107 protein-coding genes and 3 pseudogenes (2 of these 110 running past the window's edge) are annotated in these 112,124 nt (G+C 61.2%); 66 read left to right on the plus strand and 44 right to left on the minus strand.

Features of this window, described 5'->3' with window-relative positions; translation table 11 throughout:
- On the plus strand, nt 1–371 hold the 3' portion of the coding sequence (locus AAHE99_RS07900; RefSeq protein WP_342116208.1) for an ATP-dependent Clp protease proteolytic subunit. It extends 181 nt beyond the left edge of the window; only the last 371 of its 552 coding nucleotides appear in the window; its start codon lies off the left edge, out of view; its stop codon occupies nt 369–371.
- Nucleotides 372–424: 53 nt separating this feature from the next.
- Here AAHE99_RS07900 and AAHE99_RS07905 read toward each other — a convergent pair whose 3' ends face one another.
- Complete coding sequence (locus tag AAHE99_RS07905; RefSeq protein ID WP_342116210.1) at nt 425–592, minus strand: hypothetical protein; 168 nt, start codon at nt 590–592, stop codon at nt 425–427.
- 227 nt (nt 593–819) lie between these two features.
- On the opposite strand from AAHE99_RS07905, the gene AAHE99_RS07910 reads away from it, so the two are divergent.
- The gene (locus AAHE99_RS07910) at nt 820–3,582 is read left to right on the plus strand and encodes a DUF1631 family protein (RefSeq protein ID WP_342116213.1); all 2,763 of its coding nucleotides are present in this window, start codon (nt 820–822) and stop codon (nt 3,580–3,582) included.
- Here the strand turns inward: AAHE99_RS07910 and AAHE99_RS07915 are convergent.
- A complete protein-coding gene (locus AAHE99_RS07915) occupies nt 3,579–4,049 on the minus strand; it encodes a low molecular weight protein-tyrosine-phosphatase (RefSeq protein WP_342116214.1) in 471 nt (156 codons plus the stop codon). The two genes, AAHE99_RS07910 and AAHE99_RS07915, sit on opposite strands and share 4 nt — an antisense overlap.
- A 78-nt stretch (nt 4,050–4,127) precedes the next feature.
- Here AAHE99_RS07915 and smc point away from each other — a divergent pair, with 78 nt between their 5' ends.
- From smc to AAHE99_RS07950, 7 genes are read left to right on the plus strand one after another with little or no spacing between them, the layout of a single operon-like run.
- Complete coding sequence (gene smc, locus AAHE99_RS07920) at nt 4,128–7,670, plus strand: chromosome segregation protein SMC (protein ID WP_342116216.1); 3,543 nt, start codon at nt 4,128–4,130, stop codon at nt 7,668–7,670.
- A complete protein-coding gene (locus AAHE99_RS07925) occupies nt 7,670–8,836 on the plus strand; it encodes a cell division protein ZipA C-terminal FtsZ-binding domain-containing protein (RefSeq protein WP_342116445.1) in 1,167 nt (388 codons plus the stop codon). The genes smc and AAHE99_RS07925 overlap by 1 nt, the downstream gene beginning before the upstream one ends.
- A gap of 8 nt (nt 8,837–8,844) precedes the next feature.
- Nucleotides 8,845–11,187, plus strand: coding sequence for an NAD-dependent DNA ligase LigA (gene ligA, locus AAHE99_RS07930; RefSeq protein ID WP_342116219.1), 2,343 nt, complete (start codon nt 8,845–8,847; stop codon nt 11,185–11,187).
- Nucleotides 11,188–11,189: 2 nt separating this feature from the next.
- Nucleotides 11,190–11,726: a peptide deformylase gene (gene def, locus AAHE99_RS07935; RefSeq protein ID WP_342116220.1), complete on the plus strand. Its 537-nt coding sequence runs from the start codon at nt 11,190–11,192 to the stop codon at nt 11,724–11,726.
- Between the two features lie 49 nt (nt 11,727–11,775).
- The gene (locus tag AAHE99_RS07940; protein ID WP_342116222.1) at nt 11,776–13,761 is read left to right on the plus strand and encodes an OPT family oligopeptide transporter; all 1,986 of its coding nucleotides are present in this window, start codon (nt 11,776–11,778) and stop codon (nt 13,759–13,761) included.
- Nucleotides 13,761–14,456 (plus strand): hypothetical protein, encoded by a 696-nt coding sequence (locus AAHE99_RS07945; RefSeq protein WP_342116224.1) that lies wholly within the window; start codon nt 13,761–13,763, stop codon nt 14,454–14,456. The genes AAHE99_RS07940 and AAHE99_RS07945 overlap by 1 nt, the downstream gene beginning before the upstream one ends.
- Nucleotides 14,457–14,458: 2 nt before the next feature.
- Nucleotides 14,459–15,280: an aldo/keto reductase gene (locus tag AAHE99_RS07950; protein WP_342116225.1), complete on the plus strand. Its 822-nt coding sequence runs from the start codon at nt 14,459–14,461 to the stop codon at nt 15,278–15,280.
- On the opposite strand, the gene AAHE99_RS07955 is transcribed toward AAHE99_RS07950, so the two are convergent.
- The 4 genes from AAHE99_RS07955 to map all read right to left on the minus strand — a co-directional run bounded on the left by AAHE99_RS07955 (nt 15,277) and on the right by map (nt 20,309).
- Entirely contained in the window at nt 15,277–16,044 is a 768-nt protein-coding gene (locus AAHE99_RS07955) for a flagellar brake protein (RefSeq protein ID WP_342116227.1), read from the minus strand. The two genes, AAHE99_RS07950 and AAHE99_RS07955, sit on opposite strands and share 4 nt — an antisense overlap.
- 111 nt (nt 16,045–16,155) lie before the next feature.
- Nucleotides 16,156–16,905 carry a pseudouridine synthase gene (locus AAHE99_RS07960; protein ID WP_342116229.1) on the minus strand — a complete coding sequence of 250 codons (750 nt, stop codon included), beginning with the start codon at nt 16,903–16,905 and terminating at the stop codon, nt 16,156–16,158.
- Complete coding sequence (locus AAHE99_RS07965; protein ID WP_342116231.1) at nt 16,905–19,487, minus strand: [protein-PII] uridylyltransferase; 2,583 nt, start codon at nt 19,485–19,487, stop codon at nt 16,905–16,907. Before AAHE99_RS07965 ends, AAHE99_RS07960 begins: the two co-directional genes overlap by 1 nt.
- Nucleotides 19,488–19,493: 6 nt before the next feature.
- On the minus strand, nt 19,494–20,309 hold the full coding sequence (map, locus tag AAHE99_RS07970) for a type I methionyl aminopeptidase (RefSeq protein ID WP_342116233.1): 816 nt from the start codon (nt 20,307–20,309) through the stop codon (nt 19,494–19,496).
- Between the two features lie 209 nt (nt 20,310–20,518).
- On the opposite strand from map, the gene AAHE99_RS07975 reads away from it, so the two are divergent.
- Both AAHE99_RS07975 and AAHE99_RS07980 read left to right on the plus strand, forming a co-directional pair.
- Nucleotides 20,519–22,933, plus strand: a complete 2,415-nt coding sequence (locus AAHE99_RS07975) for a phosphocholine-specific phospholipase C (RefSeq protein WP_342116235.1) — start codon at nt 20,519–20,521, stop codon at nt 22,931–22,933.
- 59 nt (nt 22,934–22,992) lie between these two features.
- Complete coding sequence (locus AAHE99_RS07980; protein ID WP_342116237.1) at nt 22,993–24,882, plus strand: M6 family metalloprotease domain-containing protein; 1,890 nt, start codon at nt 22,993–22,995, stop codon at nt 24,880–24,882.
- A 5-nt stretch (nt 24,883–24,887) separates the two neighbouring features.
- On the opposite strand, the gene AAHE99_RS07985 is transcribed toward AAHE99_RS07980, so the two are convergent.
- The 5 genes from AAHE99_RS07985 to AAHE99_RS08005 form a co-directional block, all read right to left on the minus strand.
- Nucleotides 24,888–25,343, minus strand: coding sequence for a hypothetical protein (locus AAHE99_RS07985; RefSeq protein ID WP_342116240.1), 456 nt, complete (start codon nt 25,341–25,343; stop codon nt 24,888–24,890).
- Between the two features lie 65 nt (nt 25,344–25,408).
- Nucleotides 25,409–25,612, minus strand: a complete 204-nt coding sequence (locus AAHE99_RS07990) for a DUF4287 domain-containing protein (protein ID WP_342116242.1) — start codon at nt 25,610–25,612, stop codon at nt 25,409–25,411.
- A gap of 11 nt (nt 25,613–25,623) precedes the next feature.
- On the minus strand, nt 25,624–26,058 hold the full coding sequence (locus AAHE99_RS07995; protein WP_342116245.1) for an SRPBCC family protein: 435 nt from the start codon (nt 26,056–26,058) through the stop codon (nt 25,624–25,626).
- 74 nt (nt 26,059–26,132) lie between these two features.
- The gene (locus AAHE99_RS08000; RefSeq protein ID WP_342116247.1) at nt 26,133–26,564 is read right to left on the minus strand and encodes a hypothetical protein; all 432 of its coding nucleotides are present in this window, start codon (nt 26,562–26,564) and stop codon (nt 26,133–26,135) included.
- A 53-nt stretch (nt 26,565–26,617) separates the two neighbouring features.
- Nucleotides 26,618–27,748 (minus strand): DUF2235 domain-containing protein, encoded by a 1,131-nt coding sequence (locus AAHE99_RS08005; RefSeq protein ID WP_342116249.1) that lies wholly within the window; start codon nt 27,746–27,748, stop codon nt 26,618–26,620.
- 250 nt (nt 27,749–27,998) lie between these two features.
- Between AAHE99_RS08005 and rpsB the strand changes: the two genes are divergently transcribed.
- The 18 genes from rpsB to AAHE99_RS08095 all read left to right on the plus strand — a co-directional run bounded on the left by rpsB (nt 27,999) and on the right by AAHE99_RS08095 (nt 45,383).
- Nucleotides 27,999–28,751, plus strand: coding sequence for a 30S ribosomal protein S2 (gene rpsB, locus AAHE99_RS08010; protein WP_342116251.1), 753 nt, complete (start codon nt 27,999–28,001; stop codon nt 28,749–28,751).
- 145 nt (nt 28,752–28,896) lie between these two features.
- Nucleotides 28,897–29,811 (plus strand): translation elongation factor Ts, encoded by a 915-nt coding sequence (gene tsf, locus AAHE99_RS08015; RefSeq protein ID WP_342116253.1) that lies wholly within the window; start codon nt 28,897–28,899, stop codon nt 29,809–29,811.
- A 142-nt stretch (nt 29,812–29,953) separates the two neighbouring features.
- Nucleotides 29,954–30,670, plus strand: a complete 717-nt coding sequence (gene pyrH, locus AAHE99_RS08020; RefSeq protein WP_342116255.1) for a UMP kinase — start codon at nt 29,954–29,956, stop codon at nt 30,668–30,670.
- Between the two features lie 32 nt (nt 30,671–30,702).
- The gene (gene frr, locus AAHE99_RS08025; protein WP_342116256.1) at nt 30,703–31,263 is read left to right on the plus strand and encodes a ribosome recycling factor; all 561 of its coding nucleotides are present in this window, start codon (nt 30,703–30,705) and stop codon (nt 31,261–31,263) included.
- 66 nt (nt 31,264–31,329) lie between these two features.
- Nucleotides 31,330–32,079, plus strand: a complete 750-nt coding sequence (uppS, locus tag AAHE99_RS08030) for a polyprenyl diphosphate synthase (protein WP_342116257.1) — start codon at nt 31,330–31,332, stop codon at nt 32,077–32,079.
- Nucleotides 32,080–32,086: 7 nt separating this feature from the next.
- Nucleotides 32,087–32,923 (plus strand): phosphatidate cytidylyltransferase, encoded by an 837-nt coding sequence (locus tag AAHE99_RS08035; protein ID WP_342116258.1) that lies wholly within the window; start codon nt 32,087–32,089, stop codon nt 32,921–32,923.
- Between the two features lie 8 nt (nt 32,924–32,931).
- A complete protein-coding gene (gene ispC, locus AAHE99_RS08040) occupies nt 32,932–34,104 on the plus strand; it encodes a 1-deoxy-D-xylulose-5-phosphate reductoisomerase (protein WP_342116260.1) in 1,173 nt (390 codons plus the stop codon).
- A gap of 5 nt (nt 34,105–34,109) precedes the next feature.
- Nucleotides 34,110–35,474, plus strand: coding sequence for an RIP metalloprotease RseP (gene rseP, locus AAHE99_RS08045; RefSeq protein ID WP_342116262.1), 1,365 nt, complete (start codon nt 34,110–34,112; stop codon nt 35,472–35,474).
- Between the two features lie 17 nt (nt 35,475–35,491).
- Nucleotides 35,492–37,825, plus strand: a complete 2,334-nt coding sequence (gene bamA / locus AAHE99_RS08050) for an outer membrane protein assembly factor BamA (RefSeq protein WP_342116265.1) — start codon at nt 35,492–35,494, stop codon at nt 37,823–37,825.
- 37 nt (nt 37,826–37,862) lie between these two features.
- Nucleotides 37,863–38,375, plus strand: a complete 513-nt coding sequence (locus AAHE99_RS08055) for an OmpH family outer membrane protein (protein WP_342116266.1) — start codon at nt 37,863–37,865, stop codon at nt 38,373–38,375.
- A 20-nt stretch (nt 38,376–38,395) separates the two neighbouring features.
- Complete coding sequence (gene lpxD / locus AAHE99_RS08060) at nt 38,396–39,451, plus strand: UDP-3-O-(3-hydroxymyristoyl)glucosamine N-acyltransferase (protein ID WP_342116268.1); 1,056 nt, start codon at nt 38,396–38,398, stop codon at nt 39,449–39,451.
- Nucleotides 39,448–39,909, plus strand: a complete 462-nt coding sequence (gene fabZ / locus AAHE99_RS08065) for a 3-hydroxyacyl-ACP dehydratase FabZ (RefSeq protein ID WP_342116270.1) — start codon at nt 39,448–39,450, stop codon at nt 39,907–39,909. The genes lpxD and fabZ overlap by 4 nt, the downstream gene beginning before the upstream one ends.
- Before the next feature lie 4 nt (nt 39,910–39,913).
- Nucleotides 39,914–40,705: an acyl-ACP--UDP-N-acetylglucosamine O-acyltransferase gene (lpxA, locus tag AAHE99_RS08070; RefSeq protein ID WP_342116272.1), complete on the plus strand. Its 792-nt coding sequence runs from the start codon at nt 39,914–39,916 to the stop codon at nt 40,703–40,705.
- The gene (gene lpxB / locus AAHE99_RS08075) at nt 40,689–41,843 is read left to right on the plus strand and encodes a lipid-A-disaccharide synthase (protein ID WP_342116274.1); all 1,155 of its coding nucleotides are present in this window, start codon (nt 40,689–40,691) and stop codon (nt 41,841–41,843) included. Before lpxA ends, lpxB begins: the two co-directional genes overlap by 17 nt.
- A gap of 131 nt (nt 41,844–41,974) precedes the next feature.
- On the plus strand, nt 41,975–42,592 hold the full coding sequence (rnhB, locus tag AAHE99_RS08080) for a ribonuclease HII (RefSeq protein WP_342116277.1): 618 nt from the start codon (nt 41,975–41,977) through the stop codon (nt 42,590–42,592).
- A complete protein-coding gene (locus AAHE99_RS08085) occupies nt 42,589–43,374 on the plus strand; it encodes a TrmH family RNA methyltransferase (RefSeq protein WP_342116280.1) in 786 nt (261 codons plus the stop codon). Before rnhB ends, AAHE99_RS08085 begins: the two co-directional genes overlap by 4 nt.
- 27 nt (nt 43,375–43,401) lie before the next feature.
- Nucleotides 43,402–44,601, plus strand: coding sequence for an EAL domain-containing response regulator (locus AAHE99_RS08090; RefSeq protein WP_342116282.1), 1,200 nt, complete (start codon nt 43,402–43,404; stop codon nt 44,599–44,601).
- Complete coding sequence (locus AAHE99_RS08095; RefSeq protein WP_342116284.1) at nt 44,601–45,383, plus strand: hypothetical protein; 783 nt, start codon at nt 44,601–44,603, stop codon at nt 45,381–45,383. Before AAHE99_RS08090 ends, AAHE99_RS08095 begins: the two co-directional genes overlap by 1 nt.
- Before the next feature lie 48 nt (nt 45,384–45,431).
- Here AAHE99_RS08095 and ppsR read toward each other — a convergent pair whose 3' ends face one another.
- Nucleotides 45,432–46,280 carry a posphoenolpyruvate synthetase regulatory kinase/phosphorylase PpsR gene (gene ppsR, locus AAHE99_RS08100; protein WP_342116286.1) on the minus strand — a complete coding sequence of 283 codons (849 nt, stop codon included), beginning with the start codon at nt 46,278–46,280 and terminating at the stop codon, nt 45,432–45,434.
- A gap of 153 nt (nt 46,281–46,433) precedes the next feature.
- On the opposite strand from ppsR, the gene ppsA reads away from it, so the two are divergent.
- The 3 genes from ppsA to AAHE99_RS08115 all read left to right on the plus strand — a co-directional run bounded on the left by ppsA (nt 46,434) and on the right by AAHE99_RS08115 (nt 50,294).
- Nucleotides 46,434–48,863: a phosphoenolpyruvate synthase gene (gene ppsA / locus AAHE99_RS08105; protein ID WP_342116288.1), complete on the plus strand. Its 2,430-nt coding sequence runs from the start codon at nt 46,434–46,436 to the stop codon at nt 48,861–48,863.
- Nucleotides 48,864–48,937: 74 nt separating this feature from the next.
- Nucleotides 48,938–49,360, plus strand: a complete 423-nt coding sequence (locus AAHE99_RS08110) for an NfeD family protein (protein ID WP_342116290.1) — start codon at nt 48,938–48,940, stop codon at nt 49,358–49,360.
- 13 nt (nt 49,361–49,373) lie between these two features.
- Complete coding sequence (locus AAHE99_RS08115) at nt 49,374–50,294, plus strand: SPFH domain-containing protein (protein WP_342116292.1); 921 nt, start codon at nt 49,374–49,376, stop codon at nt 50,292–50,294.
- A 123-nt stretch (nt 50,295–50,417) separates the two neighbouring features.
- On the opposite strand, the gene AAHE99_RS08120 is transcribed toward AAHE99_RS08115, so the two are convergent.
- Nucleotides 50,418–51,872: a cytochrome C gene (locus AAHE99_RS08120; RefSeq protein ID WP_342116294.1), complete on the minus strand. Its 1,455-nt coding sequence runs from the start codon at nt 51,870–51,872 to the stop codon at nt 50,418–50,420.
- A 132-nt stretch (nt 51,873–52,004) separates the two neighbouring features.
- On the opposite strand from AAHE99_RS08120, the gene AAHE99_RS08125 reads away from it, so the two are divergent.
- The 6 genes from AAHE99_RS08125 to AAHE99_RS08150 are packed head-to-tail and all read left to right on the plus strand — an operon-like array spanning nt 52,005 to nt 56,765.
- Nucleotides 52,005–53,456 carry an ATP-binding protein gene (locus tag AAHE99_RS08125; protein ID WP_342116295.1) on the plus strand — a complete coding sequence of 484 codons (1,452 nt, stop codon included), beginning with the start codon at nt 52,005–52,007 and terminating at the stop codon, nt 53,454–53,456.
- A complete protein-coding gene (locus AAHE99_RS08130; RefSeq protein ID WP_342116298.1) occupies nt 53,453–54,145 on the plus strand; it encodes a response regulator in 693 nt (230 codons plus the stop codon). Before AAHE99_RS08125 ends, AAHE99_RS08130 begins: the two co-directional genes overlap by 4 nt.
- Before the next feature lie 40 nt (nt 54,146–54,185).
- Entirely contained in the window at nt 54,186–54,605 is a 420-nt protein-coding gene (locus tag AAHE99_RS08135) for a DUF4259 domain-containing protein (RefSeq protein ID WP_342116300.1), read from the plus strand.
- Nucleotides 54,602–55,681, plus strand: coding sequence for a hypothetical protein (locus tag AAHE99_RS08140; RefSeq protein WP_342116302.1), 1,080 nt, complete (start codon nt 54,602–54,604; stop codon nt 55,679–55,681). Before AAHE99_RS08135 ends, AAHE99_RS08140 begins: the two co-directional genes overlap by 4 nt.
- 12 nt (nt 55,682–55,693) lie before the next feature.
- Complete coding sequence (locus AAHE99_RS08145; RefSeq protein ID WP_342116304.1) at nt 55,694–55,942, plus strand: DUF1272 domain-containing protein; 249 nt, start codon at nt 55,694–55,696, stop codon at nt 55,940–55,942.
- Nucleotides 55,920–56,765: an NAD-dependent protein deacetylase gene (locus AAHE99_RS08150; RefSeq protein ID WP_342116307.1), complete on the plus strand. Its 846-nt coding sequence runs from the start codon at nt 55,920–55,922 to the stop codon at nt 56,763–56,765. The genes AAHE99_RS08145 and AAHE99_RS08150 overlap by 23 nt, the downstream gene beginning before the upstream one ends.
- On the opposite strand, the gene AAHE99_RS08155 is transcribed toward AAHE99_RS08150, so the two are convergent.
- The 3 genes from AAHE99_RS08155 to smpB form a co-directional block, all read right to left on the minus strand.
- Nucleotides 56,746–57,285, minus strand: a complete 540-nt coding sequence (locus tag AAHE99_RS08155; protein ID WP_342116310.1) for a FlgO family outer membrane protein — start codon at nt 57,283–57,285, stop codon at nt 56,746–56,748. The genes AAHE99_RS08150 and AAHE99_RS08155 overlap by 20 nt on opposite strands.
- The gene (locus AAHE99_RS08160) at nt 57,285–57,971 is read right to left on the minus strand and encodes a hypothetical protein (protein WP_342116312.1); all 687 of its coding nucleotides are present in this window, start codon (nt 57,969–57,971) and stop codon (nt 57,285–57,287) included. Before AAHE99_RS08160 ends, AAHE99_RS08155 begins: the two co-directional genes overlap by 1 nt.
- A 111-nt stretch (nt 57,972–58,082) precedes the next feature.
- A complete protein-coding gene (smpB, locus tag AAHE99_RS08165) occupies nt 58,083–58,532 on the minus strand; it encodes an SsrA-binding protein SmpB (protein WP_155456358.1) in 450 nt (149 codons plus the stop codon).
- 67 nt (nt 58,533–58,599) lie between these two features.
- Here smpB and AAHE99_RS08170 point away from each other — a divergent pair, with 67 nt between their 5' ends.
- Nucleotides 58,600–59,031 (plus strand): type II toxin-antitoxin system RatA family toxin, encoded by a 432-nt coding sequence (locus AAHE99_RS08170; RefSeq protein ID WP_342116317.1) that lies wholly within the window; start codon nt 58,600–58,602, stop codon nt 59,029–59,031.
- Nucleotides 59,024–59,305, plus strand: coding sequence for an RnfH family protein (locus AAHE99_RS08175; protein WP_342116319.1), 282 nt, complete (start codon nt 59,024–59,026; stop codon nt 59,303–59,305). The genes AAHE99_RS08170 and AAHE99_RS08175 overlap by 8 nt, the downstream gene beginning before the upstream one ends.
- Here AAHE99_RS08175 and AAHE99_RS08180 read toward each other — a convergent pair.
- The 6 genes from AAHE99_RS08180 to AAHE99_RS08205 form a co-directional block, all read right to left on the minus strand.
- Nucleotides 59,302–59,598: a hypothetical protein gene (locus AAHE99_RS08180; RefSeq protein ID WP_342116322.1), complete on the minus strand. Its 297-nt coding sequence runs from the start codon at nt 59,596–59,598 to the stop codon at nt 59,302–59,304. The genes AAHE99_RS08175 and AAHE99_RS08180 overlap by 4 nt on opposite strands.
- Nucleotides 59,599–59,666: 68 nt before the next feature.
- Nucleotides 59,667–60,200, minus strand: coding sequence for a DUF4124 domain-containing protein (locus AAHE99_RS08185; RefSeq protein WP_342116323.1), 534 nt, complete (start codon nt 60,198–60,200; stop codon nt 59,667–59,669).
- A gap of 59 nt (nt 60,201–60,259) precedes the next feature.
- A complete protein-coding gene (locus AAHE99_RS08190; protein WP_342116325.1) occupies nt 60,260–62,329 on the minus strand; it encodes an alpha/beta hydrolase family protein in 2,070 nt (689 codons plus the stop codon).
- A 24-nt stretch (nt 62,330–62,353) separates the two neighbouring features.
- On the minus strand, nt 62,354–64,162 hold the full coding sequence (locus AAHE99_RS08195) for a hypothetical protein (protein WP_342116327.1): 1,809 nt from the start codon (nt 64,160–64,162) through the stop codon (nt 62,354–62,356).
- A 9-nt stretch (nt 64,163–64,171) separates the two neighbouring features.
- Nucleotides 64,172–65,077 (minus strand): ABC transporter ATP-binding protein, encoded by a 906-nt coding sequence (locus AAHE99_RS08200; RefSeq protein WP_342116329.1) that lies wholly within the window; start codon nt 65,075–65,077, stop codon nt 64,172–64,174.
- A gap of 3 nt (nt 65,078–65,080) precedes the next feature.
- Complete coding sequence (locus AAHE99_RS08205) at nt 65,081–65,491, minus strand: GntR family transcriptional regulator (RefSeq protein ID WP_342116331.1); 411 nt, start codon at nt 65,489–65,491, stop codon at nt 65,081–65,083.
- Between the two features lie 135 nt (nt 65,492–65,626).
- On the opposite strand from AAHE99_RS08205, the gene guaB reads away from it, so the two are divergent.
- The 5 genes from guaB (at nt 65,627) to AAHE99_RS08230 (ending at nt 70,940) form a co-directional block, all read left to right on the plus strand.
- Nucleotides 65,627–67,087 carry an IMP dehydrogenase gene (gene guaB, locus AAHE99_RS08210; protein WP_342116333.1) on the plus strand — a complete coding sequence of 487 codons (1,461 nt, stop codon included), beginning with the start codon at nt 65,627–65,629 and terminating at the stop codon, nt 67,085–67,087.
- A gap of 54 nt (nt 67,088–67,141) precedes the next feature.
- A complete protein-coding gene (gene guaA, locus AAHE99_RS08215) occupies nt 67,142–68,743 on the plus strand; it encodes a glutamine-hydrolyzing GMP synthase (protein ID WP_342116336.1) in 1,602 nt (533 codons plus the stop codon).
- Nucleotides 68,744–69,421: 678 nt separating this feature from the next.
- Nucleotides 69,422–69,946 carry a hypothetical protein gene (locus AAHE99_RS08220; protein ID WP_342116338.1) on the plus strand — a complete coding sequence of 175 codons (525 nt, stop codon included), beginning with the start codon at nt 69,422–69,424 and terminating at the stop codon, nt 69,944–69,946.
- A 53-nt stretch (nt 69,947–69,999) separates the two neighbouring features.
- On the plus strand, nt 70,000–70,179 hold the full coding sequence (locus tag AAHE99_RS08225) for a hypothetical protein (RefSeq protein ID WP_342116341.1): 180 nt from the start codon (nt 70,000–70,002) through the stop codon (nt 70,177–70,179).
- Nucleotides 70,180–70,529: 350 nt separating this feature from the next.
- Nucleotides 70,530–70,940 (plus strand): hypothetical protein, encoded by a 411-nt coding sequence (locus tag AAHE99_RS08230; RefSeq protein WP_342116343.1) that lies wholly within the window; start codon nt 70,530–70,532, stop codon nt 70,938–70,940.
- Between the two features lie 179 nt (nt 70,941–71,119).
- Here AAHE99_RS08230 and AAHE99_RS08235 read toward each other — a convergent pair whose 3' ends face one another.
- The 3 genes from AAHE99_RS08235 to AAHE99_RS08245 are packed head-to-tail and all read right to left on the minus strand — an operon-like array spanning nt 71,120 to nt 75,258.
- Entirely contained in the window at nt 71,120–71,803 is a 684-nt protein-coding gene (locus AAHE99_RS08235; protein ID WP_342116345.1) for a response regulator, read from the minus strand.
- Nucleotides 71,793–73,364: an ATP-binding protein gene (locus AAHE99_RS08240; protein ID WP_342116347.1), complete on the minus strand. Its 1,572-nt coding sequence runs from the start codon at nt 73,362–73,364 to the stop codon at nt 71,793–71,795. Before AAHE99_RS08240 ends, AAHE99_RS08235 begins: the two co-directional genes overlap by 11 nt.
- A 19-nt stretch (nt 73,365–73,383) precedes the next feature.
- Nucleotides 73,384–75,258, minus strand: coding sequence for a potassium transporter Kup (locus AAHE99_RS08245; RefSeq protein WP_342116446.1), 1,875 nt, complete (start codon nt 75,256–75,258; stop codon nt 73,384–73,386).
- Nucleotides 75,259–75,508: 250 nt separating this feature from the next.
- Here AAHE99_RS08245 and AAHE99_RS08250 point away from each other — a divergent pair, with 250 nt between their 5' ends.
- From AAHE99_RS08250 to AAHE99_RS08260, 3 genes are all read left to right on the plus strand, one after another.
- Nucleotides 75,509–76,762, plus strand: a complete 1,254-nt coding sequence (locus tag AAHE99_RS08250; protein WP_342116349.1) for a putative Na+/H+ antiporter — start codon at nt 75,509–75,511, stop codon at nt 76,760–76,762.
- Nucleotides 76,763–76,911: 149 nt separating this feature from the next.
- The gene (locus AAHE99_RS08255; RefSeq protein WP_342116351.1) at nt 76,912–77,211 is read left to right on the plus strand and encodes a hypothetical protein; all 300 of its coding nucleotides are present in this window, start codon (nt 76,912–76,914) and stop codon (nt 77,209–77,211) included.
- A gap of 63 nt (nt 77,212–77,274) precedes the next feature.
- Entirely contained in the window at nt 77,275–78,240 is a 966-nt protein-coding gene (locus tag AAHE99_RS08260; protein WP_342116352.1) for a sodium:calcium antiporter, read from the plus strand.
- Here AAHE99_RS08260 and AAHE99_RS08265 read toward each other — a convergent pair.
- Entirely contained in the window at nt 78,237–78,815 is a 579-nt protein-coding gene (locus tag AAHE99_RS08265; protein WP_342116355.1) for a hypothetical protein, read from the minus strand. The genes AAHE99_RS08260 and AAHE99_RS08265 overlap by 4 nt on opposite strands.
- Before the next feature lie 107 nt (nt 78,816–78,922).
- On the opposite strand from AAHE99_RS08265, the gene AAHE99_RS08270 reads away from it, so the two are divergent.
- The 3 genes from AAHE99_RS08270 to rodA are packed head-to-tail and all read left to right on the plus strand — an operon-like array spanning nt 78,923 to nt 82,683.
- Complete coding sequence (locus AAHE99_RS08270; protein WP_342116357.1) at nt 78,923–80,653, plus strand: cation:proton antiporter domain-containing protein; 1,731 nt, start codon at nt 78,923–78,925, stop codon at nt 80,651–80,653.
- 24 nt (nt 80,654–80,677) lie between these two features.
- Nucleotides 80,678–81,511 carry a universal stress protein gene (locus tag AAHE99_RS08275; protein ID WP_342116359.1) on the plus strand — a complete coding sequence of 278 codons (834 nt, stop codon included), beginning with the start codon at nt 80,678–80,680 and terminating at the stop codon, nt 81,509–81,511.
- Nucleotides 81,512–81,564: 53 nt separating this feature from the next.
- The gene (rodA, locus tag AAHE99_RS08280) at nt 81,565–82,683 is read left to right on the plus strand and encodes a rod shape-determining protein RodA (protein WP_342116361.1); all 1,119 of its coding nucleotides are present in this window, start codon (nt 81,565–81,567) and stop codon (nt 82,681–82,683) included.
- A 338-nt stretch (nt 82,684–83,021) separates the two neighbouring features.
- Here rodA and AAHE99_RS08285 read toward each other — a convergent pair whose 3' ends face one another.
- From AAHE99_RS08285 to AAHE99_RS08295, 3 genes are read right to left on the minus strand one after another with little or no spacing between them, the layout of a single operon-like run.
- Complete coding sequence (locus AAHE99_RS08285; protein WP_342116363.1) at nt 83,022–84,359, minus strand: DUF389 domain-containing protein; 1,338 nt, start codon at nt 84,357–84,359, stop codon at nt 83,022–83,024.
- A gap of 14 nt (nt 84,360–84,373) precedes the next feature.
- Nucleotides 84,374–85,522, minus strand: coding sequence for a YbdK family carboxylate-amine ligase (locus tag AAHE99_RS08290; RefSeq protein WP_342116365.1), 1,149 nt, complete (start codon nt 85,520–85,522; stop codon nt 84,374–84,376).
- Between the two features lies 1 nt (nt 85,523).
- Nucleotides 85,524–86,711: a cation:proton antiporter gene (locus AAHE99_RS08295; protein ID WP_342116367.1), complete on the minus strand. Its 1,188-nt coding sequence runs from the start codon at nt 86,709–86,711 to the stop codon at nt 85,524–85,526.
- A 146-nt stretch (nt 86,712–86,857) separates the two neighbouring features.
- On the opposite strand from AAHE99_RS08295, the gene AAHE99_RS08300 reads away from it, so the two are divergent.
- The 3 genes from AAHE99_RS08300 to AAHE99_RS08310 are packed head-to-tail and all read left to right on the plus strand — an operon-like array spanning nt 86,858 to nt 87,791.
- Nucleotides 86,858–87,247: a hypothetical protein gene (locus AAHE99_RS08300; RefSeq protein ID WP_342116369.1), complete on the plus strand. Its 390-nt coding sequence runs from the start codon at nt 86,858–86,860 to the stop codon at nt 87,245–87,247.
- A gap of 2 nt (nt 87,248–87,249) precedes the next feature.
- On the plus strand, nt 87,250–87,507 hold the full coding sequence (locus AAHE99_RS08305) for a DUF5985 family protein (protein WP_342116371.1): 258 nt from the start codon (nt 87,250–87,252) through the stop codon (nt 87,505–87,507).
- Nucleotides 87,507–87,791: a DUF5985 family protein gene (locus AAHE99_RS08310; protein ID WP_342116374.1), complete on the plus strand. Its 285-nt coding sequence runs from the start codon at nt 87,507–87,509 to the stop codon at nt 87,789–87,791. Before AAHE99_RS08305 ends, AAHE99_RS08310 begins: the two co-directional genes overlap by 1 nt.
- On the opposite strand, the gene AAHE99_RS08315 is transcribed toward AAHE99_RS08310, so the two are convergent.
- Nucleotides 87,786–88,262: a MarR family winged helix-turn-helix transcriptional regulator gene (locus AAHE99_RS08315; RefSeq protein WP_342116376.1), complete on the minus strand. Its 477-nt coding sequence runs from the start codon at nt 88,260–88,262 to the stop codon at nt 87,786–87,788. The genes AAHE99_RS08310 and AAHE99_RS08315 overlap by 6 nt on opposite strands.
- A gap of 195 nt (nt 88,263–88,457) precedes the next feature.
- On the opposite strand from AAHE99_RS08315, the gene AAHE99_RS08320 reads away from it, so the two are divergent.
- The 5 genes and pseudogenes from AAHE99_RS08320 to AAHE99_RS08340 all read left to right on the plus strand — a co-directional run bounded on the left by AAHE99_RS08320 (nt 88,458) and on the right by AAHE99_RS08340 (nt 92,925).
- Complete coding sequence (locus AAHE99_RS08320) at nt 88,458–89,366, plus strand: GGDEF domain-containing protein (protein ID WP_342116379.1); 909 nt, start codon at nt 88,458–88,460, stop codon at nt 89,364–89,366.
- Between the two features lie 439 nt (nt 89,367–89,805).
- The gene (locus tag AAHE99_RS08325) at nt 89,806–91,026 is read left to right on the plus strand and encodes a hypothetical protein (protein ID WP_342116381.1); all 1,221 of its coding nucleotides are present in this window, start codon (nt 89,806–89,808) and stop codon (nt 91,024–91,026) included.
- A 435-nt stretch (nt 91,027–91,461) separates the two neighbouring features.
- Entirely contained in the window at nt 91,462–92,037 is a 576-nt protein-coding gene (locus AAHE99_RS08330) for a TetR/AcrR family transcriptional regulator (protein WP_342116384.1), read from the plus strand.
- On the plus strand, nt 92,025–92,324 hold the full coding sequence (locus AAHE99_RS08335; RefSeq protein WP_342116387.1) for a YciI family protein: 300 nt from the start codon (nt 92,025–92,027) through the stop codon (nt 92,322–92,324). Before AAHE99_RS08330 ends, AAHE99_RS08335 begins: the two co-directional genes overlap by 13 nt.
- Nucleotides 92,321–92,925 (plus strand): annotated as a pseudogene (locus AAHE99_RS08340) (DNA-3-methyladenine glycosylase I). Before AAHE99_RS08335 ends, AAHE99_RS08340 begins: the two are co-directional and overlap by 4 nt.
- A 937-nt stretch (nt 92,926–93,862) precedes the next feature.
- Here the strand turns inward: AAHE99_RS08340 and AAHE99_RS26775 are convergent.
- Nucleotides 93,863–94,201, minus strand: coding sequence for a PriCT-2 domain-containing protein (locus AAHE99_RS26775; protein WP_446728905.1), 339 nt, complete (start codon nt 94,199–94,201; stop codon nt 93,863–93,865).
- Between the two features lie 170 nt (nt 94,202–94,371).
- Between AAHE99_RS26775 and AAHE99_RS08345 the strand changes: the two genes are divergently transcribed.
- Both AAHE99_RS08345 and AAHE99_RS08350 read left to right on the plus strand, forming a co-directional pair.
- Nucleotides 94,372–96,858 carry a DUF4214 domain-containing protein gene (locus AAHE99_RS08345; RefSeq protein WP_342116390.1) on the plus strand — a complete coding sequence of 829 codons (2,487 nt, stop codon included), beginning with the start codon at nt 94,372–94,374 and terminating at the stop codon, nt 96,856–96,858.
- A gap of 308 nt (nt 96,859–97,166) precedes the next feature.
- A protein-coding gene (locus AAHE99_RS08350; RefSeq protein ID WP_446728906.1) for an IS3 family transposase occupies nt 97,167–98,344 on the plus strand; the annotation gives its coding sequence in 2 pieces (ribosomal slippage) (nt 97,167–97,419 and nt 97,419–98,344; 1,179 coding nt in all).
- 165 nt (nt 98,345–98,509) lie between these two features.
- On the opposite strand, the pseudogene AAHE99_RS08355 reads toward AAHE99_RS08350, so the two are convergent.
- Both AAHE99_RS08355 and AAHE99_RS08360 read right to left on the minus strand, forming a co-directional pair.
- Nucleotides 98,510–99,614, minus strand: a pseudogene (locus AAHE99_RS08355) (IS3 family transposase).
- A 58-nt stretch (nt 99,615–99,672) separates the two neighbouring features.
- A pseudogene (locus tag AAHE99_RS08360) lies at nt 99,673–100,418 on the minus strand (IS3 family transposase); the annotation flags it as partial.
- 750 nt (nt 100,419–101,168) lie between these two features.
- Here AAHE99_RS08360 and ltrA point away from each other — a divergent pair.
- Complete coding sequence (gene ltrA, locus AAHE99_RS08365) at nt 101,169–102,536, plus strand: group II intron reverse transcriptase/maturase (RefSeq protein ID WP_342116448.1); 1,368 nt, start codon at nt 101,169–101,171, stop codon at nt 102,534–102,536.
- Between the two features lie 77 nt (nt 102,537–102,613).
- Here ltrA and AAHE99_RS08370 read toward each other — a convergent pair whose 3' ends face one another.
- Genes AAHE99_RS08370 through AAHE99_RS08380 form a run of 3 tightly spaced genes read right to left on the minus strand, consistent with a single transcriptional unit; the run spans nt 102,614 to nt 105,274 of the window.
- Entirely contained in the window at nt 102,614–103,693 is a 1,080-nt protein-coding gene (locus tag AAHE99_RS08370; protein WP_342116396.1) for a 6-phosphofructokinase, read from the minus strand.
- Nucleotides 103,694–103,712: 19 nt separating this feature from the next.
- On the minus strand, nt 103,713–104,375 hold the full coding sequence (locus AAHE99_RS08375) for a BON domain-containing protein (protein ID WP_342116398.1): 663 nt from the start codon (nt 104,373–104,375) through the stop codon (nt 103,713–103,715).
- Between the two features lie 59 nt (nt 104,376–104,434).
- The gene (locus tag AAHE99_RS08380) at nt 104,435–105,274 is read right to left on the minus strand and encodes a universal stress protein (protein WP_342116400.1); all 840 of its coding nucleotides are present in this window, start codon (nt 105,272–105,274) and stop codon (nt 104,435–104,437) included.
- Nucleotides 105,275–105,399: 125 nt separating this feature from the next.
- On the opposite strand from AAHE99_RS08380, the gene AAHE99_RS08385 reads away from it, so the two are divergent.
- Nucleotides 105,400–105,633, plus strand: coding sequence for a hypothetical protein (locus AAHE99_RS08385; protein ID WP_342116402.1), 234 nt, complete (start codon nt 105,400–105,402; stop codon nt 105,631–105,633).
- 79 nt (nt 105,634–105,712) lie between these two features.
- On the opposite strand, the gene AAHE99_RS08390 is transcribed toward AAHE99_RS08385, so the two are convergent.
- Genes AAHE99_RS08390 through AAHE99_RS08405 form a run of 4 tightly spaced genes read right to left on the minus strand, consistent with a single transcriptional unit; the run spans nt 105,713 to nt 107,737 of the window.
- Nucleotides 105,713–106,528, minus strand: coding sequence for a sulfite exporter TauE/SafE family protein (locus AAHE99_RS08390; RefSeq protein WP_342116404.1), 816 nt, complete (start codon nt 106,526–106,528; stop codon nt 105,713–105,715).
- 3 nt (nt 106,529–106,531) lie between these two features.
- Complete coding sequence (locus AAHE99_RS08395) at nt 106,532–106,969, minus strand: YeeE/YedE family protein (protein WP_342116406.1); 438 nt, start codon at nt 106,967–106,969, stop codon at nt 106,532–106,534.
- A 1-nt stretch (nt 106,970) separates the two neighbouring features.
- Nucleotides 106,971–107,405 carry a YeeE/YedE family protein gene (locus AAHE99_RS08400; RefSeq protein WP_342116409.1) on the minus strand — a complete coding sequence of 145 codons (435 nt, stop codon included), beginning with the start codon at nt 107,403–107,405 and terminating at the stop codon, nt 106,971–106,973.
- Complete coding sequence (locus AAHE99_RS08405) at nt 107,399–107,737, minus strand: ArsR/SmtB family transcription factor (protein ID WP_342116412.1); 339 nt, start codon at nt 107,735–107,737, stop codon at nt 107,399–107,401. Before AAHE99_RS08405 ends, AAHE99_RS08400 begins: the two co-directional genes overlap by 7 nt.
- 81 nt (nt 107,738–107,818) lie before the next feature.
- Here AAHE99_RS08405 and AAHE99_RS08410 point away from each other — a divergent pair, with 81 nt between their 5' ends.
- Nucleotides 107,819–108,679, plus strand: coding sequence for an MBL fold metallo-hydrolase (locus AAHE99_RS08410; protein WP_342116413.1), 861 nt, complete (start codon nt 107,819–107,821; stop codon nt 108,677–108,679).
- 142 nt (nt 108,680–108,821) lie between these two features.
- On the opposite strand, the gene AAHE99_RS08415 is transcribed toward AAHE99_RS08410, so the two are convergent.
- From AAHE99_RS08415 to AAHE99_RS08425, 3 genes are read right to left on the minus strand one after another with little or no spacing between them, the layout of a single operon-like run.
- Nucleotides 108,822–109,226 (minus strand): bacteriohemerythrin, encoded by a 405-nt coding sequence (locus AAHE99_RS08415; RefSeq protein WP_342116416.1) that lies wholly within the window; start codon nt 109,224–109,226, stop codon nt 108,822–108,824.
- 14 nt (nt 109,227–109,240) lie between these two features.
- Nucleotides 109,241–110,071 carry a universal stress protein gene (locus AAHE99_RS08420; RefSeq protein WP_342116419.1) on the minus strand — a complete coding sequence of 277 codons (831 nt, stop codon included), beginning with the start codon at nt 110,069–110,071 and terminating at the stop codon, nt 109,241–109,243.
- 26 nt (nt 110,072–110,097) lie between these two features.
- Nucleotides 110,098–110,553 carry a CBS domain-containing protein gene (locus AAHE99_RS08425; protein ID WP_342116420.1) on the minus strand — a complete coding sequence of 152 codons (456 nt, stop codon included), beginning with the start codon at nt 110,551–110,553 and terminating at the stop codon, nt 110,098–110,100.
- Nucleotides 110,554–110,808: 255 nt separating this feature from the next.
- On the opposite strand from AAHE99_RS08425, the gene AAHE99_RS08430 reads away from it, so the two are divergent.
- Entirely contained in the window at nt 110,809–110,925 is a 117-nt protein-coding gene (locus AAHE99_RS08430; protein ID WP_342116422.1) for a hypothetical protein, read from the plus strand.
- Between the two features lie 15 nt (nt 110,926–110,940).
- Here the strand turns inward: AAHE99_RS08430 and AAHE99_RS08435 are convergent, their stop codons facing one another.
- The gene (locus AAHE99_RS08435; protein ID WP_342116424.1) at nt 110,941–111,357 is read right to left on the minus strand and encodes a response regulator; all 417 of its coding nucleotides are present in this window, start codon (nt 111,355–111,357) and stop codon (nt 110,941–110,943) included.
- Nucleotides 111,358–111,799: 442 nt separating this feature from the next.
- On the opposite strand from AAHE99_RS08435, the gene AAHE99_RS08440 reads away from it, so the two are divergent.
- Nucleotides 111,800–112,124 carry the 5' portion of a universal stress protein gene (locus AAHE99_RS08440; RefSeq protein ID WP_342116425.1) on the plus strand. It continues 161 nt past the right edge of the window, so 325 of the gene's 486 nt are visible here — the first part of the coding sequence; its start codon is at nt 111,800–111,802; its stop codon lies beyond the right edge, outside the window.

Raw genomic sequence — 112,124 nt, forward strand, 5'->3', positions numbered from 1 at the left:
TGCGCAACCTTCCAATCAAAATCATCACCTACAACGGCGGGGCGGTAGCGTCGATTGCGGTGATCCTGTTCCTGTCCGGCAGCGAACGCTATGCCAGCGAGACGGCGCGCTTCATGGTGCACAAGTCGCACGCCAGCGCGCCGCACGGCGCCCGCCCCGACGCCCTGCGCATCATCGTGGAGGGCCTGCAGGCAGATGATGCCCGCACCGAATCCATCCTGCGCAAGCACGTCCAGCTGACTGATGAGCACTGGAATATCCACGCCTATTCAGACCTGCACCTGACCGCCAGCGAGGCGGCCAAGGTGGGCATGGTGAACGACGTGGCCGACTTCCGTCCGCCCAAGGGCAAGCGCGTCACCAATATCTGAAAAAGGAAAGGGCCCGGAAATTCCTTCCAGGCCCTTCTGCGCTGCCAGCCTGGTTAGCGTTTGCCGCTACGGCTGGAAGGCGTCTTTTTGTCCGTTTTGCTGGAACGGCTCATATCCGACTGCTCGTTGGATGGCTGGGCGGCCGAGCGGGACCCCTGGTCAGCCGACTGGCGGGTGCCGGAACTGGAACTCTGCTTGCTGGATTTTTGCCTGGATTTCATGGCAGCTCCCTTTCAAAAAGATCGGAGCTTCATCATGCTTTGTGCAATAGTAAAGGTGTATCGGAATACAACCTAGCGCCTTGTAGGAGAAGGGCTTGCACCATCTTGGTGCGGCCTCAACAGTTGCGAGACATTGTCGTAAATATTTTGCGATTCTTTGCTTTTGTGTATTGCCATGTGGCAATAATCTGCGACAATACGTATAACCCTCAAAGTCAGGTCCGATCATGAATCCAGAAAACCCCACATCTGCGGCGCCCAAAAAAGCGGTCACGCCGCGGCATGCGCTACTGGAAAGCCTGATCAGCCTGGTTAGCAAGCACATCAGCGAGCAATTCAATGAGCTGTCCATCAAATGGGCGGCCTACCTGGTCGATGCGACCGATGCCACCGACGTAAAGGATGTGCAGGCCCGCCTGCGTTCCGGCAACCGCCTGCGCACCGACCATTACGCCTTCCTCGGCCTGTTCGCCCGCCAGCTGGAAAATGATTTGCGCCAGGAGATGGCGCAGCTGGCGCCCGGCCAGAAGGCGCCGGTGCGCAAGAGCGCCGATGCGCTGTCGCTGGTGTCGATGGAGGAGATGGATACCAAGGTCACCATGGGCGGCTTCAGCAAGGCGTTCGAGGTGAAATATTCCGATGCGCTGGCCACGCTCAATGTGCGGCTGGCCTTCCTGCTCGATCGCGATATCCTGCGCATCAACCAGAACCCGTTCCGGCCGGAGGTGTTCCTGGCCTCCTTCCAGCAGGCCTGGATGGACTTCGTCAAGGACGAGGAATCGAATGAGCTGATCAAGCATTTCCTCAAGCCGGAAGAATTCTTCAACTTCGCGCCGATGCTGGAAGAACTGAACCTGGCCCTTGAGCGCAAGGGCGTGGGTCCGGGCTCGGTGGAAAAACATAAGTCGCGCCGCGCGGATTCGCACGATGCGTCGCAGGCGCCTAACCGCAAGAAGAACCAGCAGGCGGCACTGGCGGAGCAGTTGCGCCAGTTTTTTGCCGGTGCGGGCGATGCGCCTGGCGGCAAAGCGACGCCGACTGGCTTTGACCAGTTGGGCGATCTTGATCTGTCGCTGCCGACCATGAATGTGGCGCCGGGCCTGTATGGCACGCCGAGCCATACCGCTGGCGCAGCCGCTGCCGGCACGGCTGCCGCACCGGCAATGCCGGCTTCCGCTCCTGTCATGCCGGCGCCGGGCTTTGTGCCGGGTATGGCGCCAGCTGGCGGCGTCGCGATGGCCGGTGTGCCGATGGCGGCTGGCCTGGGCGGTGCCGTCATCCCCCCGGGCGCGGTGGTGACGGGCGGAATGGGCATGCAGGTCATGGCCGGCGCCGGCGTCGGACTGCCTCCCGCAGCGGGAACGGTCAGCGGCATGCCTTTGATGAGCGGCGGTGCCGCGCCTGTCGGCGGTATGCCCGGCGGTATGCTGACTGGCGTCGCGGTACCGGGCGTACCAGGCGGTGTTGCGGTGCCACCAGGCGGCTGGACCCAGGGCCCAGCCCAGGGCTTCCACGGCGGCGCCAATAACGAGGCGGCGCAGCGCGCCTCGCTGATGGCTGTCAAAGAACCGTTGATGAACTTCCTCGCGCAATTGCAGCGCGGCGTGCCGCAAGGCGCCGTGTTTGCCAGCGCTGAAGGCGGCGCCATGCCTGCCGGTGGCTTCGTGTCGTCTCCGGCGATGTCCGGCGGCGGCGCCATGCCCGCACCAGGCTTTGCGGCCGGCGGTTCGATGGGCAACGTCTTCCTGCTGCCCCAGATCAAGGAGCAGGCCCCGGCTGGCAGCCTGACGCGCGCCGACGAAGGCACCATCGACCTGCTGTCCGCGGTGTTCGATACCGTATTCCGCGACCAGAGCATTTCGCCTGAAATCCGCGACCTGATCCGCTTCCTGCAGATTCCTGTGCTGAAGGCGGCGCTGGTCGACAAGAACTTCTTCTTCCAGGAAGCGCATCCCGCCCGCCGCATGATCGATCTGCTGTCGCGCATGGGCTGGGAGCAGCACAAGGACCCGGACGATCCGCTGTACCAGGCCATGCAGCGCAGTGTGGAAAAGGTCAGCAAGGACCACGAAGAGGAAATTTCCGTCTTTACCGAGGCGGTCAACGAGCTGGAAGCTTCGATCAAGGCCGAGGAGGCTGCTGCTGCGGCAGCGATGGCCGAGCCTATCGCCAAAGCCCTCAAGCAGGAAAAGATGTCGGTGGCGGCCAAGTCGGCCAAGGATGCCGTGGCGCTGCGCATCGGCACCGGTGAAGTGGTGGCGATTGTGGAGGCCTTCCTTGAAAACAAGTGGGTCTCCGTGCTGACCATCGCTTACAGCGTCGAGGATGAAAAGCCGGGCGCCGTGAACAACGCGACCCAGACCATGGATGACCTGATCTGGAGCGTACGCCCCAAGATCACCCAGGAAGAACGCAAGAAGCTGATTTCCAAGCTGCCAACCTTGCTGTCCACGCTGAACAAGTGGCTGGACGTGATCAAGTGGCAGGATTCGGATCGCCTGCAATTCTTTGCGGAGCTGGCGGAGTGCCATGCGTCGATAGTGCGCGCGCCGATCGAGATTTCGCCGGAGCGCCAAGTCGAAATCGCCATGGAAGTGGCGCAGAAGGATGCCGAACGCCGCCTTCAGCTGCAAGCCATTGCCGAAGCGGAGTCCGACACCAAGCCGCCGGAAGACGATGACGCCACGATTGAAGTGGATGGCCTGGCGCGCGGCATGTGGCTGGAATTCGACCAGGAAGACGGCAGCCAGCGCAAGGTCAAGCTGGCCTGGATCAGCCCATTGAAGACGCTGTACATCTTCTCCACCTCGGGCAAGCAGGAAGCCTTCTCCATCACCGGCGAGGCGATGGCGCAGCAGTTCCGCGAGGGTAAAGTGCGCCTGATCCGTACCGAAGGCGTGGTGGCAGCCGCGCTGTCGGTCGCCATGGGCGGTGTAGCGGCCGTCAACGACGACCAGCACGACGTGCCGGCCAACGGCACTTCCGCTTAATTTTTGCGCAGGGCGGCCAGCAGGCCGTCCGCCGCATCCTCCACGTAATCCAGCACCATGTCGAAGCCATTCGGGCCGCCGTAATACGGGTCGGGCACGATATCGGAGCCGTAGTGCGTCGCAAATTCCATGAACAGCCTGACTTTGTGCAGGTGCTGCGGCGGGCAGGCGCGCAGCAGGATCTCCAGGTTTTCATGGTCCATGGCCAGCACGTAGTCGAAGCGCTCAAAGTCTTCGCTGGTGAATTTGCGGGCGCGCTGGCAGCTCAAGTCATAGCCCCGGGCGGCGGCATGGCGGGTCGAGCGCGCGTCCGGCGCGTTGCCGATGTGATAAGCATGGGTGCCGGCGGAATCGATCTCCAGGTCAAGTCCGGCCGCTTCGGCGCGGGCGCGGAAAACGCCTTCGGCGGTCGGGGAGCGGCAAATGTTGCCCATGCACACAAAAAGGATGGCGGTTCGGGTCTTCATTGGTGTTTGGCGTGCTGGTAAGATGGTATTATTAGCCACTTTTTTAACACGTCCCTGCGGGCGAAGTACAGATAAAACGTGCGTCTATCTTCCATTAAATTGTCGGGATTTAAGTCGTTCGTCGATCCTACCAATTTCCAGGTGCCCGGCCAGCTGGTCGGCGTGGTTGGTCCCAACGGGTGCGGCAAGTCCAATATTATCGACGCTGTGCGCTGGGTGCTGGGCGAGTCGAAGGCTTCCGAGCTGCGCGGCGAGTCGATGCAGGACGTTATTTTCAACGGTTCGACGCACCGCAAGCCTGCGGGCCGCGCTTCCGTTGAACTGATCTTCGACAACCATGAAGGCAAGGCGTCCGGCCAATGGGGCCAGTACGCCGAGATCGCGGTCAAGCGCACGCTGACGCGCGACGGCACTTCCACGTACTACATCAACGGCCAGCCGGTGCGCCGGCGCGATATCCAGGACATTTTCCTGGGGACCGGCCTGGGGCCGCGCGCCTATGCGATTATCGGCCAGGGCATGATTGCCCGCATTATCGAATCGCGTCCGGAAGAACTGCGCGTGTTCCTGGAAGAAGCTGCGGGCGTCTCGAAGTACAAGGAGCGCCGCCGTGAGACCGAGAACCGTCTGCATGACACGCGCGAGAACCTGCTGCGCGTGGAAGATATCCTGCGCGAGCTGAATAGCAACCTGGAGAAGCTGGAAGGCCAGGCTGCGGTGGCGACCAAGTTCCACCAGCTGCAATCCGACCAGGACGAGAAGCAGAAGCTGCTTTGGCTGCTGCGCAAGACCGAGGCGCAAAACGAGCAGGCCAAGTACTTCCGCGACATGGAGCAGGCGCAGAACGATCTGGAAGAACAGACCGCGAAGCTGCGCAATGTGGAGCTGACGCTGGAGCAGATGCGCCAGGCGCACTTTGCGGTCGGCGATCGCTTGCACCAGGCGCAGGGCCATCTTTACCAGACCAATTCCGAGATCGGCAGCCTGGAGGCGCAGATCAAGTTCGTGATCGAGTCGCGTACCCGTTTGCAGCAGCAGCTGGCGACGCTGACCGCGCAGCGCGACCAATGGGCGCAGCAGGCCGAGGAATACGGTGGCCAGGTCGCTGAGGCGGAGATCAACCTGGAAGAATTGTCGGCGCGCGTGGAAGAGGCGCGCATGCTGGCGGAGCAGAAGGCGGAATTGCTGCCGGTGCTGGAGCAGGAGTGGCGCGAGGCGCAGACCAGGAGCACTGAGTCGCGCGCGCGCATCATGCAGGCGCAGCAGCAGTTGGAGCTGGAGTCGGCGCACCAGCGTAATGCTTCCAATATCCTGGCCGGCCTGGCGACGCGCAAAGAGCGCTTGCAGCAGGAGAAGGGCGGGCTGGCGATGCCGGATTCTTCGCATCTGTCGAACCTGAAGATGCAGCTGGAGGAGAAGCAGCAGTCGCTGGAAGAGCAGAATATGATGCTCGAGGAGGCGCTGGAGCAGCAACCCAAGCTGGAAGAGGAGCGCCAGGCGGCGCAGGCTGCGGTGCAGGCGGAATCGGCCGCCACCCACCAGCTGGAAGCGCGCCTGAATGCGCTGCGCCAGCTGCAGGAGCGCGTGCAGACCGAGGGCAAGATTGTGCCTTGGCTGCAGAAGCATGAATTGAACGAGCTGCCGCGCTTGTGGCAGAAGCTGGATATCCAGGAAGGCTGGGAAACCGCGCTCGAAGCGGTGCTGCGCGAACGCACCTCGGCGCTGCAAGTGTCGAATATCGAGTGGGCCAAGCACTTCTTCAGCGACGCTCCACCGGCCAAGCTGGCGCTGTTCGCCCCCGCCGTGGCAGGTGTGCCCGCCGCGCCGGCCGGCGCGGCCGCCGCCGGCCCCGCGCTGCGCCCGGTCCTGGACCTGCTGAAGCTGAACGACCCGGGCCTGCGCGGCGTACTGCAAGACTGGCTGCACAACGTCTTCCTGGCGGACGACAACGCCAGCGCCTTCGCCGCGCGCGGCACCCTGCCGGCCGGCGGCTGCTTCGTCACGAAGCAAGGCCACATCATCAGCCAGTCCAGCGTGCGTTTTTACGCTGCGGACGACGAGCAAGCCGGCATGCTGGGCCGCCAGCACGAAATCGACAACATCACCAAGCAGCTGCGCGCGCAGTCGATGCTGGCGGAGGAAGCCCGCAGCCGTGCAGTGCGTGCCGATGCCGCCCTGGGCAACCACAGCCGCCTGATGACAGAGCTGCGCGCCAAGGTACAAAGCCTGACCGCCAGCGTGCACACCCTGCAGCTGGAAGTGGTCAAACTGTCCGAAATCGAAGCCCGCTTCAACCAGCGCAGCAACCAGATCGAGACCGACCTGGCCGAAATCGCCGCGCAGGAAGAAGAGCAGATGCAAATCAAGCTCGAGTCCGAAGAAAAGTTTGAGCAGCTCGATATGGAACTCGGCAACCTGCAAGGCGAACACGAAGACGGCCAGACCGCCTTCATGCTCAAGGAACAGCGCCTGGCCGACGCCCGCGAAGCCCTGCGCGAACTGGAACGCAAAGCCCAGGAAGCCGAATTCGCCGAAAAATCCGGCCGCAACCGCATCGACGAACTGCGCCGCAGCATCGCCACCGCCACCGCGCAAGTCGCGCAAGTGTCGGAAAGCCTGCAAGCCGGCCAGTCCGAGCTGGAAAGCCTGGAAGCCGGCACCGCCAACGAAGGCCTGCAAGACCTGCTGGACCGCCGCACGCAGCAAGAGCGCGCGCTGGCCGACGCCCGCCACGAGCTTGACCAGGTCACGCAGCAACTGCGCCAGTTCGAAGACGCCCGCATGCAGGGCGAACGCAGCCTGCAGCCGCAGCGCGACAAGATCATGGAGATGCAGCTGAAGGAGCAGGCCGCACGCCTGAACCAGGAACAGTTCGCGCAGCAGCTGGCCGAAGTACAGGCCGACGAAGCCGCGCTGGCCGAAAAGCTGCATCCGGACATGAAGGCCTCTTACCTGCAAGGCGAAGTGACGCGCCTGACCAACGCCATCGCCGCGCTGGGCGCCGTCAACCTGGCCGCGCTGGACGAACTGGCCACCGCCTCCGAGCGCAAGAATTTCCTGGACTCGCAGAACCGCGACCTGAACGAAGCGATTGCGACCCTGGAAGACGCGATCACCAAGATCGACAAGGAAACCCGCGACCTGCTGCAGGACACCTTCGACCGCGTCAACCTGAGCTTCTCCGAACTGTTCCCGATCCTGTTCGGCGGCGGACAGGCCAAACTGATCATGACCGGCGAGGAGATCCTCGATTCCGGCGTGCAGGTCATGGCCCAGCCGCCCGGCAAGAAGAACGCCACCATCCACCTGCTGTCCGGCGGCGAGAAAGCCCTGACCGCGACGGCCCTGGTGTTCTCGATGTTCCGACTGAACCCCGCGCCTTTCTGCCTGCTGGACGAGGTGGACGCGCCACTGGACGACGCCAATACCGAGCGCTTCTGCCGCATGGTCAAGCGCATGTCGGACCAGACCCAATTCCTCTTCATCTCGCACAACAAGATTGCGATGGAGATGGCCAATCAACTTATCGGTGTGACGATGCAAGAACAAGGTGTGTCGCGCATCGTGGCGGTGGACATGGAATCCGCCGCAACCTTTGCTACTGAGGCTCAAGCCGCATGATGACTGATTTCCAACTGAGTTTGATCGCAGCCGGCGGCGTATTCGTCGTGGGTGTAATTAGCTATAACAAATGGCAGGAGTACAAGCTCAAAAAGCGCGTCGAACGCGCCTTCGACGGCCAGCATGACGACGTTCTGATGCGCGCCGATGACGGCAGCCGCGCCGAGCCAAGCTTCCATATGGACGATATCGCCTTGCCCGATGCCGGCTCCGGCGCTTACGGCGTACCTGAGCACATTGGCGGCCACGTGGGCGCGGTGACTGCACCGAACATCGCCGCCGATGGCGACACCGCCAGCGCGACCGCCGCAGCGGCAGTAGCCGGCGCGCCTGCGCGCAGCGCCGACGCCGATGTGCCGGCCGAAGAACTGGCGACCTGCCTGGTCGACCCGCTGATCGACTGCCTGCTGCCGCTGGAGCTGGAAGCCCCATCGCGCGGCGAAAAGCTGCTCCCGGCGCTGCAGAAGCTGCGCTTCGTCGGCAACAAGCCGGTGCACTTTATCGGCCTGGCCGTCAGCGGCGACTGGGAACCGGTGCGGCACGGCGTGGTCTACACCAAGCTGCAGGGCGGTGTACAGCTGGCCAGCCGCAGCACCGCGCTGAATGAACTGGAATATTCCGAGCTGGTGACCCGCCTGCGCAGCGTGTCCGACGAAATCGGCGCCGAGCCGCAGATCCCGGACATGATCGAGGTCATGCAGGACGCCAAGAACCTGCACCGCTTCGTCGCCAACCACGACGCCCAGCTGGGCGTGAACCTGGCGTCGAACGGCGCTCCATGGAATATCGCGACCCTGCTGGGCGCACTGGAAAAACTGGGCTTCGACGTGCGCCCTGACGGCCGCTACGCGATGCCGGACGGCGAGGGCGGCCACCTGTTCTCGCTTTCGACCAATGTCACCCTGGCCGAGGAAACCACTTCCCGCCTGACGCTGCTGCTGGACGTGCCATGCGTGGCTCCGGCGCGCGACGGCTTCGGCTCGATGATCGCCTGCGCCAAGAACCTGATGGCGCGCCTGGACGCCACCATCGTGGACGACGCCATGCAGCCGCTGGCTGACGAAACCCTGGCCAGCATCGCCGGCCAGGTGAAAGAGTTTTACGACGACATGGCAGCATCGGATATTCCGGCCGGTTCCACCCGCGCGCTGCGTCTGTTCAGCTGAAAAGAAACATGAGCAACACCGAACAAGCAACACCCGCCGAACGCGCAGCCTGGCTGTCGGCAGAACTGAACCGCCACCTGCACGCCTACCACGTGCTGGACGCGCCCACCATCCCGGACGCGGAGTACGACAAGCTGTTCATGGAGCTGCAAGCCATCGAGGCGGCGCACCCGGAACTGCAAGCACCCGATTCGCCAACCCTGCGTGTGGGCGCGCCGCCGCTGGCTGAATTTGCGTCGGTCACCCATGCCGTGCCGATGCTGTCGCTGAACAACGGCTTCAACGACGAAGATATCGAGAATTTCGACCGCCGCGTGCGCGAAGGCCTGGATGCGCTACAGGTCGAGTACTCGACGGAAGTAAAGTATGACGGCCTGGCGATCAGCCTGCGGTACGAAGACGGCGTCTTCGTGCAGGCCGCCACCCGTGGCGATGGCTACACCGGCGAAGACGTCACCGCCAATATCCGCACCATCAGGGGCATCCCGCTGCGCCTGAAAACCGACACCCCGCCGCCTGTGCTGGAAGTGCGCGGCGAAGTGCTGATGTTCAAGGCCGATTTCGCCGCCCTGAATGCGCGCCAGCGCGAGCTGGGCCAGAAGGAATTCGTCAATCCGCGCAACGCTGCCGCCGGCGCGCTGCGCCAGCTCGATTCGCGCATTACCGCGCAGCGCAAGCTGAGTTTCTACGCCTACGGCATCGGCGAACTGACCGGTGCCGAACTGCCCGCCACGCACAGCGCGCTGCTGGACTGGTACGCGGAACTGGGCCTGCCGGTAAGCGCCGAGCGCGATGTGGTGCGCGGCAAGGACGGCCTGACCGGCTACTACGAGCGCATCGGCAAGGCGCGCCCGTCGCTGCCTTATGAAATCGATGGCGTGGTCTACAAGACCAACCGCTTTGAAGACCAGCGCGCGCTGGGCTTCGTCTCGCGCGCGCCGCGTTTCGCGCTGGCGCACAAATTCCCCGCTGAAGAAGCGCTGACCACCGTGCAGGCCATTGAGGTGCAGGTCGGCCGTACCGGCGCGATCACGCCGGTCGCGCGCCTGGCGCCGGTCTTCGTGGGCGGCGTGACCGTCACCAACGCGACCCTGCACAACGAAGACGAAGTGCGCCGCAAGGACGTACGCGTAGGCGACACCGTGATCGTGCGCCGTGCCGGCGACGTGATTCCGGAAGTGCTGGCGGTGGTGCTCGACAAGCGCCCAGCGCCGGAGCCGTTGATGTGGGCGCTGCCAAGCGAATGTCCGGTGTGCGGCTCGCACGTGGTGCGTGAGGCCGACGAAGCCGTGGCGCGCTGCTCGGGCGGCCTGTTCTGCTCCGCCCAGCGCAAGGAAGCGATCCGCCATTTCTGCGGCCGCCGTATGATGGATATCGAAGGCCTGGGCGACCGTTACATCGACAACCTGGTCGAGTGCAACCTGGTGCACGGCGTGGCGGACCTGTTCCGCCTGACGCTGGACGACCTGCTGAAAATGAAGCGCCTGGCCGACGAACGCGATGGCACCACGCCGGAGACGGTCGCGCAAGGCAAGGTGCCGACCAAGTGGGCCGAGAACCTGCTGGACGCGATTGCAGCCAGCAAGAACCCGCCGCTGGAGCGCCTGCTGTTCGCGCTGGGCATCCGCCATGTGGGCGAATCGACCGCCAAGACCCTGGCCGACTGGCTGGGGCGCCTGGACCTGATCCGCCGCGCCCCGGTGGCGCTGCTGCGCGTGCTGCCGGATATCGGGGGCATCGTGGCCGAGTCGATTGCGGACTTCTTCGCCGAAACCCGCAACCAGGAAGCGCTGGACGCGCTGCTGGCGGCGGGCGTGGCGCCGAAAGGCGAGCACCCGCCCAAAGCCGCTTTGCGCGAGAAGCTGGAGCCGGTGGCATTGCTTGCCGCGCTGGGCATCCCAAAACTGACCGAGCCGCGCGCGCGCCAGCTGGTCGAGCAGGGCATGACGCTGGAGGCGCTGGCCCACCTGACCATCTATAACGTGTTCGGCCTGCCTGCGGCGGTGGAGCAGGGGCTGGAGGCCTGGTTGCGCGAGCCGGGCAACCGCGAGGTGCTGGTTGCCCTGCACGAGCTGCGTGAAGACCTGCTGGCGCAATTGCCCGAAGTGGCGGAAGCGGAAGGCGCCATGACCGGCAAGACCTTCGTCCTGACCGGCACGCTGCCGACCATGAGCCGCGACCAGGCGCAAGCCATGATCGAGGCGGCAGGCGGCAAGGTCTCCGGTTCGGTATCGAAGAAGACCTCATACGTGGTGGCCGGGGCGGAGGCGGGCAGCAAGCTGGCCAAAGCCGAAGAACTGGGCATCACCATCCTTGACGAAGCGGGCTTGCTCGCGCTGCTGGGAGGCTGACCATGGCCGTGCGGGAAATCCTGAAGATGGGCGACCCGAGGCTGTTGCGGGTGGCCGAGCCGGTGCGCGAGTTCAACACCAGGGAGCTGCACGCCCTGATCGCCGACATGTTCGACACCATGCACGCCGCCAATGGCGCCGGCCTTGCCGCGCCGCAGATCGGCGTCAACCTGCAGCTGGTGATTTACGGCTTCAAGTCCAACGCGCGCTATCCGGATGCGCCGCAAGTGCCGGAAACGGTGCTGATCAATCCCGTCCTGACGCCAATCGGCGACCAGATGGAAGAGGCTTTCGAAGGCTGTCTGTCGGTGCCGGGCCTGCGCGGCAGCGTGCCGCGCTACACCAGCCTGCATTACGAAGGCTACAACCAGTTTGGCGAGCGCATCGTGCGCGACGCCGAGGGCTTCCACGCCCGCGTGGTGCAGCATGAAGTAGACCACCTGCTGGGCATCCTCTATCCGGCACGGATCCGCGACTTTAGCAAGTTCGGATTTACTTCAGTGTTGTTCCCAGACCTCGACCCGGGCGACGACGACTGATAATATCCCGGCAAATTTGTTTTTTATCAATAACCGGATTCCCCTCCAGATGAGCAACCAGTCGCAAAACAACCCGCTAGAGTTCAGTGTCCGCGGCATCGTCCTCGGCATCCTGATCACACTGATTTTCACCGCGGCGCAGGTCTACCTGGGCCTGAAAGTCGGCCTGACCTTCGCCACCTCGATTCCTGCCGCCGTGATTTCGATGGCGCTGCTCAGCGCATTCAAGGATGCCACGATCCAGGAAAACAATATCGTGCAGACCATCGCATCGGCAGCCGGCACGCTGGCATCGGTGATCTTTGTGCTGCCAGGCCTGCTGATGATCGGCTGGTGGTCCAACATCCCGTTCTGGCCAACCTTTGGCGCTTGCGCCATCGGCGGCGTGCTGGGTGTGATGTACACCATGCCGCTGCGCCGCGCGCTGGTCTCGCAATCCGACCTGCCATATCCTGAAGGCGTGGCTGCGGCGGAGGTGCTGAAGGTCGGCACCCAGTCGCGCTCCGGCGCGCAGGAAGGCAAAGCCGGCCTGTGGGCGGTGATCTGGGGCGCCGTGGCGTCGGCGGTATTCGCCCTCCTCGGCGCGGCCAAGCTGGTGGCGGCCGAAGTGGCGCACTTCGTCAAGGTCGGCAACGGCGCCACCGGCCTCGGTGCTTCGAGCTCGCTGGCACTGGTCGGTGCGGGCCACCTGATGGGTATCTCGGTCGGCATGGCGATGCTGGTCGGCCTGGTGATCGCCTGGGCCGTCCTGGTGCCGCTGCTGACCATGGCCAATCCTGCGGCTCCCGGCGTCGCGCTGGCTGACCACGCGCTCGGCATCTGGAGCACCCAGGTGCGCATGATCGGCGCCGGCACCATTGGCGCCGCCGCCATCGTAACCCTGGCGACCCTGGCCAAGCCGGTGATCGGCGGCCTGAAATCGGCCATGGAATCGTCGCGCCGCGCCAAGCAGGGCGGCGGCGATGTGCCGCGTGAAGACAAGGACCTGCCGATCTTCATCGTCGGCCTGGTCACCCTGATCTCGATGGTGCCTGCAGGCTGGCTGCTGTCTTCCTTCCTGTCCGGCGGCCCGCTGTCCTCGATTTCGACCCCGTTGGTCATCGTCGGTATCGGCTACATCCTGATCGCCGGCATGCTGGCCGCTGCGGTCTGCGGCTATATGGCTGGCCTGATCGGCTCCTCGAATTCGCCGGTTTCCGGCCTGGCCATCCTGTCCATCCTGGGCGCGGCCACTTCCGTGGGCTGGGTTGGCCGCGAAATCATGGGCCCGGACACCGCGCAGGCCCTGATCGCCTTCGCGCTGTTCGTCACTACCGTGGTGCTGGCCGTCGCCGTGATCGGTAACGACAACCTGCAGGACCTGAAGACCGGCCAGCTGGTCGGCGCCACCCCATGGAAGCAGCAGGTTGGCCTGATCATCGGCGTGTTCGCCGGCTCCTGCGTGGTGCCGCCAGTGCTGGAGCTGCTGAACCATGCGAACGGCTTTGCCGGCGCACCGAACGTGAATGCCATCTCCGACCAGCCGCTGGCCGCACCGCAGGCGACCCTGATTTCGACCCTGGCCAAGGGCGTGATCGGCGGTGACCTGAAATGGGACCTGATCGGCTACGGAGCCTTGATCGGTCTGGCGCTGGTGGCGATCGACTTCGTGCTCAAGAAATCGAGCGACCGCAAATACAGCTGTGCGCCGCTGGGCGTGGGCCTGGCGATCTACCTGCCTTCGGCCGTGACTTCGCCGGTGGTGGTGGGCGCCATCGGCGGCTACTTCTTCGAAAAGGCGATGCGCGGCAAGAAGCATGGCGAGGCCGCGAGCCGCCTGGGCGTGCTGGTGATGTCCGGCTTTATCGTGGGCGAGAGCTTGTTCAACGTCGCGCTGGCTGGCCTGATCGTGCTGACCAATAAAGGTGAGCCGCTGGCCATCGCCAACAGCATGTCGGAAGCCACGACGATGATGATCGCCCTGGCTATCGCCGCCGCCGTGGTGGTCGGACTGTACCGCTGGTCCGCCAATTCGGCGCGTGCAATCGAGGCCTGATGGCCCCGGGAGAGATCCTGAATAGCGCCGGCCAGGCCCTGGTCCTGGTCGGTGCGGCACCCTGGGCCCTGCTGGCCGGAGTGCTGGTTTACTTTGTGGTTGCCGAAGCGCTGATGATGGTCCCGCGCCTCGGCTTCCTCCTCAAGTTCTGTGTGGCGGCCTTGCTGGCGCCGCAAATCCTGGCGATGTTCCGCGTCGCATCCCTTGGCGAAACTCCTTCGCTGCGCATCCTCGCCGATTTTATCTACCTGCCGCCTTCCTCGATGCTGGTGCTGTGCGCCACGGCGCTACTGCCTTTCTTTATTGGCCTGTGCTATTTCGGAGTTATGGGCCGGGCCGATGGCCTGCGCTTCTTCTTTGGCAATGTGCTGCGGCAGAAAGCGCCGGAGGCGCGCCACTTCCTCGCGTTCAAGGCCATCATGACGGTGGCCGGCCTGCCATTCACTTATGTGGCGCCCGCCATGGTCCTGAAGGGCTATATTGGCGGCAACGCGCTGGAGCAGGGCTTGCTGGTTGGCCTGCTGTACTGGCCTTCGCTGCTTGCGCTGCTGGCGGTGGCGGTGGCCTTCGAGTTGCTGGTGGCGCTGCTGCCGCGCAGGCTTTCCGCCTTGCTGGCGGCGCCGCTGGTGGCGGGCTTTTTGCTGTTCCTGTTTGCTTTCACTTACACGCTATCGGTGCGTGCTTTCGGAGTGTAACCATGACGCTATCTCGGATGGGGCAGGGCACCTGGAATATGGGCGAACATGCGGCCGACAAGGCTGCCGAAGTACGCGCACTGCAACTGGGGATGGACTTGGGCATGACGGTGATCGACACGGCGGAGATGTACGCCGATGGCGGCGCCGAGAAAGTGGTCGGTGAAGCGATTGCCGGCCGGCGCAGCGAGGCCTACCTGGTCAGCAAGGTGCTGCCGCAGAACGCGTCGCGCAAAGGCGTGGTGGCGGCCTGCGAGAAAAGCCTGAAGCGCATGAAGGTCGACCATATCGACCTGTACTTGCTGCACTGGCGCGGCAGCGTGCCGCTGGCTGAAACGCTGGAAGGCCTGGTGGCGCTGAAAAAGGCCGGCAAGATCCACGAGTATGGCGTCAGCAACTTCGACCTGGCCGATATGAAGGAGGCCGCGGCGCTGCCCGGCGGCGATGCGATCGAGGCCAACCAGGTGCTGTACAACCTGCGCCGGCGCGGCATCGAATGGGATCTGCTGCCCTGGTGCGAGGAGCGCGGCGTGCTGCTGATGGCCTATTCGCCGCTGGAAGCCGAGCGCGCCGAACAGGCGCGCCTGCTGGCCGAGCCGGCGCTGCAGGCGGTGGCGACGCGCCACCAGGCATCGGCGGCGCAAATTGCGCTGGCCTGGCTGTTGCGGCGCGATGGCGTGATGCCGATCCCCAAAGCCGTCACCGAAGCGCACGTGCGCGCCAATGCGGCGGCCATGACGATCCGGCTGGAGCAGGAAGACCTGGCAGTGCTGGATAAGGCGTTTGCGCCGCCACGCAGGGCGACGCCGCTGGACATGCTTTAGCGTTGCAGGCGGGAGGTGCTGAGCCGCTCCAGGATGCGGTGCAGCTCTTCCTGCATCTGCGGCGACAGGTTCTGGAACTGGCAGCCGATCTGCACCTGCTCGCCGAGCAGGAAGGAACGGAAGTGGCGCGACAGGCGGATTTCCAGGTCGCAGATCAGCACCGAGCCCGGGCCCATTTCCAGCCGCACGCGCTGCAGCTTGCGGCCCACATGCAGGCCGACCGCGTCGCGCGGCGAACAGCGCATGCCGACCCCGCCCACGGCGAAATCGTACAGCTGCATCTCATATGGCTTGCCGTTCAGGACGAAGGACGCGGTGTGGTAGATGCCGAGCGGGGTTTCCATGCGCGGCGCCTGGCGGCGGTTGAGCACCTGGCAGCGTTCCGGGAACTGCGCCGGGATCAGCGTCGGCTGTTCCGGCAGGGCATTCCAGTGCGGGTCGTCCAGTTTGAACTGGAACTTGGCGCCGCGCAGCCAGCACACAAAAGTGCACTCGCCCGGCGGCAGGGTGGATCCCTCGTTCAGCTGGATCACGAAGTGCGGCAATTCCGGGTCCACCGACAGGAAGCGCGCCATGACCGGCTCGGCATTGTCGCGGTGATAGATGGAGATCGGGTCGCCAACTTCGGCGAGCATGGTCAGCGCGTCGCCGATTTCATCGGGATCGACAATATCATGAGGATGGGCCCCCGCAGGGATCGGCTCCACGGCGTCCTGGGGACGGGGCGGGCCTTTGCGGAAGTCGGATGGCATTGGATCGTTCACAGCTTATGTTCTCGTTTTTTGGGAGAAGACGCCAGTAACTTTACAGGGTTCCGGCGTGTTTCGCTTGCTAAACGGCAAGGAATGCTGTTTTTCTGTTGCGTCGATGCCGACTTAAAAGCATTCGTCCGGTGACAGGTAGCGCCATTGCCCTTCCGGCAAGTTTCCGAGTTTGACACGGCCGATGCGCACACGCTTCAGGCCCACCACGCGCAGCCCGACCATTTCGCACATGCGGCGGATCTGGCGCTTCTTGCCCTCGCGCAGGGTGAAGCTGAGCTGGTCCTCGTTCTGCCAGCGCACTTTGGCCGGCAGCAGCGGCTTGCCGTCCATCCACAGGCCGTGGTTGAGCTTTTTCAGGTCGGCGTCCGGCAGCCGGCCCGGCTTGGTGTACTCGACGCGCACCAGGTATTCCTTGTCAATACTGGTGTTTTCGCCAATCAGCTGCTTGGCGACGCGGCCGTCCTGGGTCAGCACCAGCAGGCCGACCGAGTCGATGTCCAGGCGGCCGGCTGGCACCAGGCTGCGCAGCTGCGAGCGGTCGAAGCGTTCCGGCGCAGTATCTTCGGCCCAGCGGTTCTCCGGCTTGATCAGGACCACGGCCGGCTGGTAGCCGTCTTCGGCCTGGCCGGACACGTAGCCGACCGGCTTGTTGATCAGGATGGTGACGCGGCGCGCCTGTTCGGCGGCGGCCTGGCGCTCCACGGTCACTTTCTGGCTCGGGTAGACCTTGGTGCCCAGTTCGGACACGACCTTGCCGTCCACACGCACCCAGCCCTTGGCGATCCATTCATCGGCTTCACGGCGGGAGCACAGACCCAGTTCGGACATGCGCTTGGACAGGCGTAGCAATTCTTCAGACATCAGATTTTCAGTGCTTCAAGTAAGTCGGTTTCCAGCTGCAGCTGGGTACGGGCATTGGCCAGGGCAGGGCCGTCCACGATGAACACGTCTTCCACGCGCTCGCCGAGGGTCATCACCTTGGCCGTATGCAGGTTGATCTTGTAATTGGTCAGGACCTTGGCGATCGAGTACAGCAGGCCGGGACGGTCATTAGCCGCCACCGACAGCAGGTAGTACTGGCCGCGTTCATCGGGGCGCAGGTCCACGGTCGGCTGGATCGGGAAGGTGCGCGACAGGCGCGACAAACGGCCTTTGCTTGGCGCCTGCAGCGGGCCCTGCGAAATCAGCAGCTCGCACAGCTCGTGCTCGATCAGGTTGATGATGTCGCGGTAGCTCTTGGCGAAATTCTGCTCGGTGACCAGGAAGGTGTCCAGCGCGTAGCCGTGCTTCGTGGTGTGGATCTTCGCATCCAGGATGCTGAAGTTCTTGCGGTCGAAGTAGGAGCAGATGCGCGCGAACAGGTCGGGCTGGTCCTTGATGTAGACCGCCACCTGCAGGCCTTCGCCGATCGGCGCCAGGCGCACCTTCACCACCGGCTGTTCGCTGTCCAGGCGGTCCCACAGGGCGCGCGTCTGCCAGGCGATATCGCTGGCGTCGTGGCGCAGGAAGTAGGCCAGGTCGAGCTGCTTCCACAGCGCTTCGTGCGCATCGGGCGGCAGGCCGTACAGGCGCAGCGTGGCCAGTGCTTCCTGCTGGCGGTTCTTCAGCTCGCGGTCGGCCGAGTGCGGCTCGCCGCCCAGCACGCGCAGCGTCATCTTGTACAGGTCTTCCAGCAGCTTGCCTTTCCAGGCGTTCCAGACTTTCGGGCTGGTGCCGCGGATGTCGGCCACCGTCAGCAGGTACAGGCCGGTCAGGTGGCGCTCGTCGCCCACGGTGCTGGCGAAGGCCTGGATCACGTCCGGATCCGACATGTCCTGCTTCTGCGCCACGTGCGACATGGTCAGGTGGTGCTCGACCAGGAAGGCCACCAGTTCGATGTCTTCCTCGCTCATGCCGTGTTCCAGGCCGAACTGGCGCACGTCGGCCACGCCCAGCTTGGAGTGGTCGCCGCCGCGGCCCTTGGCGATGTCGTGGAACAGCGCCGCCACGTACAGCAGCCAATGCTGCGGATAGTTCGCCATCAGCTGCGAGCAGAACGGGTACTCGTGCGCGTGCTCGGTCATGGTGAAGCGGCGCATATTGCGCAGCACCATCATGATGTGCTGGTCCACCGTGTAGACGTGGAACAGGTCGTGCTGCATCTGGCCGGTGATCTTGCGGAAGCTTGGCAGGTAGCGGCCCAGGATGGACAGCTCGTTCATGCGGCGCAGGTTGTGGATGATGCCTTGCGGCGCCTGCAGGATGCGCAGGAAGTAGGCCTTGTTGACCGGGTCGGCGCGGAAGCCGGCGTCGATCTTGAAGCGCTCGTGCCATAGCGCGCGCATGGTGCGCGCCGTCATGCCTTTCAGGGCAGGGCGTTCGCACAGCAGCACGAAGATTTCCATGATGGCCGACGGCGTCTTTTCAAACGTGTCGTCGTCGTTCATGTCGATCAGCCCATTGACTTCGCTGAAGCGCTCATTGATGCGGACTGGATCGGCGTCGTGCGGGAACAGGTAGGCTTCAATGTTCTGCAGCAGGATGGTGTTCAGCTGCACCACCGCCTTGGCGGCCCAGTAGTAGCGCTGCATCAGGTATTCGCTGGCGCGGCGCATGTGGACGCCGCTGCCGGTGGCTTTCAGGCCCAGGGTTTCGGCGACGGCGGTCTGCACGTCGAACACCAGGCGGTCTTCGCGGCGGCCGGCCACCAGGTGCAGGCGCACGCGGATATCCTTGAAGGCGCGCTCCTTCTCCATCAGCTGGCGCGCTTCGGTCTGGGTGATCAGGCCGCGCACGGCCAGCGTGCGCCAGGAGTTGGCCAGGCCGGCGGCCTTGGCCATCCACAGGATCACGTGCAGGTCGCGCAGGCCGCCCGGGCTTTCCTTCACGTTCGGCTCAAGGCTGAACGGGGTGTCCTCGTACTTGGCGTGGCGCTGGCGCATCTCGATGGTCTTGGCCTCGAAGAAGGCGCGCGGGTCCATGGCCTTGTTGTAGGCGTCCTGCATCTGCGCGAACAGCACCATATTGCCGGTGATGATGCGGGCTTCCAGCAGGCTGGTTTGCACCGTGATGTCAGCCTTCGACTCGGCCAGGCATTCCTCGATGGTGCGGATGCTGTGGCCGACGTCCAGGCCCAGGTCCCACAGCAGCTGGACGAATTCTTCCAGGCGGCCGCGCGTGGCGTCGTCCGGCGCTTCGTGCAGCAGGATCAGGACATCGACATCGGAATAGGGGAAAAGCTCGCCGCGGCCGAAGCCGCCGACGGCCACCAGCGCCGCCTGCTGCGGCAGCCGTGTGGCGGCCCAGGCCTGCGTCAGGACGTCGTCGACGCTGCTGCGCAGGTTGCGCAACAGCTTCTCCGGCATGCCGTCCTCGTGGAAGTTGGCAATGATGCGCTGGCGGTCCGACTTCAGCCGGGCCTTCAGCTGTTCACGCAGGTCCTTCTTCATCGCGGCGTGGGGCATGCGGTCTCAGGCGGCTGCTTTTTCGGTGACGAAAGCTGGTGGCAGCGGGCTGCCGGCGGACAGGGTCAGCACCTCGTAGCCGGTTTCGGTCACGAGGATGGTGTGTTCCCATTGGGCGGACAGGCTGCGGTCCTTGGTCTTGATGGTCCAGCCGTCCGGCATTTCCTTGATCTCGCGGCGGCCGGCATTGATCATCGGCTCGATGGTGAAGATCATGCCCGCTTCCAGCACAGGGCCGGTGCCCGGCTTGCCGTAGTGGAGGATCTGCGGCTCTTCGTGGAACACCTTGCCGATGCCGTGGCCGCAGAATTCGCGCACCACGCTGTAGCCGGCCTTCTCGGCATGGGTCTGGATTGCGTGGCCGATATCGCCCAGGGTGTTGCCCGGCTTGACCTGCTCAATGCCCAGCCACATGCATTCAAAAGTCACTTCCGACAGGCGCTTGGCCAGGATCGACGGTTTGCCGATGAAGAACATGCGGCTGTTGTCGCCGTGGTAGCCGTCCTTGATGACGGTGATGTCCAGGTTGACCACGTCGCCATCCTTCAGCACCTTGTCGCCCGGGATACCGTGGCAGATCACGTCGTTGACGGAAGTGCAGATGGCTTTCGGGAACGGGGTATAGCCAGGCGGGCAGTAGTTCAGCGGGGCCGGGATGCTGCCCTGCACATTGGTCATGTACTCGTGGCACAGGCGGTCCAGCTCGCCGGTGGTGACGCCAGCCTTGACGAAGGGGGTGATGTAGTCGAGCACCTCGGAGCCGAGGCGGCCGGCAACGCGCATGCCTTCGATGTCTTCGGGGGTTTTGATATGGATATTCATGGATTCTTGCTGAGTTATTTGTGTCGCGCACAGGCGCGTTATCAGCAAGATTATAAACGACAGCCCCATCCTGCGCGCCTGTGCCGATTTCTACCGTTGTCGGGGTGGAATTGAGCAAATCCGTCGCGCACATGTAACAGTCAACATTTGATTGTCATAAAAGCAAAGTAGCATCGCGCAACTCTCAACCAAAACCATAAGGAAAACCGATGTCCACCAGCCGCCGAAAGTTCCTTGGTATGGCCACCGCTGGCGCCGCCAGCACCCTGTTCCCGGACCTGATCCGTCAAGCGCTGGCGGTGCCGGCTTACAACGCCACCGGAACCCTGGCCGATGTGCAGCACGTGGTGATCTTCATGCAGGAAAACCGGGCCTTCGACCATTACTTCGGCACGCTGGCCGGGGTGCGCGGCTTTAACGACCCGCGCGCCATCACGCTCCCGGGCGGAAAACCGGTCTGGTACCAGCCTGACAGCGCCGGCGGCTACGTCCTGCCGTTCCATTTCGACGCCAGGAATACCAGCGCGCTGTCGCTCGGCACCAACCATAGCTGGAAAGGCTCGCAAACCACCTGGCAGGGCTGGGATGCTTGGGTCAAGCAGAAAACGCCGCAGGCCATGGGCTATTTCGACCGCGGCGACCTGCCGTTCTATTACGCGCTGGCGGATGCTTTCACCATCTGCGACGACTTCCATTGCTCGATCTTCGGCGCCACGGACCCGAACCGCATGTACTCGCTGACCGGCACCAACCAGAACTGGCTGGGTTCGATGGGCAGCTTGTACAACATCGACAGCGCGGGCTACTACAACAACGACCCGAAGTACGACAACACCACGCCATCGGTGACGGCCGGCGCGCCCAACTGGCGCACCTATGCCGAGGTGCTGGAGGCGAATGCCATCAGCTGGAAGGTGTACCAGGAATGGGACAACTACGGCGACAACTACCTGGCCTATTTCCGCAACTTCCGCGTCAACGCCGATGGCTCGCGCCTGTCGGCCAGCAGCCCTCTCTACCAGAAGGGCCGCACCATCGCACCCGGTTCGACTGAGGCGAATGCGCGCGGCACCAAGGCCGATTGGCTGGTGGCGTCCTTTGCGGACGATGTGCGCAATAACCGCTTGCCGCAGGTGTCCTGGATCTGCGCCCCGAACGATTACACCGAGCACTCGCCGAATTCGCCGAACGCCGGCGAGAACCTGACCGCCCGTCTGCTGGCGGCGCTGGTAGCCAACCCGGATGTCTGGTCGAAAACCGTCTTCCTGCTCACCTATGATGAGAACGATGGATTCTTTGACCATGTGCCTTCGCACCTGGCGCCGCTGAATCCCGGCATGGGCCGCGCCACCATGGCCGATGTCGGCCAGTACGAGAACTACAACGGCATTCCGGTCGGCCTGGGCCCGCGTGTGCCGATGCTGGTGATTTCACCCTGGAGCAAAGGCGGGCGTGTTTGCTCGCAGCTGTTCGACCATACTTCCAAGCTGCGCTTCCTGGAGGAGTGGCTGACCGCGCAGGGCAAGCAGCGCAGCGCCGTAAGCTGCGAGAACATTTCCCCCTGGCGCCGTGCGGTGTGCGGCGACCTGACTTCGGCCTTCGATTTCAAGTCGCCCAATAGCACCTGGCCAGCCTCCGTGCCCAAGACGACCAGCTACCAGCTGGTGTCCGGCAAACCCTACCCGCAGCCGCCCGCCATCCAAAGCCTGCCGTCGCAGGAAACCGGCGCGCCGCGTTATTCATGCGCCTTGCCGTATGCGCTGTCGACCACTGCGCGCGTGGGCGCCAGCAAGCAGCTGGAGGTGTCCTTCTTCAACCAGGGCGCGGCGGGCGCCGCTTTCATCGTCTATTCGCGCGTGCGCAGCGACGGCCCGTGGTACTACACGGTGGAAGCGGGCAAGAAGATCGAACGGGAGAGCTGGAACTGGAGCGGCACGAGCTATCACCTGGCAGTAACTGGCCCCAACGGCTTCTTGCGCGAATATGCCGGCGCACTGGCGGCGGCCATGGCTAACGGCGGTGCGCGGCCGGAGGCGTGGCTGAATGTCGATGCGGCGGCCGGCGCCGTCGACCTGGTGCTGTCTAACGCCGAAGGTGCGCAGGCCGCCGTTTTCCGTGTCAACGACAACGCCTATGGCCGCGCCGCGAGCAGCCACACCGTGGCAGCCGGCCAGCAGGCTGTCGTGCGGGTGGCGGTGGGCGCCAGCTTTGGCTGGTACGACCTGTCCGTTACCTGGGACAGCGACAGCCAGTACCTGCGCCGCTTCGCCGGACGCGTTGAAAACGGCCTGGCCAGCCGTACCGACCCGGTGCTGGGGCGCAGCGGCGGTGCTGCCCGCGCCACCCTCAGCGTCGCGCCGGCCTCGCTGCCGCGCGGGGCTGCGCTAAACGTCAGCTACTCGGTGCCGGCGCCACAGGCCAGCAGCAAGAACTGGATCGGCATCTACCGTAGCGGTAGTACGCCCGGCTCCACCAATTCGGTGCAATGGCAATACGTCAGCGCTGCCAGCGGCACCGCCACCTTCGCCACCAGCGGCTACACGGCAGGCAGTTACGCCGCGTGGCTGCTCTTCAATGATGGCTATACAGCACTCGCCGGTCCGGTCGCCTTCAACGTGACCTGAACCGGCAGGTTCCACCTGCAGTAGATCTTCACAACAAACTATAAATACGGAGAGTAAACATGCGATTGAAAGTTGCAACTGCAGCAGTACTGTTATTGGCCAGCCTGTTCGCGCAGGCCGGCATCCCCTACAAAGATAGCGTTTATGAGTTCAAACAGCCAAATGGCGAAAAGCTGCGCGTGCACCTGGACGGTAACGACTACTATGCCGAGCAGCGCACGGATGACGGTTCGCTGGTGGTGTACGACGCCGCGAAGAAGGGCCTTTGCTACGCCGAAGTGAATGCGGCCGGCGATGATCTGGTGTCGACCGGCATCCTCGCCACCAATGGCGCGAAGCGCAGCTTCGCAACTGCGGACAAAAAGCAGAAAGGCCTGGGCCACGAGGCCCGCGCCCGCAAGGCCAAGGAGAAGTTCGAGCAGATGCAGGGCCGTTCGCTGGAATCCGCCCAGAAGGCCGCCAAGGCTGCCGCCAGCGCGCCGCAGCCCCTGGCTGCGATCACCGGGCAGGTGAAGGGCTTGACGGTGATTATCGACTTCCCCGACGTGCCGGGCACGATCACCCAGGCGCAGGTGAACTCCTTCCTGAACGATATGCCGTACACCGGCTTCGGCAACGCGCAGTCGGTGCGCGGCTACTTCCAGTCGGTCTCCGGCGGCAAGCTCGATTACACCAATACCACCACGGTGTATTACCGTGCCAAGTTCAACAAGTCCTATTATGCCGACAGCAGCCTGAGTTCCAGTGTGCGTTCCCAGGAGCTGATCCGCGAGGCGCTGACCTGGCTGGAGAACACCCAGGGCTTCAACTTCTCGACGCTCAGCGTGGATGCCAGTAACCGCATTCGAGGCCTGAATTTCTTCTATGCCGGTGGCGCCGACAGCGCATGGTCGAAAGGCTTGTGGCCGCATATGGGCTGGCTGAGCAACCAGTTCTGCGCGGACGGCGTCTGCACCGGCTACTACCAGATCACCAATATGGGCAGCAGCCTGGCCATCGGCACCTTCTCGCACGAGACCGGCCACCTGGTCATGGGCTGGCCGGACCTGTACGACTATGACGGCAGCTCGGAAGGTTCGGCGGCCAGCTATTGCATCATGGGCTACGGCAGCATCGGCGCCCAGAGCCAGTACCGCCCGGTACCGCCGAATGGCTTCTTCCGCTATCTGGCGGGGTGGGATACTGTGACCGAGCTGAATCCGGCGCTGAATGCCAGTGCGCCGAAGGGGCGCCTGAGCCATGCATCCGGTTCGCATAGCCTGTACCGCTGGACCAATCCCGCCAAGCAGGACGAGGCTTTCTACGTCGAGGCGATCTACAAGGCCGACCAGAACCTGTACCAGCTTGGCTCGGGCCTGGCGGTGTGGCATATCGACCCGGCGGGCAATAACTCGGACGAATGGCATCCGTATGTCCAGATGGAGCACGCCGATGGCCGCCGCGACCCTGAAAACCGTGTCAACCGGGGCGATGGCACGGACCTGTACGATGGCGCCATCTACAAGGCCTTCTACGACACGGTGCCGAACAACTACACCAGCCGTGGCACCAATTCGCGCTGGTGGAACGGCAGCGGCTCCAACTTCGGCCTGGCCAATATCAGCGCCGCCGCCCAGACCATTTCGTTTGATGTGGTGAAAGGCGACGGCACCCCGAATGGCGAGGTGTACACCGGCTACCTGTCCGGCGCCAATGCTTCCGCCATCCACCCGTCGCCATACTTCTACTACGCTGGCGGCACCATCAAGGCCAACCTGGCCGGCCCTTCGAATGCCGACTTTGAGCTGAAGCTGGAGAAGTGGAATGGCAGCGCGTGGGTACAGGTGGCTTCCTCGACCACCCCAACCTCCATCGAGGCTATTACCTATGCTGCGGCCGCGGCGTACTACCGGATTGCCGTCTACTCGTATAGCGGCGCCGGCAATTACACGCTGACCGTCACCAAGTAATCCGCCTAGCGCGGCAAGGTGCGCTGGCCGCCCTTATCCATCGCGGTCAGCAGTGCTTCGGTGCGCTGGCGCTGGGCAGTGAAGTCTTGCTGGGTCGCGGTGAGGTGGCGTGCTGAGTCAAACGCGGCGTGGTAGTTTTGGATCAGCGCGGCATTGAAGGCGCCTACGCCGAGTACCGTGCTCAGCGAAGCGCCAACGATGAACCGCTTTAAGCTGACAATCGATGCCTCAATTTTATCCAGCCGCAGTTCGACCCGGTCCATGCGCTCACGGTCGGCGGTCCGCGCCCGCTCGAACTCTTTTGCCCGCAGGCGTTCGATTTCCCTGGCAGCCTCTTCGCGCTCATCGGCACGAGCCGTGTACGCCTCCATAGTGGCTCGAAATTCAGCGAGTTTCGTATCGTTGCGGGCTTCTGTAACGTCCCGATTGCTGTCAACGTACTGTTTGATGGTGGGGTCCATAGTTCGATCTTCGGCGGCGGGGAGGGGGATGTCAACCAAGCTCAGGTGGACATCCCGCCGCCGCCTCAGATCGGCGGCTTGCTTGCTGAGAGGTGGTGGGCGACGAGGGCGTTGGCGTGGCCATGGCCCATGGCGTGTTCGTTCTTCAGAACCGCGACCATATCCATGTGTTTCATGCCTTTCATGCTTTGCAACAGCGTCAGCCAATGCGAAACCGGTTTGCCGTACTTGGCTTCGATCGAGGGGAAGTAGGAGGATGGGGAACCCATGATGCGCCTCCTTATTGCTCAACCAGCAAAGCCAGCAGGGCCAGCGACTGCTGCCAGCCGACGTAGCACTGCTCGGCCGGGATCACGGCCGGCACGCCTTCCTGCACAATATCGACCTCGGTGCCGCAGGAAACGGCGCGCAAGGTGATGGTGGAGGTCATCTGGCCCGGCAGGTTGGGGTCGTCGAACACGGCGGTGTAGCGGATCTTTTCGCCCGGATGCAGTTCCAGGTATTCGCCGCCGAAGGAGTGCGTAAAGCCGGTGCCGAGGTCGGTGAAGGACATGCGGTATTTGCCGCCCACACGGGCATCCATTTCATGCACCTCGCCCAGGTAGCCATTCGGCGGCAGCCATTTGTTGAACGCGGCGGCGGTGGTCCATGCCTTGTAGATGCGGTCCGGGGAAGCGCGCAGGACACGGTGCAGTTTGATGGTGTTGGTAGCCATTTCGAGTCTCCTAAGTGGGTGGTTGGTATAGGCACGACGAGCCAGGAAACCCGAAATCGACAAAATTTTAGTAATTATTTTTGGGCGCGTGCATTTTCTTCCAGGAAGGCCCGCATTTCACGCATGGCTTGCTGCATCTCGGCGTGGGTGGTGCCGAAGTTTCGGCCGACATCAAATAGCGACATGATGCCCACGAACGATGCCGCATTGAGTGCTGCAATGGCAATCGTTCCGGCAAACGCTGAGGTGTAGATGGCTCGCCGTACGCTCTTTACCGTCATTTCATGATCCGCCATCCGGCGTTCGACCTCGTTGGCGCGAATCTGCTCCCGCTCACGAGTGGCGGCAGCTGTACTTTCCTCCCGATCTCGGGCGGCGGCCGCGCGTTCGTCGGCGCGGGCCGTATATGCCTCCATGACTGCGCGGAACTCGGCCAGCTTGGCATCCGAGCGTGCATCGTAAAGCGCCATGTTGGCGTCAACGTACTGTTCGATGGCAGGATCCATAAAATCATCTTCGGCGGGTGGGGGAGGGATGTCAACCAAGCCCACCAAGGATCCTATTTGAGCAAAGCTGCCAGGCTGGGCGGGTCGTAGGAGCCGAGCTCGATGCGGCTATGCACCGAAGGGTGGATCAGCAGGCCGGCGGTGGGCGCGAATTTGCGGGTCTTGGTGCGGTGGCCGCCGAAATTCCAGGGTGGCGACTCCCAGGGCTGGTGGGCGGCGGCGGAATGGTCGGGATTGAGGCAGAAGGGCGGGGTGGCGTGGAAATGCAGCCCCAGCCTGTCCTTAAGCTCAGCAACCATCCATTCCAGTGCGCCGTCAGACAGGCCGCATTCGGGATAGCCGCCACCGACATCCGAGTGGGCGCCCGGGAACAGCATCTGCGTCGCGTTGTCCGCCTTGTCCCACAATGTCGGGATGAAGTCGATGCGCTGCTCGTCGATGGCAATCGCATGCAAGCCATGCACCACCTTGCTGGAGAGCTTATTGTTGACGAAGGCAAAGGCGTCCGACTTGGGGCCCAGGAAACAGGGCACCCCCATCGCCCCCACGGTATCCCACACCGCCACGGCAGCAATCTCCGGCACGGCGACAAAGTCGTCGTCATCGAGCGAGCGCTTCGACAGGAAAGCGGGCAGGTCGGAAATAATCTCGCTGAAGTTGGCCAGCATCCCGCGTGCGTTGCGGGGCATGACGTCGTCCCGATAGCGGAACCAGGCCTGGGCGCCCTTGCGGTAGGCCTGTTCGCGGTCGGTGGTCAGCTCCTTGCGCAACAAGCCCTGGTGGGCGATCATGCCGGCCAGGGCGCGGGCGGTATAGGCCCCGCGGCTGAAGCCGGAGACAACGATCTTGTCGCCCTGCTCATAGTTGCGCGAAATAAAGGTATATCCGCGTACGATGCGGGAAATCAGCCCCGCCCCGGTAGCGCCCCCGATAATCTGCCGGATTTTGTTGCGTGAATCACCCACGCCGTGGATATATTTGGCCACCTGCAGCAGTTCGCCGCTGGCGGCGCGATGGCTGGATTCCTGTTCCCGGGCCAGGCAGGTAGTGTGGGGATCGAGCGTGCCCGCCAGGTTGGCGAACAGTTTATAGACGTTGGTCGGGTCAAAGTCCCCGTCATCGTCCTCATCCTGGGTTGGAGCATTCCAGGTGCCGTCAGCGCAAAAGACTATGAACTTTCCCATGACGCCTCCTTGCGTAGGAATCGTCCTATTCTGCGCCGCGAAAATTCACACATTCTCGCCAAAAGTCACAATGTTGCCAATGCATGGACACGCTTGCCCCGACAGACTTTCCTGCGGTACAATCTATGGTTGCCTGACCTAGCGTCTTGCAATAGTTGTAAATTTTCTTATTTTATAAACCCGAATCCCCCCAACAAGGGTGCCCGCAAGGGTCACTGGGCGGATTCCAGACCAAACCCTGGAGTAAATAATGTCTGTAACGATGCGTGAAATGCTGGAAGCCGGCGTCCACTTCGGTCACCAAACCCGTTTCTGGAACCCAAAGATGGCTCCGTTCATCTTCGGCCACCGCAACAAGATTCACATCATCAACCTGGAAAAAACCCTGGCTATGTACCAGGACGCGATGAAGACCATCCGTCAAATCGCTGCTAACCGTGGCACCATCCTGATGGTAGGCACCAAGCGCCAGGCTCGCGACATCATCGCTGCTGAAGCTCAGCGCGCTGGTGTTCCGTTTGTTGACCAGCGTTGGCTGGGCGGCATGCTGACCAACTTCAAGACCATCAAGACCTCGATCAAGCGCCTGAAAGACATGGAAGCTTCGATCGAAGACGGTTCCGTGGAAAAGCTGACCAAGAAAGATGCACTGCTGTTCCGTCGTGAACTGGAAAAGCTGCAGAAATCGATCGGCGGCATCAAGGATATGGGCGGTGTTCCTGACGCAATCTTCGTGGTTGACGTTGGCTACCACAAAGGCGCGATCACCGAAGCCGCTAAGCTGGGCATCCCAGTGATCGGCGTGGTCGATACCAACCACTCCCCAGCGGGCGTGACCCACGTTATCCCTGGTAACGACGACTCCTCCAAAGCGATCACCCTGTACGCCCGCGGCGTAGCAGACGCGATCCTGGAAGGTCGTGCGAACGCCACCACTGAAGTCCTGGAATCCATCAAGACTGCAGCTGGCGACGAGTTCGTAGAAGTTAACGAGCAGGCTTAATTGCCTGGCTGCCGCAAGGCAGCTTCAGCATGAGAAAGGGGTGGCCCACCAGCTCCCCCTTTTTTTTAAACAGAATCCCCCGGACGAGCAGGCTGCCTTTGGCGCCGCCCCGGACTGAATCCCAAACCGAATACAGGAGAATCACATGGCAGCAATTACTGCAGCAATGGTAGGTGAACTGCGCGCTAAGACCGACGCGCCAATGATGGAATGCAAGAAAGCGCTGACCGAAGCCGGCGGCGACATGGACAAAGCAGAAGAACTGCTGCGCGTTAAGCTGGGCGGCAAGGCTGCCAAGGCTTCCGCACGTATCACCGCTGAAGGCGTGGTCGCTTCCCACATCGCTGGCAACATCGGCGCCCTGGTTGAAGTGAACTCCGAGACCGACTTCGTTGCCAAGAACGACGACTTCCTGGCCCTGGCTGCCCTGGCTGCCAAGCTGGCTGCTGAAAACAACCCAGCTGACGTTGCTGCCCTGCTGGCCCTGCCAGCTGGCAACGGCCAGACCCTGGAAGAAGTGCGCGCTGCCCTGGTTGGCAAGATCGGCGAAAACATGTCGATCCGTCGCTTCCAGCGTTTCGAAACCACCGGCAAGCTGGCTTCGTACCTGCACGGCACCAAGATCGGCGTTATCGTCGAGTTCGACGGCGCTGACGACCAGGTTGGTAAAGACGTGGCAATGCACATCGCTGCAATGAAGCCAGTAGCCCTGTCCTCGGAAGGCGTTCCTGCTGAACTGATCGCCAAGGAGCGTTCGGTTGCCCAGGCCAAGTCCGACGAAGACGCAGCTGCCGCTGTTGCCGCTGGCAAGCCAGCCCAGCCAGCCGACATCGTTGCCAAGCGTATCGACGGCGCCGTTGCCAAGTACCTGAAAGAAGTGTCGCTGATGAACCAGGTGTTCGTGAAGAACGACAAGCAGACCATCGAGCAGATGCTGAAAGCCGCTAACACCACCGTTAAGGGCTTCACCATGTACGTGGTTGGCGAAGGCATTGAAAAGAAAGTTGACGATTTCGCGGCGGAAGTCGCAGCCCAAATGGCTGCCTCCAAAGGCGCATAATCAAGAAAACGGGCCGCAAGGCCCGTTTTTTTAAGCCCGCCCCCTGGGCTTAAGTAGAAATTAAAAGGCGGTTTATGGTATTTCCGTTATCATTGCCGCCGAAGCCTCACCGAACACATAAAACTTAAAGGAGCCCCAGCTCATGACAAAACCAGCCTTCAAGCGCGTCCTCCTGAAATTGTCCGGCGAAGCCCTAATGGGCGACGATCCTTACGGCATCAACCGCGGCACCATCGAGCGTATGGTGGCGGACGTGGCGGAAGTCGCAAAGCTGGGTGTTGAACTGGCGGTCGTCATTGGCGGCGGCAACATCTTCCGTGGCGTGGCGCCTGGCGCCCAGGGCATGGACCGTGCCACTGCGGACTACATGGGCATGCTGGCCACCGTGATGAACGCGCTGGCCCTGGCCGACGCCATGAAGCACGTGGGCGTGACCGCCCGCGTGATGTCGGCCATCGGCATCGAGCAGGTGGTTGAGCCGTACGTGCGCCCGAAAGCGCTGCAGTACCTGGAAGAGGGCAAGGTTGTGATCTTCGCGGCCGGCACCGGCAATCCGTTCTTCACCACCGACACTGCAGCAGCACTGCGCGGTTCGGAAATGAGCGCGGAAATTGTGCTGAAGGCCACCAAGGTCGACGGCGTCTACACCGCCGACCCGAAAAAAGACCCGAACGCCACCCTGTACCACAAGATCAGCTTCGACGAAGCCATTTCCAAGCATCTGCAGGTGATGGATGCCACCGCCTTTGCGCTGTGCCGCGACCAGAAACTGCCAATTAAAGTGTTCTCCATTACCAAGCCTGGCGCGTTGATGAACGTGATTATGGGCGAGGAAGAGGGTACACTGGTACACGTTTAATAATATTCAAGTTAAAGCAACAGGAGTTATAAATGTCTACTGCTGACATTAAAAAGAACGCTCAGGACAAAATGAGCAAATCCCTGGAAACCCTGCGCGCCAACCTGGCTAAAGTGCGTACCGGCCGTGCCCACACCGGCATGCTGGACAGCGTGATGGTCGAGTACTACGGCAACCCGACTCCGATCAACCAGGTGGCCAACCTGACCCTGGTCGACGCGCGCACCATCGGCGTAACCCCGTTCGAAAAGAAAATGGGCGCCGCCATTGAGAAAGCTATCCGCGACTCCGACCTGGGCCTGAACCCGGCATCGCAGGGCGACACCATCCGCGTGCCGACCCCTCCGCTGAACGAAGAGCGCCGCAAGGAAATGGTCAAGCTGTGCAAGGGCGAAGGCGAAGATTCGAAAGTCGCCGTGCGCAACATCCGCCGTGACGCCAACGAAGCCATGAAGAAGCTGGTGAAAGACAAGGCCATCTCGGAAGACGAAGAGCGCCGTGGTGTTGATGAAGTGCAGAAGCTGACCGACAAGTTCATTGCCGACATCGACAAGATCGTTGCCGAAAAAGAGAAAGAAGTCCTGACCGTCTAAGGGCCCAGAACCGAGGCGAACCCGCGCATTGCGCGGGCCGCCCCGGTTTTTTAAGTTTACGTACCTATGAAATATTCGAGTTCGACGACCGGAGTTCCTGATGCGCCGCAGGTGCCACGCCACCTTGCCATCATCATGGACGGTAACGGACGCTGGGCAACCAAGCGTTTCCTGCCGCGCGTGGCAGGCCACGTCAAAGGCGTGGAAGCGGTGCGTACCGTGGTTGAAGCCTGCGCGACGCGCGGCATCGAGTACCTGACCGTATTTGCGTTCAGCTCCGAGAACTGGCGCCGGCCGGAAGAGGAAGTTTCGCTGCTGATGAAACTCTTCGTTACCGCCCTGGAGCGCGAGGTGTCGAAGATGCATGCGAATAATATCCGCCTGAAGGTGGTGGGCGACCTGTCGCGCTTCGACCAGAAGCTGCAGGACATGATCGCCAACGCCGAGCGCAAGACCGCCAACAATACCCGCATGACCGTCACCGTGTGCGCCAACTATGGCGGCCGCTGGGATATCATGCAGGCGATCGGCAAGATGGTGGCCGAACATCCGGGCACGACCGACTTCGCCGAAGAGGCGCTGGCGCCGTACCTGTCGATGGCCTATGCGCCGGAGCCGGACCTGTTCATCCGCACCGGCGGCGAGGAGCGCATCTCCAACTTCCTGCTATGGCAGCTGGCGTACACGGAGCTGTACTTCACCGATACCTACTGGCCTGACTTCAACGCCGAACGCCTGGACGAGGCTATATCCTCCTACCAGAACCGTGAACGCCGCTTTGGCCGCACCGGCGACCAGGTGGCCCAGAAGAGCTAAATAAAGCATGCTGAAAACCCGCGTGATTACCGCCGTCCTGCTGCTGGCGGTACTGCTGCCCGTCCTGTTCTCCGGCTACCAGCCGGCGGTGGACGTGGTGGTGACTGTGTTCTTTGCCGCCGCCGTGTGGGAAGCCTTCCGCCTGTTCAAGAACCGCGCCGCGATCATCGTGGCCGGCGCCTGGACCGTGGCCTTTGCCTATACCTTCATCTTCAGCGCTGGGCTGGAACAGGCCAAGTTCTGGCTGGCGATCGGCGCCGCAATCTGGCTGATCCGCTTCACGCCGGCCCTGAAACTGGGATTGCCGCCGGTGGACGGCAGCGGCAGTACCATGCTGAGCATGGTCTACGCCGCGACCCTGGTGTCCTGCTTCGTCGCCATCCTGCTGCTGTTCGCGCGTGGCCCGGTCTACCTGCTGTCGGTGATGGCGGTGGTGTGGGCGGCCGACATCTTCGCCTATTTCTCGGGCAAGGCTTTCGGCAAGCATAAGCTGGCGCCGACCATCTCCCCGGGCAAGTCGTGGGAAGGCGCGGTGGGCGGCATGCTGTCCGTATTGCTGCTGGCCAGCGCCACCGTGCTGCTGGCGCCTTCCGTGCCGTTCCTGCAGGAGACCTTCGCGGTGCGCCTGGTGGACCGCATGGGCTGGGGCATCATGCTGGCCGTGCTGGTGCTGATCGTCGCCGCCTCCATCGTCGGCGACCTGTTTGAATCCATGCTCAAGCGCCGCGCCGGCATGAAGGACAGCAGCAACCTGCTGCCTGGCCACGGCGGTGTGCTTGACCGTATCGACGCGCTGGTGCCGGTGCTGCCCATCGCCGCGTTGATCACCCCAAGGCTGTTCTAAGGAATTCCATGCAACGCATTACCATCCTCGGCGCTACCGGTTCCATCGGCGTCTCCACGCTGGACGTCATTGCGCGCCACCCGGACCGTTACTCCGTCTATGCGCTGACCGCCCATAGCCGGGTCGAAGAACTGGCTGCGCAGTGCATCCAGTTCCGTCCGGCGCGCGCCGTGGTGGGCAGTGCCGCCGCCGCCGACCAGTTGGCCGCTTTGCTGCGCGCCGCCGGCTGCCGCACCGAAGTGGAGTGGGGCGAGGCTGCGCTGTGCGCCGTTTCCGCCGCCGCTGAAACCGACGCCGTGATGGCCGCCATCGTCGGCGCCGCAGGCCTGGCGCCAACCCTGGCCGCCGCCCGCGCCGGCAAGAAGGTGATGCTGGCCAATAAGGAAGCGCTGGTCATGTCCGGCCAGCTGTTCATGGACGCGGTAGCGGCCAGCGGCGCCGTGCTGCTGCCGATCGATTCCGAACACAACGCCATCTTCCAGTGCCTGCCGCAGAACTACGGCCGGGTACCGGCCGCCGCCGGCGTGACCAAGGTGCTGCTGACCGCCTCCGGCGGCCCGTTCCTGAAGCGCGACGTGGCCACGCTGGAGAATGTGACCCCGGACGAAGCCTGCAAGCATCCGAAATGGGTCATGGGCCGCAAGATTTCGGTCGATTCCGCGACCATGATGAACAAGGGCCTGGAAGTGATCGAGGCGCACTGGCTGTTCGGCGCCCCGGCCGAGCAGATCGAGGTGGTGATCCACCCGCAGTCGGTGATCCACTCCATGGTGTCCTACAACGACGGCTCGGTGCTGGCGGAACTGGGCAACCCGGACATGCGCACCCCGATCGCGCACGCCCTGGCTTACCCGGAGCGCATCGCCTCCGGCGTGGCGCAGCTGGACCTGACCCAGGTCGGCACCCTGCAGTTCGAGAAGCCGGACTTCAACCGCTTCCCATGCCTGGCGCTGGCCTATGAGGCGTTGCGCGCCGGCGGCACCGCGCCAGCCTTGCTGAACGCGGCCAACGAGGTGGCGGTGCAAGCCTTCCTCGATGAACGTATCGGCTTCCGCCGCATCGACCGCGTGATCGCCCAGGTCATGGACGAACTGCCGCACGGCGCGGCCAGCAGCATCGAGGCTGTGATGGCGCAGGACGCGCTGGCACGGACCGCAGCGGAACGCATTATCAGGGGCTGACTCCCATGGAAATCCTGCGCACCCTTCTCGCCACGATCGTCTGCCTCGGCTCCCTGATCGTCATCCACGAGCTGGGACACTACCTGGTGGCGCGCTGGTGCGGGGTCAAAGTGCTGCGCTTCTCGGTCGGCATGGGCCGCATCGTCTGGATGCGCAAGTTCGGCAAGGACCAGACCGAATGGGCCGTGTCCGCCATCCCGCTGGGCGGCTACGTCAAGATGCTGGATGGCCGCGAAACCGATCTTTCAGGCCTGCCTGAGGCGGACCTGAGCCGCGAATTCACCCGCCAGAACGTCTGGAAGCGCATCGCCATCGTGGCGGCCGGTCCGCTCGCCAACTTCCTCCTTGCTATCGCCTTGTACGCCGGCCTGTATATGAGCGGCGTCATGGAGCCTGCCGCCCGCCTGGGCGCCCCGGAGCGCGCCACGGCGGCTGCGGCGGCCGGCGTGCAGCGCGGCGACCTGGTGAAATCCGTCAACGGCGAGGCGGTGCAGGGCTGGAATGAACTGCGCTGGGCCGTGATCCAGGCCATCATCCATAAAGAAGACCTGCGCCTGGCGCTCGAGCGCCCCGGCTTTGGCGCCGTGCATGCCACCGTGCCGGCGGCCGCAGCGGCCGGCATCAAGCTGGAAGAGGACGTGCCGAACGCCCTCGGCCTGGACCTGATGCGACCACCGGCCGTGATCGGCCGCACGGAGGAGGGCGGCGCCGCCCGCCGCGGCGGCTTGCTGAAGGGCGATACCATCCTCGCGGTCGACGGACAGCCGATGCCGGATGCGCGCGCCTTCCTGCAGGAAGTGCAGCGCGCGCCGGGCCGCACCCTGGCCGTGACGGTGCGGCGCGGCGGCCAGCCGGTCGAACTCCGGATCACCCCGGAAGCGGTGGAAGACAAGGGCGCAAACAGCAAAGGCCTTGTAACAGTCGGTAAGATCAAAGCCGAACTGGTGGGCATGGTTGATACGATTGTGGTGCATTACGGCCCGCTGGAAGCGACCGCCAAGGCCACCCGCCAGGTCAAGGAAATCTGCAGCATGACGCTGCGCATCCTGGGCCGCATGATTGTCGGTGAAGTCTCGCTGAAAAACATAACCGGGCCGATTACCATCGCTGAATATGCGGGTGAAACCGCCAAAATGGGCGCCGAATCTTTTATCGCCTTCGTCGCCTTTATCAGCGTAAGCCTCGGCTTAATGAATTTGCTGCCAATTCCTGTTCTGGATGGGGGGCATTTGCTGTATTATTCGCTGGAAGTTTTGACCGGGCGTCCTGTTTCGGAGCGTATTGCCGATTTGGCGCAGCGTATTGGGCTTGGATTGCTGGTGTCTTTAATGGCGCTGGCGATTTTCAATGACCTGGCCCGGAAGCTTTAATATTTTTCGATTTGCCGATGAAATTACACACTGATCGTATCGCCCCTAATTTCCGCCGCAGCCTGGTTGGCGCCGCAGTCCTGGCAATCTGCTCCGGCAGCGCCCTGGCCGCCGAACCGTTTGTCGTCAAGGATATCCGCGTCGAAGGCATCCAGCGTACCGAAGCCGGTACCGTCTTTAGCTACCTGCCGGTGCGCGTGGGCGAAACCTTCAGTGAAGACAAGAGCGTGGCCACCATCAAGGCCCTGTATGCGACCGGCATCTTCAAGGATGTGAAGCTGGAGCGCGACGGCAATGTGCTGGTGGTGATCGTAGAAGAACGTCCGGCCATCGCCAAGGTGGAATTCAAGGGCACCCACGAATTCGAGAAGGACATGCTGGTCAAGGCGCTGAAGGATATCGGCGTCGGCGAAGCCAAGACCTTTGACAAGGCATCGGTCGACCGCGCCGAGCAGGAACTGAAGCGCCAATACCTGTCGCGCGGCCTGTACGGCGTGAAAATCACCACCACCGTGACCCCGATGGAGCGTAACCGCGTCAGCATCGACTTCGACGTCGATGAAGGCGACGTGGCGCGCATCAAGCAGATTAATATCGTCGGCAACAAGGCATTCAGCGACAAAGAGCTGAAAGAGCAGCTGGCATTGAATACCGGCGGCTGGTTCAGCTGGTACACCAAGGCCGACCAGTATTCCAAGACCAAGCTGAATGGCGATATCGAAACCCTGAAGTCCTTCTACCTGGACCAGGGTTATATCGAGATGAATGTGGATTCCACCCAGGTGTCGATCACCCCGGACAAGAAGGATATCTACATCACCATCAACATCACCGAAGGCGAAAAGTACACCGTCTCCGACATCAAGATGGAAGGCGAGATGTACGGCCGCGAGGACGAGCTGCGCCAGCTGGTGCTGCTGAAGAAGGGCAAGCTGTACTCCGGCAAGCTGCTGACCGCCTCCAACAAGCTGATCACCGACCGCCTGGGCAACTTCGGCTTCGCCTTCGCCAACGTGAACGCCAACCCTGAAATCGACCAGGAAAAGCGCGAAGTCGCCTTTACCTTCGTGATCGACCCGGGCAAGCGCGCCTACGTGCGCCACATCAATATCTCGGGCAACACCACCACCCGCGACGAGGTGATCCGCCGCGAGTTCCGCCAGTTCGAATCGAGCTGGTACGACGCCAACCGCATCAAGCAGTCGCGCGACCGCGTCGACCGCACCGGCTACTTCAAGGACGTTACCGTCGATACCCCGGAAGCCCAGGGCAGCTCCGACCAGGTTGACATCAACCTGACCGTCGTCGAGCGCCCGACCGGCAACTTCCAGATCGGCGGCGCGTTCTCGCAGGCCGAGAAGTTCACCTTCAACGCCGCGATCCAGCAGGCCAACTTCGCCGGCTCGGGCAACACCGTGGGCCTGGAGCTGAACACCTCGAAGTACAGCCGCACCATCGCTTTCTCGCACACCAACCCGTACCTGACCCCGGACGGCATTTCGCGCAGCTACGAGCTTTACCTGCGTACCTTCCGCCCGCCTGCAGTCAACACCGGCTTGTACAACATCAAGCAGACCGGCGGCCGTATCAGCTTCGGCGTGCCGTTCTCGGAGCTGGACACCGTGTTCTTCGGCATGGGCCTGGAGAAGTCGCGTATCGAGACCGACGAATCGTCGCCGACCTACTTCCTGCAGTACGTGCGCGACCTGGGCGGCCCGGCCAACGGCGTCGGTTCGGTCAACGCCTACTCGGTGCCGCTGACCGCAGCCTGGGCGCGCGACAGCCGCGACTCCGCCATGACCCCGACCGTGGGCTTCATGCAGCGTATCAACCTGGAACTGGACGCGATCGGCGAGACCAAGTACTGGCGTACCGTCTACGAGACCCAGTGGTACAAGCCGCTGACTAACAAGATCACCCTGGCGCTGAAAGGCGAGTTCGATTACGGCCGCGGCTTCGGCGGCAAGAGCTACCCGGTGTTCAAGAACTTCTACGCCGGCGGCATCGGTTCGGTGCGCGGCTACCAGAGCTCCTCGCTCGGCGTGGTCGACCCACGCTACGGCGACACCCTGGGCGGCGCTTCGCGCCTGATCGGTAACGCCGAACTGCAAATGGGCTTCCCAGGCCAGGGCCAGGACCGCTCGCTGCGCTGGTTCGCCTTCATGGACGGCGGCCAGGTGTATGCGGAGAAGCAGAAAATGCGCCTGTCCGAGCTGCGCTTCTCGGCCGGCCTGGGCCTGAGCTGGATTTCCCCGGTGGGCCCGCTGAAGTTGAGTTATGCTTTGCCACTGAACGAGAAAATCGGCGACCGCCTGGAACGCTTCCAGTTCCAGATGGGCACCGGCTTCTAATTCTTTGCGGCAACGTGCATTTTTACGGAGAATCAAGTTGAAGACTGCAACCGCTACCCTGGGCAAAATCGCCGCCATCCTGGCGCTGGGCTTGATGGCCTCGGCGCCGGTGCAGGCGCAGTCGTCCCGGATTGCCTGGCTGAGCGCCGAGCGCATCTACAACGAGTCCAAGCTGGCCAAGCTGGCCGACCAGAAGCTGCGCGAAGAATTCTCTAGCCGTGAAAAGGCACTGCAGGAACTGGCCATGCGTTCCAAGTCGGCCGCCGAGAAGTGGGAAAAGGAAGGCGCCGTCAAGCCGGAGCCGGAGCGCAGCCGTCTGCAGCGCGAAGCCTACGAGGCGGACCTGAACTTCCAGCGCCGCCAGCGCGAGTTCCGTGAAGACCTGAACCAGCGCACCAACGAGGAGCGTGCTGCGATCGCCGAAAAGGCGACGAAGATCATCAAGCAGCTGGCAACGACCGAAGGCTACGACATCGTCCTGCAGGACGCAGTATGGGCCAGCCCGCGCATCGACATCACCAACAAGGTGCTGGAAGCGCTGGACAAATAACAATCAGATTGGATTAAAAGATGGGCCTTCGACTAGGAGAACTGGTCGAACGCCTGGGCGGTCAACTGGTGGGGGACCCGGAACTGTATGTTTCGGGTATCGCGCCGTTGACCGATGCAGGCGCTTCGCATATCAGCTTCCTCAGTAACAGCAAATTCCGCGCACAGGCGGGGCAAAGCCAGGCGGCAGCCCTGATTGTCAGCGCCAATGACGATGCCACCGTGGCCGAAACCTACCAAGGCGCCCGCATCGTCGTCAAGAATCCCTATGTGTACTTTGCCCGCGCCGCGCAGATCTTTGAAGCGCAGACGGCCTACGTACGCCCGGCAGGCGTGCATCCGACCGCCTACGTCGATCCGGCGGCATCGGTGGACGCCACCGCCCACGTCGGTCCCAAGGTCGTGGTGGAGGCGGGCGCGGTGATCGGCGCGGGCGTGGTGCTGGACGCCGGCTGCTATGTCGGCCGCGATGCGCAGGTAGGCGAGGGCACCCATTTCTTCGCCAACGTGACCTTCCACGCCAAGTGCGTGATCGGCAAGCGCGGCATCATCCACTCGGGCGCCGTGATCGGCACCGACGGCTTCGGCTTCGCCAACGACGCCGGCATGTACGTGCGCATCCCCCAGGTGGGCCGAGTGGTGATCGGCGACGATGTCGACATCGGCGCCAACACCACCGTGGACCGCGGCGCGCTGGCCGACACCATTATTGAAGACGGCGTGAAGCTGGACAACCAGATCCAGATCGGCCACAACTGCGTGATCGGCGCGCATACCGCCATGGCCGGCTGCGTCGGCGTGGCCGGCAGCGCCAAGATCGGCAAGCACTGCACTTTCGGCGGCGCGGCCATGATCCTGGGCCACCTGACGATCGCCGATAATGTGCATATTTCCTCGGGCAGCCTGGTATCGCGCTCGATTTCGGAACCGGGCCAGTACACGGGTTTCTACCCGCTGGCCAAGAACAGCGACTGGGAGAAGTCGGCGGCGATTGTCCGCAACCTGCCGACGATGCGCGATAAAATGCGCGCGCTGGAAAAAACCATTAAAACTAAAACTGAAGACGAAGAATCATGACCACTACCGAAAACAAGACGATGGACATCTGCGAGATCAAGGCCTACCTGCCGCACCGCTACCCGCTGCTGCTGGTCGACCGCGTGATCGCTTATGAAGAAAACAAATCCATCACCGCCATCAAGAACGTGACCGTGAACGAAGAATTCTTCAACGGCCACTTCCCGCACAAGCCGGTCATGCCTGGCGTGCTGATGATCGAAGCGATGGCGCAGACCGCAGCCCTGCTGTCGTTCAAGTCCATGGGCATCAAGCCGGACGAGAGCTCGGTGGTGTACTTCGTCGGTATCGACAATGCGCGCTTCAAGCGCCCGGTAGGTCCTGGCGACCAGCTGAAAATGGACGTGGAAATCCTGCGCAACGCGCGCGGCATCTGGAAATACAAGGCGGTCGGCTCGGTCGACGGCCAGGTAGCGCTGGAAGCTGAACTGATGTGCACCATCCGCGCCGTGGAGTAAGACTATGGCAATCATCCACCCAACCGCAATCGTCGACCCGAAAGCCGAACTGGCTGCGGGCGTCGAGATCGGCGCATACACGCTCATTGGCCCGAACGTTGTGATTGGCGAGAACACCGTGGTGGGCCCGCATGTCGTGATCGAGGGCCATACCACGATCGGCAAGAACAACAAGTTCTTCCAGTTCTCGTCCATCGGCGCTGCGCCGCAGGACAAGAAATGGAAAGGCGAGCCAACCCGCCTGGAAATCGGCGACGACAACACCATCCGCGAATTCTGCACCTTCAACCTCGGTACGGTGCAGGACAAGGGCGTCACCAAGCTCGGTAACAACAACTGGATCTCGGCCTACGTCCACCTGGCGCATGACTGCGTGGTCGGCAACAACACCATTTTCTCGAACAACGCCCAGATGGCGGGCCACGTCGAGATTGGCGACTACGTGATCATGTCCGGCTTCGCCAACGTGCACCAGTTCTGCAAGATTGGCGCCCACGCCTTTGTCGGCATGAGCACCAGCCTGACCCAGGACGTGCCGCCTTATGTGCTGTTGAACGGCAATCCGGCCGCAGCGCACGGCGTCAATATCGAAGGCCTGAAACGCCGCGGCTTCACCCGCGAGCAGATCAACGCCATCCGCAACGCGTACAAGATCCTGTACCGTTCCGGCCTGACCCTGGAAGAAGCCAAGGCAGCCATGCTGGCCGCCGAAGGCGCACTGGCGGAAGACTGCGCCGCAGCCGCGCGCTCGATGCGCGAATTCCTCGATACGACTACCCGTGGCATCGTCCGCTGACGTATCGATTGCAGTTGTCGCCGGCGAACCGTCCGGCGACCTGCTGGCGGCCCGTCTGCTGGGCGGCCTGCGCCCGCACCTGCCCGAAGCGCGCTTCCACGGTATTGGCGGCCCGGCCATGCAGGCGCATGGTTTCGAGTCGCAGTGGCCGATCGAGAAAATGACGGTGCGCGGGCTGTTTGAAATCATCCCCCGCTACCGCGAACTCAAAGGCATCCAGAACACCCTGCGCGACCAGTTGCTGGCCCAGCGGCCGGACTGCTTTATCGGCGCCGACTACCCCGGCTTCAACCTGGGCCTGGAAGCCCAGCTGCGCGAGGCAGGCATCCCGACCGTGCACTATATCGGCCCGCAGATCTGGGCCTGGCGCGGTGGGCGTATCAAGAAAATTATCAAGTCCGTTTCGCACATGCTGGTGATCTTCCCGTTTGAGGAAGAGATCTACAAGCATGCCGGCGTGCCGGTGACCTATGTCGGCCACCCGCTGGCAGAAGTAATCCCGCTGCAGCCCGACGAAGCCGCCGCGCGCCGCCAGCTTGGCCTGGCGGAAGACGCCAACGTGGTCTGCGTCATGCCCGGCAGCCGCATGGCGGAGTTGAAGTACAACACCGCCGCCTTCATCGGCGCCTGCAAACTGCTGCTGCAGCGCGACCGCTCGCTGAAGTTCGTGGTGCCGATGGCCGGCGAAAAGCAGCGCCAGTATTTCCTGCAGCTGATCGCCGAAGCCGGCCTGCAGGACGTCGAGCTGATGCTGCTGGACGGCCAGTCGCACACCGCCATTTGCGCCGCCGACGCGGTGCTGGTCGCCTCCGGCACCGCCTCGCTGGAAGTGGCGCTGTTCAAGAAGCCCATGGTCATCGCCTACAAGATGATGGCCGCGAGTTGGCATATCATGCGGCATATGGGCTACCAGCCCTGGATTGGCCTGCCGAACATCCTGGCGCGCGAATTCCTGGTGCCCGAGCTGCTGCAGAACGCCGCCAGCGCCGAAGCCCTGGCCGACGCCATGTGGAAACAACTGAGTGACGCCCCGCACCGCCTGCAACTGGCGCAGCGCTTCACCGACATGCATCACAGCCTGCTGCGAAACAGCGCCCAGGAAGGCGCCGCAGCAGTCCTGAAAGTCATCAACAGATGAGCCCGTGTCCCACCATGGGGTCACACCCCAACCGGGACACGAACGCTGCCGTGAATGTGGCTCAGCTCGTGTCTCGTTTGGGGTGTGACCCCAAGGTGGGACACGAGCTGAGCAGTAGAAAGAATTGAGCCATGGGCCAACAATCGGGTCTTTTTGATGACCTTCCTTACTCGCTGGACGAGATTATTTGTGGCGTGGATGAGGCCGGCCGCGGGCCGTTGGCCGGGCCGGTCTTTGCCGCGGCGGTGATCCTTGACCGCGACCGCCCGATCCCGGGCTTGCGCGACTCGAAAAAACTCAATGAAGCAAAGCGCGATGAGCTGGCGCCGCTGATCCAGCAGCATTCCATCGCTTGGGCGGTGGCGAAAGCATCTGAGGAGGAGATCGACCGCCTGAACATCCTGCAGGCCAGCCTGCTGGCGATGAAGCGTGCGGTGTATGCGCTGTCCACCGTGCCGACCCTCGCCCTCATCGACGGCAACAAGTGCCCGGTGATGCGGATCCAGAGCATCGCCATCGTGGAAGGGGACGACAAGATCGAGGCCATCTCCGCCGCCTCGATCCTGGCCAAGACCGCGCGCGACGCGGCCCTGGTCAAGCTGCACAAGAAATATCCGCAGTACGGCTTCGACCAGCACAAGGGCTACGGCACGGCGCTGCACCTGGAGCGCCTGCGCGAGCATGGGCCGTCGGCGGTGCATCGCCGCAGTTTTGCGCCGGTGCGGGCGCTGCTGGAGGGCGAACTGTGAAGCACATTACTTCGCGCGACAACGCGCAATACAAGGAAATCGCCAAGCTGGCCACCAACTCGCAGGCGCGCCGCAAAGCCGGCCGCAGCCTGCTGGATGGCGTGCACCTGTGCGAGACCTGGCTCGAATTGCGCGGCCATCCCGAGCAAGTCATCGTGGCCGAAGGCGCCCTGCAGCATGCCGAAGTCGGTCCGCTGGTGCAGCGCCTGGACGCCGAGCGCGCCCATATCCTGTGCCTGCCGGACCAGCTATACCACGCCATCAGCCAGGTCGAGCACGGCGTCGGCTTGATGTTCCTGATCGCGACGCCGGAAAAACCGGTGCCGGCCGCGCTGACGGTCAACGCCGTCCTGCTGGATAATGTGCAGGATCCCGGCAACGTCGGCTCCATCCTGCGCAGCGCCGCCGCCGCCGGCGTGAAGGAAGTCTATTGCGCCCCCGGCACCGCCTTCTGCTGGTCGCCGAAAGTGCTGCGCGCCGCGATGGGCGCCCACTTTGTGCTGGATATCTACGAAAACGTCGACCTGGCGCTGCTGGTGCAGGGCGCCGCCATCGCCACCCTGGCCACCAGCGGTTACGCCGCCGAACAGCTGTATAAGCTGGACCTGAAACGCCCGGTGGCCTGGATTTTCGGCCACGAAGGGCAGGGCGTCTCCGACGCGCTGCTGAGCGGCGCCTCGCATCGCGTCCTCGTGCCACACTTGGGCAAAGTGGAATCGCTGAACGTCGCCGCCTGCGCGGCAGTATGCTTTTTCGAGCAAGTAAGGCAAAATCTGGGGTAAGAATATATTCAGATTGGAATAGGTGTTATGGAAATTGCAAGTATGCACTTCCTGGTAGCCGAGGGCGAACCCGTCCAGCGCGAGCTTCTGGTTGGCATGCTGCGTCACCTGGGCGCTGAACACATCACGACCGCGTCGGATGGGCTGAGCGCTTTACGCCTGCTGGAGATCGGCCTCAAGCCGCCGGTCAATATCGTCCTGATGGATCTGTCGCTGCCCGGCATGGACGGCCTGGAAGTGATCCGCCGCCTGGCTGAAATCGACTGCCGCGCCGGGATTATCGTGCTCGGTGCGCACAGCGCCGACGTGCTGTTCTCGGTCGAAACCATGGCCGAGGCGTACGGGGTCGATGTGCTGGGCAGTTCGGTCAAGCCTATCAGCTCGCAGCGTTTGCAGGAACTGATCGCCAACTACGTTGAGCCGTCCAGCGAACCGGAGCCCGAGCCGCAGCACCCTGAATTCACTTTCGCCGAAGTCGGGCGCGGCCTGCAGGCGCGCGAATTCGATCCTTTCTTCCAGCCTAAGATCGAGTTGGAAACCGGCGCCGTCAAAGGCCTGGAGATGTTTGCCCGCTGGCGCCACCCGCAGCATGGGGTGCTGGGTCCTGCGGCCTTCGTGCCGGTGCTGGAAAGCGTGCGACGCATCGACTTCCTCGACTGGAGCATGATCGAGAAGTCGGTGGCCGCCTGCCGCCACCTGCACGACAAAGGCATCCCGATTTCGTTCTCGATCAACGTTGACCCGAGCACGCTGTCGCACCCCCAGTTCATCGCCCAGATCACGGCCTGCCTGGAACGCCACCGCATCCTGCCGGACTACATCACGTTCGAGATCACCGAATCGGCGGTGCTGACCACCAACCCGCACTTCCTGGAACGCCTGCTGCGCCTGCGCATGATGGGTTTCGGCCTGGCGATCGACGATTACGGCACCGGGCGCTCCAACCTGCAGCTGCTGGCCGCCATCCCATTCTCCGAGCTGAAGATCGACCGCAGCTTCGTGGACGGCGCCTCGCGTAAGCGCGCTATCAGCACAGTGCTGAAGTCGTATCTGGGCCTGGCCCGCAGCCTGTCACGCCAGGCCTGCGCGGTGGGCGTGGAGACGAAACAGGATTGGGACTTCCTGCAAGAATTGGGCTGCACCTACGCCCAGGGCTACTACATCGCCAGCCCGATGCCGGTGGAAGACGTCCCCGACTGGCTGAACGACTGGAAGCACTTCTTCTGATGCCGCGCATCACGCGTCGGCGCGTGCTGGCCGCACTCGGCCTTGCCATGCTCGCACTGGGCGGCGCCCTGGCCGCCACGCCGGTCGGCAAAATGAGCTACTACGGCGTACGCGCCTGGCTGGCCAGCAAAGCGCATTTCAAGCAATGCACACCCGACCCAAGTATCTGGTGCGAACCTGGTGCGGAAGGCCTGGCCGTAACCGTGGCCGCCATGCTGCCGGCCGCCCAGGCACGCAACGTGGATGCGTTTGGGACGCGGTTCGCGGCCCCGGTGCGCGTCAATGTCTACGCCAGCGATGAAAGCTTTTCCCGCTACAGTGCCGGGCCGCCAATGGCCGCCGGGCTGGTTTCGCTCAGCGAGGTGCACATCGCCGCCAAATTGGCGCATTGGCCGCAGCAGCGCGCCGGCGCAATCCTGACCCACGAATTGGCCCACCTGCACCTGGTGCAGCGCATGGGCGTCATGGGCATCCCCAAGATGCCGAACTGGTTCTGGGAAGGCTTGCCTACCTATATTTCGGACGGCGGTGGGGCCGGCGATGTGACGCGCGCAGAGGCCTTGTGGGCTTTCACGCATGGCCGCCACCTGGTTCCGGAAGACAGTGGTTCGATAGTGGCGCCGAAGCAGGCCGCCAGCTACCAGCTGACGCACGGCATGTACTACCGCCAGGCTTCTGTTCTGATTGAATGGATGGACCGCAGGGATCCAGCCGCGTTCCGGGGCTTGCTGGCCGCCGTGGCCCGGGGCGAAGCGTTCGCGCCGGCCCTGGCGCAGGCTTAAGGGCGCCCGATGGACGCCCTGTGGGCCGAATTCCTGGCCGACGCCCGCTCAATACACTGAGCGGTTTGGCTTGATCTCTTGCAGGATAGTGGTCGAGATTTCTTCGATCGACTTGGTGGTCGATGACAGCCAGCGGATGCCTTCGCGGCGCATCATCGCCTCCGCCTCGTTGACCTCATAACGGCAGTTTTCCAGCGACGCGTACTTGGAACCCGCGCGGCGCTCGTTGCGGATTTCCGACAGGCGCTGCGGCTCGATGCTCAGGCCAAAGATCTTCGACTTGTAGGCATACAGCGCCGATGGCAGCTTGCCGCGCTCGAAATCGTCCGGGATCAGCGGGTAATTGGCAGCCTTCACGCCGTACTGCATGGCCAGGTACAGCGAAGTCGGGGTCTTGCCCGAGCGCGACACGCCCACCAGGATCACATCCGCCGACGACAGGTTCTTGTTGGATTGGCCATCGTCGTGCGCCAGCGAGAAGTTGATCGCCTCGATACGGTTCTTGTACTCCTCGCTATCCACCACATTGTGCGAACGGCCGATGGTATGGGTCGATTTGACGCCCAATTCCTGCTCCAGCGGGGACACGAAGGTCTGGATCAGGTCCATATGCATGGCATTGGCGCGCTGGATCACCTCGGACAGCTCGGTTTTCACCAGGGTCGAAAACACAATCGGCTTGGTGCCGTCTTCGCTCGCTGCCTCGTTAATTTTGCGCACCGCATCATAGGCCTTGTCGCAGGTGTCAATGAAGGGCAGGCGGATCTGGCGGAACTTCAGGTCGAATTGGGTCAGGACCGAGTGGCCGAAGGTTTCTGCGGTGATCCCGGTGCCATCTGAGACGAAAAAGACGGTACGGAAGGAAGACTGCAGGTCTGGGCGTTGTTCTTGTGGCATCAAAAAAGCTTTTCCAATGGATGAATCGTCAATTTCCGTCGCAGGCTGTAAAATGCTTGCCAACGGTAAGATTGTGCTGCACGGCGCCAAGAATGACAAGAACGATGCCGAGCGCACCTGCGTAAAGATTTTTATCATCAAAAAGGTGTCTTTATGACTAACGCAGCATTGAAGGAGCAGGCCGAAGGGGCGGTGTACGTCGCCTCGTTCGAAAACTTGCGTATGACGGATGTTGAATCCGTCGGCGGCAAGAACGCGTCGCTGGGCGAGATGATCTCCCAGCTGGCTGGTGCGGGTGTGCGGGTGCCGGGCGGCTTCGCCACCACCGCGCAAGCCTTCCGCGACTTCCTGTCGCACAGCATCGACGGTGGCCCATCGCTGGCCCAGCGTATCGCTGACCGCCTTGAACACCTGGACGTCGACGACGTCCGCGCCCTGGCCGCATCGGGCGCAGAAATCCGCCAGTGGATCATCGACACCCCATTCCAGCCACGCCTGGAAGCCGAGATCCGCGCCTTCTACGACCGTCTGGTCGCCGATTCCGCCACCGAAGTATCGTTCGCAGTGCGCTCCTCCGCCACCGCGGAAGACCTGCCTGACGCATCTTTCGCAGGCCAGCAGGAGTCCTTCCTGAACGTGGTCGGCATCGACAACGTGCTGGAAGCGATGAAGCACGTATTCGCATCCCTTTATAACGACCGCGCGATTTCCTACCGCGTGCACAAGGGCTTCACCCACGCCGAAGTAGCGCTGTCGGCCGGCGTGCAGCGCATGGTGCGCTCCGACACCGGCGCCTCGGGCGTGATGTTCACCATCGATACCGAATCGGGCTTCAAGGACGTGGTGTTCATCACTTCCTCCTACGGCCTGGGTGAAACCGTGGTGCAGGGCGCCGTCAATCCGGACGAATTCTACGTGCACAAGCCGATGCTGGAGCAGGGCAAGTCCGCCGTGATCCGCCGCAATATCGGCTCCAAGCTGATCAAGATGGAATTCACCAACGAAGCCAAGGCCGGCCGTTCCGTGAAGACCGTCGACGTGCCGATCGAAATGCGCAACCGCTACTCGCTGAACGACGCCGAAATCGTCGAACTGGCCAAGTACGCAATGATCATCGAGAAGCACTACGGCCGCCCGATGGACATCGAGTGGGGCAAGGATGGCCGCGACGGCAAGCTGTATATCCTGCAGGCGCGTCCTGAAACCGTGAAGTCGCAGCAGAAGTCGCATGAGGCGCAGCAGCGCTTCAAGCTGAAATCGACCGGCACCGTGCTGACATCCGGCCGCGCCATCGGCCAGAAGATCGGCGCCGGCCCGGTGCGCGTGATCCGCGACCCGAGCGAAATGGAACGCGTGCAGCCGGGCGACGTGCTGGTGGCCGACATGACCGACCCTAACTGGGAGCCGGTGATGAAGCGTGCTTCAGCCATCGTCACCAACCGCGGCGGCCGTACCTGCCACGCAGCGATTATCGCGCGTGAACTGGGCGTGCCGGCGGTGGTGGGCTGCGGCGACGCGACCGATGTGCTGAAAGACGGTAACTTCGTGACCGTATCCTGCGCCGAAGGCGATGAAGGCAAGATCTACGACGGCCTGCTGGAAACCGAAGTATCCGAAGTCCAGCGCGGCGAACTGCCACCGCTGAAGACCAAGATCATGCTGAACGTGGGTAACCCGCAGCTGGCCTTCGACTTCCAGGCGGTGCCGAACAACGGTGTGGGCCTGGCCCGCCTGGAGTTCATCATCAATAACAATATTGGTGTGCACCCGAAAGCGATCCTGGAATACCCGAACATCGATGCCGACCTGAAGAAAGCGGTCGAATCGGTGGCACGCGGCCACGCTTCGCCGAAGCAGTTCTACATCGACAAGCTGGCGGAAGGCATCGCCACCATCGCTGCGGCCTTCTGGCCGAAGAAAGTGATCGTGCGCCTGTCCGACTTCAAGTCCAACGAGTACAAGAAGCTGATCGGCGGTTCGCGCTACGAGCCGGACGAAGAGAACCCGATGCTGGGCTTCCGTGGCGCCGCGCGCTACCTGTCCGAAGATTTCGCCGCCGCGTTCGAAATGGAATGCGTTGCGATGAAGCGCGTGCGTGAAGAGATGGGCCTGACCAACGTCGAAATCATGGTGCCGTTCGTGCGTACCCTGGGCCAGGCGGAAAAGGTGGTCGGCCTGCTGGCCAAGAACGGCCTGAAACGCGGCGAGAACGGCCTGCGCGTGATCATGATGTGCGAAGTGCCTTCCAACGCCGTGCTGGCGGAGCAGTTCCTGCAGCACTTCGACGGCTTCTCGATCGGCTCCAACGACCTGACCCAGCTGACCCTGGGCCTGGACCGCGACTCCGGCATGGAACTGCTGGCGGCTGATTTCGACGAGCGCGATCCGGCGGTGCAGGCGCTGCTGGGCATGGCCATCTCGGCTTGCCTGAAGCTGAACAAGTACATCGGCATCTGCGGCCAGGGTCCTTCCGACCATCCGGAACTGGCCGTGTGGCTGATGGAGCAGGGTATCGAGACCATGTCGCTGAATCCGGATTCGGTCATCGACACTTGGCAGAAGCTGGCAGAAATGCAACAATAAAGCAACGATAAGCCTCGTCGCTTAAACCCCCGTGGCCTATCGGCTGCGGGGGTTTTTTACTTTAGGAGCTTGTAATGGCGGATTGGATGATGTGGGCGATCGGCGCGGGAGTGCTGGTTGGCCTGGAGCTGTTCAGCGGGACCTTTTACCTGCTGATGATTGCCATCGGCTTTGGCGCCGGTGCACTGACAGCGGTGGCGCGGGTCGATACGCCGGGACAGCTGCTGGTGGCCGCGGTCGTTGCGGCCGTGGCGACGCTGCTGCTGCGCCGCAGCCGTTTCGGCAAGACTGCCGCGCAACCGCCAGCCGAAGCCAACCCCGACGTCAACCTTGATATCGGCCAGAGCGTGAATGTGCCGGCCTGGCAGGATGGCGCGGCGCGCGTGATGTACCGCGGCGCCATGTGGGATGTCGAACTGGCCCCTGGAGTAGCGGCGGCGCCGGGCGTGTTCAGGATCCGCGAAGTGCGCGGCAGCCGGCTGATCGTCGGCGTTTAATAAGGAGAAAAGAATGGATATCAGTTTTGGCACCGTCACGATGGTGATTTTCATCGTGGCCCTGGTCTTCGTATTCAAGACCATCAATGTGGTGCCGCAGCAGCATGCATGGGTGGTTGAACGGCTTGGCAAATTCCACGCCACGCTCGGCCCGGGCCTGAACATCGTGGTGCCGTTTGTGGACCGCATCGCCTACAAGCATGTGCTGAAAGAGATCCCTTTGGATGTGCCGTCGCAGGTATGCATTACCAAGGACAATACGCAGTTGCAGGTGGATGGCATCCTGTACTTCCAGGTGACGGACGCCATGCGCGCCTCCTACGGGTCGACCAACTACGTCGCCGCGATTACCCAGCTGGCGCAGACGACGCTGCGTTCGGTGATCGGCCGCATGGAGCTGGACAAGACCTTCGAAGAGCGCGACCACATCAACACCACCGTGGTGAATGCGATCGACGAATCGGCCGCCAACTGGGGCGTGAAGGTGCTGCGCTACGAGATCAAGGACCTGACCCCGCCGCAGGAAATCCTGCACGCTATGCAGGCCCAGATCACCGCCGAGCGCGGCAAGCGCGCGCTGATCGCCGCATCCGAGGGACGCAAGCAGGAGCAGATCAACATCGCCACCGGCGAGCGCGAAGCCGCCATTGCCCGTTCCGAAGGCGACAAGCAGGCCGCGATCAACCGCGCGCAGGGCGAAGCCGCTGCCATCCTCGCCATTGCCGAAGCGACTTCCGGCGCACTGAAGCAGGTGGGCAGCGCGATCCAGCAGCCCGGTGGCGAAGCCGCCATGAACCTCAAGGTCGCCGAGCAATATGTCGAGGCCTTCGGCCAGCTAGCCAAGACCAACAACAGCCTGATCGTCCCCGCCAACGTCGGCGAAATGAGCAGCCTGATCGCCACCGCCCTGCAAGTCGTCAAAACCCAGAAATAACAACAGCCGAGCCCGTGTCCCACCCTGGGGTCACACCCCAGGTGGGACACGGGCTCGTCCGCTGTATGGATGGGCCCGTGTCTCGGTTGGGGTGTGACCCCAGGGTGGGACACGGGCTGGGCTTTAGAGGGCGGCGAGGAAGTTGGCGAGGTCGGTGATTTCCTGCTGGTTCAGGCCCATCTGGAAGCGGCGGTCGTAGAAGCGGACCACGCTGGCCAGGTCGGGCTGGGCGCCGTTGTGGAAGTAGGGTGGGCGGGCGCTCAAGTTGCGCAGCGTCGGGACCTTGAACTTGCCTATGTCGGCCCAGCGGCCGGTCTGCATCGCCTGGCCGGGGTCGGTGGTCTGCAGCTGTTGGCCGGTCGCGTTGTTGCGCAGGGTGTAGAGCGGCGTGTCAGGCGTGCGGAAGCGGGCGTCGGATACGCCGATGTCGATCAGCCTGGTGATTGAGTGGCTGCCTGCGCCGGGGGCGTTGTGGCAGCTGCTGCAGGTGGCGCGTTGCGCTCCTTGCTGGAAACCGGCGGTATTGGTGACGTTGATTGGGCGGGTGTTGAACAGCGCCTCGCCGCGCGCAATCGAGGCTTTGGCCTGGTCGGTGCTGCTGGCGGGCGCCGGCGGCGGTGGGCGGCGCCCGGGGACTGGCTGCGGGGCTGGCGCGGTGGCGAGGTTGCGCCAGGCGCCGTACAGGTTCATCACATTGCGGTTGAATGCCGCGCGGGTACGGTAGTCGCCGTTCTGGAAGTCGTTGATGCCCCAGTAGAAAGTAGTCGCAGCCAGCGCGTCGGGGCCACCGCGGCCGCCGGATTCAGTGAGTACGCCTGCGCTGCGGCTGCTTACCTGGGCCGCGGTCAGGCCCGATTCAAAGTTGACGATGGCGCGCTGTTCGGCGGCGCTCAGCTCCTGCGCTGCTTCGGCGTGGCCGCGCACGGCGTCGCTGGCCTGGCGCAGCAGGTCGGTGTCGATGCTGGCGAAGCAGCGGGCCGGGTTGGCGCCGAGGATGCAGTTGGGGCCTGCGGCGTTCGGTATGGTTTCGCGGGCGTCCCACATCACGGTGCTGAGGAATTTCAGGTTGGCTGATGGCAGCGGGCGGCGGAACAGCGACAGTTCTGCTGCGCTGGCGTAGCCATAGGGGTCTTCAACGCGCACCAGCGAGAATTCGGCATTGGCGGGCATGCCGATGCCGACGCGGATCACTCCTTTGGTGAGCAGCATGCTGTAGGCCAGGCGCTTCTGGTCGATGCTGGCAACGGCGGCGCGCGGCGAATTGGCGCCGTCCACCAGCTTGAAAACGGGGTCGTTGCCGGAGGTGAGCGTGAAGCGCTGCTGCAGGTCGTTTGGGGTCAGCGACCATCCGGCGTTTTCGCTGTGGCAGCTGGCGCAGCTGCGGCCATTGCCCATGGCTTTGAAAAATGGGTTGGCGGTGTCGATCCCGCCGGTGCTGCTCACCGTCAGCGAGGCGCCATTGGCGTTTTCCTTCGGCGTGGTGGGCAGGTTGGCGGCGGTGACTGCGCTGGCGCCGATCCAGGCCGAGAGCAGGGCTGCTGGCAGCGTGAGCAGGGCTAGTCTGGCATTGGTGTTCATTGTTTGCTCCCTTGGTTGGTACGGGTGGAGCATGGCGCCCAAATGTGGAGCAAAAATGGAGCTGTTGGTTTTTGTGCGGGTGGATGTCGCCTCCACAATTCCTGCACGTTTGGCAGGTATGATGTCACTGCTATGAGCATTGCCCGCAAAATCGCCCTCGCCATGATCGGCATCGTTATCCTGTGCATAGGGACGATGGCGTGGCTTAGCACTATCAACCTGCAGCGCGGGTTCATCGCCTACCTGAACCAGGTGCAGGCGCAGGATATGGAGCAGGTCAGCAAGCTGTTGGCCGAGCACTACCGGCGCGAGGGCAGCTTCGATTCCCTGCGCCACCAGCGTGGGCGCTTCCGTGATCTGCTGGACCAGATGAATCCGCAGATCCAGCCCGCCTCCGGCAACCCGCCGCCACCTGAACGTGAACATGAGCGTCCGCGCCGTGGCGAGGGGCCGCCGCGTCGCGCGCCGCCGCCACCGGCGCAGCGTGACCCCATGTCCTTTGCGGCGCGCCTGACGGTGCAGGATGCACAGGGAATTTCGGTAATCGGGCCGCCATCGCCGCCGCCCGGCATTGAGCGCGATATTGTGGTGGATGGCGTCACTGTCGGCAAAATCAGCCTGCTGCCGCTGCGCCATGCGGCGCGCGACAATGCGAGTGCGGCCAGTTTCCTGCGCGACCAGCTGCTGGACATGCTTTGGCTGGCGGGCATCCTGGTAGCGGTGGCGGTGGGTGCTGCGTTCTGGCTGGCGCGCCATCTCCTGCGTCCGTTGCCGGCGCTGCGGCAGGTCAGCGCCCGCCTGGCGCGTGGCGATTTCAGCGCGCGCGTGGAGGTGCGGGGCCGGGACGAGCTGGCGGAGCTGGCCGGCCACCTGAACGCGATGGCGCAGGAGCTGGAGCAGAGCGACCGCAAGCGCCGCCAGATGCTGTCCGATATCTCGCACGAGTTGCGCACTCCGCTCACGGTGATCCGCGGCGAAATCGAGGCGCTGCAGGATGGCATCCGCAAAGCGGGCCCGGAGGCGCTGCAATCGCTGCATGCGGAAGTCCTGCGCCTGAACCAGCTGGTGGAGGAGTTGCACCAGCTGATGCTGGCCGATGCCGGCGAGCTGCCTTGCCATATGGAGCGGATCCGCCTGGGGGCGGCGCTGAAGCCTACACTGGAACGCTTCCGTATCCGTGCGGCCGACGCGGGCCTGGCGCTGGAGTGGCAGCTGGCTGCGAACGATCCGGCCGTGCATGCCGATCCTGCGCGCCTGGCGCAAGTGCTGGTCAACCTGCTGGAAAACAGCGTGCGCTATACCGACAAGGGTGGCGTCATCCGTGTGGCGGTGGCGGCAACCGGCGGCCAGGCGGTGTTGACGGTGGATGATAGCGCCCCCGGCGTGCCGGATGGCGCCCACGGGCAGCTGTTCGAGCGGCTGTACCGGGTGGACTCCGCACGTACCCGCGCCAGCGGCGGCAGCGGTCTGGGCCTGGCCATCTGCAAGGCCCTGGTGGCGACCCACGGTGGCAGCATCGAAGCCCGCCCATCGCAGCTTGGCGGCCTGCAAGTCCGTATCAACCTGCCTTTGGAGCCGAAATGAGCGCCCGCATCCTGGTCGTGGAAGACGATGCCAAAATTGCCGCCCTGGTTGCGGATTATCTGAAGGATGCCGGCTACGATGCGGCCTGCTGCCCGGACGGCGCGCAGGCCCTTGAGCTGGCGCGTAGCGGCCCTGCCTTCGACCTGTTCGTACTGGACGTGATGCTGCCAGGGATGGATGGCATCGCCCTGTGCCGCGCCCTGCGGACGTTCAGCGACGCCCCCATCATCATGCTGACCGCGCGCGTGGAGGAGATCGACCGCCTGCTGGGCCTTGATTCCGGCGCAGATGACTATGTCTGCAAGCCTTTCAGCCCGCGCGAGCTGGTGGCGCGGGTAAGGGCCCATATGCGGCGGCGCGCCCCGGCGGCGGCCGCGCCGGCGCAGGTGGCGGCATGCGCCGGCTTTGTGGTGGACCGGGCGCAAATGCGCGTGTTGCACGCGGGCGTTGCACTGCCGCTAACGCCGGTCGAATTCCGCTTGCTGGCGGAGCTGGTGGACCATCCCGACCGGGTCTATTCCCGCCAGCAGCTGCTCGATGCCGCGCACGAAGACCAGCGCGAAACCAACGACCGCGCCGTCGATTCCCATATCAAAAATATACGTCGCAAGCTGGCCGCCGCGCTGCCGGGCGGCGATTGCCTGCAATCCGTCTACGGAGTTGGCTACCGCTTCGAGCTTCCCCGCTGAAATCTGTACAATTGCGTCTTATACCGAACAGGAGGCGCTAGTGGGAACCTGGGCAATTGGACCATACGGCAATGATTTCGCGCAGGACTGGCTGGAAGATTTGCAGGAGTCGAAAGACCTTTACTTTATCGAAGACACCCTGAACAACGTGCTCCAGGCCGAGACGACCGAGTACCTTGAGGCGCCGTTTGGCGCCGAGGGCCTGGCGGCGGTGGAAACCTGGGCGCGCCTGCTGGGCAAGGGCGGCGCCAGCGACGGGGATTCCGAGCGCGCCGATGCCTGGGTGGCCGACGTGCTGCCGAAGTTCAAGATGCGCACCGATATCGCTGACAAGGCAGTGCGTGCGCTGGACGTGGTGCTGTCCGAAGGCTCCGAACTGCGCGAGCTGTGGCAGGACAGCGAGCATTACGACGACTGGCGTGCTTCGGTCGCCGAGATGCAGCGCAGGCTGTCGGCATGAAGCAGCGCCTGGCAGCAATCCTGCTGGCGGGCGTGACGGCGCTATGCGCTGTGGCGGCCGCCCCCGCCAGCGCGCAGGATCTGGCTTCGTACGTTGACAAGATCCGCCGCATGCCTGCCGCAGCCAACGCCGCCGAGGTCGGCGCCCAGCGGGTCGAGCTGAACGCCGCCTGGCGTACCTTCGGCAACTACCGTGAAGATTCCATCCCGCTGCTGCGGCGCGAGCTGGCGCTTGAAGTGCGCGCCGCCCGTCCCAGCCCGCAATTCCTGCTGGAGGCGGCGTACTTCCTGACAGTCTATGGCGACGACAGCGACAAGCCGCTCGCGGCCCAGGCCGCGCTGGCGATCCCGCCCGGCGCCGCGCTGGACGGCCCGCAGCTGTTCCGGCTCTTGCACGCGGTTGCCGCCGGCAAGGACGTGCGCCTGCTGCCCCTGATCGATAGCGCATTCCTGCGCGCCTCGGTCGCGCTGCCATTGCCGCAGCAAGGCTCCCAGATTGACGATGCCGGCCTGCGCGTGCTGCTGTACGGCCGATTCGGCGCGGCAGGCGAACGCCATCTGGCCGCCGTGCTGCGCGACGAAAGCGTGGTGAAGCAGGCGCTGGACGTGCTGCTGCTGGTTGGCGGCCCGGATAGCGTTGCCGGCGTGCTGCCGCTGCTGCAAAGCGCCGACATGGAAGTATTTACGCGCGCGGTCAATTTCCTGCTGCGCGCCGGCGGGCCAGAAGGGCGCCAGGTGCTGCTGACGTTCAAGCGGCCCGAATTGCCGCCCGAGGGAGTGGAGTTCTTTGTTCCGATCCGCGAGCAGCTGGCCCGTCAGCCGGTCACGCCGCGCGGGCAGGGCGCCATCCCGGACGCCGAAGTACGGCGCCAGCTCGACGCGCTGGAAGCCAGCGACGGGAGCTACGGGGACACCAATCCCGCCGCAATCATCCAGTCCAACCTGCCGAAACAGGAATTGATGGAGCGCCTGACCCGCATCCGCGAACGCAGTTTTGCGCGCGCCACGAATGAAGCGCTGGCTGAAATCGAAACCACTAACGCCCTGCTGAACGCGGTACGCTACCGCGACCAATAAAGGAGCTGCACGATGCTGCAAATGCGACCCAACTGCGAATGCTGCAACAAAGACTTGCCGCCAGGTGCGCAGGATGCCTTGATCTGCTCTTTCGAATGCACCTTCTGCGCCGACTGCGCCAATGACAAGCTGCACGGCAAATGCCCAAACTGCGGCGGCGACTTCGCCCCGCGACCAACGCGTGCCGCTGCCAAGCTGGATAAGTATCCGGCTTCCACCGAACGGATTTTCAAACCGAATGGATGCACTTCCGCCGACTGAGGAAGCGCTGGCCGGATTCCTGGCGCGCCATAGCCGCGTACTGGTCCTGACCGGGGCCGGCCTCAGTACCGCTTCCGGGATTCCCGGCTACCGCGACAGGGATGGTGTGCGGCGCGGCCGTACCCCGATCCAGGGCCCTGAGTTCCGCCGCTCCGACGCCGTGCGGCGCCGCTATTGGGCGCGCAGCATGGTGGGCTGGGCGACCATGTCGCGCGCCGAGCCCAATGCCGGCCACCGCGCCATCGCCGAGCTGGAAGCCAGCGGCCACCTGGCCAGCGTCATCACGCAAAACGTGGACGGCCTGCACCAGCGCGCCGGCAGCAAGCGCCTGATCGAATTGCACGGCAACCTGCACCATGTGATTTGCCTGGATTGCCAGGCGCGCTACACGCGCGCCAGCCTTCAGCCGCAGCTGGAGCGCGACAACCCCGAGCTGGCGAATGTACTGGCGCAGCCGCTGCCGGATGGCGATGCGGCGGTCGAGCCGGATGCGCTGGAAGATTTCCATGCGCCGCAATGCGCGGCCTGCGGCGGCGTGCTGAAGCCGGATGTGGTGTTCTTTGGCAATAACGTGCCCGCCGATCGCACCACGCATGCCATGGCGGAGATGGAAGCGGCCGATGCGCTGCTGGTGGTCGGTTCGTCGCTGATGGTGTTTTCCGGCTACCGTTTCTGCCGCATGGCGGTTGCGGCGGGCAAACCGATCGCGGCCATCAACGCGGGCGTGACCCGCGCTGACGACCTGCTTTCGCTCAAACTGGAATTACCCGCGCAGGAAGTCCTGCCACGGCTGGTGGACCTGCTCAGCGTCCCATCAGCATAGAGCGCACCACGCCGTCCTTGGCGAGTACGAAGTCGTTGGCCGCCAGCACCTGGTTGGTTTGCGGATGTACGACCTTGACGTTGACGAAGACGGCGTCGCTGGTTTCGGCGTAGGAGCCGACCACTACCGCCTGTGCGTTGTGGTTGTGCGCCACTTCGCCGACTTCGCGCGTCAGCATCATTTCACCCATGTGGCGCTTCATGTAGACCGAAGTGCGCAGCTTCATTTCCAGCATGCGCAGGCCGCCCTGGGCCAGGCGGCTGGAAATCTGTTCCGACACCAGGCGGCCCAGCGTGGAGCTCTGGTCCAGCGCGTCGATATTGACCACGGTGGCCATGATCAGCGGCTTGTCGGCGACCAGACGGCCTCCGAGCTGCGTCAGCAGGGCATCGGCGGCTTCGTAGTTGGCGGCGACGAACTTGTTGGACGTGGTTTCAGCGTATTTGTTGGACGGTTCCCCGGTATTGCTGGCGCAGGCGGCCAGCGTCAGGGACAGCAGCACGGCGGCGAAAGCGCGCATCAGCGGTCTCCCTTTACCTGGAAGTTGGTGGTCAGCTGCGGTGCGGCGGCGACGGTGGCGGCAGGAACGGCCGGATTGGCAGGCGGCAGTTCTTCCTTGATGCCATACAGGCCCCGGTCCAGGTCGGACACGTAGTAGGCGCTCGTGCTGCGCGCGTAGTAGCGGTACTGGTCGCTGACCGAAACGGTGATGATCAACTCGGTACGCGGCGTTTCACCCGGCGCGAAAGCGCTGCGGCTCTTGGCCGTAGGGTCCTGCGCGCTGGCCACCCAGACGCCGTTCGAAATCAGGTTGCTGGTAAAGGAAGGCCGGTACTGCAGGCGTTCCGGGCTGAAGGTCAGGGCCTGCACGTCGAGGTCGATGCGCAAGGCGCCGGCCGGCGCGCGGGAAACGACATAGCCATCGCTGACCAGGGACGAGATGATCTGCGTCGTCAGGGCGCGCTGGAAAGGCGTGGCTTGCGGGTTTTCGTGGATGAAGAAAGGGCGCTGCGGGCCTTTCCTCATTTCCTCGACCAGGCGTTTTTCGAGATGCTTGGCAATGGCGCCCCAATGCGCTGCCGCTTGCAGCTTATTCTGTTCCGCGCTGGGGAAATTGGTGGCCAGCGGAGTCGGGGTAAACGGCGGTGCGGCGCAGCCGGCCAGTGCGGCGGCTGCCAGGATCGCGGATGCGGTTTTGCTCAGCATAAATACCCCTCTGGCGTCGACTATCAACCGCCAGAGTGTATCATGGACGTTTCTATTTGGAAACAATTTGGCCGCGCCGTGGCGCAGGCGCTACGCCCCGGGGCGGGACGCTTATCGGCGGTGCTGTTTCATGGCCTGCTGCACCTCGCGGCTGGCGTCGCGGTCCTTCTCGGAGGCGCGCTTGTCGTGCTGCTTCTTACCCTTGGCCAGGCCGATCTCGCATTTGATGCGGCCGCCCTTGAAGTGCAGGTTCAGCGGCACCAGGGTGTAGCCGGCGCGTTCGACCTTGCCTACCAGCTTGTCGATTTCGGCGCGGTGCAGCAGCAGCTTGCGGGTGCGCACGGCTTGCGGGTGGATATGGGTGGAAGCGGTCGGCAGTGCGCTGATGTGCGCGCCAAACAGGTACAGTTCGTTATCGCGAATGGTAACGTAAGCTTCCTTGATCTGAACGCGCCCGTCGCGGATCGCCTTCACTTCCCAGCCTTCGAGCGCAATCCCGGCTTCATACTTGTCTTCGATGAAGTAGTCGTGGAAGGCTTTGCGATTATCGGCGATGGACATGGGTAAAAATGCGTGGGTCGGTTAAACTACGGGTTCTTTGGACAACATCATAGCAAACGGTTACTCAATGGCAGTAGTGCATAAGTCGGTATTCCTGGGATACAGCGCCGAGCAAATGTTTGATTTAGTGGCAAAGGTCGAGGATTATCCCAAATTTTTGCCCTGGTGTGGCGGAGTTGATGTCCGCGAACGGGGTGAGAATAGTGTTGTGGCCAGCGTTGGGATCAATTTTCATGGTGTTAAGCAGCATTTCACGACGTCCAACTCGAATACGCCCTTCACTGAAATCCGCATGAAACTGGTCGACGGGCCGTTCAAGACGCTGGACGGCACCTGGACTTTCAAAGCCCTGCGCGAGGATGCCTGCAAGGTCGAACTGGACCTGCACTATGAATTTTCCAGCAAGCTCCTGGAGCAGGTGATCGGCTCCGTGTTTGGCATGATTGCCAACAGCATGGTGGATTCCTTCTGCAAACGCGCCGAGACTGTGTATGGCTGACCGTATCAAGGTAACGGTGTGCTACGCACCGGCTTCGCAGCCTATCCTGTATGCGCTGGAGGTGGAGGAGGGCACGACGATCGGCCAGGCCATCGAGATCAGCGGCATCCTGCAGGAAGCGCCTGAAATTAACCTGGTGACCATGCCGGTGGGGATTTACGGCAAGAAGAAGACGCTCGATACTGTACTGCGCGCACGCGACCGCGTCGAGATTTACCGCCCCCTGATCGCCGACCCCAAGGACGCCCGACGCCGCCGCGCGAAGAAGGCTTAAAGGATACCAGCTAGTTCCAAGAGGGCGCCGATAACCGCAATTTGCGTTGCAAGGAAGACCATTGCTGAGAAGCGGCGGTCGCGGTGAAATTCCTGGCGCAACGCCGCATCGTTGCGATCCATGCGCTCCTGTAAAGCATCGATCTGTTTCCGCTGCGCTTCAAAGCCTTGTTCCATACGTGCGAAGCCATGCTCAATGGTTTGCCGCATGTATTTCACCGCCTCCTCCAGTCGCGTAATACGTACCTCGTGGTTAAAGAGATCCGGATGTTGCGCAGATTCATTGCCGTTCATGGTCGCCTCCAGTGTGTGATTGTCTCTTCACGCACCCTTTGACACCATCCGAGCCGGCGAGTTCCCGTCTATTTGCAGGTTTTATCGTAAGTGCTGCGGTCTTCCTGCAGGCGTTTGGCGCGGTCGGCGTCGGTCAGGAAGCCGCGTTCGCCTTTGCTGTCCACTTCAGAAATGCGGACTCCGCTTTCCAGCAGGTCGATATTGCGTTTGGCGGAGCTGCAGTACTTGGACTTCTCGCTGGCGCGGTTGGCTTCCTCTGCGGCTTTGGCGGCGCTTTCGGCGGCGGCTTTCTGGCGCTTGTTGTAATCGGCATTGCGTTCGGCCAGCGTTGGCTTGGGTGGCGGCGCTTTGGCGTCGCCTGCGGCGGCAGGTGCGGCTTCTTCACCCTCGGCCGGGGCGGCGGCCTGCTGCTGGCGCATGTCGACCGGCCCGGCGCCGCGCGGCGCTTTCAGGATGCGGTTGGCCGGCGTGCCGGGTGGCGGCGGCTGGTCGGACAGCTGTTTGACGCCTTTCTCATTCACCCACATCCACTGTGCCTGGGCAAGGGAGGTGCAGGCGATCAGCGCGGTTGCCAGCACAAGGCGGGTAATTCGTTGATTCATAGGGGGATTTCCTTGGGTGAGAGTGACAATTTCACCGCGAAATCCCCCGCCTGTCAAATTTATTTCCTGAAAGCATTGTTGAGCTTGATATTCTGCTCCAGATAGCGGCACAGCTCCGGCGCACAGGGTTCTGGCGCCGGGCCGCCCAGGTAGTCGTGCAGCAGGCGCTCCAGCAAGTGGACGTAGGCCAGGCGGACGATGGGCTTGCGTGGATTGTGGCCTTCGGCTGGATCAACCAGCAGGGAGACCGGCTTGCCAGCCGCTTGCAGTTTCGCCGCGTACTCGTTGACGCTGGAAATCTCCACCTTGTCGTCTTTGCCGCCAGCCAGCATCACGAGTGGACGCACCAAGCGCGCGGTGCCCGCCATCGGCGCGTCCTTGCGCAAGGACGCCATGGCCGCTTCATTGGCCGGGCTAATGCCCATTTCGTTGAAGCGCATGCTGGTCGGCAGGTCTTCGGTTCCCGCCAGGTTTTCAGCAGTGGCGAGCTCGATCACGCGGCTGAAGTCTGGCGGCGGCACGGTCGCAAAACCGAACTGGAATAGTTCCGGCGTGTGGGTCAGCGCCAGCAGCGAACTATAGCCACCGAACGAGCTGCCCATGATTGCCAGGCGCGCCTTGTCGCCAACACCGTTGTCCAGCAGCCACTGCAGGCCCTCGATGATGTCGCGCTGGACGCGCCCATTGCCGAAGTCCATGCCTGCCGCCAGCATGTATTTTTCGCCATAGCCGGTCGACGCGCGGAAGTTGGGCTGGAAGACCGCCACGCCGCGGTTGGCCAGCCATTGCGCCAGCCAGTCGTACTCGCCATCGAAGCGGGACCACGGACCGCCGTGTACCAGCACCATCATTGGCGCTTGCGAGGCGTCGGCCCCGCGCGGCAAGGTCAGGTAGCCGTGGATGGTTTTGCCATCCGAGGCGCGGTAGCTGATGGCGTGCTTCTCGGCCAGGACGCCTGTGGCCAGCGGTTTGCCCAGGGCGCGCTCCGCCTGCAGGATCTCCTTCGTTTGTCGCGACGCGCTGTCATACAGCCAATAGCGCGGCTGATGCGCTGTGCCGCCAGACTCGGCCACCAGCCAGCGCTTGCCGCCGGCCGATGGGGTCAGGTTTATATTGCTGTCAGCAAAGCGTTCGCCGATGTCTTCCAAGGCGCGCTTGGCGGATGGATCCACGGCGTAGCTGCGGCGCAAGGGCAGGTCGTAGCTGGCGGACAGGGTAGCGCCGCTGTGCGGGTCGGTGACGACCATGCGCAGGTCGGCCAGCGCGCGCGGGTCGCTATGCAGCAAGCGTTGCTTGCCGCTTGCGGCATCTACTTCCACCAGCGAGGTGCGGTCACCCTGGTAGCCCATGAGCATGACCAGGCGCTTGCCGCCCGGCTTGATCTCGACCATCGAGCAGGGGCGGACTGGCTTGCAGCGCATGACTTCTTTCCAGCCCCCGCCATCGCGGCGCGAGATGATCTGGCTGTAGTCGGCAGCCAGAACCTTGATGAACTGCGGCTGGCCCCTGGTATCGAGCAAGGCGTCGCGCAGCGGGGCGCCTTCATACAGCTGCTCACGGCTGCCATCGGCGGCGTAGCTGAATAGCTTGTAGGTGCCGGCCTTGCGGTCTTGCTCACTGGCGAGCAGGTGGCGCGGGCGGCGCAGGTCTATGTTCAGGACCTTGTTTTCGCGTGTGGCGTCGAAGCTGGCGACTTTGGTGACGTTGCCGTCGGCGGGGTTGACGGCGTGGATGCCGCCGGCGTCGTCGACGAAGATGGCGCTGCCGTCGGTGGACCAGCTCAGGGCGCCACGCGGGGCTTCCTTCACCAAGACGCGGGTGGCGCCGCTCGCGACATCATGCAGGTTAAGGCTGGCGGCTTGGCCGGCTTGCAGCAGGAAGGCGATGGATGCGCCGTCCGGCGAAAGGCGTACTTCGCGCATGACAGGACGCTGCACCAATGCATCCAGCGTCAGTTTGGGCGCGGCCGCCAGCTTGGCGTTGTGTGCCGCGATGGCGCGCAAGGGATCCGCCGCCGGTGTCGTTGTGGGGCTGGCGCTGGCCGCAAGCGGCACCCCGAATGCGAGCAGGATTGCACAAACTTCAGGGCGAGCGAGGGCCGCCCGCCCGTTACGGGGCGAGAAAATCATGGGAGTCTCCTTGTGGTTAAAAGATCAGATTGGGGCGCCGATGGCGTTCCCTGATAATGGGACCGGCATTCGTGCATGGCGCGCTTCCATGGCAGCCAGGCAGATGAAGGCGGCCGGTCCGAAAAGGGCGCATGCGGCAAGCCAGGCGGCGCGGCGGGCCTGGCTGGCATGGGTGCGCCGCTGCCACCACCAGCCGGCAAGTGTGGATAGCAATGCCGCCAGCACTGCCGCTGCCCACGCGCCGGCAGGCCGGGGCAGGTCGAGTGGCAACGGCTCGAATATGCCTGGATTGGCCAGCAGGCGAAGCGGCAGCGTATCGACTGCATGCAGGAGCGGCGACGTCCACCAGTCCTTATGCTCGAACAAAGTCGGGAAATCATGGGTCAGGGGGCGGCGCGCGACTTCCACCGCCCGGCCATCCGGCGCCACATACAGGATCACCTGGTCGCCAGCCGGCACGCCGTCGATCAGGCGCTTGCCGAAGAGGAAGCTGGCCAGGATGCCATCGTCCAGGTTGGTGACTTCCACACTTGCCAGTTCTGCGGCCGGGCCGGGCAGTGCGATACCGAACAATTCGCGCAGGCTCTGGCCACCTTCCATGACGATCAAGCGCTTGGTGGTGACCACGTAGTGGCGGGTCGCCTTGCCGGTGACCGTACCGCCAAGCAGGATTTCATCGTCCGGCACGCGCAGGACGGTGCGCCATGACATCGAGGCCGGGTGGTATGTCGCGGCGCTGTGTGGGAGCACGGCGTGCACTTGTCCCGATTCGCTTTGGTCCACCAGGGGCAGCGAATCCACCGCCAGGAAAGCCTTGCGCTCGCCTGTGAACGTGTTTCGGCCGATGAAGCCGCCGGCATCCTGGCTATATGTCCATTGCAGCTTATTGGCTGGGTCGCTGAACTCGTGCGGCGTGATTGGGCCGACTTGGTTGCGAATTGGGTAGCGGTCCAGGTAAACCGGGCTCGAATGGGTGTTACCGGCATTGATGGCGGCACGCCACTCCACCGCGCGCGGGTGTTGCGAGCCGGCGAGGCCGAGTCGCATCAGGTGCTCGGGTTCGCTGCGTACCGCTTCCGTAAAGCCGCCGGCAGGCGGCACCTCCGAGTTCAGGGGGTGCGAGCCATGCAGGATGGCGGCATACTGGTACACCATCGAGCCGCCCCAGGTCAGGAGAAAATAGCTGGCGAGCAGCAGTGGCAAGGCGGTAGCCAGCATGGGGCCGGTGCCGCGCGGCGCTGCATGGTGGTTGGGCCGCATGGCCGTCGCCACCATTGCGGTCAGCAGGACGATGCACAGCGCATCCAGGACCAGCAGTTGGTAGACTGATGTGATATAGAACAGCATCAGGAAAGGCAGCAGCACGATGGTGGCGCTTAGTTTGCTGCGGCTCAGCATGAAGTAGCCGGCGCATAGCCAGGCGCAGACGGCGAACAGGGTGCCGTGGGCGACAACTGCGTAATGATAAGTATCCACCACCCGTGTGGTCAGCATCTGCGTGCCAACCAGGGCCAGCACGCCGGGAAGTCCGATTACCAGCGCGATCAGGGTTGCCGATGCGCCGCCTATGGCGGCCGCAATGTGGCTGGCCGCCATAGGCCGGTGCATTAGCCAGATCCAGCGGTTGGGTTGGCGATAGGTGCCGAACTGGTACAGGCCGAACCCGAATGTGAGCAAGAGCTGGATGAACATGACCAGCAACTGCCTGTGCGCATGCATGTGCATCAAGTCGGTAAAGCGCAGCACCAGGAACAAGGCAAACAGGTGCAGCGGCGCCGCGATCAAGGCCGCGTTGCGGAAGCGGCGCAGTTCGGAAAGATAAAGCTCGCGCATGTTGTCTCCTCAGGCGGCACGTTTGGATGAAGCGTGGCCACGGCTTAGGAAACCGTTGACCGCGCGTTCCAGCGTGGTTGGCATCGACTGCACGGTGCGCGCGCCCATCAGCTTGAGGCGGGCGCCGAATTCTTCCGGCTGGTCAAATACAGTCAGGTGGGTCAGGCCGTCGATCTGCTGTACTTCCAGCAGGCCCGGCAGGTCGCCCAGGTCGGGCGCCTTGAACGGAAACTCGGCAACCCATACACGCACCTGCTCGCAAAAGTCGTCCGGCGCGGACATGTGGCGCAGGCGGCCGCGTTCCATGATGACAAGGTTGTCGGCCACGCGCTCGATCTCCTCCATCTGGTGCGAGCAGTAGACCACGGTAGCGTCGTTGTCGAGCGCGGTGAACATCAGCGATTCCAGGAAAGCGCGCTTGGCGACGACATCCAGGCCGAGGGTCGGCTCGTCCAGGATCAGCAAATCCGGGCTTTGCGCCAGGGCCAGCGCCAGGCTGACACCAGCGCGCTCGCCGCGCGACAGCTGCGCGATGGGCTGCTCCGGCAGTACATTGAAATTGCCGACCACCTCCTCGAAACGCTCCTGGTTCCAGCGCGCATACAGCTTGCGCTGCATGGCGGTGACTTCGGAAACGCGCAGCCAGCCGGGCAGGGCGTGTTCTTCGTTGACGAAGCCGATACGGCCGCGCAGCGCCGGCGTCAACTCCGCGCTGTCGCAGCCCAGGACCGCTGCGCGGCCAACGGTTGGCGTTTCAAAGCCAAGCAGTATGCGGAACAGTGACGACTTGCCCGCGCCATTCGCGCCGACAATGGCGTGGATGCCGCCGCGCGGCAGTGCCAGCGTCAAATTATCCAGGGCCAGCTTGTTCTTATATACAAGGCTTAAACCCTCGGTCTGGATTACATAGTCCATGGTTTATGCAGTCTTTTTAGGGGTCAGAAAGGAAAGCTCCTCATCGATGCGGCGCAGTACGTGCTCCTTCGGCACATCCAGCGCAATCACATCGCCGACGAAACGCTGTACCGCTTCATCCAGCCGGCGTTCGCGCTCTTCCGGCGCCAGCACCTGGCGCGGCGGCGCGACGAACAGCCCAAGCCCGGCGCGCGCATCGAGCCAGCCTTCGGCCGCCAGCTCGTTATAGGCCTTGGCCACCGTATTGGGATTGATGGTGAGCTGCTGCGCCAGCCCGCGCACGCTGGGCAGGGCAGCGCCCACCGGCAGCTCGCCGCTGGCGATCAGGCGCCGCACGCCGTCCACGATCTGGCGCGTGATAGGGCGCGGGTCGCCCGGCGTAATTTGCAGCATCAAAGGGGTTCGGCGGCTCATTGTTTAACTCCACTGTACTAGTACGGATAGTACAGTACTCCGGTTCCCCGGGCGTCGTCAACTGGTTTATGAAGATTGCCAAGACGAAATCGCGCAAATTCTGTATAATCTGCTTTTGCGCCTATAGGAAATACTATGCGTCTGCTCCAAAAAGCACTCACTTTCGATGACGTGCTCCTCGTCCCTGCGTATTCCAACATTCTTCCTGCGGATACGTCCCTCAAGACTCGCCTGACCCGCAATATTTCGCTGAACATTCCCCTGCTGTCCGCAGCAATGGATACCGTCACCGAAGCCCGCCTGGCAATCGCCATGGCGCAAGAGGGCGGCATCGGCATCATTCACAAGAACCTGAATCCCAAAGACCAGGCGCGTGAAGTGTCGCGTGTGAAGCGTTTCGAGGCTGGCGTGCTGCGTGACCCGATCACCATCCCGCCGGACATGAAGATCCGCGATGTGATCGCGCTGACCGAGCAATATGGTATTTCCGGCTTCCCAGTAGTACAGGGCAAAGAAGTGGTCGGCATCATCACCAACCGCGACCTGCGTTTCGAGCAGGAGCTGGACGCCGAAGTGCGCGCCAAGATGACCCCGCGCGAAAAGCTGGTCACCGTCAGTGAAGGCGCCAGCACCGACGAAGCCAAACGCCTGATGAACAAGCACCGCCTGGAGCGCGTGCTGGTGGTGAACGAAGCGTTTGAACTGCGCGGCTTGATCACCGTCAAGGACATCCAGAAATCCACCGAACACCCGAATGCATCGAAAGACCAGCACGGCAAGCTGCTGGTTGGCGCGGCAGTCGGCGTTGGCCCGAAAGATATCGAGCGTATCGACCTGCTGGTAGCGGCAGGCGTGGACGTGCTGGTGGTCGACACCGCCCACGGCCACTCCCAGGGCATCCTGGACCGCGTCAAGTACATCAAGACCAAGTACCCGCACGTTGACGTCATCGGCGGCAATATCGCCACCGCAGCGGCAGCCAAGGCGCTGGTGGAATACGGCGCGGACGCGGTCAAGGTCGGCATCGGCCCAGGCTCCATCTGCACCACCCGTATCGTGGCCGGCGTTGGCGTTCCGCAGATCACCGCGATCTCGAACGTGGCCGAAGCACTGAAGGGCACCGGCGTGCCATGTATCGCCGACGGCGGCATCCGCTTCTCCGGCGACATTTCGAAAGCACTGGCAGCCGGCGCATCCACCGTGATGATGGGCTCCATGTTCGCCGGTACCGAAGAAGCGCCGGGCGAAGTGATCCTGTACCAGGGCCGTTCCTACAAGTCCTACCGCGGCATGGGCTCCCTGGGCGCGATGGCCGATGGTTCGGCTGACCGCTACTTCCAGGACGCCAGCGCCAAGCAGGACAAGTTCGTACCGGAAGGCATTGAAGGCCGCGTGGCCTACAAGGGCTCCGTGCTGGCGATCATCTTCCAGCTGGTGGGCGGCGTGCGCCAGTCCATGGGCTACTGCGGTTGCGCCACCATCGACGAACTGAAAGAGAAGGCAGAATTCGTCGAGATCACCTCCGCCGGCATGCGCGAATCGCACGTGCACGACGTGCAGATCACCAAAGAAGCGCCGAACTACCGCTCCGAATAAGTAATACCGCAAAGCGGCGACCAAGTGTCGCCGCAATTTTTTTTTGCCCTCCCTATGCACTCTAAAATCCTCATTCTCGATTTCGGCTCCCAGGTGACCCAGCTGATCGCACGCCGCGTGCGCGATGCGGGTGTGTTCTCCGAGGTTTATCCATATGACGTGGATGATGAATTCATCCGCAATTACGGCGCGTCCGGCATCATCCTGTCCGGCTCCCACAACTCCACCCTGGAAGGCGATTCGCCACGCGCGCCACAGGCAGTGTTCGAAGCCGGCGTGCCGGTACTGGGCATCTGCTACGGCATGCAGACCATGGCTGCGCAGCTGGGCGGCAAGGTGGAGAACGGCCTGGTACGCGAATTCGGCTATGCTGAAGTGCGCGCCCGCAACCACACCGCGCTGCTGAACGGCATCAACGACTTCGTCACCGACGAAGGCCACGGCATGCTGAAGGTCTGGATGAGCCACGGCGACAAGGTCCTGGAAATGCCGCCTGGCTTCAAGCTGATGGCGTCCACCGACTCCTGCCCGATCGCCGGCATGGCTGACGAAGAGCGCAAATTCTACGCCGTGCAATGGCACCCGGAAGTGACCCACACCGTGCAGGGCAAGGCCATGCTGAGCCGCTTCGTGCACGAGATCTGCGGCGCCAAGGCTGACTGGAATATGCCGGACTACATCTCCGAAGCCGTGGAAAAGATCCGCGCGCAAGTCGGCAAGGATGAAGTGATCCTGGGCCTGTCCGGCGGTGTCGATTCCTCCGTTGCTGCGGCACTGATCCACCGCGCCATCGGCGACCAGCTGACCTGCGTCTTCGTCGACCATGGCCTGCTGCGCCTGAACGAAGGCAAGATGGTGATGGACATGTTCTCCAAGAACCTGGGCGTGAAGGTGATCCAGGTTGATGCGACCGAGCAGTTCATGGGCCACCTGGCTGGCGTGACCGATCCTGAGCAGAAGCGCAAGATTATCGGCCGCGAGTTCGTGGAAGTGTTCCAGGCTGAATCGGGCAAACTGGTGAACGCCAAGTGGCTGGCGCAGGGCACCATTTACCCTGACGTCATCGAGTCCGCCGGTAAAGGCAAGAAGGGCCAGACCATCAAGTCGCACCACAACGTGGGCGGCCTGCCGGAAACCATGAAGCTGCAGCTGCTGGAGCCGCTGCGCGAACTGTTCAAGGACGAAGTGCGCAAGCTGGGCGTGGCCCTGGGCCTGCCGCACGAGATGGTGTATCGCCATCCATTCCCAGGCCCAGGCCTGGGCGTGCGTATCCTGGGCGAAGTGAAGAAGGAATACGCCGACCTGCTGCGCCGCGCCGACGCCATCTTCATCGAAGAACTGCGCAACACCCCATACGAAGGCGCCTCGATGCCGGGCGAAGAAGCACCGAAGAACTGGTACGACGCAACGTCCCAAGCCTTCGCCGTGTTCCTGCCGGTGAAATCGGTTGGCGTGATGGGCGATGGCCGCACCTACGATTACGTGGTAGCCCTGCGCGCCGTGCAGACCCAGGACTTTATGACCGCGCACTGGGCACACCTGCCGCACTCGCTGCTGGGTAAGGTGTCCAACCGCATCATCAATGAAGTGCGTGGCCTGAACCGCGTGGTGTATGACATCAGCGGCAAACCACCTGCGACTATCGAGTGGGAGTGAGTTGTTAAAATACTAATATTGTATTTTAATTCACTATGCTTGGTTAAGGCCCTGTTTTTACAGGGCTTTTTCTTTTAACTCTTCGTTCGCAAGCCACCAGCTTTTCGCCGTAGTTCATAATTCGAAAACAATTATAGTCGACGATTGACGTACTCATTTTGGGTTTGGGTTCACTTTCCTCCTGCACACACACTGCAGGGGTGCTCGCCTACGGCTCTTCTTTCTAGCTAATATTCTCCTATTGAATCAATAGGTTACAGTTCTTTCCAACGTTCGTCATTGACTTGGTATGAACAGAGTATGAAAACTCGTGACATTAAACTATGGGGGCGCGTTACGTTTCGTTTTCCAAACCTTGGAACTTTGTCCAGGCCTGTCAAACGCGGTCGCACGGTCTGGGTTGGCAATTTTGGGGTGGTTACGCCACGCTTGAAAGGACTGCCCTTCCTTGCTGCTCCACCGCTGGCTGTTGGCTGTATATGATCGGTAGATGCCGGGGGGAGGTGCAGGATATCCGGGGGGAGAGGTTCGGCTTTGAAGTTGTGTTAGTGTTGAGTGCGAAACACGGCGCGCGATATGTACCTTTTTTGCATCATAGTTTTATTGTGGAAATTTTAGGCTAGTATTCAATGACGGAGCTGCGACATGAGGTTGAACTTTGTGTCTAAACTGCGAGGTATGAGTACCCATTGGCGAGAATGGCTCGTGGGGCTTGGATTGTTTGGTTTGGCTTGGTTGGTCGCTGGATCGTTTGCCTATTGGGCGGTCGCTTCGGGTCGAGGGCATTGGCTCGAACTCTTTAATGGCGCGACTTGGCCGCCGCAATTTTTGGAGACGAACGCCTTGGCTTCACAGCAGTTGAACAGGTCGTTCATGTTTTTCCTGGTGCTTGGGCTGCGAACGGTTCTGAATCTGGGTGTATTGTTCACAGCTATACTGGCGATATCAGCGTTCTACTTGGTTTCTAGCGGTCAGTTGAAGGAGTGGATTATGAGCAAGCTAAATTCGGTATTAGCGACTCGCGACATCGCGATGGCTGCTTATCTGGAGCACGCGCTCGACCAATGCAAAGTAGAACTGTCGAAAGAGCAGCGCGAGGAATTGTATAGGGCGGCAGAGGCATTCCACGCAACGGAAGCAGGTAAGGCATTCCAAAAGTCCTCAAAAGACGCTGTCGCGCAAGTGCAGCAACAAAGCGCTTAGTTTGCAGATCCCGACACCTTCACAAACGCCTGAGACGACAAGCGGGGGCACTGATGACTGCGCAAGAAGAGGGCATTGGTCGAATGATCAAGAAAGGCCTCAGCACGAACGATCGGAATAGCCCCGAGGACGTGCTGGAATGGGCTATTTGTCTTGGCAGAGACCTCGGTGTCACTGAGTCTCGCGTCAAGGAGATCTTCCGCGATATCCGCGAGGGGAAGATCACCTTCTGAAAGACTACATGGCTAGGATCGGTTTGAATCTTGCGCCGTGCTCGCACTGGCTCAATCTTTTAATTGACTTGTCTTCCGCTGCCTGGCAAAGGCTAGCTACGCGTTCGTAGCACCCTTCATAGCCGAGTTCCTTCAAATCCTGATTGATCAGTTTCAAATATCGCCGTTGTTTGCGTGGCTCGGTAAGCGTGGAGCTTGAGGTTTGCGCTGTTGCCACGCTCGAGGGGCGCCGAACGTTTGCAGAAGGATGTCTGCTTGCAAAGATGTATTAGAGGTCGTTACTGCTCCTCCGCTTGTAGAAAGGCAAAGGGTATGATCAGATTGGTGATATCGGTTGTCGGGGTGTGGTCATGCGTCTCCGGATCGAAGGTTCGCGCATGCTCTCGATGCTGATAGCTGGCGTTATCCTGCTAACCGGTGCATTTCTGATTGGGCTCGGTACGATCTGCCTGATTCGACCGGTGCTCGCCGAGCGTTTTCTGATGTCGTTTGCCAGTTCGGCGACGCTGCATCTGGTCGAGCTGGCCGCGCGCGTCTTTGTGGGTGGTGCGTTGTTCATGCATGCACCATCTTCAGCATATCCGGTGGCATTATCGATAGCCGGTATGGTTTTGTTGGGCACGTCTGCCATCCTATTGTTTGCCCCATGGCGATGGCATCGACGCTTCGCGCTGAAGACTGTGCCGATCGCACTGCGATTCACCCGCCCCATGGGTGCTATTGCTATTGTCATGGTTGTTTTGCTTGGGGTCGCCTATTGAATGTACTGCAGGCAACGTGTATTCATTCTGATGTCGAACACCAGATCAGGGACCGTGTCGGGTCATCGGTCATTGAGAGGGCGAAGCTGGTCCCTATCCACAACAGCTTCTTTGGAGCTTGTGTGAGCCGCTGCAATGAAGGCCGATTTTTTCGGCTGGCATCCTCCCGGTCGAAATCATTAAAGAATCATGCGGTAACCAATGCCAGTTTCGGTGGTAATGTGCCTTGGGCGGGCTGGGTCAGCCTCCAGCTTTTGCCGAAGGTGCCCCATATAGATACGGAGGTAGTGCGCACGATCGCTGTACCCCTCGCCCCAGACTTCGCGCAGTAATTGGTTATGTGTGAGAACTTTGCCTGCGTTCCTGATCAGCGTCGAAAGCAGCTTGTATTCAGTAGGTGTCAAATGCACCAGATCAGGTCCGCGGTGTACTGTGCGTTGCGCAAGATCCAGAATGATCTCACCGAAACGGTAAATGGGCGCGATGGAACCCACGTGCTGGCGCAGATGGGCTCGAATGCGCGCCTTGAGCTCCGCACCACCAAATGGCTTGGTAAGGTAGTCATCAGCGCCGGCATCGAGCGCGGCGACCTTGTGCGTCTCGTCGGCGCGCGCAGACAGAACAATGATAGGCATTGCCGACCACTCGCGTAGTTGAGAAATGACGGCCACTCCATCCATGTCAGGAAGACCGAGATCGAGCAGGAGCAAGTCTGGCTTGCGCGCAGCAATCTCAGCCATTCCCTGGCGAGCGGACGATGCTTCGGCGACGAGCATGCCGTCTGTTCCGAGCAAGGTGCGCACAGAGTACCTAATCGATGCATCATCCTCGATCAATAGTATCAGGACATTTTCAGAGCCCATCTGGCGCTTCTTCCAACTGTGGCGCAGGGGCCATCGGGAGAGAGAAAGTAAAACGGGAACCACCCTCGGGCAAACTCTCCGCCCAGATGCGTCCATGGTGCGCATCAATGATGGCGCGGCAAATAGACAGGCCCAGGCCTGCCCCGCTAGTCGTCGATTCGGCCTGGCCACGCGCGAATTTTTCAAATACTTCCCATTCCAGGCCTGTCGGCAGCCCGGGCCCTCGGTCTTGCACGGCAACGAGCAGCATCCCTGGCTCAGTTCTCGCGGTGATACGGATGTATTTTCCTTCAGCTGCGTACTTGGCACAGTTATCCAGCAGATTGCACAGGACGCGTTCGATCAGGATGGCATCGAAGCGCGCGAGCGGAAGCGCTGGCGGGATGTCGATGTCCACCTGGAAGTGGCAAAGTGCCGAGCCAAGGTGTGCGAGCGCACCGCCGACTAGCTCCTCCACCATTTGCCAATCGCTACGAAGCACAACTTGACCCGTTTGCAGCTTGGCCATGTCCAGTAGATTTTGCACCATTGCGTTCATCCGCAAGGCGTTGGACTGGATGGCTTGCAGCAGGTCTGATCGCAGCGAGTCAGGCAAGGGTATTGGCTCGGTGAGCGATCCAGCCATGCCTGCAATGGCGGTTAGCGGGGTGCGCAAGTCATGGGAAATGGCGCTGAGCAGGGAGTTGCGCAGGCGCTCCGATTCGATCGCAAGTTGGCGGTTGCGGGCTTCGTCCACCAGTTGGGCACGTTCGGCAGCGATGCCGATCTGAGCGGCCGCCGTCTGAATCATGCGCTCATGTTCTGCAGTGGTGTCGCTGGACTGCATAGACAGGATCAGTACTCCTTGTGCTCCACCGGGCGCTTGAAGTGGCAGATAGCCGACATTGCCGACATGGATGCCGTGATTACCCACCTTGCCGCTGGGTAGGCAGTCGAACACGCGTTGTGCCGCCGCCTGCAGTTCGGTGCCTGGCCGCGCAACGCCAGCGGGAGGATGTAGCATGCCTTGCTGATCGCAGAAGAGCAAATACGCATCGCATGGAAACAGTAGTCGAAGATGGCGTATCCCCGTCTGACCAACGTCGTCCCTGGTCGCTGCTCCTGAGAGCGCCTGCGAAAGCCCGAAGAGCGCTTGCGTTGTTCGCTCGCGTGTGTGGGACAGGAAGAACTGCTGGCGCAGGCTAGCGGTCAAGGTGCTCACGATGAGTGAGACGACCAGCATGATCATAAAGGTGAACACGTACTCGGTGTCAGCCACCGTAAGCGAGTTGTACGGCGGTATCAGGAAAACGTCGAAGGCCAGCACGGCTACGAATGAGGCCATGACGCCCGCTGCTCGACCGAACCTGATCGTCAGAAGTACGACGGTCAAGAGGTAGATCATGACCAGGTTCACTGGATCGAGTACCCCTCGCAGAACGACGGCGCCAAGCGTGGTCGCGGCGCAGGCCGCAATGACGCAGCCGAGTTGAAATATAGACTCGGAGGGAGCGCCGCTTTGAGACGCCTGTCGGTGGACCTCAAGCGTCAAGTCGGCTGTGCCGAACAGGCGGGCAAGCACAGATCGGCGTTCCTTATGATCAGATCTCAATCTGGGCACCTAGTTCAATGACACGATTGGGCGGTACTTGGTAGTAGTCCGCAGCGTCGCGCGCGTTGCGCGACATGGCGGCGAACAGGTTTTCGCGCCAAGGCATCATTCCGCTACCAATGGTAGGAATCACAGTATGACGTGCAACGAAGAACGACGTTTCCATTATTTCAAATGGACGATCAAGCTGGCTGCAGCGCGCTAGCATAACCGGAATGTCCGTTTCGTCCTTAAACCCGCAGAAGATACTGACCTGGTAACAATCGTGCCCCAGGGCCTCGACCTTCATGCGTTCAGCTTCAGGGACCGTCGGTATCTCTAGATAGACCACGGTAAGAAAGATAATGCGCTCATGAATGATCTTATTATGCAACAGGTTGTGGAGCAGGGCGTGTGGCACGCCATCGCCTTCCGCCCGGAAGAACACTGCCGTGCCAGCGACGCGTTCCGACGGTTCCGTGAATAAAGTGTGCAAGAACTCGTTCAGTGGCAAGAAGTGCCGACGTAAGTTGTCGAATACCAGCTCGCGCCCACGGTGCCAGGTCAGCAGGACGACCATCATACTGCTGCCGAGCAGGAGAGGGAACCAGCCCCCATGAGCGATTTTGAGCGTGTTCGCGGAGAAGAAGGCCAGGTCGATGAACAGGAAGATGCCGGTTGCGGCCCAACACAGCAGGAGGTTGTATTTCCACTGGAACCGGATGACGAAGAACGTAAGGATGGTTGTGGTGAGCATGGTGAGCGTCACCGCAATGCCGTATGCGGCAGCAAGGTTGGACGAGGAGCCGAATCCAACGACGGCTAGCAGAACTACAGCGAGCTGAAGCCAATTGACCAGCGGGATATAGATTTGGCCGATTTCCTGGGACGACGTGTGCTCAACACGCATGCGCGGCAAAAAGCCCAGGGAAATGGCTTGTTGGGTGACCGAGAAAGTGGCGGAGATCGTTGCCTGCGAGGCGATCACTGTGGCCATTGTCGCGAGGACCACGAGCGGATACACGCTCCACGCGCCCAGTTGATGATAAAAGGGATTCGTCACGGCGGCGGGGTTCGCCAGCAACAGACCTCCCTGGCCAAGATAGTTCAAGCTGAGTGCCGGGAAGACAACGCAGAACCAGGCCAACCGGATGGGCTTTTTTCCGAAGTGCCCCATATCGGCATATAGCGCTTCCGCTCCGGTAAAGGCAAGGAAGATCGCGCCCAGTGCAGCAAATGCCATGCCGCCATTGTGGGTCAAGAATTGAAGAGCGTAGAGAGGATTGAGCGCCCGCAGGATAAGCGGATTGGCAGCGATGTTCACGATGCCCATCGCGCCGAGAACGAAGAACCACACCAGAACAATAGGTCCGAATAGCCTGCCAATACGAGCCGTACCGTGCCACTGGACCGCGTACAGGCAGACGATTACCGTGGCAGTAATGGGCACCACGTAGGGCGTAAACGCTGGTGTCGCAACTTCGAGCCCCTCGATTGCCGACAGGACCGAAATGGCTGGCGTGATCACGCCGTCGCCGAAGAACAAGGCGGCGCCAGTCAGGCCGATCAGCATGACCGGGATGTGCCAGCGCGAGGCTTTGCCGACTGCTGACATGGCGAGGGCCATCAGGGCCATGATGCCGCCCTCGCCGCGGTTGTCGGCGCGCAGGATCAGCGCGACGTACTTAAGTGAGACGATCGCTGTCAGGCCCCACATAATAAGAGAAACCACGCCAAGCAGGTTGGCTTCGGTCAGGGGAACGCCATGTTCGGAGGAGAACACCTCTTTCATGGTGTACAGGGGACTGGTTCCGATGTCACCGTAGACGATGCCGATGGCGGCAAGGCTGAGTGCGGCGAGCGAACTTTTGTTGGTATTGGACATTGTTAACCGAATGGCATTGGAAAGTACTTTACGATAGCGATCTCCGTATAAAAAAGGTGTAAAAATCGCCCGGGCTGTGAACGGGCCGATGGGTCTTGGCAGCAGGCTTGTTCTTTGCGCTGTTTGCAACATTTTTTTCTTGGCATTACAAATAGCGTATAATGAACCGAAAGGGTGTTCGCACAATCTCGTGCGACAGGATTCGCGTAGGTCGGGCCGCCACGTGTGATGTTTCTCGCCCTGACCTCTGATGCACCCAACTTCCATTGAGCTGCTCGGCGCAGCGCTGTTCGGCATCGCCGTATTGCATACTTTTTCCACTGGCTTTTTCGAGCGCATGGCGCATCGCCATGCGCGCCATGCTGGCATCTGGCACCTGCTTGGCGAAGTGGAGGTTGTGTTCGGTTTCTGGGCAATGGTGTTGGTGCTGTTCATGTTCTTCATCAGCGGCAAGGACGATGCCACCCGCTATCTCGATACACGCAACTTCACCGAGCCGCTTTTTGTGTTCGCCATCATGGTGATCGCAGGCACCCGTCCCATTCTGCAGTTTGCGGCCCGTACCGTTTCACTGATGGCGCGTGGCCTGCCGCTGACACCCAACGTCGCACTGTACGTTCTTGTGCTGACGGTCGTGCCTATCCTGGGTTCGTTTGTTACGGAACCTGCTGCAATGACACTCGCAGCGCTGATGTTGCGCGAGAATTTCTACCGCCATCCGTTATCCAACCGATTGAAGTACCTGACCTTGGGGACGCTCTTTGTGAACGTATCCATCGGCGGTACGCTGACGACATTCGCCGCTCCCCCCGTACTGATGGTGGCAAACGTCTGGGGCTGGACCGTGCCATTCATGCTCACGACCTTTGGCTGGAAAGCTGTGGTGGCTATTGTGGTCAACGCCTGCATTGCTGCTTTCTGGTTCCGCAAGGAGTTGGCTGCGATCGACAGTAAGCCGGAGCACGTCGACGCCGTGCCCTTCCCAATGGTCATTGTGCACCTGGCGTTCCTGGTGCTCGTGGTGATGTTTTCACATCATCCGGCGGTGTTTCTTGGTGCCTTCCTCTTCTTCCTTGGTATCGCACAGGCATACGGGCGTTACCAGGATCCGCTGATTCTGAAAGAAGCCTTGCTGGTTGCGTTCTTCCTCGGTGGGCTGGTGGTGCTCGGGGGGCAGCAGGGTTGGTGGCTTGAACCGCTGCTGCTTGGCCTGAACGAGAATGCAGTCTTTTATGGCACGGCCGCGCTCACCGCGATCACCGATAATGCCGCGCTGACCTACCTGGCGTCGCAAGTCCAGGGACTATCCCCTCAGTTCCAGGTCGCCCTGGTTGCGGGTGCCGTAACTGGTGGCGGGCTCACTATCATCGCCAACGCGCCAAACCCGGCTGGTGCCGCGATTCTGCGTGAGGGATTTGATGACGGTGCGATTCGGGCAGAGCTTCTGCTGCTTGGCGCGTTGTTGCCGACGATCGTTGCAGCAGGTGCCTTCCGCATCTTGTGACTGCGTGAAAAAGTGAACTGAGCGAGGTTGTTGTTGCGGGCCGAGGAAGAGTTGCTTACGCAGGTGGGCCGAAAGGCCCTTGGGGCCTCGCACGGCGAGGCTCCCTTTTTCGCTGGTAGGTAAGCGTATCCATTGCGAGAGGAATCATCATGGTGATCGGAAAGATTGGCGGTATTGTCCGCTCCAGTTTCGTCAGGCCCATTGTTCGCCGGCTTGCAACTGATCCTGCACAACGAGACCTGTTCGTTCTGCGCGGGACCGTCGTGCATGTCGACCTTGGACAGCGCCGGTTTGCTTTGAGGCAGGAGGGGCGCGCCTATAACGTCGCTTGGTCTGCCGGTACCGAATTTGTCGGAACTGACGCGCCGTCCATGCAAGGTGCGGAAGTTTGTGTCAAAGGCAAGTTGGTATCGAATGATTTCCAGGCGGATTCTGTCATCGCTGCGTAATGAAACGGGTATGCGGGTTGGCACCTACAGTCTCTCCTCCCGGATTGGAAGTCCAGTGATCCCATGAATGTTTCGACGGCATGGCTGCATGGGGGATCACTTCTGGCTGCGACTCTTTTGGCGGGTATTGGCGGTGAGATGTTCGTGCGCGGCGTTGTGGGTACCGCGCAGCGCTTGCGCTTGTCCGAGCTACTGGTGGCGATGACGATCGCCGCCTGCGCTACCTCGGCGCCGGAGTTGACCGTGACAATCATGGCGTCCGCCGACGGCAATTCGGCGCTGGCGATGGGGGATGCGCTGGGCAGCAACGTCACCAATATTCTCCTGATTCTGGGGGCGGCTTTGATGTTCGGCCGGCTGTCAGCCAGCATGGCTGCGCTGCGCTGGCACCTGGCCTGCGTGCTGGCTGCACCGCTGGCTGCCGGCGCGCTGTTGGCAGATGGCAGCCTGTCGCGTACGGATGGCGCCCTGCTGCTGGGCGGATTTGCCGGTTGGCTGGCGGCGACGATCGTCCGCATCCGCCGCGCCCCGGCGGAACCGTCGGATGTGGCGGACGGGCACGGGGTTCGGCCTGCGGCGCTGCTGACGGTACTCCTCATTACGGGCGTGGCAGTGCTGGCAGTGGCGGGCCGCCTGTTCGCGCAAAGTGGACGTGCCCTGGCGGTCCACTTCGATTTGCCGGATGCGGTGGTGGGTGCCACGGTGGTTGCGTTGGGGACTTCGATGCCCGAGCTGATGACGACGCTGGTGGCGCGCTGGCGCGGTCATAACGACGTGGGGCTGGGTACGCTGTTGGGCAGCAACCTGTTCAATGGCTTGGCGATACTCGGCACGGCAGCAGTGATGGCACCGATCCGGCCGACATTGCTTCCAGTGTGGGTGATGCTTGCCTTTGGCGTGCTAGCGGTGCTTTTTGTGATGCCACGCCATGGGCACTTGGGACGACTGCGCGGCGCCGCCATGCTGGCGTGCTACGGGTTGTATGTGGCGGCGCTGGGGGCGGCGCTCGGGCTGGATAGCGTGCGTTAGGTGTCCGGCCTGCACCCTCCCTGGTGCGTGATGGAGACGTTGTTGACGAGAAGTTCGATACGCATGCGCTTCAAATTGCTGAGGACCTGTACGCGGCGCCAGGTTGGCCACCAATCGTATAGGAAGATCTGCACCGGCCGCCACAAGGCGACCCAGCCGATGATGGTGAGACCTTCGCGGAAAATGGCGGTAGTCGGCCCCGTGCCTTGCGAACGCAGGAAGTCAGCGAGGAGGATGCAGATGGTAACAAAGGCGCTGCCGATGAGAAGGCTAAGCCGGCCTTGCCACAAGAGGTCAGACAATTCAGCGCGTGCGCTCTGCCGGGTAAGTGCGTAATGCTCGCGCAATGCGCGCGATAGGTGTGCAGCCTGCCCTGTATCGGATGGCGCCTGCTCCAAGTGCACGGAAAGGTGCAGCTGGCTGTTGGCTGGATAGCGTCGGGCCCACCTTTCGATGTGCTGGTCGGCGGCGCGGTCCAATTCCTGGGTGAAGAACGGGGACGGATCGAGCGAATTGAATAACTCGTTGAGCGTGCCGACCTTCAAATGCAGGTGGTGTACGGGCAAGTGTTCCATCAGCAGTGGCTCCGGCAAGCAGTAAATACAGGGATGCGGTAGAGCGGTGAGGTGTGGTGCCAAGCCGCCAAATATTTTGATTAACGCTACATTAGCTGAAGGGCAGTATGTCAGTCCATCATTTACGCGAAGCGCTGCTGTTCCTTGTCCTTGCCGGTGTCCTGGTGCCGGCATTGCAGCGCATGCGCGTCAACCAGACCGTGGGTTTCCTCCTGGTTGGCATCCTGTTCGGACCGCATGGCGTTGCTAGCTGGCTCCCCGGCCTGCCGTCATTGGAGTGGCTCAGCTTCCGCGATGTCGAAGCCATAAAACCAGTGGCGGAACTGGGTATCGTTTTCCTGATGTTCATGATCGGGTTGGAATTGTCCCCGAGCCGCTTGTGGTCGTTGCGCCGTGACGTGTTCGGCACCGGTATTGCTCAGGTGACGGTGACGGGCTTACTGATCGGGTTGTTTGCCCTTGCATTCGATAACACAGGGGCGGCTGCGGTGGCCATCGGGATCACGCTGGCCATGTCTAGCACTGCAGTTGTAATGGATCTGATGAGCCGCCAGCATACGCTACGCACCACCCTGGGGCAGAAGTGCTTTGGGATTCTCATGTTGCAGGACCTGGCGGTAGTGCCGGCCTTGATCCTGATCGAAGGACTAGGGAAGGGGCGCGGGCAATCCTTGGGACTCACACTTGTGCTGGCAGTGCTGCAAGCAGCAGCCACCATCAGCGTACTGTATTTCCTGGGGAAGCGCGTCACCAAGCCGCTGTTTGCTTCACCTGCGGTGCAACGTCAGCCGGAAGTGTTCGTGGCCCTGATCTTGCTGTTGACCCTCGGCATTGCAGCACTGACTGCATGGAGTGGGCTGTCATTAGCGCTTGGTGCGATGCTGGCGGGGCTTCTGCTTGCAGACAGCGAATTCCAGTATGAAGTGGAAATCATTGTCGAGCCCTTCAAGGGATTGCTGCTGGGACTATTTTTCATGGCGGTCGGAATGGAGATCGACTTGCGTGTCGTGGCCGCCTATCCCCTTCTTTTACCGGCTTCGGTGCTGACGCTGTTGGTTTTGAAGGGTACGGTGGTGGCGTTCCTATTGCGGGGGCTTGGCTGGCGGCGCGCAGTGCACGGTGGCCTGTTGCTGGGGCAGGGCGGGGAGTTCGCCTTCATTATCCTGGCCTATGCGGTAAGTACACAGGTGCTCTCGCGTGAGGGAAGCCAATTCCTTTTGCTCGTGGTGGGGCTGAGTATGTTGTTGGCGCCGATAGCGGCAGCAGCTGGCGCCATGCTGGTCCGGCGCGGTGAACGCGGCGACGACACTTCGCCGGCCCCTGCGAGCAATATGGTGACGCGGCTCAATGGCCACGTGATCATCGGTGGCTATGGCCGTGTCGGTCAACTGGTGGCCGACGTCTTGAAAAAGCAAGGTTTCGCCTATGTAGCGGTAGAGCGTGACCGGCATTTGGTTGAGGTCGCCCGGCGTGAACGCCGCGAAGACTGCGTGTTCACCGGCGACGCGTCCTTGCCCGAAATGATGCAACGGCTGGGCAGTACGCGTGCGGCCTGCGTAGTGTTGACGATGGACGACCCACGTGCCGCGCTGCACGCCGTCGCTGCGTTGCGGCGCCATTATCCCGAGCTTTGCTTACTGGCGCGCGCACGCGATGAGCGGCATGCCCGGGCCTTGAAGGTGGCAGGGGCGACCGAGGTGGTATCCGAAGCCGTTGAGTCCGGACTGCAATTGGCATGCTCCGCGCTCACGGCGGCGGGCATGCCAATCGGTGCCGCGGACTTCCATGTGGACCGCGAACGGGAAGAACTGCGCGCCAAGATAGATGAGCCCCGGTAGATGAATGAGCATCGAGGAGAAAAAATGACGACGTATAAGACCATCCTGGCGCACGCCGGGCCACCGTTTGACGCTGGCGTTGCGCGCGTCGCCGTTCAGCTGGCGCAGGCATTTGATGCGCGTCTGGTGGCGGTCGCCTGTTCCGGCATCGAGCTGCTACTGTCGCCGGGGTTGGTCGAGACTGGGAACGAGACGCTGGCTAGGCATTTGATGGATAAGATAGACGTCGCTAGCAGCGCGCTGGAACAATTGCGGGAAGTGGCAACGGTGGCGGGGGTGGCTGTACAGACCCTTCGCCTCAACGGGAGGGCGGAGAATGAGCTGATGGAGCACATGCTTTATGCGGACCTGGCTGTGGTAGGTCAGGGTCTTGAACGTCGCCAGGTGCGTAGTGGCTGGCGGACCTTGCCGGAGCAGTTACTACGCAATGCGTCACGTCCAGTCCTGGTGGTACCCGACGGCTATGCAGGCGCAACCTGCGGCCAGCGCGTATTGGTGGCCTGGGATGGCAGTGCCGCTGCGGCGCGCGCTGTATCAGCCGCAATTCCCTTGCTTTCCAAAGCCGCTGTCGTAGAAGCCGTGACGTACTCCACTGATGATGGCTTCAATGTGCCGGGCGAAATTGACTCACTTGCAACCTTCCTATCCTCACACGGTGTGTATGCGCGTACGCGTTTTCTGCGGGCGCGGCGTAATGTGGATATCGGCGAAGCGATGCTGGGGCATGCACGCTCTTCAGGCGCTAACCTGTTAGTCCTGGGCGGCTATGGGCATACAAGGTTGCGAGAGCTGGTGTTGGGCAGTGTCTCCACCACCGTCATGCGCGGCTTGCAGGTACCTGCTTTGTTCGCCCATTAATCATTCTTTTGTTCGTTCACTGTTTTCACCACTTTATACATCCAGTTATTGGTATGCGCAGTTCGATTTCCTCTTCTATGTTTGGCCAAGTTGGCAAGCTTCTTTATCTCGATAAGACCCTCCTGGCACTCCTGCTGTCGCTCCTGGTCGCCAGTACATTGACAATGTACTCGGCTGCCTACGATTTTCCCGGTCGCTTCGCACTGCATCTCAGGAACATTACGGTGGCGGTGAGCATCATGATCGTGATCGCAAACATTCCGCCCACGATCCTGATGCGATTTGGCCCTTATCTATATGGAACAGGTGTCTTGCTTTTGCTGGCTGTCGATCTGTTCGGCACCATAAAGAAGGGCTCGCAGCGCTGGCTGCATATCGGTTTCGAATTCCAGCCATCGGAGCTGATGAAGATCGCCACGCCATTGATGCTGGCATGGTATTTTCATACGTATTCGGATATTCGGCGCACCCGTTTGTTTGTGGTGGCTGGCGGTTTGCTGTTGGTGCCGGTGCTAATGATTCTCAAGCAACCAGACCTTGGGACCTCTATCTTGGTGTTCGCGGCGGGTTTCTATATCATCTTCCTTGCTGGACTGCCATGGAGGGTGCTGATCACTATGGCCGGGACCGCGCTATTAACAGCCCCGTTCATGTGGCCAATGCTGCACGACTATCAGCGGGACCGGATCCTGACCCTGCTCAACCCGGAGGCCGACCCGATGGGTAAAGGCTTCCAGATTCGGCAGGCGATCATTGCCATCGGCTCCGGCGGTCTTGCCGGCAAGGGCTGGATGGAGGGCACCCAGGGTCACCTTGGTTTCGTGCCTGAGCGTTCAACCGACATGGTGCTGTCAGTGTTCTCGGAAGAATTCGGGTTGGCCGGTATCGTGGCGCTGCTCCTTTTGTTTTCCTTTCTGATTGTACGCGGCACGCAGATTTCGATCGGCGCGGCGACCCTTTACTCACGCCTGTTGGCCGCGGCAATGTCGATGATCATTTTCACCTACGTGTTCGTAAACATCGCGATGGTGAGCGGGATGGCGCCTGTCGTTGGTATCCCATTGCCATTTCTCACTTACGGCGGAACTGCGCTCGTGACGATTTGCACGGCGTGCGGCATCCTGTTGGGAGTTCATCGCGAGGCGTGCGGTGTGATTGTTGGCAAGAGGTAAAAGAGGTTGATCAAATGGCAGTCCGATGCATGGCGCACCGGGCGCCACGATCCTTCTCTTCTGAAGGCCGACTATCCGGAGGCCAGTTCGAAACAATGCTTAAACCGGAGCGACGCCCATACATGGTCAACGAGCGTGCCGTAGTAACGGCGCTGCTGATTCCGGGTGGGTTTTCCAGTGGTTCAATTGCCGTCCCCACTAGCAAGAGGGCTCAGATCAGTGATCCGCAAGTGCGTAAGCTAGCGGATGACATCATCGCTACCCAGCAACGCGAAATTGGCGAAATGGAGCGATACATCGATCGCCTCGAGACGCAACGATAAGGCGCCGGTGTTCGCCTACCGGCGCTTTTGGCCGCCCTCCAGGGTCAGCCGGGCCAGCTCATTCTTGGTGCGCGCCTGGAGCCAGGCCGTTGCGCGGCGGGCCTCCGCGCTGGCGAACGGGCGTGTGCAGGCGGCGGTTAAGGTTGGCACCTCGGTTCCCGCCGACGTAAGCGCCATGCCAACCATCACCTCATCACATTGCGGAAACTGCGCCGCGAACTCGCGGGCAATATCCCCAGCATTGCGGCGCCATTGATCGTGTTGCGATAGCTCGTGCTTCAGTTGGTCGATTGTTGCCTCGCGCTCACGCAGTCCCTGTTGCGTGTCACGGAAGATCTCGCCCACAATATCCGCTTTGAGTACGCCTACATCGACCCGGCTGTCTTCGGCCTGGTGGACTTTGAGTTTCGTATCGGGCAAACCGGCTGGAGCGAGTTTGCCTTGAATGCCGGCTATCACGCCAGCCGCCAGGCGCCGCCCGATCAATGTCAGCTCGATGCTGCGCTGTTGTGGCGACAGGCGCACGTCGACGACGTGGGCGCTTTGGTCGCTGAACTGCTCACGCACGAATTGACGGGCACGGCTGCGGAACACCTCCTGTTCGACCAATTGAATCGCAAGGTAGATACTGGGCAGGGCCGTCACGGTAACGACCAGCAGCAAGGTGCGCTTCACGCGTCGTTCCACCTGCTGATCCACGAATTTCCGGTGCGGTAGCCGAAGGTACTCAATTACGATGACAGCTGCAGCGGCGATGAATACGCAGTTGATGGAAAAGAGATAGAAGGCGCCGCCAAAGACGGACCAGTCGCGGTTGGCCAGTCCATAGCCCGCCGTGCAAAGCGGGGGCATGAGTGCCGTGGCGATCGCGACGCCGGGAATGACATTGGATTTCTCTTTACGCGTCATGCCAATCATCCCTGCCAAACCGCCAGCGAGCGCAATCAGCACATCCCACAAAGTTGGGGTCGTGCGGGCCAAAAGTTCCGATTGAGCTTCGTCGAGCGGGGTGAGAAGGAAGTACAGCGTGGCAGTCGCCAGGCTGATTCCTGCTGCGATCGCCAGGTTGGCCAGTGAGCGCCGGATCAGGGCAAAGTCATAAATGCCAATGCCGTAGCCGATCCCTACGATCGGTCCCATGAGCGGCGAAATGAGCATGGCCCCGATAATGACTGCCGGCGAATTGATGTTGAGTCCGATCGAGGCAATAACGATGGCGAAGATCAGGATCCATGGCGTGGCACCCCGCAACTCGACGCCGGCGCGCAGCGCGCTGTCGATAACGTCGTCATCCGCTTTGTCGTGCAGCAGGCTGAAGCGATGGGAGCGGGGCGTAGCTTGGTTTTCGGTCAAAGTTGCGGTCCTTTTCAATCGGGATTTGCTCTTAAGTCCGCCGCTGGCGATTGCTGGAAGCGCTCGATCGCAGCGGCCACCATGCCCTCGACGCTGCCTCGCTCGTCAAACTGGGTGCGCAGGTAGTGGGCGTCGCCACCGGTATGAGTCACCTGATATATGTGGTCCAGCGCGGCGCTGCTGCCAAGCGTGCGCGCATACGGCTCCAGCTTCCGCAACGTCGTCAGGATATCTTCACGCAGTACGATGCTTTCATGCCGCTGTGGATGGACCAGCGTGCCATCGAGGCCAAAGCGGCACGCCTGGAATCGGTTGTAGTTGTAGACCAGATAGTCCCTCTCCTGTGGCGGTGGTTCGTTGCGATCAAGCAGCCAGGCGCACAGCGCTTGCAGGTAGCCCGCCAGCGCTGCAGCACGTTCAACCGTGAGCGGGGTATCGCAGACGCGCAGTTCGATCGTGCCGTACTCCGGTTTTGGTCGAATGTCCCAGTAAAAGTCCTTCATGCTCTTCACGACGCCGGTATGCTCCATGTGGGCGAAGTAATCGCTCTCGAAGCTGGACCAGTCGAGCAGGAACGGTGCGCGTCCACTAAGGGGAAAGGCAAAGACCGAATTCAAGCGCGCAGAGTTGAACAGGGTATCGCTGCCCTGGATAAACGGCGACGATGCGGAAAGGGCGATGAAGTGCGGCACAAAGCGGTTCAAGGAGTGCAGCAGGAACAGCGCGTCGTCGCCGGAAGCGCAGCCGATATGCACGTGCTGGCCAAATACGGTGAACTGTTTCGCGAGATAGCCGTAGAGCGCGGAGACTTCCTTGAAGCGCGGCTTAGCGTAGATGCGCCGCTCATTCCAGCGCTGGAATGGGTGGGTGCCGCCGCCGCATACGCCAACATTCAGGCGCTTGCCGGCCACCACCAGCAGATCCCGTATTTCCTGCAGCTGCTGCAGCAAGGGACCGTGTGCGGTCTGGACCGAGGAGTTGATCTCGATCATGCTTTCGGTGATCTCGGGCGTGACATTGCCGGGAAACGGGCGGCGTCCCAGTAGATCGAGCATATCCGGCGAGGCGGGCGACAGATCGTAATCACTGGCACTGACCAGTTGCAGTTCAAGCTCGACGCCCATGCTCAAGGCGGCCGATTGGGAGAATGGCTGCAGCGGCATATTAGTCCTTTCGCTCGCTTTGGGTTTCGCGCGCGAGGCGCAGTGCAAGATAGGTCAGCGCGGGACCGGCCACCTCCAGTAGTAGGGCCATGGCTGCCAGGGCGTCGAGCCGGTCCACCAGCTGCAATTCCATATAGCGTGATTGTTCGAGCAAGAGTAAGGCGAAGACGGACATCGGCGCCAGCGCTATGCCGGTCAGGTAACCCTTACGCAGCGTGATGCCGCTGGCGCGGGCAGTGGCGCTGCTGACCGCGATCTTGATGGCCATGCGCGCGAGCACCAGCGTCACGCCCAGTAGCGCACCGGCCCAGGCATGCTCCCACGCGATGGTGCTGGCCACATAGAAGAATAGGAGTACGCTTAACAGGTCGCCCAGCACCCCGAAATTGCGCTGCGTGCGGCTCAAACTGACTCGTCGATGGCGCGCAACCAGGCCAAAGGTCAATGCTGCAACGATCGGAGAGAGCTTTAATACGTGGGTGAGCGAAACTAGAAGCAGGACGCCGAAGGCGAAGGCGATCGTTCCATCGGCACTCAAGCGGCCCATGCGTCGTAGCCAGGCCGGAACGATAACCCCGGCAGTCACACCAATCCCTGCGGAGACCAGTAGAACAAATATGCTGTGCCAGCCGGCGCTCATCCAGTCGCCTGAGCTCTGGTAGACGCCGACACCAAGGATGATCTTGAACATGCACACGGCCATGACGCAATTGATTGCCGTGAGATGCAACACACGTTCCGTGACTTGGCCGGCGGCGCGCTCCTCGTTGATCACGCGTAACACGCTGGCGGGCGAAGTCGACATGGCTAAGGCACCCAAAAGCCAGGCGGAGAGGGATGACTGTCCAGCGAACTTGGCAAGGGATACGACGACAGCAAAGGTGAGCAGGCTTTCCAAAGCGCCCGTCAAGGCAATCCACGGATTGTCGCGCAACCACGCAATATTGATGCGGTAACCAAGCTCAAAAAGCATCAGGCCAAATGCGAGGTTGGCCCCGATCAACAGCACCTCGGCATTTTGATTGGCCAGGAAGGCAGATACGCTATTGCCAAATGCGAATCCAAGTATCGCGTAAATGCTGATGCGCGGCAGGTGTGTGAAGCGGCTGAAGACTTCACCAAGTACCCATGCCATGGCCAATGCAAATGGCCATGTAAGCAGCTGCAGATTGCTACTGAGTTCGAGCATAATTGCCTCCTGTTCTTGTTGTGTACAGCACTGGGGCGCACGTTACAGGCCGTATTCTTGCACCATATACACATTTGGTGCAATATAAAATCCTCGCAAGCAAGAGCTCTGACGAATCCAAGGCAGTCGGGCTGTCATAGCAAAATATGGAAAATACACCAATCCCTGACGACATTCGGCGCTACGTGCTTACCCGTGTCCCCTCGGTTCCATATATGGAAGCGATACTGTTGTTGCGTGAAAAGCGGGATGTCAGCTGGGAGGCTGAGCAAGTAGCGCGCAGGCTTTATCTGAGTGAAGGACAGGCCGATCTTCTGCTGCAGCAATTGCGAGATGATGGAGTCGTCCAGTTGATCCAAGGAAAGACCAATGCCTATTCTTATGCCCCGGTATCCGGTGAGCTGGGTGAGTTGATGGATCGCGTGGCGCAAGCATATATTACGAACCTGATCGCGATCAGCACGCTAATCCATTCGCGTGCCGGAGGTAAAGCGAAGATGCTGGCAGACGCGTTTGTTTGGAGAAAGGATAAGTAGCGATGGCTAGTTTGATCTATTTCCTGTGTGCGATTACCGCGCTGGCATGTGCTGTATTGGTACTGCGTAGCTATCGGAATACTCGACACCGTCTGCTATTCTGGTGTGGCCTGTGCTTTGCAGGCATGTTCGCTGGAAATCTCTTACTGATCATCGATCGCATTGTCATGCCCGACACCGATCTGTCGACCGTTAGGCTTGTTGTTGGATTAATCGCCCTATTGCCACTGCTGTATGGGCTGGTGTGGGAGGACGAGTGATGCTTAACGTGTGGCTCAGCGGCGCCATCTGCATGGCGGCACTCACGATTGCTCTATTCTTCCTGCGGTTTTGGCATCACACTAGCGATCGATTGTTCCTATACTTCGCGCTGGCCTTCGTGTTGGAGTCGGCGCATCGGTTGGCCTTTGTCTGGCCATCAGCCAATCTAGACGGTCCGCACATCTATATCCTGCGCCTGCTCGAGTACGCATTGATCATGTGGGCCATCATCCAGAAAAATCGCAAGCGCCCCGCCGAGGTGCCGGAAAATGAAGGGTCATAGGTCTGCAAGTGGCGTGCGAGCTGCGTTCGCCTTTGGCGCAACCTCGGTGATCAATGCTCCAAGGTCCTTTTCCAGGCGGGCCAACTGCTTGGGCGTCATTTTCTGAAGCGCTGCCGGTAGAACCCCACTAAACGGAGTGGGGGCCGACTTGAGAATTCTCTTTCCTTGAACCGTGGCGTTGAGAGCCACGGCGCGCCGATCAGTTTCGCTTGGTTTGGCCGCGATTAGCGTTTGCTCGACCAGGGCCTTGACCAGGTTACTGGCTGTGGTTTGATGGATATCGAGAGCTCGCGCCAGTTCGCTGACGCCAATCCCTGGGCGCTGGCTGATGACGCTAAGTGCCCACAACTGCGCTCCCCCGATGCCGGCGGTCCGTTCAACCTCCCGGAAGTGGGTGCGTACCGCATTGAATAGAATGCGGAACTGCCGCAATACACGGACGGATGGTTCTGTGGAATCGATGGCAGGCATGGCGTCATTTAAATTTTGGTGGCGGCAACATTGTACGCCGCTAAGCGCCCCAGGGAACAGGGCTCCCTGCGGGCGTCGCGCTAAAGGATTTGTGCAAATGCAAAAAAATGACCATATAATCAGTTCTTGTTTTCAGATGGCTGGCCGGAATTCATGAGCCGGTCTTCAATCCTCTCTGTGTCGGGAGCTAAACCCTTGAAGTCGCTTTTATTCAAGACGGAAGCCGAACTCGGCGCAATGCACTGGGCGCCCGATGGGCAGGACTCTGGTCGCTGGCAGCAGGTGCTGCGGGCTGCCTTCATCATACTGTTAATTGCGGGCATTGCCTGGCTCGAGTTCGTGAGTGGACCGGACGTCCATTTGTTCGTATTCTATTTGATGCCGATTTTGCTGGTAACGAACGGGTTCGGACAGATTGCCGGCATCCTGATGAGCATTCTGTGTGTCGCTTGTAATATCGCGGTCGCTTGGTTCGCCGACTCCGGCTTTGCGGTTCCGGACGTCCTCACGGCGGCGGCGCGACTGTTGATGTCGTTGCTGGTGGTGGTCGCCTGGGGGCGTTTGCAAGCGATGGGCCGGGCATTGGCGGAACTCAGTCTGACCGATCCGCTAACTGGTTTGCAGAACCGGCGTGCCTGCGTATTGCGGGGTGACGCTGAATTGGCGCGCATGCGGCGTAGCGGCGAGTGCCTGAGTCTGATGTACATCGATCTGGATAATTTCAAGTCGGTGAACGACAGTCATGGCCATAAGGGCGGTGACCGGGTCTTGCGCGCAACGGCGGATGCCTTGCGTGAGTTCCTTCGCCGAAGCGACTTAGCTGTCAGGATAGGTGGAGATGAGTTTGCGGTGATCCTTCCTGCCACGGGCAGAGTTGGTGGGCGCAGACTTGGGGAGGAGGTAAGCAGATGCCTCCGTCTCCTGTACATCAAAGAAGGTGTTGCAGTCACTGCGAGCGTTGGTGTGGCAACTTACTATACAGCGCCGGAATCGTTTGAGGAGGTCCTGCATTTCTCAGACCAACTGATGTACCAGATCAAACGCAATGGAAAAGATGGCGTCTTGCAGCAGGACGTTGGGCACCCGATGAACTCTTCGGAGTGAAGAGGCGCTGCCTTGAAAGCTCTTGGCCGGGGCAATCCTCAGAACTGCCATCGCACAGACGACATCACGCCACGTTCGAATTGAATCCTGTTTTCTCCAATTAATGGGGTGCGGTACGTTCGCCGTCGACTAACAGGGATTCCACCATCTAGGTAAGGGTATCCTACAGTGGGAGGCTATTGGTCAGTCAAATCGCATGTGGCTTCTCGTTACTTGGATCCTGCGGCAGGAGCTCACGTTCTACGATGCTGAACCGATCATAGCGCAATGTCAGGGTTCCGATGCTCAAACGTCGGCGGGCCAGCATATACCAGGAGCGGAAGTCCAACGCTACCCCGTTCGCCCCCATCAGGGTATCACTACGCATTGCCTGAAACAGCAGCTACCAGCCGGCTGCGGGGTGCCATATGGGGGCAACCAAGACGAGTAAAATGCCGACATGACATACCGATTCCTTCCACTATCCCTGGCTTTGCTTGCCACCCAGTGCTATGCGGCCGAATTGCACGGCCTACTCGATTTGCGCGCCGCGCATTCCAATTCCGGCCGCAGCTTCCTGGATGGCGGCATGGGCAAGACGCGCTATGACACCACGGCGCCGGCTGTGAGCATCGGCCAGGCGGTGCTGCGCGCGGAGTTCGATGTGCTCGATACCGTCAGTGCCGGCGTGGAGTTGAGCGGCGATGACCGGCACCACAATGTGGTCGATGTGCGTGAAGCCTGGATCGCCTGGAGTCCGGTGCCGTCCGGCGCGTGGAAGGGGCGCGTGAGAGCGGGGTATTTTTTCCCGCCTACGAGCGTCGAGATCGACTACGAAGGCCCGGGCTGGACGCCGACGCGCACCATTTCCAGCGCGGCCATCAACAGCTGGATCGGCGAGGAACTGCGCACCAATGGCGTTGAGTGGAGCGCGCGCCGGATGGGGCGCCATGTCGATGCGCCGTATGACGTCGGCGTGGTCGCGGCTGTCTTCACCGGCAACGATCCAGCTGGCACCATGTTGGCCTGGCGTGGCTGGTCAATCAGCGACCGCATCGCTGGACGGAACGAGGCGCTGCAACTGGCCGATCTGCCGGTGTACCGGGCTGACGGCGCCATTCCGCGCCAGTCGCGCACCATCCATCCGTTCCGCGAAATCGACGGAAGGCCCGGCTACTATGTGGGCGGCAACTTGCGGGCTGGCCGCGGACTGGATTTGGCGGCGCTCCATTACGATAACCGTGCCAATCCGCTGGCGGTGCAGGGCGGCCAGTACGGATGGCGGACGCGTTTTGATCATGCTAGTGTGGCCTGGCGTCCCGCGCCGGGCTGGGAATTGCTGGCGCAGGCCATGCGGGGCAATACGCTGATGGGAGCCAATGGCGTCGCACTCGATTTTCGCGCCTGGTATGCCCTGGCCAGCCGCCGCATCGGCCGTGGCACGCTGGCGCTGCGCTATGATCGCTTCAGTACCAGTGAGCACGATATCCTGCCCGATGATCCGAACAATGAGCACGGCCATGCAATGGCGCTGGCCTATCGGCTGCCGCTGGCCGACGGCTGGACTCTGATGTTCGAATATTTGTTCGTGCACAGTGATCGCTCTGCTCGTGACTTGATTGGCGAACCGAGGAAGCAGGCTGAGCGCAGCTTGCTGGCGGCGCTGCGCTGGCAGTTCTGACGGCCGGCACGGGGTGACGCGAGGTATGTCGACTGCACCCGCCAAGCCATCGGTTTGTGGATGGTGCGGCTCAGTGCGCGTGCCCAGCGCCTTAAGCGGCCGATGACGACGGCATCGCCGGGGGGGGGGGGAATGCAGGGCTCAGGGCGCTTGCCAGAGTCGCCCATTCCAACAGACTTCTCTGACCGACAATCTTCGCGAGCCATGACAGTACTTCGCTTCCCGGCCAGCTTGAAAGGCCCTTTTTCAATTTGCCCCCCGGTCGATCTGCCCTCCCATGGCGAACGCAGTTCCCTCTCGGAAAATGGAAACCCGCCTGCACAAGGGGTTCGTTACCCTTAGATATTGTCCGCTTGACAATGCGGTAGGGGGCATCCTAATATGGCATTAGGATGATCGTCCTAATGGTTGGACTCAATATTCGAAGATTGTGCGATGAGTGAAAGTGGGACACGTGAACGTATTGTTGAAGCGGCCAATGATCTGTTCTATCAACAGGGCTTTGAGCAGACTTCGTTCACGCATATTGCCGAGGCAGTAGGCATCACGCGCGGCAATTTTTACTATCACTTTAAGTCAAAAGACGAGATTCTCGATGCGGTGATCTCCGCGCGGTTTAGCGCGACCGAGGCAATGCTTGAGCGGTGGGGCCAGGTGAGCGGCAATCCAGAGGGCAGACTGTGCTGCTTTGCCGAAATTCTCGTGGTGAATTGCGCGAAGATCATGGGCTACGGTTGTCCGGTTGGGACGCTCAGTACGGAATTGGCGACGCTGAATCATCCATCGCGGCGCGGAGCCGACGAGATCTTTTCTCTCTTTCGCATCTGGCTGCGTAGACAGTTCGAGTTGGCGGGGCGGTCCGGCGATGCAGATGATTTGGCGATGCATCTGCTGTCCCGCAGCCAGGGTATTGCCACGCTAGCACATGCGTTTCAAGACGAAGAATTCATCCGCAAGGAGGTCAAAACAATGCGTGAGTGGATAAAGGGAGTTTGCACATGTTCATCGTAACACTGCGCTTTTCACACAATAGAGGCCTGGCGGCCCAGCACATGGACGCACACAAGGCTTGGATACGACGAGGCGTGGAAGACGGCGTGTTTCTGCTAGTGGGCAGTCTGCAGCCGAATTCCGGCGGCGCCATTATTGCCCACAACATTTCCTTGCCTTCCCTACGTGAGTGCGTAGCGCAGGATCCATTTGTTATAGAAGGAATTGTCGCGGCCGAGATATTGGAAATTGCGCCTTCGCTGACAGATGCGCGTCTTGCCTTCCTGAAGGCCGAGGCCCCAGCATGACGGCACTGGTGGAAGGACCCGATGGTGGAGCACGGTGTCGATGGTGTGCGGCGGCGCCGGAATTTCTACACTATCACGATTCCGAATGGGGCTATCCGGTCACGGACGATGCTCGCCTTTTTGAAAAGATCTGCCTTGAAGGCTTTCAATCAGGATTAAGCTGGCGAACCATTCTGGCTAAAAGGGAAAACTTCCGGCGCGCTTTCCATAACTTCGATATTAAACGGGTCGCACGATTTACTGAAAAGGATGTCGAGCGATTGCTGCAGGATGAGGGCATCGTCCGCCATCGCGGTAAGATCGAAGCGGTTGTCAACAACGCCAAGCGCGCCCAAGAGTTGATTGCCAGAGAGGGCTCGCTGGCACGATTCATCTGGAAGTTTGAGCCGCGACCAGGCGAAGTAGCGCGGCCGCAAACGGTGTCGACTTCAGTGGAAGCCACAGCGCTGTCCAAAGAATTGAAGAAACTTGGCTGGAAGTTTGTCGGGCCCACCACTGTGTAGCGTTTATGCAGGCAATGGGGTTGGTTAACGATCACGTGGAGGGCTGCGTGATTCGTGAGTTAGCCGAGCGTGCACGGTCAAAGCTAAAGCGCGCATGAGCGCGGAATCGCGGCGTCGGAGATGTCAGAGCATTTGCTGGTCTCAGAGTAGCAAGGTAGTGATTGAGCGAAGCCGCGCTCCTGCTACTGTCCCGTTATGCCAGCGAGTGCCCGTCCAGCGCTATCGCTATTAACCACAGGCGATTCCAGCATCAGCACCAGGAGGTCGGACGGCGGCAAGCTACCGCTGACCGCGAGACCGTGGCCCTTTTCGGTGTTCGGGGTACGTGGCAGGATTCTCAACCCGTCAATTGCAAGGACTGGATGCGAATGAGCTGCTCACTCTGCTTATCTCTGCCGTAATGGGCACGTTGAGATTGGATAACGCCATGTCCGCCGTTTGGCAGGCTCGAAAGGCTCCATCTACAGGGCCGCATTTTGGTCGCACCCTACTTGAATGCTCGCAATGCATATAAAATGAGGGGAAGGTTAAAGTAGGGGCCTTGCCATGGAAGCGAAAGTTTGGCGGTCAGGCGGGTATGAAAAAAGTATGAAAAACCGGGGTGAATTTGGGTAGACAACGAAAGAAACGAAAGTCAGGCGCGCACTATGAAAATGGGTCTCTCGCCGTCCACCAAAGTTTCGTTTGTCGCCATTTACACTGCAGGGTTTGGCTACTCTTGGCGCATCAGTGAGTTGCGAATGACTTAGGGATAGCCGCAGCGCGTCGATGTAAAATGGTAGAGAATCGGTCGTCGTACTGATGTGTTTTATTGATGGTATCGCTGCTGGTATTTCTTCGACGACCTCTGAGAATCGCTCGCTGAATCAAGGACTTCGGTCTGCCGTAAATAATAGAGTGGGAATGATTTGATGTCTGGCATCTGCTGGCAGTAACAGGCGGTAAAACACACATAAGCCCTTGATTTCACGGGCTTTTTTTGTTATCTCGCCTAGCATTGTCTGGCAACGATTGGCACGGGTAAGCGATGTTTTTTCATGGCATTCTTAATGGTATGATCTCGCGGCGATGCCATGATCGGCGATCATACTCCGTGATCGCATTCCAGTCAGCCTGGCATTGACGTTCGCTCTCGTAGCCATCTCCCGAACGGCTCCAGCTATGGAACTCATCGAACGGCACACCTGCTCGTTTTGCGGCCATGCCGAGGTTAATCCACTCGGTGCGAGTTGCAGGCGGTGTGATGTGATGCAAGGTGTCGATCGCGCGCTGCGATTCGACCGGCAGCACTTGCCCCCGAGGGGGGCAAGGCCGACGAGCCGGGGCGCGAGTACCCGCGCATGTATTAGCACTTCGCACGCCTGGTGGCCGCACGCCAATCGGACCTCGACATGTCGCCGCTGCGCGCTGTGGCTGACGCCCGCCTGGTCGGCAAACACGTCACCGTCGAATCGTTCGTGGAGTAGCTAATACAACCCTCAGACATTGGTGGCCGTGATGAAAAGGATTGTTATACTAATATCTTTCTACGCTGGAGGAAAACCATGTCCTTGCTGCGCCAAGCCACTATTCAACTGGTCCTTGTATTAATGCTCGCCTCTTGCGGAGGTGGGAAAGAAGGGGCGCTTACTGAGCGAAGAAAGGCCTCTGGTGCAGTAGCGACAACGATCGATTCATCGGCACATTATCGTGATTTGGTAATCCGGTTATATCTGGCTTATTTCGGACGGCCACCTGATCCTGGCGGCATGAGCTTTTATACAGAGCAGTTTCGCCTGGCCAATGCTCCAGTAGACTTCAAAGAGTTATCATCCGCATATGGTAGGAATGCTACTATTAAAGCGCTAGTTGATAGCTTCGGTGAAAGTCAGGAGTCTAAAGATTTATATGGAACTGACAACAACGGTTTCATAACCGCTGTCTACCAGAACATATTCAATCGCGAACCAGACGCAACAGGTAAAGCCTTTTGGCTTGACGTTCTTCAGCGTGGTGTCGTCACACGAGCGAATATGGCAATCTCCATCATGGGTGGTGCGCGTTCAACAGATGTGACGGTGGTTGACAAGAAGGTTGCCGTATCGGGGTTCTGGACGGCATCTTTAGATACAGCTGACGAGCAAGCCGCATACTCCGGTTTAGCTTCGAATTTGATTGCAAGGCAACTGATTCGTACTGTTGGAGAAAGCACCAATGAGGAGGAATCGAAGCAAGCTGTAAGTTCTGCATTAAAGGATCTGGTCGCGACAGCGGCGATACCGGTCAAGCCCGATTTTACCGTTGTAGGCTTCGCAACAATGGACCAAAGAATGGCTGGAGCTCGCATCGATCTCGTCTGTATTGATGGCGCCAAAACTACTACGCATGCCGATAGCGTCGGCCGCTTTACTTTGCAAATTGTCGGGGAGGCTTTTCCGTGCGTCGTCGCAGCTCACGGAACCGGCGAGCAGTTTGGCTTTATTTTCCATTCTGCCATTACAGGATTTTCGACAGCTCGTGTTTCTCCCATTACCGATGCCGCACTCGCGTTAGCTCTTGATCGGAATCCTTCGGAAATCGATTTTGGCGCGCAGAAAAACTATTTGTCGAAATTAACATCGACCGCCTTGATTTCAGGTGCGAGTAAACTGAGGGAAGTCATGCCGGCGGAAGTGAAACTGCCATCAGATGACCCATTTACTGTGCAGAAAGGAGGGAATGTCGATGCGTTCCAGGCATCGATGGCGGTGATCAGAAAACTACTAATTGATGAAGACATGGACTGGGAGGATGCAATTGCATACGTGAGATTAGGTGAGAACTGGTATAGTAAATCACCTTTCATTACATCAGTTACTCCCTGGGATGGACTTCCGGGTGAGATGATTACAGTTAAAGGAACTGATCTCCCTCCGTCACCTCGTATTGTTTTTCAAAGTTCGATCGGCGAGCAAATTACGGCGAACTTGATTTCTTCCAGCAGCAGTAATGTGCAGTTTCTTGTTCCACAAAACGTGAAGCGGGGAATGTATAGACTTCTCGCAAACGGTTTCGATTTCTTCCCACTCGGGTTCTTTGTAAAAATCCCCGATCCAGATTACTACGCGCCTTTTTATCAATCCGGAAAGATGCATAACAGAATCCAATCTGACTTTGCACGCGCAGCTGACGCTTTGAATCATTCTATGGCCGGCAGTATTTTTCGATATCCCGGCCGAGAGCGAAGTGGTGTCAAGTGTTCTGTCCGAATTAATGATGATGGTTCAATTTCACGCTTGGATGAGAATGGCAAAATTATTGAGCATTATTCATGGGAAAATAAGAACGACGACCCGTTGCGCGCTTATCCGAGGCTCTATATGGAGCCCAAGTTGGGAAAATACGTTGAACTTGTCCCCCAAGGGTTATCCATACCGGCGCATTCGTTCGCGTTCTCACACTCTTATACCTCGGCATTCGATTTGTGCGTGGGGCCTGGCGCAGATTCGGGCTTTCAGTTCTTTGCTGGACCAGCAACAAAGAACTGGGCCAAACTTAAAGAGGGAAAGTACGCCGGTGGGTGGGTTTATGCGATCGAAGGATATAAGCATAGCTTTTATGAGGAAGGTGGAATATTCTCTACTGCGCTTAATCGAAAAATTAACGGTGGGGATAGTTATCGTTGCGGCTTCACAGTGAGTCAAGGAATCGTTAGGGTATGGTTAACTGCTGAGGATGACGAGGAAAAGGAGCTGCCTGTTGCTACGTTCTTAATCTCGGATAAATTTACGTATGAACCGCCCATTGATCGCTCCAATTTCAGCACTTCGGAAATTTTTCACGATCCACTTATAGCGCCTGAAAATAACTATCGGCTTCTGTCTGCCAAACCATTCGAATATTCCAACGAGCCAAAATTCGTTCTTGAGCCGAAAGTTTTTCATCCTGATGGAGGAATGACTTTTTACGTTCATTATGGTGTCTACGACTATGACTATGCTCCCGGTAAATTTCGAGCCGAGGGATATTTGCATTGTGACACTTACGGCGAGCCGTGGCGCACACCAATTTAAAGAAATGCGTCGGAAAAGTAGACCTCCCTCGAAGCACGGGTCCCTGATCCTGCGATCAAGTGAAATGCATTATAGGGAAAGGAAACATTTGGAAATAAAGTAGTTGAAGCAATTTTGAAAACGCAAATAGAATACGCACACCCGAAATTCTTTCGATCGGTCTTGGCTCAGGTGACCCTTGCGCCAAGCTCGTGGCTAGGCGCGTCGCAGTCAGCGATTACCGTGGGATGTCTCTATTGGTGAGGTTCCCACGAAATTTCGTCTTCCTTGGGTGACGTAAAATAGACGTCATACAGGAAGAGGCAGAAATGAAGAAATTACCCCGCCAGGCATTTACCGTGGAGTTCAAGACGCAGGCCGTTGATCGAGTCGCAGCGGGCCAGTCGATTCCGGTGGTATCCGATGAACTTGGCATTAACGACCAGACCTTACGCAACTGGGTTAAGGCTTCGCAGGCTGGCAAGTTGGCCGGTGCAGGTGCCAAGGTCATCACTCCGACTGAAATGGAGCTTTCGCGGTTGCGGGCTGAACTAGCAAAGGCCAAGCGCGAGAACGAAATTTTAAAAAAGGCAGCGGCGTACTTCGCGCAAGAAATTCTGTGAAGTACGCCTGGATCGACGCCAATCGCTCGGCGTACGCATTGAACGAGATGTGCAGCGTGCTTGAAGTCAGCATCAGCGGCTTCCGCGCCTGGAAGCGTGGCGGAACTCCAGAACGCAAGCGTCTGACGGACGAACAGATGATCGCGTTGATGAAGGCTATCCACGAGGAATTGAAGGCTGCCTATGGCAGTCTGAGGATGATGCGTGAATTGCGCCTGCGTGGCTTCAGTGCGGGCAAAGAACGCGCTGAGCGGCTGATGCGTGAAAATGGGATCCGGGCACGCCATAAACGGCGCTACAAAGTGACGACGGATTCGCGGCACGGACTGCCCGTCGCGCCGAATCTGTTGGCGCGGGAGTTCACACCGACCGAGCCAAACCCGGTCTGGACCTCGGACATCACTTACCTTTGGACGGACGAGGGCTGGCTGTACTTGGCCATTGTGCTGGATCTGCTCAACCGGGAAGTGGTGGGCTGGTCGCTCAAGCCGCAAATGAAAGCCGATATTGCGACAGATGCCCTGACCATGGCTTGGTTCCGCCGCCGCCCAGCGCCAGGCCTGCTGTGCCACTCTGATCGCGGCAGTCAGTACGCGAGCAAGGCTTTCCAAAGCAAGCTGAGCGAGTACGGCATGATTTGCTCGATGAGCAGGAAAGGCAACTGCTGGGACAATGCGCCAACGGAAAGCTGGTTCAACAGCTTCAAGAACGAGCGAGTTCACGGCATTCGTTACAAAACGCATGAGCAGATGAAGGCAGCCAGCTTTGAATACATCGAGGTCTTCTATAATCGGCGGCGGCAACATTCAAGTCTTAGCTACCGTTCGCCGACGCAGTATCTAGGAGACTGGGCCATTAGAAATCAGCAGTTGAACGCTGCATAGGTGTCTCCCGATGGAAGGCGAAAAACCGAGGGAAGCTCAGGTCGCCCTGGGCTATTGGTCAGGGCGATCAGCGTACGCTGCAAACTAGCCTATTTGGCTTTAACCTCCAGTTCTTCAATGCAGTCCGTTCCGAAGAGCTTGCGCACAGTTGACCTGCTCCCTAATTTAGTACGGCCCCGAACTGGAGTCCACGGTTAATAACCCTTCCGCAAACTGCTTCGGTGTCAGATTCCTCAGCGTACTGTGCGGCCGTTCCTCTTTGTACTCCCGATGCCAGGCTTCGATCACCTGGCGCGCATGCCGCAATGAGATAAACCAGTGCTCGTTCAAGCATTCATCGCGAAACTTGCCATTGAAGCTTTCGACGTAGGCGTTCTGCTGCGGTTTGCCGGGCGCAATAAACTTCAGCTGGAGCTTGTGCTGATACGCCCATGTATCCAAGTTTTCCCTGCAAACTCTGGTCCGTTATCGACGGTCACCGAGCTTGGTAAGCCCCGCGATTCAGCGAGACGTTCCAGCACCGAGGCGACACGCCAACCAGCCAGCGAGGTATCGACTTCGATAGCCAAGCACTCCTTCGTGAAATCATCCACGATATTCAAGCAGCGCAACCGCCTGCCATCAACAAAGCCATCCGACACAAAGTCCATCGACCAGCTTTGATTAGCGCCTGTAGCCATCACCCTGACGGTACGTTCCACCCCGCCGATGCGTTTGCGCTTCCTGCGCCGAACCATCAAGCCTGCCGCGTGGTACACGCGGTAGGTACGCTTCCAATTGAGCGTCCATCCTTCTCGGCGCAGCAGCACATGCAGGCGACGGTATCCATAGCGCCGCTTTTGGCCAGCCAGCGCAGTCAGCCGCGCCAGCAATGGCTCATCGTCCGGGCGCTTCGCCGCATACCGAAACAACGATCTGAAGATTCCAATCAGCCCGCAGGCTCGCGTCACGCCCAACGCATGGATGGTCATTAAATGCGCCACGGCGAGCCGCTTCGCTTGCGGGCCTACCACTTTCGGCTGACCACGTCCTTTAGCGCCGCGTTATCCAGCATGGCATCGGCCAACAGGTGCTTAAGCTTCGAGTTTTCCGCTTCAAGCTCCTTCAATCGCTGAGCTTCCGAGACCGTCATGCCGCCGAACTTCGTCTTCCAGTTGTAGAACGTCGCTTCGGCAATGCCATATTTCCGGCTCAGGTCAGCCACCCTGGCGCCAGCTTCGGCCTCCTTCAGCACACCAATGATCTGCTCTTCAGTAAATCGCTTTTTCATGCCTGCCTCCCCTGTGGCAGACTCCAGATTAACACCGTACTAATTCATGGGAGCAGGTCACCTGGCGTGAGAACAAGTCCAGTACCACAGCCAGATAAAGCCATCCCTCATAAGTGCGCAGATACGTAATGTCCGTGACCCAGACTTTATTCGGCTCGGTCACGTCGAACTCGCGCTGCAGATGGTTTGGCGCTACTACCGAAGGTCGCCCACCGTTCTTGTACTTGCGCTTCGCATAGCCTGTTTGAGACCGAATGCCATCAGCACGCATCAGACGATATACCCGATTGATGCCGCATTCCTCGCCAAGCTCCTGCAAGTCGTCGTAGACCTTGCGGTAGCCATAGACGGCGCCGCTTTCCAGCCATGACTGCTTGATGTGACCAAGCAGCCGCCGATTCTCTTTGGTCCGTTCGCTTTCGGGATTGCTGCACCACACGTAATAGCCGCTTGGATGGATCTTGAGCATCTTGCACATGCGCTGAATGGAATGCAGCGCCTGGTGCTCACAAATGAAGGCGTACCTTACCCGGACGTCTTGGCAAAGTACGCCGCGGCCTTTCGCAGGATGTCACGCTCCTCGGTGACGCGCTTGAGTTCTGCCTTCAATTTGCGCATTTCCTCAGCTTGGGCATCGTTAGCTTTGCGTTCCGGCTCGGGAACGCTGTAACGCTTGGTCCAAGCGTAGATGCTATGGATGCTGACTCCAAGCCGTTCGGCAACCTCCGCCGCAGGATGGCCCCGATCAACCACCTGTCTGACTGCCGCAATCTTGAATTCTTCGGTATATCTCTTGCCGCTCATTGACTCTCTCCTTTGCCTTAGAATTATGGCTCAGGAGTATCTAGAATAGTGGTGGCGATTCAGATATCGCTGAGATGGTCAAATTAGCCAAAACATCTGGGGTAGGCGTCTGAGTGTCGTCCTTGAGCAGGGGCGTGCTGTGGCTAGTTCCGCTGGTCATTAAGCATCCCGAGTTGTCTCAAGAATTGAGTACAGCATGAAATTTTCTGCGCATGGTATTTTCTTATGGTATCCAGTCACACTTATTTTGCAACTGCTTGTTCTGTAACAGTTTTTTCTTCTAATTTATGACTGAGTGGGAGTGACAGAATATCAACTGTCGGTTCCTTCTGTATTATGAATAATGGCTCCAGTCGGGGCCATTATCTTGTGCGCCCAGCATGGGCGCAATCTTGGAGGTGCAAGTCCTCCCGTGAGCTGACCACAGCGAACGAAGTGAAGCGCAACTGCGGAAGGGCGACCGACCGTGGAGAGGAAGCGTGGAGCGAAACTGCGAGCCGATGGACAAGAATCGGATATAAGGCGGCGCCGAGCAGGGCGAGCGGGCAAGAAGCCGCGAAGCTCTTGTGGTCAAAGCGAGGCGACGTAAATCCGGCGGTTGTGCAGGGAAGGAATGCGTCCTTACCTGGGGAGATCTCGCCCCACGCCTGAAAGGGCGACGTTGAGAGACGGAGCGAGAAGTCAGCAGAGGCCGTAGTAGCTGGTTTTTTTTTTCAGTGAAGGGCCAAACGAGAAGGAGCGTTGACTGACGTGGCGATGGAAAGTGCACTGCATCAGATGCCCGCATCAGCGGGGCGGGACGCGGCAAGGCGAGGTGAAGCCTCGTCCTGCGTGGCCAGCGATGAAGCACAATCCCCGCACCACGACCGGGAAAACGTAGGGCAAGGCTTGTTGATGCAAGCGCTTGCGAGAGAGAACATGCAACGCGCGTGGAAGCGCGTGAAGGCGAACAAAGGTGCTGCCGGGGTTGATGGTCTGGATATAGAGCAGACTGTCGAACACCTGAAGCGCGCTTGGCCAGCGATCAGGCAGCAATTGCTAGCCGGCACGTACCGGCCCCAACCGGTGCGGCGCGTGGGCATACCGAAGCCGGACGGCAGCGAACGTGAGCTGGGGATACCCACCGTGACCGACCGTCTGATTCAGCAGGCACTGTTGCAAGTGCTGCAACCGCTAATCGATCCTACTTTTAGTGAACATAGTCATGGGTTCCGCCCCGGCCGAAGAGCGCGCGATGCTGTGCTCGCTGCACAGCAGTATGTGCAGGAAGGCTTCCGGGTGGTGGTCGATGTTGACCTGTCTAAATTCTTTGACCGGGTCAACCACGACATCTTGATCGACCGCCTGAGGCAGCGCGTGAACGACGCCGGGCTTACCCGGCTGGTTCGCGCTTATCTGAATGCGGGGATCATGGATAACGGAGTGGTGGCCGCACGGGCAGAAGGAACGCCGCAAGGCGGTCCGCTCTCGCCGCTGTTGGCCAATGTGCTTCTCGACGAGGTGGATCGTGAGCTGGAGCGGCGGGGCCATCGCTTTGCCCGCTATGCCGATGACTGCAATGTCTATGTGCGAAGTCGGAAAGCTGGCGAACGAGTGATGGACTTGCTCAAGCGTCAATACGACAAATTGCACCTGAAGATCAATGAGTCGAAGAGTGCGGTAGCCAGCGCGTTTGGCCGTAAGTTTCTGGGCTATGAGTTGTGGATGGCACGGAACGATGAGGTGAAACGCGCAGTGTCGAAAAAGGCGCGGGAAACGTTTCGGCAACGGATACGGCAGATCACTCGCCGTTCTGCTGGGCGCAGCATAAGTGAGGTGATCGACAAACTGCGCAGTTACGTGCTGGGATGGAAAGCTTATTTCGGATTAGCGCAAACACCGAGGATCTGGCATGCGCTGGATGAATGGATGCGACACCGGATGCGAGCGCTTCAACTCAAGCTATGGCGGCGTGGTACGACGATTTATCGCGAGCTGGTACATCTCGGTGCAAGCCATATGGCCGCGCTGATGGTCGCCAGGAACAGCCGTTGCTGGTGGCACAATAGTGGCGCAGCCATGAACATCGCGCTGCCGGTTGCCTACTTTGACCGTCTTGGCATGCCTCGTCTCACTTAACCTCAACTACTCGAACCGCCCGGTGCGGACCCGCATGCCGGGTGGTGTGGGAGGGGACCGGTCAGAACTGACCGCCCCTATCCCGATTTTGGGGCGGAAATCATGGCATCGGCTTCGCCCAGACTCACACCGATGTGCCGGGCGCAAGCCAATAGATGATGACCTAACGGCACGCGGCGGGTGCGTCCCGCAACGTCTGCCAATGGCGCCGCACCGATACGACCGCCCTCGTAGGTCACCATGCTTCCCCATAGATCCGCGAGCGCCATCGTAGCGCCGGTCTCACCCAGCAGGGTTCCTAGCAGCCGGTCTCCTGGGCTCGGCGCGCCGCCGCGCTGCACATGTCCAAGAACCGTTGCCCGGACTTCGCACTGGAGGCGCGCGCCCAGTGCTCTGGCTACCTTCTCGGCCACGCCGCCCAGTCGTTGTGGCTCTGGCGCGCCAGCCACCAGGCCCCGGAACGTCATTTCACCGCCGCGAGGTTTGGCGCCCTCGGCCACGCAGATCAGGGCGTTGCCCCGATGAGCAGTCCGCGCGGCGCAGACCGCAGCGATGGCATCCAGGTCGAAATCGATTTCGGGCAGCAGGATGATGTCCGCTGCACCGGCCAGGCCAGCTTCCAGCGCCAGCCAGCCGGCTGTGCGGCCCATCGTCTCGACCAGCATTACCCGGCCGTGGCTGGCGCCGGTCGTGTGGCTGCGCTCAAGTGCTTCGGTGACAGTGGCGACGGCAGTGTCGAAGCCCAGGCTGCGCTCGACGCAGGCAATGTCGTTATCGATGGTCTTCGGCAGCCCGATCGTGGGCAGGCCGCCTGCGTGCAAGGCGCTGGCAATCGCCATGGTGCCGTCGCCGCCAATGGCGACGACGCCGTCCAGGCCGAGCTCGCGCGCATAGCAGGCGACGTCGGAACTCCAGTCGCGCCCCTGGTAGTTGAGCGGGCTGACACGGTTGGTGGCGCCCAGCATCGTGCCGCCTTCGGCTTCGATGCCGGCCACCGCCGCGCGGTCCAGGGGGCGCACGCGGCGCTCGACCAGGCCGAGGTAGCCGTCTTCGATGCCGAGTACCTCGACCCCTTCAAGCGCCAGGGTCAGTCCACGGATCACGGCGTTCAGGCCCGGCGCGTCGCCGCCACCGGTGAGGACTCCAATTCGCTTCATGGGTTCCGTAGCGTTCGTGTCAAGGTACGGCAGAGGTATCGATGGTAAGGCGGTCGGCAACATGGGTGACGCCCGGGGCCATCCAGGCTGCACGTTCTGCTGCCACGCGCTCTGCCCATGAGTGTACGGTACCGTCAAGCACTACCGTGCCTCCGACGGCTTCAACCTTGATATGGGCGGCGTCGACGTTTGCAATGCGATGGAAGGCTGCAACGATTTGCCGCTGAACGTCCTTCGGTTCGACGGCGGGCCGCAACTCAAGGTGGTTCGCCACGCCGCGCACCCCGCGGATCGAACGCATTGCTTTCTCCGCCAGGACGCGTTGGTAGTTTCGCTCAACATGGCCTTCGAGTTTGACCAGGCCGTGGTCGACTACAACCTTGATGGTCGCGGCCGATTGTGGCAACTGGTAGACGAGCGCGGAGGCGCAGTCACGCGCGACGTCGGCGTCAAGGCGAGGGTCGCCGGCCAGCCGCACTTCGACATCGTTGGCAATCCCCGCCACCCCGACGACGCGCTCGGCCGCGTGTTCAATAAGCACCTTCTGATCGTAGCTATGAACGAAGCCGCTCAGTGTCACGACCTTCTCGCGCACGGAAACGGCCACATCCTTGGCGGCGGAGTCCGCTTCCCAGATCAACTGCTGCTCGACATATTTCTTGATGTCGCTATCGGTTAACATGATTTTCTCCTTTCACTGAGCGGCCTGGACATGATTCCTCACGTGCAGCATCTGCGGGCTTAGCGCGACAGCAAAACAGGAAGTGTTGCCATCGCCAGGATGGTGCGGGTCGCGCCGCCCAGCATAATCTCGTGGAGCCGGGAGTGGCCGTAGGCGCCCATGACCACCAGGTCCGATTGGGCGCTGTCGGCAGCCGCCATCAGTGCCTCGCCCACATCACCATCGCTGGCGATCACCTGGGTCTCGACGGCAACACCGTGGCGCGCCAGGTGCAGGGCGATATCGGCACCGGGTTCCTCGCCATGTTCATCATCGCCGATGACAGGGTCCACCATCGTCACCACGACGCGCTTTGCGTTGACCAGCAGGGGGAGGGCGTGCTTGATCGCACGCGCTGCCTGTAGACTGCCATCCCACGCGACCAGAATGCTCTGGCCAATGCTTGGGAAACGGCCGGCGAACGGGACCACCAGGACCGGGCAGCAACCATTGAGGATGACATACTCGGGCAGGCCCTGCTGGGTTGCTCCGGTTGCCGGATCGTCGCGGTCGGTCTGGCCCAGAATGACCAGGTCGGCATAGCGCGACTGCAGGACGAGCCCACCGTAAGGATCATCGTTGACCAGCCGCTCTTCATACGACGCCACGCCCTGGGCCTGGGCGAGTTTGGCATGGTCCACCAGGACTTGTCTGGCGCGTGCCGTAGCCATGTCGGCCAGATCGATTCGGATCACATGGTTTGGCAGCGGATCGTGGCCACTGTAGACATAGCGCGAAATGCCTGTCATCGCGGAGCACACGAGGTGGGCTTGCTGCTGTTCGGCGATCAAGGCGGCAAGCTGCATGCGTGTTGGCGCATTGCGGGACGCATCTGCGTGCAGAACGATGGTCTTGTACACGGCAACCTCCAGATCGGGTCAAGTCGGAAGGTTTCAGTCTGCTCCGCGTGCCAGCACCGAACCATGATCTGGATCAAAATCGGGAAGAAACAGTCCGGTGACCACTCGACGTGGGCAGGCGCGCGATGGCAAAGCAAGCACTGCTGACCCTGCTCTCCGGCTTGTCCAGTAATGAGCTGGCGTATGGCGAATTCAAGCAGTTGGTGAAGATCGACAAAGTGAAGGATATTGTCTTGTCGGAGCACAGGGTTTGGTGTGCGGTCGTGGCTGACGGCCTGTCCGCTGTCGTCGAGGCGCCGCGCGTCGCGCGCTTCGGTTGCAAACAGGCTTGCCATGCCAGTTCAACGCCGTGCGTGTGACCGATCCGAGGTGGCCGGCATCGACGAGGCGAAAGAAGAAAAAGGCGCGATGTGGCCGCTAGCGGGCGCCCCGAATAGCTTACTGTGCCATGACGACCCTGACGATCATGCCGATAGCGATGGCCCCGGAGACGAGGGCGAATGCGCGCTGCACACCGGTTCCGCCCACCTTGCCGGCCAGGGCCCTGCCTGCGAGCATGCCGAGCAGGGCGCCGCCGGCGAATGGCACGCCGAGCTGCCAGTTCACACGGCCGGCGGTGCTGGCGGCGGCAACACCCGAAGCGGACACCAGCGCGATGACCGCCAGCGATGTGGCGACGATCGCCTGCAGGGGCGCATCGGTGGCCTTCTTGAGTGCGGGGACGACAACGAAACCGCCTCCCACCCCAAGTAGACCCGAAAGGAAGCCAGCACCGAGGCCAGTGAGTGCGAGCGCGCGCGTACAAGGGCGGTTCCAGATAAAGCGTCCGGAGCGTGCGTCGAGCCGGCACGGTGGCGCAGAAGGCGTTGTTGCCACCGGCGTGTTGTGCAAGCTGAGGGTCTGCCTGAACATGCGCTGCGCAACATAAGCGAGAACGAGGGCAAACAGAACGGTTAGTGGAGCGTTGGGCAGGCGGTGGGCCAGCCACAGTCCTGCCGGCGAAGCGGCCATCCCCGCAGCGGCCATGAATGCGGCAGCGCGGTAGCGCACCGTCTTGGCGCGCAGGCCCGCCAGGGCCCCCGTGGCGGCCGAAACACCCACCGCCAGCAGTGCAATCGGCGCGGCTTGGGCGACGTCGAGGTGGAGGAAGGCGACCAGCAGCGGCACCGCAAGGATCGCGCCTCCTGCGCCGGTCAAGGCGAGAATGATCCCGACCACCGCGCCCAATGTGGTACTGAGGGACAGTGCATCCATCGCTTACCTGGCCGCAGGCGTGCCGTGCGAGCGCAGGCGCTCAGCCACTTCGAAAACCCCCATGCCGAGCACCATCGCCGCGACAAAGCCGGCTGCCTTGGCATAGCCCGCCCCCAGCGCCACCAATGCCGGACCCGGACAGAATCCGGCCAGTCCCCAGCCCACCCCAAACGCTGCGCTGCCGAGCAGCAAGCGGGGCGTGACCTGGGTATTGGCGGGCCAGCGCAGCGGCTGGCCGAGGAGTGAACGCGTGCGCCGGCGGGCCAGGGTGAACGCCAGCGCGCCGATGGCGATAGCGCCGGCCATGACGAAGGCGAGGGATGGGTCCCATTGGCCGGCGAGATCGAGGAATCCCTGAACCTTGGCCGGATTAGCCATCCCGGACACCATGAGTCCGATGCCAAACAGCAGTCCGGCAAGCAGTGCGAAAACGGCAGTCATATCAAGCTCCGATCAAATGGCGGCGAACAAAAACAGTGAGAAATCCGGCGGCCATGAATGTGAGCGTCGCGACCAGAGACCTGACCGAGCCGCGGGAGATGCCGCACACGCCGTGACCGCTGGTGCAGCCGCTGGCATAACGGGTGCCGGCGCCGACCAGCAGGCCGGCCAGGAGTACCTCCGGCCAGGAGGCCGAGATCTGGGCGACTGGGGGCTCGTCAAACAGGGATGCGGTGACTGGTGCGAACAGCAGGCCGGCCAGGAACGAAATGCGCCAGGCCATGTCATGGCGGGGCAAACTGAGCAGGCCGCCCAGGATCCCGCTGATCCCCGCAATGCGTCCATTGAACAGCACCAGTATTGCCGCCGCCAGGCCGATGATGAGTCCACCGGCCAGCGACAGCCAGGGCGTGAAATGGTTGACATCGATCAGCATGACTTCTCCTTTTGTCCATTGCTGCAAAACTGTTCATATAAGACGGTCATGACCGCCAGCGCTTGCGGGCTCGATACCGCGTAATAGATATGTTTTCCGTCACGGCGTGTCGTGACAAGCCCGTTCTCGCGCAGCACGGTCAGTTGCTGTGACAGGGTCGGTTGCCGGATGCCGAGTTGCTCCTCCAGCGCACCGACGGTTGCTTCGCCTTGCGTCAATTGGCAAAGCAGCAGCAGGCGGTCCTGGTTGGCGAGGGCCTTGAGCAGCGTGCACGCAGCGGCGGCGGATGCATGCATCGGCTCGAAGCTGAACGTCGTTGGGTCTGGGGTCATGGCGGATCTGTCCGAAGGATTTACAATATATCTTAGCATAGTATATGATAATGTATAGTGAAATACGACGAGGAGCCAGTCATGCAAGCCAATATCCAACCGTTCTTTGATCCGGCGACCTGGACCATCACCTATGTGGTGCATCAGCAGGGACGGCCCGAGTGCGCCATCATCGATTCCGTCCTGGACTATGACCACAAGGCGGGACGCACATCGAGCGACAGCGCGGACAAGGTGATTGCGTTTGTCCGCAGCCAGGGGCTGCAAGTGCAGTGGATCCTCGAGACGCATGCCCATGCTGACCACCTGTCCGCCGCCCCCTATCTCAAGCGGGAGCTGGGTGGGCGCATCGCGGTAGGCAAGGAGATCCGTCAGGTCCAGCAGGCGTTCAAGCAGCTCTTCCACCTGGAGCCGGACTTCTGCTCCGACGGTTCGCAGTTCGATCACCTGTTTGAGCCGGGCGAGGTGTTCAGCATCGGCGGCCTGACTTGCAAGGCCTTGCATGTGCCCGGACATACGCCGGCCGACATGGCGTACCAGATTGGCGACGCCGTGTTTGTGGGCGATACGCTGTTTATGCCCGATGTCGGCACGGCACGCTGCGACTTCCCTGGCGGCGATGCGCATACCTTGTATCGTTCGGTACGCACATTGCTGGAGATGCCCGCTGCCACGCGTCTGTTCATGTGCCACGACTATCCGCCGGAAGGCCGCGCGCCAGCGTGGGAAACCACGGTGGGGCAAGAGCGGCAGTCGAACATCCACCTCCACGACGGTGTCACGGAAGCGCAATTTGTCGCGATGCGCAAGGCGCGGGATGCCACTTTGCCGATGCCGGTGTTGATCCTGCCGGCAGTGCAGGTCAATATCCGGGCGGGCGAACTGCCGCCACCGGAAGCCAACGGCATACGCTACCTGAAGATCCCGCTCAATGCTATCTGAGCGCCCGCCGGTCATCGTGCCCAGCACCGGCATGCCCCCGATGGCTGGGCCAATGCCGCGCTGCAGGATGAGGGCGGACGCGATGTAGAGGCCGAGGCTGATGCGGTCGATATCTCCAACATTCTATGCTTGATGAGTCTCCTCAGCGTTGCGTATGAGAGCAGGGCGTTGATCGCTGGAGCTGGCGCTGGAGGTGGCGGTCCTGGGTTGCGGCGTGGAACACTAGCCACTGGCGCAATGCAGCCAGCGCTTCGATGGCGGGCGCCGGATCGCCCTGGTCAAGTGACGCGGCCGCATGGTGCAGGCCCGCCAGCGTGCGGGCATGCTGTTCACGGTGCAAGGCGCGATCGGCGCAGTCAAAGCTGTCCATCAGCGCTTCTTCATGGCGGAAATCCGCTTCGACCTGCGCGACGAGGTGGTGGAGGTGTGGCACTAGCTGCCCGGGGTGCAGTGCCAGCACGGCGTCAATGCGGCGTGATAGTTGTACGTGCAGCCGCTCGAATTCATTCGCGTCATGCAGGCGATCCGGACCGGAAGTGCGTTTCATAATCGACGCCCGCTCTAGTGCGCCATCAGCACCGGTAGGGTCGCTGTGGCCAGCACGGTGCGCGTGGCACCACCCAGCATCAGCTCACGGAACCGACTATGGCCATAAGCCCCCATGACCAGCAGGTCGCAGGCGCGATCGGCGGCCAGCGACAGGATGGCATGGCCGGCGTCGGCCGGGTGTGGCCGGTGCTGGATCTGCACTTTGACGCCGTGCCTGGCCAGGTACAGAGCCATATCCGCCCCGGGCTCGCCATCGCTGTGCGGCGCGCCGAACACGGCGAGCGTCACTTCCTCGGCGTTGCACAGCAGCGGAAGCGCCGCGGTCGCCGCCTTGGCCGCCTCTACGCTGCCGTTCCAGGCGAGCAGCGGCCGTTGGCCGATGCGGTCGAAGGTCCCGCTACGCGGCACCATCAGCACGGGCCGCCCGCAATGCATGACAACGTATTGCGGCAGGTCTTGCAGCAATCCGCCTTCCTCACGGTCTTCGGGGTCGGCCTGCCCCAGTACCAGCAGGTCCGCGTAACGTGCCTGCAGACACAGGCCGGCGTAGGCATCCTCGTCGGATTTGCGTTGCTCCCGCGAGGACAGGCCCGCGCGCGCGGCGATGGCATCAAAGTGGGCGAGCGCTTCTGTCGCGCGCTTTCCTGCGTGCTGCATGTAGTCTTCGATGAAGACGCCGCTGCCTTCGAACAGCCCTCCCGCGCGCATATAGCGCGGCACGCCGGTCAGCGCGACGCCGACCAGGTGCCCTTCCTGCTGCGCTGTGAGCTGTGCCGCCAGCGCCATGCGCGCCCCGCTGTTGGGCGCCTGGTCCACGTGGACTACAATCGTGCGGTAATTCATGATGTTCTTCCTTTCCGTATATGAGGTCAGACGCGTACGCGCTGTTCCACTTCCCGTTCGCGGCGCATCGCCTGGGCGAACAGTGTCAATTCGGCGCCGTAAGCATTGAGCAGGTCATCCAGCGAAATAATGCCGACCAGTTCGTCGAACTCGCCAGTCACGGGCAGCCGGCGCACCCCGTGCTTGCGCATCAGCTTCAGTGCGGAGATGGCGGGCTGGGTCGCAGCAATGGTATGCAACTGGGTCGACATCACTTGCGCGATGGGCAGCGTAATGGGATCGAAGTCGCGCGCCACCGCCACGATGGCAATGTCGCGATCGGTCAGGATCCCGACAGGCCTGTTCAGCGTTCCGTGTGTGATGACGACACTGCCGACGTGGTGCCTGCGCATCAGTTCGGCGGCATCCTTGACGGTGATGCTGTCTTGTGCCGTCACGACGTTGCGCTGGCATAAATTTGAGACGAGCAGTGGTGCATGCATGATGACCTCCTTGGTTGACGGTCTCAGTCTGCGCCTATGGTGATGCGATGCTCCATGATCTGGATCAATTGTGGAACCAAACCTACGGCAGAGCACTGTACTGCAGCGGACTTAGACAATTCAGGACGCTTTGACGGTTAACCACTACAGCGCCTGCCCGGCAAGCCCGATACCGCGGTTGGTGTTCCTGGACGATAATGCGATGGTGAGAGATGAGGGAGCAGAACCATGACGTGATGCAGTTTCGAGCTGCGCATGGGACGGGAAGACATCGGCGCTTATCTTGGCTTGACCGTCGAGAGCGTCAGCCGCCAATTGGCGGGGCCACGTCCCTATTCGGCGCCCTCGACCTTGTATCACCATGGCGGGTGATTCTGTTGCTGTGGTTTACACCGGTAAATCGCTGCAGGTCCAATACTGGTCCCATGTGCGCATGATGTCGATGAAGCGGCCGTATTCCTGGCACTTCGGCAGAAAGCCTGCCGCACCCAGATCGAAACTTGCGTCGCGGTCCTGCGATTCTTCCGAGGTGGTCAGGACCACGACCGGGATGCGCCGCAAGTGAGGATGTAGCTTGACGTGCCGCAGAAACTCCAGTCCGTTCATCACCGGCATGTTCAGATCCAGCAGGATGATGCAAGGTGGCGGGTTGTCGGGCGCTGCCAGGTAAGCCAGGGCGGCTTCGCCGTGTTCCGCATGTACCAGCGGATTGTCGACTTCAATCGTGCGCAAGGCACGTTGGACCGTCATGGCATCGACCTCATCATCTTCCACCAGTAAGATGGGGGAGACGGCAGTATGCATGGTTTTGCTCCCTGGCAACTTGCGTTGTTGGCGACCATGAGCCCGACCAGTGCTTCAGCGGTGGCCGCAGCTTTTTTGAGACTCTTAGTATTCCACAAAAACCTTGCAATACTCAAGGTAGGGGAATCCCTACGAGCGAGTATGTGGCGGCCCCCACAACAAGATGCTGGCATCCGTGATGACGCTTTTCCGCCTGTTCGCCTACCTTGAATGCAGGGCGAGTCGCACTCTCCACCACAGGGAGCACAGATCATGGACACCACGGCAAAGACCCCGGCACCAGTTGGCGGGTCGACATTTGTACCGCTGCCGGGCGGCGATCCGGCACCATTCATCACGCCGGAGCGGATCCGCGAGCAATTGGGATGGGCAATGCTGCAAGCAAGCTGGCGATAGCAGCTCCGACCTTTTGTGCGGTATCAGGCTCACCAGGGAGGCAACTATGTACCACGATATCCTGCTGCCGACCGATGGCTCGGCACTCTCGCGCAAGGCGGTGGAAGGGGGCATCCAGTTCGCAAAACGGGTCGGTGCGCGCGTGCATGGGTTTTATGTCGTGCCCCAGCTACCGCCCGATGCGCTGGATAGCATGCTGCACATGGCGCCTGACCTCGCGGAACGGCAAGCGGAGCTGTTCACGCGCATGGGGGAAGGTTACCTGGCGGAGATCGGCGAGATGGCGAAGGCGGCCGGTGTGCCGTGCGACTGCCGCAAGGTCGTCTCCAGCATGCCGCATGCGATGATCCTGCTGGAAGTGTCGCGCCTGG

The sequence above is a fragment of the Pseudoduganella sp. OTU4001 genome (assembly GCF_038440195.1).
Lineage (GTDB): Bacteria > Pseudomonadota > Gammaproteobacteria > Burkholderiales > Burkholderiaceae_D > Rugamonas.

Coding starts and splice junctions, on each gene's coding strand:
- AAHE99_RS07905 (WP_342116210.1), bottom strand. CDS start 592: ATGAAATCCAGGCAAAAATCCAGCAAGCAGAGTTCCAGTTCCGGCACC.
- AAHE99_RS07910 (WP_342116213.1), top strand. CDS start 820: ATGAATCCAGAAAACCCCACATCTGCGGCGCCCAAAAAAGCGGTCACG.
- AAHE99_RS07915 (WP_342116214.1), bottom strand. CDS start 4,049: ATGAAGACCCGAACCGCCATCCTTTTTGTGTGCATGGGCAACATTTGC.
- AAHE99_RS07925 (WP_342116445.1), top strand. CDS start 7,670: ATGACTGATTTCCAACTGAGTTTGATCGCAGCCGGCGGCGTATTCGTC.
- ligA (WP_342116219.1), top strand. CDS start 8,845: ATGAGCAACACCGAACAAGCAACACCCGCCGAACGCGCAGCCTGGCTG.
- def (WP_342116220.1), top strand. CDS start 11,190: ATGGCCGTGCGGGAAATCCTGAAGATGGGCGACCCGAGGCTGTTGCGG.
- AAHE99_RS07940 (WP_342116222.1), top strand. CDS start 11,776: ATGAGCAACCAGTCGCAAAACAACCCGCTAGAGTTCAGTGTCCGCGGC.
- AAHE99_RS07945 (WP_342116224.1), top strand. CDS start 13,761: ATGGCCCCGGGAGAGATCCTGAATAGCGCCGGCCAGGCCCTGGTCCTG.
- AAHE99_RS07950 (WP_342116225.1), top strand. CDS start 14,459: ATGACGCTATCTCGGATGGGGCAGGGCACCTGGAATATGGGCGAACAT.
- AAHE99_RS07960 (WP_342116229.1), bottom strand. CDS start 16,905: ATGTCTGAAGAATTGCTACGCCTGTCCAAGCGCATGTCCGAACTGGGT.
- AAHE99_RS07965 (WP_342116231.1), bottom strand. CDS start 19,487: ATGCCCCACGCCGCGATGAAGAAGGACCTGCGTGAACAGCTGAAGGCC.
- map (WP_342116233.1), bottom strand. CDS start 20,309: ATGAATATCCATATCAAAACCCCCGAAGACATCGAAGGCATGCGCGTT.
- AAHE99_RS07975 (WP_342116235.1), top strand. CDS start 20,519: ATGTCCACCAGCCGCCGAAAGTTCCTTGGTATGGCCACCGCTGGCGCC.
- AAHE99_RS07980 (WP_342116237.1), top strand. CDS start 22,993: ATGCGATTGAAAGTTGCAACTGCAGCAGTACTGTTATTGGCCAGCCTG.
- AAHE99_RS07985 (WP_342116240.1), bottom strand. CDS start 25,343: ATGGACCCCACCATCAAACAGTACGTTGACAGCAATCGGGACGTTACA.
- AAHE99_RS07990 (WP_342116242.1), bottom strand. CDS start 25,612: ATGGGTTCCCCATCCTCCTACTTCCCCTCGATCGAAGCCAAGTACGGC.
- AAHE99_RS07995 (WP_342116245.1), bottom strand. CDS start 26,058: ATGGCTACCAACACCATCAAACTGCACCGTGTCCTGCGCGCTTCCCCG.
- AAHE99_RS08000 (WP_342116247.1), bottom strand. CDS start 26,564: ATGGATCCTGCCATCGAACAGTACGTTGACGCCAACATGGCGCTTTAC.
- AAHE99_RS08005 (WP_342116249.1), bottom strand. CDS start 27,748: ATGGGAAAGTTCATAGTCTTTTGCGCTGACGGCACCTGGAATGCTCCA.
- rpsB (WP_342116251.1), top strand. CDS start 27,999: ATGTCTGTAACGATGCGTGAAATGCTGGAAGCCGGCGTCCACTTCGGT.
- tsf (WP_342116253.1), top strand. CDS start 28,897: ATGGCAGCAATTACTGCAGCAATGGTAGGTGAACTGCGCGCTAAGACC.
- pyrH (WP_342116255.1), top strand. CDS start 29,954: ATGACAAAACCAGCCTTCAAGCGCGTCCTCCTGAAATTGTCCGGCGAA.
- frr (WP_342116256.1), top strand. CDS start 30,703: ATGTCTACTGCTGACATTAAAAAGAACGCTCAGGACAAAATGAGCAAA.
- uppS (WP_342116257.1), top strand. CDS start 31,330: ATGAAATATTCGAGTTCGACGACCGGAGTTCCTGATGCGCCGCAGGTG.
- AAHE99_RS08035 (WP_342116258.1), top strand. CDS start 32,087: ATGCTGAAAACCCGCGTGATTACCGCCGTCCTGCTGCTGGCGGTACTG.
- ispC (WP_342116260.1), top strand. CDS start 32,932: ATGCAACGCATTACCATCCTCGGCGCTACCGGTTCCATCGGCGTCTCC.
- rseP (WP_342116262.1), top strand. CDS start 34,110: ATGGAAATCCTGCGCACCCTTCTCGCCACGATCGTCTGCCTCGGCTCC.
- bamA (WP_342116265.1), top strand. CDS start 35,492: ATGAAATTACACACTGATCGTATCGCCCCTAATTTCCGCCGCAGCCTG.
- lpxD (WP_342116268.1), top strand. CDS start 38,396: ATGGGCCTTCGACTAGGAGAACTGGTCGAACGCCTGGGCGGTCAACTG.
- fabZ (WP_342116270.1), top strand. CDS start 39,448: ATGACCACTACCGAAAACAAGACGATGGACATCTGCGAGATCAAGGCC.
- lpxA (WP_342116272.1), top strand. CDS start 39,914: ATGGCAATCATCCACCCAACCGCAATCGTCGACCCGAAAGCCGAACTG.
- rnhB (WP_342116277.1), top strand. CDS start 41,975: ATGGGCCAACAATCGGGTCTTTTTGATGACCTTCCTTACTCGCTGGAC.
- AAHE99_RS08090 (WP_342116282.1), top strand. CDS start 43,402: ATGGAAATTGCAAGTATGCACTTCCTGGTAGCCGAGGGCGAACCCGTC.
- AAHE99_RS08095 (WP_342116284.1), top strand. CDS start 44,601: ATGCCGCGCATCACGCGTCGGCGCGTGCTGGCCGCACTCGGCCTTGCC.
- ppsR (WP_342116286.1), bottom strand. CDS start 46,280: ATGCCACAAGAACAACGCCCAGACCTGCAGTCTTCCTTCCGTACCGTC.
- ppsA (WP_342116288.1), top strand. CDS start 46,434: ATGACTAACGCAGCATTGAAGGAGCAGGCCGAAGGGGCGGTGTACGTC.
- AAHE99_RS08110 (WP_342116290.1), top strand. CDS start 48,938: ATGGCGGATTGGATGATGTGGGCGATCGGCGCGGGAGTGCTGGTTGGC.
- AAHE99_RS08115 (WP_342116292.1), top strand. CDS start 49,374: ATGGATATCAGTTTTGGCACCGTCACGATGGTGATTTTCATCGTGGCC.
- AAHE99_RS08120 (WP_342116294.1), bottom strand. CDS start 51,872: ATGAACACCAATGCCAGACTAGCCCTGCTCACGCTGCCAGCAGCCCTG.
- AAHE99_RS08125 (WP_342116295.1), top strand. CDS start 52,005: ATGAGCATTGCCCGCAAAATCGCCCTCGCCATGATCGGCATCGTTATC.
- AAHE99_RS08130 (WP_342116298.1), top strand. CDS start 53,453: ATGAGCGCCCGCATCCTGGTCGTGGAAGACGATGCCAAAATTGCCGCC.
- AAHE99_RS08140 (WP_342116302.1), top strand. CDS start 54,602: ATGAAGCAGCGCCTGGCAGCAATCCTGCTGGCGGGCGTGACGGCGCTA.
- AAHE99_RS08145 (WP_342116304.1), top strand. CDS start 55,694: ATGCTGCAAATGCGACCCAACTGCGAATGCTGCAACAAAGACTTGCCG.
- AAHE99_RS08150 (WP_342116307.1), top strand. CDS start 55,920: ATGGATGCACTTCCGCCGACTGAGGAAGCGCTGGCCGGATTCCTGGCG.
- AAHE99_RS08155 (WP_342116310.1), bottom strand. CDS start 57,285: ATGCGCGCTTTCGCCGCCGTGCTGCTGTCCCTGACGCTGGCCGCCTGC.
- AAHE99_RS08160 (WP_342116312.1), bottom strand. CDS start 57,971: ATGCTGAGCAAAACCGCATCCGCGATCCTGGCAGCCGCCGCACTGGCC.
- smpB (WP_155456358.1), bottom strand. CDS start 58,532: ATGTCCATCGCCGATAATCGCAAAGCCTTCCACGACTACTTCATCGAA.
- AAHE99_RS08170 (WP_342116317.1), top strand. CDS start 58,600: ATGGCAGTAGTGCATAAGTCGGTATTCCTGGGATACAGCGCCGAGCAA.
- AAHE99_RS08175 (WP_342116319.1), top strand. CDS start 59,024: ATGGCTGACCGTATCAAGGTAACGGTGTGCTACGCACCGGCTTCGCAG.
- AAHE99_RS08180 (WP_342116322.1), bottom strand. CDS start 59,598: ATGAACGGCAATGAATCTGCGCAACATCCGGATCTCTTTAACCACGAG.
- AAHE99_RS08185 (WP_342116323.1), bottom strand. CDS start 60,200: ATGAATCAACGAATTACCCGCCTTGTGCTGGCAACCGCGCTGATCGCC.
- AAHE99_RS08190 (WP_342116325.1), bottom strand. CDS start 62,329: ATGATTTTCTCGCCCCGTAACGGGCGGGCGGCCCTCGCTCGCCCTGAA.
- AAHE99_RS08195 (WP_342116327.1), bottom strand. CDS start 64,162: ATGCGCGAGCTTTATCTTTCCGAACTGCGCCGCTTCCGCAACGCGGCC.
- AAHE99_RS08200 (WP_342116329.1), bottom strand. CDS start 65,077: ATGGACTATGTAATCCAGACCGAGGGTTTAAGCCTTGTATATAAGAAC.
- AAHE99_RS08205 (WP_342116331.1), bottom strand. CDS start 65,491: ATGAGCCGCCGAACCCCTTTGATGCTGCAAATTACGCCGGGCGACCCG.
- guaB (WP_342116333.1), top strand. CDS start 65,627: ATGCGTCTGCTCCAAAAAGCACTCACTTTCGATGACGTGCTCCTCGTC.
- guaA (WP_342116336.1), top strand. CDS start 67,142: ATGCACTCTAAAATCCTCATTCTCGATTTCGGCTCCCAGGTGACCCAG.
- AAHE99_RS08220 (WP_342116338.1), top strand. CDS start 69,422: ATGAGTACCCATTGGCGAGAATGGCTCGTGGGGCTTGGATTGTTTGGT.
- AAHE99_RS08225 (WP_342116341.1), top strand. CDS start 70,000: ATGACTGCGCAAGAAGAGGGCATTGGTCGAATGATCAAGAAAGGCCTC.
- AAHE99_RS08230 (WP_342116343.1), top strand. CDS start 70,530: ATGCGTCTCCGGATCGAAGGTTCGCGCATGCTCTCGATGCTGATAGCT.
- AAHE99_RS08235 (WP_342116345.1), bottom strand. CDS start 71,803: ATGGGCTCTGAAAATGTCCTGATACTATTGATCGAGGATGATGCATCG.
- AAHE99_RS08245 (WP_342116446.1), bottom strand. CDS start 75,258: ATGTCCAATACCAACAAAAGTTCGCTCGCCGCACTCAGCCTTGCCGCC.
- AAHE99_RS08250 (WP_342116349.1), top strand. CDS start 75,509: ATGCACCCAACTTCCATTGAGCTGCTCGGCGCAGCGCTGTTCGGCATC.
- AAHE99_RS08255 (WP_342116351.1), top strand. CDS start 76,912: ATGGTGATCGGAAAGATTGGCGGTATTGTCCGCTCCAGTTTCGTCAGG.
- AAHE99_RS08260 (WP_342116352.1), top strand. CDS start 77,275: ATGAATGTTTCGACGGCATGGCTGCATGGGGGATCACTTCTGGCTGCG.
- AAHE99_RS08265 (WP_342116355.1), bottom strand. CDS start 78,815: ATGGAACACTTGCCCGTACACCACCTGCATTTGAAGGTCGGCACGCTC.
- AAHE99_RS08270 (WP_342116357.1), top strand. CDS start 78,923: ATGTCAGTCCATCATTTACGCGAAGCGCTGCTGTTCCTTGTCCTTGCC.
- AAHE99_RS08275 (WP_342116359.1), top strand. CDS start 80,678: ATGACGACGTATAAGACCATCCTGGCGCACGCCGGGCCACCGTTTGAC.
- rodA (WP_342116361.1), top strand. CDS start 81,565: ATGCGCAGTTCGATTTCCTCTTCTATGTTTGGCCAAGTTGGCAAGCTT.
- AAHE99_RS08290 (WP_342116365.1), bottom strand. CDS start 85,522: ATGCCGCTGCAGCCATTCTCCCAATCGGCCGCCTTGAGCATGGGCGTC.
- AAHE99_RS08295 (WP_342116367.1), bottom strand. CDS start 86,711: ATGCTCGAACTCAGTAGCAATCTGCAGCTGCTTACATGGCCATTTGCA.
- AAHE99_RS08300 (WP_342116369.1), top strand. CDS start 86,858: ATGGAAAATACACCAATCCCTGACGACATTCGGCGCTACGTGCTTACC.
- AAHE99_RS08305 (WP_342116371.1), top strand. CDS start 87,250: ATGGCTAGTTTGATCTATTTCCTGTGTGCGATTACCGCGCTGGCATGT.
- AAHE99_RS08310 (WP_342116374.1), top strand. CDS start 87,507: ATGCTTAACGTGTGGCTCAGCGGCGCCATCTGCATGGCGGCACTCACG.
- AAHE99_RS08315 (WP_342116376.1), bottom strand. CDS start 88,262: ATGCCTGCCATCGATTCCACAGAACCATCCGTCCGTGTATTGCGGCAG.
- AAHE99_RS08325 (WP_342116381.1), top strand. CDS start 89,806: ATGACATACCGATTCCTTCCACTATCCCTGGCTTTGCTTGCCACCCAG.
- AAHE99_RS08330 (WP_342116384.1), top strand. CDS start 91,462: ATGAGTGAAAGTGGGACACGTGAACGTATTGTTGAAGCGGCCAATGAT.
- AAHE99_RS08335 (WP_342116387.1), top strand. CDS start 92,025: ATGTTCATCGTAACACTGCGCTTTTCACACAATAGAGGCCTGGCGGCC.
- AAHE99_RS08345 (WP_342116390.1), top strand. CDS start 94,372: ATGTCCTTGCTGCGCCAAGCCACTATTCAACTGGTCCTTGTATTAATG.
- AAHE99_RS08370 (WP_342116396.1), bottom strand. CDS start 103,693: ATGAAGCGAATTGGAGTCCTCACCGGTGGCGGCGACGCGCCGGGCCTG.
- AAHE99_RS08375 (WP_342116398.1), bottom strand. CDS start 104,375: ATGTTAACCGATAGCGACATCAAGAAATATGTCGAGCAGCAGTTGATC.
- AAHE99_RS08385 (WP_342116402.1), top strand. CDS start 105,400: ATGGCAAAGCAAGCACTGCTGACCCTGCTCTCCGGCTTGTCCAGTAAT.
- AAHE99_RS08390 (WP_342116404.1), bottom strand. CDS start 106,528: ATGGATGCACTGTCCCTCAGTACCACATTGGGCGCGGTGGTCGGGATC.
- AAHE99_RS08395 (WP_342116406.1), bottom strand. CDS start 106,969: ATGACTGCCGTTTTCGCACTGCTTGCCGGACTGCTGTTTGGCATCGGA.
- AAHE99_RS08400 (WP_342116409.1), bottom strand. CDS start 107,405: ATGCTGATCGATGTCAACCATTTCACGCCCTGGCTGTCGCTGGCCGGT.
- AAHE99_RS08405 (WP_342116412.1), bottom strand. CDS start 107,737: ATGACCCCAGACCCAACGACGTTCAGCTTCGAGCCGATGCATGCATCC.
- AAHE99_RS08410 (WP_342116413.1), top strand. CDS start 107,819: ATGCAAGCCAATATCCAACCGTTCTTTGATCCGGCGACCTGGACCATC.
- AAHE99_RS08415 (WP_342116416.1), bottom strand. CDS start 109,226: ATGAAACGCACTTCCGGTCCGGATCGCCTGCATGACGCGAATGAATTC.
- AAHE99_RS08420 (WP_342116419.1), bottom strand. CDS start 110,071: ATGAATTACCGCACGATTGTAGTCCACGTGGACCAGGCGCCCAACAGC.
- AAHE99_RS08425 (WP_342116420.1), bottom strand. CDS start 110,553: ATGCATGCACCACTGCTCGTCTCAAATTTATGCCAGCGCAACGTCGTG.
- AAHE99_RS08430 (WP_342116422.1), top strand. CDS start 110,809: ATGGGACGGGAAGACATCGGCGCTTATCTTGGCTTGACCGTCGAGAGC.
- AAHE99_RS08435 (WP_342116424.1), bottom strand. CDS start 111,357: ATGCATACTGCCGTCTCCCCCATCTTACTGGTGGAAGATGATGAGGTC.